The following is a 115,343-nucleotide window of genomic DNA, read 5'->3' as shown; positions in this document are numbered from 1 at the left end:
ATCAGTGGATAGAGTACGCAGATACAGTGTGTATTTTCGTACTGAAGCTGGAATCCAAATTATGTTATGATGCACCATATTCATTCACCATTGAGAGCAGATGAGGGGATAACGAATGACACAGTTCGATGGAGTAAGCGTAGTTAAAAAAGCAAATGTTTATTACGATGGTCAGGTTACAAGCCGCACAGTTATCCTAGGTGATGGTAGTAAGGTAACACTGGGGATTATGTTGCCGGGAACATACGAGTTCGGTACGGATTCCCGTGAGATTATGGAGATTTTGGCAGGGGACCTGAGAGTGATGCTTCCAGGTACTGAGGAATGGCTGGAGATACATGGCACATCGACCTTCCATGTACCTGCGAAGTCTTCCTTCAAGCTGGAAGTACGAAGTGTAACGGATTATTGCTGTTCTTATCCGGAATAATGAGCTGAAAAGGGTAAGAGCACTCAAGCTACAAGCCGAGTGTTCTTACCCTAAAGCTGTGTTATAAATACAAACACACAGCAGCATGGTTACAAAGAAAAGTACAGCTTACTCAAGAGGCTGACCACCAATGGTGCGGCCAATCCATGCTTCGTATGTCTTTACAACAGCAGATAGATCCTCATCGCCATAGCCTTGTGTTTGTCCGGCTTGAAACAAGCTTTTGGCAATGGACAACATAGGCGTAGGGATGGACAGGCTGTCTGTTAGTGAGGCAGCGAGCTTCAAATCCTTGAGCATCAGGGCAAGTGAGAATTGGTTGCTAAAATCATGCTCGATGATTTTGCGCCCTTTCAGGTCAGCGGCCTTGCTACCTGCCGATCCGAGCTGTACCAATTCTAGGAAGCTGTCTGCTGGAATGCCGGATTTAGCCGCGATGGCAAAGCCTTCAGCCAGAGCGAGGTTATTTATACCGACCATCGTATTGTGAGCGAGCTTGGCCACGGCCCCGCTACCATTTGGTCCCATATGGAGCACCTTTTTGCCCAAGGTATCAAAAACATCTGATTGTGCCGCAATCGTTTCTGCATGACCGCCGACCATGAACACGAGTGTTCCATCTACAGCGGCAGGCTTGCTGCCTGTTACGGGGGCATCAATGAAGGAGCAGCCCAGCTTGTCCGCTTCGACGGCCAATTGTTTGACCAGCTCAGGTGAAATTGTGCTGTTGTCCATCACGGTCATACCAGCCGTAAGACCAGCAAACACACCGTCCTGACCGTAATACACGTCACGTATTGATTGATCATCGCTGACCATGGTAATGACCAGGTGCTGCCCTTCGGCCGCTTCACGAGGGGTCGAAGCTGCATGTGCGCCTTGCTCTACCAAGGGCTCGCAGCGCGAAGCGGTACGATTATAAACTGTGACTCCGAATCCCTGCTTTAGCAGATTGGATGCCATCGGGGCGCCCATCGTGCCCAGTCCGATAAATCCGATGTTTTTCATTGCTAATCACCTTTCTTGTTGGAAGTTGCCGTCCGATGCAGATGCGAGTTCGGCTTGAATTGAATATTGAAACAGATTGCTCTCAGTTCATTGTAGCATGGGCATGCTACCCTATCTACAGCAGGGTCTGTCGAGGCACAGGACACACAGGTAACGCAAGCTTGTCAGGCTCAGCAAATTAAAGTATCCTATTCCTAAGTCCTTATGTTCGTATTCATGGTCTTAGTAATACCAAACAGGAGGTTCCAAACATGTCTAAAAAAGTTATTTTTGATTACACTAAAGCGCTCTCCTTTGTAGGGCAGCACGAAATTGATTATTTTGCAGAGCCCATCAAGTTGGCTCATGAGCAACTGCACAATCAAACAGGTGTAGGTTCCGATTTCTTGGGTTGGATTGACCTGCCTACCAATTATGATAAAGAAGAATTTGCGCGCATCCAAAAGGCTGCTGCTAAAATTCAAAGCGATTCCGAGGTATTGATTGTAATCGGTATTGGCGGTTCTTACCTTGGAGCACGTGCTGCGATTGAAATGCTGTCGCATTCTTTCTACAATGCGCTGCCTAAAGACCAACGCAAGGGTCCAGCTATCTATTTTGCAGGCAACAACATCAGCTCTACATATGTGAATCATCTGTTGGAACTGATTGAAGGAAAAGACTTCTCTGTGAATGTCATCTCCAAATCAGGTACAACAACCGAGCCAGCTATCGCTTTCCGCGTATTCCGTGCGGCTCTTGAGAAAAAATATGGTAAAGAAGAAGCGCGCAAACGTATTTACGCTACAACGGATAAAGAACGTGGTGCTCTGAAAAAGCTCGCTAACGAGGAAGGCTATGAATCCTTCATTATTCCTGATGATGTGGGTGGCCGTTACTCCGTGCTGACAGCAGTAGGCTTGTTGCCGATTGCTACAGCAGGCATCAACATTGAGGAAATGATGCAAGGTGCAGCAGACGCTTCCAAAGAATACAGCAACCCGAATGTAGCTGAGAACGAGGCTTACCAATATGCAGCCGTTCGTAACGCTTTGTACCGCAAAGGTAAAGCAATTGAAATTCTCGTAAACTATGAGCCGTCTTTGCATTTCGTATCCGAGTGGTGGAAACAGCTGTACGGAGAAAGCGAAGGCAAGGATTATAAAGGTATTTATCCAGCTTCTGTTGACTTCTCGACAGACCTGCACTCTATGGGACAATTCATTCAGGAAGGCAGCCGTAACATTTTCGAAACGGTAATCCAAGTAGAAAATGTACCTAGTCACATCACCATCGAAGCAGATGAGGATGATCTGGATGGACTGAATTTCCTGGCAGGCAAAACAGTGGATTTTGTAAACAAAAAAGCATTCCAAGGTACATTGCTGGCTCACACAGACGGACAAGTACCAAACCTGATTGTAAATATTCCTGACTTGAGCCCTTACTCCTTTGGCTACCTTGCTTATTTCTTCGAAAAGGCTTGCGGTATCAGCGGCTACCTGTTGGGCGTAAATCCGTTCGATCAACCGGGCGTAGAAGCTTACAAAAAGAACATGTTTGCGCTGCTCGGCAAACCGGGCTTCGAAAAAGAAAAAGCTGAGCTTGAAGCGAGATTGTCTGAATAAGGGAACTATAATTTCTGATTCGAAACAGGCTTTCGGTCTGAAGCGTTATAGTGTATAGCATCAATTAAGTATAGGAAAGCAGTTCGCCAGCTGCCAGAAGCGGGGAACTGCTTTCTTGTAAAATGAAGTAAGGAAGGTTATACGTGTATGTTGGAACAATACCGAACCGTACGCGGTGCCGGCAACAAGGAAATTGTAATCCGAAAATCCCGTTTTATCGGCCATATTCAGCCTGTTCAAACTGAGGAAGAAGCAGTTGCTTTTATAGAGCGCATCAAAAAAGAGCATTGGAATGCTACCCATAATTGTTCGGCCTATATGATTGGGGAAAGAGACGAAATCCAAAAGCAATCGGATGACGGAGAACCGAGCGGGACGGCGGGTAAGCCCATTTTGGAGGTCATCCGCAATCAGAAGCTGAAAAATGTCGCCATTGTGGTTACCCGTTACTTTGGCGGAATTTTGCTGGGAGCAGGCGGACTGATTCGCGCGTACTCAGACGGTGCTGTTGCAGCTATCGAGGCAGGGGATGCGATTACACGTGTGCTGCATCGTGAAGTTTTTGTGGAATTGGATTATACTTGGTTGGGCAAAGTGGAAAATGAATTACGCAATCGCAGCATCCGTACCGGAGAAACGATGTTTACGGATAAAGTTACCTTAACCTGTCTGCCGCTGGCTGGTGATGCGGAATCCTTCTGCAACTGGATAACCGACTTGACACAGGGACAATCGCTTGTGTCGGAGGGAGAGCAGCTTTACTTTATTGAAGGGGAATAAATAATATGGCTAGAAGAGCAGTAGAACAGGAGTTGTCAAGAGGGCGGATTCTGGAAGCGGCCAGGCACTTGTTTATCACCAAGGGCTACCGTGCGATTTCAATGCGCAGCATTGGCCAGCATCTGGGTTACAGTCATGGTTCGTTATACTATCATTTTAAAGAGAAGGCTGAACTGTTCTACGCCATTGTGATTGAAGATTTCAATACATTGCGTGGGATTCTACTGCAAGCAGCAACAGGCACGCCTGATGATGGCTTGAGCAGGCTGGAGTACCTGATGCTGGAATATATCCGTTTTGGCTTGGAAAATCCATATCAGTACGAAATTATGTTCATGATGCACGATGAAGAGCTCTTTGCATACTGTCGGACAGAGCAAAACCGTTGTGTGGAATTATTTGCGTCTATGATTCGCCAGGAATTGAATGGTCAGGGACATTCGGAGGAAGAATGCTCAAGAGTACCGAAAAGTCTGTTTTTATCCATGCATGGCTTTGTGTCATTTTATATTCAGGACGGTTTAACATTTGAAGAGATCAGGCCCGCTGCTTTAGCACATGTAAAGCTGCTGTGCAGACACCTATGAGCGTACCTGCATTCATACGCTTCAGCCATGAACATGTAGGGCGCTTTTTTGGGTGTTTGCACTTCATGACGGTGACTTATCATTACGGTACTTTGCGAAAGCGACTAAGAATTTAACAGACGATGATGTATCCAGAGGGAGAACATCATCGTCTGTTTTTTTGCATGCCTCCGTTAGCCCTTCATAATTTTCACATGGTATTGGCGTCTGCGTGGGCCGTCGAATTCACAAAAATAAAGACCCTGCCATCGTCCAAGCAACAGCTTTCCATCATGAATGATAACTGTTTGTGATGGGCCTGTTGTAATGGATTTTAGGTGGGATGCCGTATTTCCCTCCATATGACGATATTGGGGATGTTCCCAGGGATAAACCTCATCCAGCCTTAAAATGACATCATGTTTGACATCTGGGTCGGCATTTTCATTAATGGCGATGCCGGCTGTCGTGTGTGGACAATAAATTAGAGCTGTTCCTTGCTGCACCCCGCTTTTTTCGATGAGTGCTGCAACCTCACGTGTAATATCACGCATTTCATCTCGCCGTGTAGTGGATAATTCAAAAGTATGCAACATAAATCCATCTCCTTTCTATGTATTACTTTACCCTTTTCATTCTTAAGATAATATATAGAGTTGACGAAAATTACTTTCCTTTGATAAAGTATCACATAAGAAAAACAAAGTAAGTTTATTGGAATAATTGAATGTTTTCAAATGAGGTGCGTGCTTTGCGATAAGCAAGGCTGCTGCTGTTCCTGAACTGGTCCAGAAGCGGAAAGGAAGTGTACGGATATGCATGTGGAAGTAAGAGGATTAAACAAGCATTTCGGTAATTTTCATGCGGTAAAGGACGTATCTTTTGATATTCAGACGGGCCATCTTATTGGTTTGCTCGGTCCAAGCGGCGGAGGGAAAACCTCCATTCTTCGCATTTTGGCGGGGCTGGAGCAACCGGATGCAGGAGAGATCCGCTTTCACGGAAAAAGGGTAAACGAGCTGACACCACAGGAGCGTGGAATCGGATTTGTATTTCAAAACTATGCTTTGTTTAAGCATATGAGCGTGTACGACAATATTGCCTTTGGTTTGAAAGTGAAAAAAAGCTCCAAAACCCGCATCAAGGAAAGGGTCACTGAGCTGGTCGAACTCACGGGGCTCAAAGGCTTTGAGCATCGTTATCCGCATCAGTTGTCAGGTGGACAGCGACAGCGGGTTGCTTTTGCGCGTGCTTTGGCACCGGAGCCTCAACTACTGCTGCTGGATGAGCCATTTGCGGCTATTGACGCCAAGATTCGTCAGGAGCTGCGCACCTGGTTGCGAGAGTTGATTGAGCGGGTAGGTATTACCTCCATTTTCGTCACCCATGATCAGGACGAGGCGATTGAAGTAGCGGATGAGATTATGGTGATTAATCAAGGACGGCTGGAGCAGAAGGGAACGCCTTGGGATATTTATAAAAAACCGGGGACTCCGTTTGTAGCTTCTTTTATTGGGGAATCCACGGTGATTGAACAGGCGGGTAGTCTCAGAGGCTTCGAGGAAGCTGCCGGAGTGGGAACACGTGCCTTGATTCGTCCGGAGTACATTGATGTCGGACCTAGTGAGGAATTTGCGTTGCTGTCGGCGACCGAGGAAGGCATTGTGAAGCATTTACATTTCCGCGGGAGTGAATGGATGGTTGAAGTACAGGTCGGGGACCAGCGTCTCATGACATACCGTTCATTGGAGAAGTCTACGCTGGAACCTGGTCAGCAGGTGCGAGTGTTGGTGCATCGGGCCTATCTATATAATGAAGAGTCCAGCTGGATGGTGGAAAATCGCCTGAAGGAAGACCCCATGCCTATCATCATTTGAAAATAAAACGATCACATACAAGGGGGGTGTCTGGCCTGTTTTACGGCTTTGGACATGCTCCTTTTGTCGTTGGTCGCTGGGGTGATTTACGCAGGCTTGATATGTTCGTTATAATAGGAGTAAAAACACCCAGATAGATAGGAGTTAAATCATGAATCGGCTTATTTTTCTTGGCACAGGGGATGCAATGGGGGTTCCGCGTGTATATTGTGATTGTCTCGTGTGCACAGAGGCCCGCACGATAGGAACGAATGTAAGGTTGAGATCGTCTGTGCTGATCGAAAGCGAGACAGAGGATTTTATGATTGATTGTGGCCCCGACTGGCGTAGACAGTTAGAATTGCGCAGTTTGCGTTTTATTCCTACGATCCTCGTGACACATGCACATTTTGATCATATTGGAGGATTGCCAGAATGGGCGGATGCCTGTCGCTGGACCGGTAATAGAGGGCGCTTGTTCGCTCCACAGGAAGTGATCGATACGATCTTACGTCAATTTTCCTGGCTCCCTGGAAACCTGGATCTTATTCCAGTAGATCAGGGAGTCCAACTTGGCGGGTGGAATATCCGAGGATGGCGTGTGAATCATGGGAAGAACGGATATGCTTACGCTTATCGTTTGGAAAAAGACGGCTTCTCATGGGCCTACTGTTCGGATTCGATTGGACTGAATGAGGCGGAAATTTTACCTTTACATAATCTGAATTTACTCGTGCTGGGGACGAGCTTTTACCATGAGGAAGCGGAGTATACCACCCGCTCGGTATATGACATGCTGGAGGCTCAGGAACTTGTAGGAAGACTGAAGCCCGGAAGCACGGTGTTTACACATATGTCCCATGATGTGGATATCACATACAACTACGGGTTGCTGGAAGGGATCAGTTTGGCACATACAGGCATGAGTTTGCCGTTAGAATAACGATGGTTTTACCTTTACATCGTTCGACTGATGCGTAGAAGTGTGGAGATCCCTTCTTTGATTTGCAGCTCATTGGCGTATGAATAGGACAACCGTATATGCGTTTTACCCTCTGCACCGATGGGATCAAATACATTGCCTGGGACAAAGGAAACGGACTCTTGTATACTTTTGGCAAGCAGCTCATTAGGTTGTATCGTAGAAGGTAGCTGGAGCCACAGGTTGAGTCCTCCCGCCGGGCTGGTCCATGTCCAGCCGGAATCGCGGAGACTGGTCTCCATCGTTTCCTTACGAATCTGGAGCGCAATACATAGCTTTTTAATATGCTGCTGCATACGTGGGGATTGAAAGTATTGTAAAAACAGCTTTTGATTCAGCAGCGGCGATCCGTTGTCCACTAGCGCTTTGACGCTCAGTAGACTGTCCATGAGCTGAGGCCTACAGGTTACGGCTGCGATTCGCAGACCGGGTGCGACATATTTGCTGTAGCTGCGAATATAGACGACGCTCCCCGAGATATCATAGGAGAAAATCGGAGAAGGCGGCTTTCGCCCAAAGCTGATATCATAGGTGCTGTCATCCTCGACAATAAGACAGCCGTAGCGCTCAGCCAGTTCGGGCAGACGTTTGCGCTGCTCATCGGGGATCGTAAAGCCGGTCGGATTGTGAAAGGTCGGATTCATATAAAAGAGACGCGGTTTTTCCGTTTTCAGGCACCATTCAATCTGATCCATATCATAACCTTCCGGCCGTATATCAGTTACAGTCAGGCGGGCGCCTTGTCTACGGAATATTTCCATGGCGGGGCCATAGACCGGACGTTCGATTAATACACGGTCTCCTGTACGGATCAGAGATCGGGAAACCAAATCGATGGCTTGCTGTGCGCCGGAGGTAATCAGTACTTCGTCCGTTGATACTGCAAAATGCTTATCTGTGCTAAAATGCTGCGCCATGGCATCACGAAGCTCAGCGTCTCCTTGTACAGAAGAATAGGTAGCTGCGATTTTTGGATGCTTTTCAAACACCTGCATCATTAATTCTCTCCAGTATCGGTTAGGCAGGAGAGAGGGATCAATCAGGGCCTTGGAAAATTGGAAGTCTGCGTTCACGGCATGAACCTGGGTGAGTCCATCCAGCCCCCTCCAGACGGAAACAGACGGATCGTCTGCCATGTAAGTGGATTCCGATTGGAAGATCCGCTTTGTGGATGATCGTTCCGAATAGGCAGTACATATTCCCAATTCTGCTGCATGGGAAGCATGAGCGTAATATCCCGATTTATCTTTTACATAGATGCGTCCTTGTTGCTTTAACTCCTGATAAGCCCGGAATACGGTTAACCGATGCACACCCAGTTCCTGAGCCAGACTTCGCACCGACGGCAATTTAACGTCTGCTGGCCAGTCCCCGCGCTCAATCCGCACATTTACGTAATGGACGACCTGCTCATACAGCTTTAAGCTCGGATCGGCCGAGTTATTTTCTGTTGAAAACAATAATTCGCTGTTAACCTTGCCCATGCTGTCCACGCTCCTTTGTGTGTATTGTACTATACAGCACTTCAAAAACGTATACAACTGTTCTGTGGTTGCCCATCTGTTCTGTATGTCTCCTTGTATGCTTGTGAGTAACAGAAGGGAGAGGGAAGTATCATGATTGGCATCGCCTTTACAGTTATGTGTCTTATTTTTGGCACCACATTTTTGGCTATCAAAGTGGGAGTGGAGGCCGGACTTCCGCCGTTCTTATCGGCAGGAGCACGTTTTATGACAGCAGGGGCGATCTTGTTTATTGCGATGAGGCTGTCGGGAAAGGTTCGGTGGTCGTTATTATGGCGTAAGGAAATGCTGCTGATTGGGACGGGAACGACCTTCGGCACATTCTCAACACTGTATTGGGCAGAGCAATATGTCAGCTCGGGGATCGGCGCTATTTTGTCAGCCACCGGACCGATGATGATTGTGCTAATGCAGTCTGCAATACTGCGGCAAAAAACGACGAGAATTACGCTCATGGGCTGTATGATCAGCTTTCTCGGGGTCGTGTTGGTGGTATTGCCCGGCTTGACCGTTCAAGTCAGCGGCCTGTGGTTGGCAGGTTGCATAGCCATTTTGCTGGGTGAGCTATGCTATTCGGGTGGAGCCCTGTATTCCAAGCGAGTCATGGATGCATTTCGTGATACGAATCCGATTGCCTTAAATGCAGCTCAAATGTTCCATGGTGGTTGGATGCTGCTAGTACTGTCGGCTTTCACTGAGCCTTGGAATTCTGAGGGATGGAATCTGCTGCCTGCCATAGGCTCTCTGTTTTATTTGATCCTGTTTGGCTCCATGATTGCGCAAACACTATTTTACTGGCTTATGGCGCGTACGAATCCATTGTTTCCGACCACATGGCTCTATATTTCACCACCGATTGCTGTAGGCCTGGGTGCTTTTTTATATGCAGAACATGTAAGCTGGTGGATGCTGGCAGGGGTGCTGCTCATTGTGACCGGGTTGATGTGTATGAATAACGGAATCATCCGTCTAGTGAACAGGCGCAAAGTACGCTCTGCTGCCTGATATTTCGAAGTTGTTAGAATATGATGTAATATGATAGAAAAAGCCTCCAAACTGCCGTATATTACTAAACATGCGGCGTTTGGAGGCTTTGTTGTTGTAATACTTTATTTAAGTATTATGGGTACAGTCAGTTTCTGCTTATTCAACATTGAGTACAAATTTGTCGATGGCATGCTTTACACCGTCTTCGTTATTACTGCGAGTAATGTAATCAGCCAGCTTTTTTAAATCAGGAATCGCATTCTCCATCGCTATGCCAAGACCGGCACATTCCAGCATTTCATGGTCATTCCAAGAGTCGCCGATCGCAATGGTCTCCGACAGATCACAGCCAAAATGGTTTGCAAGGAAGGCAAGAGCGTGGCCCTTGGTGCCTTCATGATGCATAATTTCCAGGAAATGAGGCTTGGATTTTGTAATATGCACTTCACTGCCAAGCAATTCGCGAAGTTCGGGAATTAATTCGTCCAACACTTCCGGCTCGTCGATAATCAGCAATTTAGGAGCTGGTTGCTCTATAACTTTACTGAACACAGGCTCTACAAAATATTCCGTGTTGTTCAGCTCGGTGTAATCTTTAATTTTTTGATTATCTTCACGAGTGTACAATTTGTCATCTATATACGTTTGCAAATGCAGATTGCGTTCCACGCAGAATTCATACAGACGACGTGCAGCTACGAGTGGAACATAACGCTCATACAGCACGTTTTCGTCCAGCAGGTTTTTAACCAAAGCTCCTTGGTACGTAATGATCGGTACGTTCAACCCCGTCTGGCGTGCAATTTTGTGCGCGGAGGCATAAGCTCGTCCAGTAGCGAGAGTAACCACCACACCTTTAGCTACAGCAGCTTCCAATGCCTGTTGTGTCGCTGGAGTAACTTCTTTCTGGTCATTAATGAGAGTATCATCAATATCAATGGCAATTAATTTATACATATCGGTATTCTCTCCTTTATCTCTATCATGGGGCAATATTAAAATTGTATCTTATAATATTCAAAATGACAATATCGCATTGAAAAAGGGACGACGCCCATAAGAGCCTGTCCCCTTATAACCACTGAAGTATTGGCTTGAAACCATGGAAAAAAGTAACGCTTAGTCTTCCAGAAATACAAGTCCAACAAAGTCGTCCAGCTCAATATTACCAAAGTAATGCTTCAAATCGAGAGAGGATAAGGCTTGACGGACCTCACCTTCATCATAACGCTTGCCACGCAGGATATTTTCAATATCAGCGACATCACCTACACCGAAGAAATCCCCGTAGATTTTAATATCACGGATGTAGCCTTCCTTCAGATCCATGCGGATATCTATAATACCGACCGGGAATTTACGTGTGTGTTTGATATTGCTCTCAGGGGATAGACCGTAGTTCCAATCCCACGATTGATAGCGTTCTTTGGAAATTTCATGGATTTTAGCCCAATCCGCATCGGTGAGCTTATATTGAGGCACCTGATCCAATTCTGAGCCAAAGATGGACCGCAGCAGTTCCTCGCGAAATTGTTCTATGGTCATCTCACGGTCCATCAGTTCGCTGATGTTAGCCACGCGGCTACGGACGGATTTTGTGCTTTTGGATTTAAATTTTTCGGGATTGGCGTGCAGCGATGCAGCCACATTGTCCAGATTCAGGTTGAACATCAATGTACCATGGCTGAACATACGTCCACGTGTGGCAAATTGAGCATTTCCTGAAATTTTACGTTCTCCGACTTGCAGATCGTTGCGTCCCGTCATTTCGGCTTCTACTCCCATTTGGCGGAGGGCGTCAATCACAGGTTGCGTAAATTTGAGGAAATTATGAAAGGACTCCCCGTTATCCTTGGTAATGAAGCTGAAATTTAAGTTACCGAGATCATGATATACAGCTCCGCCGCCGGACAGGCGACGAACGACTTGAATATTGTTGTCTCTCACAAACTCAGCATTGATTTCTTCAACGGTGTTTTGATGCTTGCCTATAATAATAGAAGGCTGATTAATGTAAAACAGCAGATAGCTGTCGTCCAGCGGTAAATGCTTGAGCGCGTATTCCTCAATAGCAAGATTAATGGCTGGATCGTGTATGCCCTGGTTGTCGATGAACAGCATGTCCATTCCTCCGTATATACAAACTGTGTATTTTATGTGTGCCTCCTCCTATTGTAACCCAAGTGAGCCATGTACAAAAGCTCATTTGCATTGACGGGACGCAAAAAGCAGCCTCATAATGGAGCTAAATGATTGAAAACGGGCGAAAGGATATGAGGCAATGATAGAGGTTTACGGTCATGGCGGGGACAGGGAAACAGCTGCCGCGACATTTGGCGGAGCTGCGGCGGATTTTGTGGATTTTAGTGCAAATATTAATCCGCTTGGTCCGCCACCGGAGGTGCTTGAGGCACTGCAAAGCTCATTGGACACGGTGATTCGCTATCCTGACCCTGGGCATCGCCACTTTAAAAATATGCTGGCACGGCGGCTGCACGTTCCACCGGAGTCGCTGAGCATCGGTAACGGCGCGGCTGAAAGCATGGCTCTCTTACTATTGGGCCTGGCTCCCAAGCGTGTGGGCACAGTGGAGCCGTGTTTTTCGGAATATGCCGAGCTGGCTGGCAAATTTGGAGCCGAGATCCACCGGGTATACGGGAAGGCTTCGCTTCAATGGAAGGCAGACGTGGAGGACATCCTTCAGCTCATGGAGCAGGTAGATGTATTGTTCCTTGGGCAACCGAATAATCCGAACGGTGTGCAATATGGTGAGCAGGAGCTATATGAACTGGCAGAGGCGGCTGGCAGAACGGGTACCGTGCTGGTGGTGGATGAGGCCTTTATTGATTTTATCCCACTTGAACGGCAAATCTCACTATTGCCTGTGCTAGATCGCTATCCTCATGTGATTTTGATCCGATCGATGACCAAATTTTATGCCATTCCTGGCTTGCGATTGGGCTATGCGATTGCTCATCCGGACTATATCCGGCAAATGACGGCCAAACAGGTGACCTGGAGTGTTAATGGATTGGCGTTGCTGGCTGGAGAGGCGTGTCTGAGAAGTGGGCAAGCTTATGAGCGCCGCACACAGGAACTGATTGCGACGGAACGCAGCCGCTTGCTGACTGCTTTGGCGGAATGGGGCTGCGGTGTCGTTCCCGGCGAAGCCAATTACGTGCTAGCAAGGGCGCCGGGAACGTGGAGTTCATCGGCTATTCAGCAGGCGCTTGGACAACGTGGGATTCTTATACGTAGCTGTGCTATGTATCCTGGGCTGTCGGCGAGCCATTTTCGAATTGCAGTCAAGGACGCCGAAGCCAATAATATGCTGCTGTCCGCACTCAGTGAAGTGCTGGAGGAGGAGCAGGGGCGTGATAGTTAGCTTGATCATAATGGCAGCCTATTTGCTGGACAGGCTAATCGGCGATCCGAGATGGTTGCCGCATCCAGTCATCGCGATGGGACATGCCATTTCAGCATTGGAAAAAGCGATTCGTCGTAAGGTCCGCAGTGACCAGGGAATGAAACGTGCGGGCATGCTGCTTCCACTTATTGTGGCAGGAGGCTCCTTTGTGTTTGCCTGGGCGCTGTTGCGTGTACTTGCCTGGATTCACCCATGGTTGTCTGTCGTCGTAGAAATTGTTCTGGTTGCAACCACAATTGCTTCCAAAGGACTAAAGGACGCAGGGATGGCCGTATACCGAGCGTTGCAGGCGAATGACCTGACTGTGGCACGTCGGGAGCTAGGCATGATTGTCGGGAGGGATACGCAGCAGCTTGACGAGCCTGAAATTGTACGCGGTACCGTCGAAACAGTCGCTGAAAATATCGTGGACGCCATTATTTCCCCGCTTTTTTATGCCCTGATCGGGGGAGCTCCCTTGGCACTGGCATATCGAGCTGTAAATACGCTTGATTCGATGGTTGGCTACAAAAATGAAAAGTATCTGCATTTAGGCTGGGCCTCGGCACGTCTGGATGATGTAGCTAACTACATTCCGGCTCGCCTGACAGCAGTTATGCTTGTGATAGCGGCGTGGTTGTATCGGCTGGATGCTGCAAGAAGCTGGCGCACAGTCAAGCAGGATGCCCGTCTGCACCCAAGCCCGAACAGCGGCTTCCCCGAATCAGCAGTGGCAGGTGCCTTGGGGATTCGTCTCGGTGGCTATAACGTGTATCACGGCGTACGCTCCTTTCGGGCATATATGGGCGAAGAGATACGACCACTGGAGTCGAAGGATATCCGGCATACAATCCGGCTGATGTTCGCCGTATCCACTATGTTTGTAGGGTTGTGTTTGTTGGGAGTTGCGGGGTGTTTTGCCTTGGGATGGATGCGGTGAGGAGTGACATTATTTTGAAACAAAATACAGAAGGGAAAAGAGTGCGAGAACGTGCACTAAGTCCGAACCCACAACAGGATAGTGAGCCGAATGATGCTAAAGAAGGTCTGCAATGGGACATGGAGCTCGTGCTAGTTCGTCATGGCACAACCTTATGGAATAAGGAACGTCGATATCTGGGACATGCCGATTTGAGTTTGCTGTCTGGAGCAGAGCAGGAATTAAAGCCTTTACGGGAAAAATTGCAGGGCCAGTCCTTTGCTCAAATCTATTGCAGTGACTTGATGCGATGTCGCCAGACCTTGCAGATCATTTTGCCGGAGTCAGCAAAGACGTCTGAACGTTTCCTGTCTGCTATGCCTCCTATCATGGAACCACGTCTGCGAGAACTTCACTTTGGCGAGTGGGATGGAAAAACGTATGACATGCTTAAGGATGTGGCGTTGTATCGCGCTTGGATTGATGAGCCGCAACGAATCACCCCGCCTGGAGGAGAGTCTTGGGTCCATTTTGTGAATCGTCTGCGCGAATTCCGTGACTCTCTGTTTGCGTGGCGCATTGCTTTGAAGGTTCAGCCAATAGAGTCGAATGCTGCACCGCCCTCTGTTTTGGTTGTCACGCATGGTGGAGTAATTCGCCAATTGGTTTGTATGCTGATACCAGGTCATGATTTTTGGAGTCTGAATCCAAAACCGGGAGAAGCGATTAGGCTTCAGTTAAGGCTGGCAGGACTGCACAATTGTATAGCAAAATTGCTTTTTCACTAGGGTAGTTGTGGCGAATCAAGCAGCTGTTTGGGTTGTAAGCTAACTCTTTTTAACCTATAATCATCAAGTAAAAGAACGGCTTGACTACACTACATCAAATATCCAGCAGACGAGGTCGGCGCCGTGTGAGGGAACTTGCTTTTCTTCATTGCGCTGTTAAAAGGGAAGTCGGTGTGAGTCCGACGCGGTCCCGCCACTGTAAATGGAAACATGCTCATTAGCCCTGTTACATGTGCCGCCAAGCATGTGAAAGAATATCAGGGCATGCCTCTTCCATAAGTCAGGATACCTGCCCGTCCGCCTGTCACCATAATCCTTCGAGGAAAGGATGACGTGTTCGCAGTGACTGTCCATGCGGAAAGAAGCTGCCCGCCTGCGCACGATCTGTGCTAACGTGACCCCTGTATCCTGATATGAGGATGCGGGGGTTTTTGATAGGAAAAGAAGGCTGGAATGAGGAAAATATCGGATGATGTTCAAGTAACGCTCTTAACGATTTTTGTATGAAGGGGTGCAAATCATGGCAGGCAAAAAAATAAAGGTATGGACAACAGGTCTATTGGCGCTGATATTGGCAGTTGTGCTGAGTGCATGTGGCGCGAATGGAAAAAATGTAGAAAATAAAGAGGGCCAAGCTTCTTCACAGCAGCCGGGACAGACCGTAACCGCACAAGAGCCTCCGGGCAAAACGGTTTACCCGCTAACGGTTAAGGATGCAACAGGACAGGAATTTACATTTAAAAAGGCACCGGACAAGATCGTTTCCGTCTCCCCGGCAGAAACCGAGGCGTTGTTCGCTATCGGATTGGATAAGGAAATTGTTGGTGTATCCGACTACTCTGATTACCCGGAGGCAGCTACGAAAAAGCCTAAAGTGGGCGGTATTATGAAACCGAACGAAGAGGCGATCATTGCTGCGAACCCTGATGTCGTTTTTGCAGGAATTTCACTTAGTGAACAGGCTACGACTAAGCTACGTGACATGGGAATTATGATTTTTAAAACGGAACCGAAGACCGTTGAAGATGTCATAGCTAACATCGAATTGTATGGGAAAATCACCGATCATCAGAAAGAAGCGAGAGCGGTGACCGACAAGATGAGAGCAGATGTAGCGGAAGTGAAAGAAGGAGTTAAAAATATCGGCAAAGGGCAGAAGCTACGGGTATACGTCGAATTTTCACCAGGCTGGACAGTGGGTAAAGGCGAGTTTATGGACGAACTGATCACATTGGCGGGCGGCGAAAACGTGGGTGCCACGCAGAAGGGCTGGTACCAAATCAGTGAGGAAAATATTATAGCTGCCAACCCTGACGTGATTTTATACAGCAAAAGTGTGAAGGATGACAAAACAGGCCAGTCCCTCGGCGATATCATAAAAGCTCGTAGTGGATGGGATCAAATATCGGCTGTTCGTAACAATCGTGTATTTGCCGTGGATGATAATTTGATTAGCCGTCCAGGTCCACGCGTAACAGAAGGGCTCAAGGAAGTAGCCAAGGGCGTGTACCCTGAAATTTTCAAATGAATCGTAGACTGATCGGTTTTGGGGGGACTGGTCTTGTCTTGCTGCTGCTGACGCTGCTGCTCTGTCTTGGCATCGGCTCGGTCAGTCTTCCGGTCAGCCAGATCACAGGTATTTTGATCAACCACCTACCGTGGTTAGGTGATACGTTTACACCGGATTGGAATACATCTGCAGAGCAGATTATTTTGAAGGTCAGACTGCCACGGGTGTTACTGGGAATGTTGGTTGGAGCAGCGCTGGCGCTGGCGGGAGCCGGATTTCAGGGTGTGCTGCGTAATCCTTTGGCTGATCCGTATACACTGGGAGTGTCTTCGGGAGCTTCGGTAGGAGCGGCAGTGCTGATTTATTGGGGGCTTCAATTTTCATTTGTGGGTATATGGACCCTTCCGCTAGTCGCATTTATAACCGGCATGCTGACGCTGTGGATGGTGTTGACGTTGGCGCGTGAAGGTGGGAAAATTCCGACCCAAAGCCTCATTTTATCAGGTGTGGTGATGCAATTTTTTGGGGGAGCCATTGTTTCTTTTCTGACAGCCATGTTGAAGGAAACAGTCAATGAAATATTGTACTGGACGTTGGGAAGTCTTAGTCTGCGAGGTTGGTCATATACGGGAATTCTTTTACCTTACGTGATCGTTGGGCTGGTGTTTCTATGGAACCGGGCACGGGTGCTGAATATTCTGGCTTTGGGTGAACGTCAAGCGGCTCATATGGGGGTTCATGTAGATGCGACGAAGCTATCTGTCCTGATCATATCTACCTTGCTGACAGCTGCCGCTGTCTCAGTATGCGGAGTCATTGGCTTTGTCGGACTCGTTGTACCACATATCATTCGTCTGGTGACAGGTCCTGATTACCGGATGATCGTTCCGTTGTCTGCACTGGGTGGAGCTATTTTTATGGCTTGGGCAGATACGGCAGCTCGTACGCTGTTAGCCCCGACGGAAATTCCTTTGGGCGTGATGACAGCCTTTGTGGGAGCACCGTTCTTCGCATATCTCCTGTACCGGAACAAGAAGCTGCGCAGGGGGGATCTGCTGTGACCGAACCAAGTGAATTACTAAAGGTGCGTGCTCGAGCATTAGAGGTAGCGGGCCTGAGCCGTGCTTATGGGGATTTCCATGTGCTAAAGAATGTTAGCTGGAACGTAGACGAAGGAGCTTGGTGGGGGATCATTGGTCCGAATGGGAGTGGAAAATCGACGTTGCTGCATCTGCTTTCTGGCGTAGATCAGCCGACTTCTGGAAGTGTTCATATCTATGGCAAAAAGGTCGGTAGCTACAGCAGAAAAGAGCTTTCCCGACTTGTAGCCGTACTCCAGCAGGAGGGCATTCCTCCAGTGAGATACACCGTCAGGGAAGTTATAGAAATGGGGCGGTTTCCTCATCAGGACTGGCTAGGCAGGGAAAAGGGAGTTGATGTGGAGGCGATTACGGATCGGGTCCTAGCGCGATTGAGTCTAACTTCACTGGCCGACAGAACATTGGACCGCTTGAGTGGAGGACAGCGACAGCGTGTAGCTTTGGCAAAGGTGATGGTGCAGGAACCACAGATATTGCTGCTGGACGAACCTACGACCTATTTGGATTTGCGCTATCAGCTTGAATTTATGGAGTTGTTGGCAGAATGGCGCCAAGAAACGGGCGTGACGATCATTGCTGTCCTGCATGATCTTAATTTGGCGGCACAATTTTGCGATAATTTGCTTGTACTTAAGGATGGAATGGTTGAAGGATTGGGTAGTTCATCGGATTTGCTAACAGAGGACCGGATTCGGCGTGTATATGGTGTGGAGCCTGTGATGCTTCCGCATCCCGATAGCGGTGTGCCGCAGCTCTTGCTGCGCAGAAGCGCTGCGTCTACAGCAAATCAATAGGAGATTGTAAACATACTAAAAAGAGCAGGGAGTGGAAGGTATGAACGACAAGCTGCGTCAGCTGATCGATAGCATAGCCCAGCCGGATGGAGTGGCGGCTTCGGCAGCGTCAGCACATTTGGACCAATTAACAAAGCCACCTGGAAGTCTTGGAAAGCTGGAGAGCTTGGCCATCCAGCTAGCAGGAATTACTGGCGTGGACAAGCCTGAATTTGATCGTAAAACGGTGATGGTCATGGCTGCGGATCATGGGGTGTGTGAAGAGGGAGTTAGCGCCTTTCCAGCTGAGGTTACGCAGCAAATGCTGTATAACATGCTGTCAGGCGGCGCAGCAATTAATGTGCTGGCACGTCATGCAGGCGCTGATGTCCAGGTAATAGATGTTGGCGTGAATGCGGACGTTGCTCACCCGGATTTGGTGAATCGTAAGGTGCGTATGGGCACTTCGAATATGGCTAAAGGGCCAGCCATGCTGCGTACGGAAGCGGAACAAGCGGTTTTGGCCGGAGCTGAAGCCGTAGCAGAAGCGGTTAAAGGTGGCACACGGCTATTCGTTACCGGAGAGCTAGGCATCGGGAATACGACAGCCAGCGCTGCGGTTGTATGTGCGCTCACCGGACTTGAGCCGGAAGTGATCGTGGGTCGGGGAACGGGTGTAGATGTGGCGGGGCTTACCCGTAAAATAGCCGTTGTCTGCCGCGCATTGGATGTGAATCAGCCGGATGCCAATGACGCACTGGACGTGCTGACCAAGGTCGGCGGTCTGGAGATTGCCGCTCTGGCAGGCGTCATCCTCGGCGCAGCCGCGCATCGCTGTCCAGTGGTGCTGGACGGCTTTATTTCCGGCGCGGCAGCCCTTGCTGCACGCGCGCTTGCGCCTGCGAGCGCGGCGTACATGCTTGCTTCGCACGCCTCGGACGAGCGTGGACACGCGGCGGTGCTCCGCCAGCTTAAGCTGGAGCCCATGCTCCATCTGGACATGCGGCTCGGTGAGGGCACGGGCGGTGCGCTGAGCTTGCACCTGATTGATGCGGCGTGCCGCATTATGCGCGAAATGGCGACCTTTGCCGATGCAGGCGTATCGGACGGTCAGGGAGCCGCGCAGCGATGAAGGCGCTCGTGACCGGCGGGGCACGCAGCGGAAAAAGCGGCTTTGCCGAGCAATTATGCATGGCGCGCGCTCCGCGCGCCTGCTATATTGCAACGGCCCAAGCCTATGACGTGGAGATGAAGGAGCGCATCGCTCTTCATCGGCTCCAGCGCGATTCTGTTGGGTATGACTGGCAGACGCTGGAGGAAGCGCAGGCGCTGCCGGAGCTGCTGCGGCGGCTTGGCGACGATCAAGCGTCGCAGCCTGCGCCTATGGTGCTGGTCGACTGCCTGACCCTGTGGCTGTCGAACGTGCTGCTGGCCGCAGGTGAGGACGGCGAAGCTGCGGCCAGAGCCGCCATGGATGAACTGGCGGCAGCTGTGGAGCAGTATCCGGGATCGCTCGTCATCGTAACCAACGAGGTCGGTGACGGTATTGTACCAGAATATCCGCTTGGAAGGCTGTACCGGGATTTGAGCGGGATTATGAATCAGCGGATAGCGCGTGTTTGTGGCGAAGTTTTTTTAGTGACGGCGGGCATTCCCGTAGAACTTAAACAGTTGGAATATAAGCTATGAGCCGCGAACGTCAGGCTGTTGCTGCGGCTTTTCAATTTTTAACCCGTCTACCGGTCAAGGCGGAGCTGGATTTTTCCCCGGAGCTGCTGAAACGCAGTGCAAGCTATTATCCGCTGGTTGGAGTGATTATTGGTATTATCGTCTGGGGCATTGCGGCGCTTACGGCTATGGTGCTGCCACCGCTGCCGTGTGCGATTCTTACCCTTGCAGTCTGGGTCTGGTTGACGGGCGGACTGCATCTGGACGGGTGGATGGATGCTGCGGATGCCTTATTCAGCTACCGGTCCCGTGAACGGATGCTGGAGATTATGAAAGATAGCCGTGTAGGAGCAATGGGGGTTATTGCTTGTGTGCTGCTACTCATGCTCAAGGCTGCTTTGCTGTATACCGTGCTGGTTGAACAAAATGTGTCCGGCTTGTTGTTGCTTCCGATGGTTTGGAGCCGCTGGTTTATGGTACATGCAATGAAGCGCTGGCCTAAAGCCCGTAACGATGATGGACTGGCTGCGCGTTTTGCTGATATGAGTGGTGGACGTGCCGGACTGGCCGTATTTTGGGCTGTAGTCGTGACTCTAGGTGCTGCCGCAGGCCAGTATATACTTGCAGGACCAGCTACAGCAACAGAGGGATCAGGAAACCTGTCGTTAGCAGGATCACACTTACAGACGCTCCTTTCGTATTCTGAAAGCCTTCCAATCTGGATAGGCTTTGCGTTGCTTCCGCTCTTGGCTTACGGAGTTGGAACCTTTACAGCAAACCGTATTAATCGCCGTCTTGGGGGACTTACGGGAGATATATACGGAGCTTTGAACGAACTGCTGGAGACTGTTTTGTTGCTGTTTATTGTCATTTTGTACGGGTTGTGATCAAATTTGAAATGAATTCGTTAAAGGGGAAGAGGCAATTGTCAACTTTCGAACCGTCCCGCACGAACCCGGCAGCTATCTTAATGCTTCAAGGAACAGCGTCGGATGTGGGCAAAAGCGTGGTGACGACCGCGCTGTGCCGGATCTTTCTGCAGGACGGCTACCGTCCCGCACCGTTTAAGTCACAAAATATGGCGTTAAACTCTTATGTTACCGAGGACGGCAAGGAAATTGGACGTGCACAGGGAGTACAGGCCGAAGCTTGTGGTATTGAGGCGACGACCGACATGAATCCGATTCTGATTAAGCCAGTCAAGGATATGCACTCACAAATTGTTGTACACGGTGTACCTTATGCCTATATGAGCGCTTCCGATTACCGAAAGGATTTTTTGCCACAAGCCAAGCACACCGTTATGGATGCGCTGAATCGGCTGCGTGATACCTATGATATTGTGCTTATGGAAGGGGCAGGCAGCCCGGCAGAAATTAATTTAAAGGACCGCGATATTGTAAATATGAACCTTGCAGGCTGGGCGGATGCCCCAGTATTGCTGATTTCGGATATTGACCGGGGTGGTGTCTTTGCCTCTCTGGTAGGGACTATTGAGTTGCTGGAACCCCATGAAGTACAGCGTATCCGTGGATTTATCATTAACAAATTCAGAGGCGATTTGTCCCTGCTTCAACCAGGATTGGACTGGCTGGAAGAACGGACAGGCATTCCTGTACTCGGTGTACTGCCCTATTTACCGGACATTCGCATTGAAGCAGAAGATTCGGTCGTACTGGACAAGAAGCCTAAGCGGTCAGCAAAGGATAAAGAATTGGACATTGCGGTGATACGTTATCCGCGTATTTCCAATTTTACGGACACGGATGCTTTGGCCGCAGAGCCGGATGTAAGCGTGCGTTATGTCACGGAGGCCGGACAATTGGGCGTACCGGATGCCATTATCTTACCGGGAACCAAAGACACCATCGGAGATCTGCTGGAATTGCGTGAAAGAGGGCTAGAGGATGACATTCGAGAGGCCATGAAGATAGGACGCACGCAACTGGTTGGTATTTGTGGGGGCTATCAAATGCTGGGTACAGCGTTATTTGATCCCGATGCCGTCGAATCTGGGTTGCCGCAGCAGGCAGATGGGTTAGGTTGGCTAGCTCTATCCACGACCTTCTTAAAGGAAAAGCAAACCGTGCGCGTTCAAGGAACCCTGTCTAATCATTGCCCACTTTTGCTAAGCACTGCACTTGATTCGGGTTCTACCTCCAAGCCAGTCATTGAAGGATATGAAATACATATGGGTGTTACAGAGTATGTCACGGAACCACATGTATCTATAGACAGGACTCCAGACTCAACGAAAATGAAAACATTATTCCAGATTCAGCGTGGGGAAGGGACTGCCTTTGAGGAAGGTTGGGGTACGACAGACGGTAAGGTATGGGGAACCTACTTGCATGGTGTGTTTGATAATGACCGTTTTCGCCGGTCCTGGTTGGATGGACTGAGACAAGCCAAGGGCTTGCCAGCTTTGGATAGCACTTTTACTGTACGTGAAGCCAAGGAACAAGAATTTGACCGTGTCGCAGAGGTGGTACGCGCTCATTTGGATATGGGACAAATTTACCGCATTCTCGGGATGGATTCATAAACTTCTTCATGGAAGATCCTTTAAAAAGCTTTTAAAAAATAAAGAGGTATCTCTCAGTCATTTTTGTGACTGAGAGATACCTCTTTTAGCAGATCAGCTTACTTAATTTTAAATTTTTGAACCGCCTTTTGCAGCTCAGTTGCTTGTTGGCTTAATTGACGAACAACCTCACTGTGGCTTTCCATTTCATTCAGTTGCTCATCGGCATTTAAACCGATCTCCTGAATCATATGTTGTGCGTTGGCAGCAATGAGAGCTGTCTCCTCCACGGAAGCAGATACTTCCTCCGAGCTGGCGGATACTTGCTCCGTTGCTGCGGATACGGTTTGAATCGTAGCGTTGATCTTTTGCATGAGCTCACTTAGCTGGTTAAAAGCAAAACTCGCCTGTTGAACCATTTCCGTTCCTGAGTGAATCTCACGACTAACCTGAGTCACTGAGTCCACAGATTGCTGAGATACTTCCTGAATGGTAACCAAATAGTCCGAAATTTCCTGTGTTGCTGCTTTGGATTGCTCTGCGAGCTTGCGAACTTCCCCGGCAACTACAGCGAAGCCCCGTCCATGCTCGCCCGCGCGGGCAGCCTCAATGGAGGCATTCAGGGACAACATTTGAATCTGCTTTGTAATATCGAAAATTGCAGAAACGATGCTACCAATAGCTTCTGAGCGTTCATTCATACTATGTATGTATCGAAGCGACTCATCAGCAGCATGTCCTACCTGTGACATTTGAGCTACAGCTTTTTGAGCAAGCGTATTCCCGTTAACCGTTTCTTTCGTTGCTTCACTGATTTGGTCAGATACATCATTGGCAGAGGAAGCGATATGCTGCACACCTTGAGCAATCTCCTCCATAGCCTGTGCATTTTCAGCAGCAGCAGAAGCGATGCTGTTGCTGCCCTTGGCTACTTCTTCAGCGGCAGCTGTAGAGTCCTGGACTTTTACACTCATAGCCTCAGTTCGACGAAGCAGCTCGTCCGACCCTTTAACAACTGCACCTGATGTAGTAAGCACATGGCCGATCATTTCTTTCAAGTTAAGAGACATAGATTGGAAGCTGCGGGCAAGTTGAGCAATTTCATTAACTCCTTGAACCTTTGTATCTTGCGAAAGATCACCTTGGGCAATTTTTTCGCTATGACGAACCAATTCAGCAATGGGCTGTACAACTTTACGAATGACAAGGGTAGAAATAACTCCGCCCAGTATAAGTGTTACCAGCGTAATACCAATGCAAATCCATAGGATTTGTTGGGATTTTTCCTGTACGAATCCAACATCTTCGTTCACGCCAAGAATCAGATTACTGCCTGATATGGCAAAGAAGGCGGTTTTGTGTACTCCATGCGAGTCGCTGTAAATGTCACTGATATTCATCTCGCCTTGTTTGGCTTTTTTAATATCCTCAACAGGAACGAGGGTATCCTTGACCTTATATGCTGATTTTACGTTTCGTGCGACAACTTCGGCCTTACCATCATCCTTCAGCACCGCAATATATGCGGATTCTAATTTGAGGGTGTCGACCTTGTCCTGAAGATAAGCTTCCATCTGCATAGCAGAGCTGGAACCAGACCCACTTCCTTGCCCAGCTTGAACGGCTAAGGAAATATTGAGATCCTGATACACATTTTTAGCCCCAGTTTCTAGCAATTGGTCTACTTGAGGCATGACACTGCTATTAATGATACTCATGGAAACTGCATAAAAACTGATGCTGAACAGAAGAGACGCAAAGAGCTGAATCAGCAAAAACATAATTCGCAGCTTTGCGCCAAGGGAACGATTAAAACGCTTCATGAAAATTCTCCTCTCACATGATGGTGATAAAACAGACGAATTGCCCTGCTTGATGTAGGCCGCTTGTCCAATGAGATACTAGACACGCCATGATCTACTTGTTTTCCTTTCTTTGCTTGAAGAAAAGACTGAAAATGTTCGGATTCTATGTATATTTCAGCTGTATTCAAGGACACAAGATATGAGAAAGGGAAGTAATCCATGATTTACTAAAAAGTAGGTTAGACCTATTTTACATAATTAACAGACGGTTGAATAGTCATATTTGCCCAAAAACAAACAAAAAATATATAACTATGGTCTTGGGTGTTTAGATGTAAGTTTGATGTAAATTATCAGGAGTAGGAAATTAAAAAGCTTTACCCGTGCTTTTATAACTATTGTAAAAAAGAAGGAATATAAGTAGTATAAGGAATGCCACTTTTTACAAGCTTCTTTTAAGCTTGCTTTAATAAGTTCGAATGTGGTCTTCAATATACATATAAAAGGGGAAAAGGCAGTTATGAATCGGGAATTGCTTTCTAAGGAAATAAATTTGGAGGTAGAGGGAGAAAATAACCAGGAACCGACTATAGATCAAGATAAAGCGAATAGAGGAGGGAATCCGTTCAGCCGCCTGTTTGATTTTATCTCAGGCGTATTCACTCCGCTCTTGCCATTGCTAATTGCTGGAGGAATCATTCAGGGGATTGCGACTGTTTTCTTGTTCTTAGATTTTTTTGATACTCAAGTCTTTACCGCTTTAGGGTACATTGGTGGTGTCGTATTTTATTTTTTGCCCATTATGATAGCGGTAAATGCGGCAAGAAAGCTTGGTAGCAATTTATTTATTGCGGCGGCAATTGGGGCCTGCTCATTTCATCCTGGTATTATGGAACTACTGCAATCCGGCCTAAAAATGAATTCAGACGATTTACCCGTGGTGGAGCCACAGTATGTTGCTTCTTTTATACTGATTCTTATTGTTGTCTGGCTTGCATCGAAGATTGAAAAAGGATTGAGTAGGTTCGACCGTTATTCAATTCAACTACTGGTCGTTCCGACATTGACGCTTATCTTGATTGTGCCTTTATTGTTGTTTGTTTTTGGTCCGCTGTGGACGACCCTGGCGCATCATTTGTCGGATGGTTTTGCTTCACTGTTTGACGATGCGGACGTATTTGCAGGTCTGCTGTTTGGTGGGACAATACCTGTGCTCCACTTTGCGGGTATGCAATATATGATGTCGATGAACATAATAGAATCCATGGCTACGAATGGCTATGATTCTATTACCCCTGTTGTTGCGGCGGCAGTCATGGCTCAGGCAGGCGCGGCCTTCGGTGTATGTGTTAAATCCAAAAATGCCAAAGTCAAAATACTTGCTGCTTCCACAGGCCTGTTGGCTATGTTTGGAATCATTGAACCGGCATTATACGGCGTTAATGTGCGTTTCAAAAAACCGCTTATCGCGGGACTGGTCGGCGGGGCTATTGGTGGGGCGTGTATGTGTCTGTTTGAAGTGAAGTTGACTGCTTTTGCAGCCTTATCTGGCTTGCTTAGCTTACCCCTGTTTTCCGACACTACATTTGTTTACGCCATTTTGAGCATGCTGATTTCGTTTGTTACGGCTGGTGTAATTACGTATTTTATGGGCTTTGTGGACGATAAAGAGAAGCCATCAAAAATTGCATCCGCATCCCGTATTCGTGCTTCCTCGGATTTGAATGTGGAAAAGAGCCCTAGCAATTAAGGTGTCACGCAGCGGCTAATTACCTCATGTAAGTGTTTACAAAAAAATCTTGTCAGCTCAGTGTTTATATGATACTATGATGACAGTTAATCAAAACTGCACAATCATGGATTGTTACCATATCGGGCAAAACCATAAACAGGCACTATGTGTCAGTTTTGGTATTGCCTTTTTTTACTACTCCAAGCGGCTTAAGGTGATGGAATGAAGATAGCAAAGGTGCTGAATAATAACGTCGTAACGGTCATTGATGAACAGCAGAAAGAATTAGTCATTATGGGAAGAGGAATTGCTTTTAAAAAAAACACAGGCGATGAGATTGAAGAGGGGAAAATCGAGAAAATTTTCAAGCTTGAAAGTACCGAGGTTTCCCGTAAATTGATGACCCTGATGTCTGATATCCCTATTGAGTATGTTGAACTTTCTGATGAAATCATCCAGTATGCCAAAACGATACTTGGTGTAGAGTTGCATGACAGCATCTATATTTCGCTGACAGATCATATCCATTTTGCCATAGAGCGTTACCGTTTGGGTATGGACATCAAGAATGCACTTTACTGGGAAATCAAACGAATGTACCGCAAGGAATTCGCGATTGGGACCAAAGCATTGCACATGATTCAGGACAAGCTGGGGGTTACACTTCCAGATGATGAAGGGGCGTTTATTGCCTTACATTTGGTGAATGCACAGCTGAACAGTGAAATGCGCGAAACGATAACCCTGACTAATATCGTCAAGGATATCATAAACATTGTAAGCCGCTTTTTTGTAATGGAGCTGGATGAAGAGTCGTTAAGCTATTACCGCTTTATTACACATCTCAAATTTTTTGCCCAACGGGTTATGAACGGAACTCCTGTACAAAATACAGATAATTCGCTTCATGATATGGTTAAGGTACAATATAAGGACGCTTATGCTTGTGCGGAAAAAATAAGAGATTATACGTCTAAGATCTATGGTCGAAGCTTATCCCAGGATGAGATGCTGTATCTCACGATTCACATCGAACGCATCATTAAGAATCAATGATTTTATGGATGATCAGGGATTTAGGATTGCTACTTCTAAACAAGAAGGCAAAACCTGAATGCTGAAAGAAGATTGGCTTTTATAAAGCTGTCTGCTTTCTGTATTCAGGTTTTTTTTATTCCCAATTTTCACACTATATACCTTAAATAGAAAAGAGGAATGCCTCATGGATCGAAATCAATTATCCAAAGAGATACTTACATTGGTCGGTGGAGAAGAAAATGTAGAGCAGGTCATTCACTGCATGACGCGCTTGCGCTTCAACCTTCATGATGATAAGAAAGCTCAAAAAGAGCAGTTGCAAAAAACGGATGGTGTCATGGGAGTCATGGAGAGTGGCGGCCAGTTTCAGGTGATTATCGGAAATGATGTAGCTAATGTATATAAATCATTGGTGAGTAACATGTCCAAGGCACCGCAAAGTGAAACAGGCGCAAGCACTGCATCCAAGAAAAAACAAAACCCGATCAGCCAACTGTTCGACTTTATTGCGGGTATGTTTACACCTATTTTGCCGGCGATCACCGGGGCAGGTATGATCAAAGGGATTATTGCCCTACTGGTAGCTATGCACTGGATGTCTGACAAGAGTCAAACCTATACGATTTTAGCCGCAATAGGTGACGGTGCGTTCTACTTCCTGCCGATTATTTTGGCTGTGAGTGCGGCTAGAAAACTCGGTAGCAATATGTTTATTGGTGCAGCGATTGGTGCTTCAATTTTACATCCAGACATTACAGCATTACTGGCTTCGAATGTGAAGGTTAGCTTTATTGGCCTTCCGGTGACAGCGGCCACGTATTCGTCGACCGTTATTCCAATTGTTATCGCGATCTGGCTGGCATCCTATGTTGAAAAAGTCATTGATAAGTATACTCATGCATCACTGAAGTTGCTTGTTGTTCCAACACTGACTCTATTGATTATCGTACCTTTGACGTTGATTGCTGTAGGGCCGCTCGGCTCCATTATTGGTAATGGCCTGTCAGGAGGGATATCTTGGTTGTTTGAAAATACAGGTGCGCTTGCAGGTCTACTGCTGGGCGGTACCTTCTCCCTGATCATTATGACAGGTATGCACTACGCATTGGTTCCAATTATGATCGGATCGATTGCAACGTTGGGCTATGATTACATGATTCCAATTATGGGAGCAGCTAACTTGGCTCAGGCTGGTGCAACACTCGGCGTATTCTTGAAATCCAAAAATGCCAAAGTCAAAACAGTGGCCTTCTCCACGAGCTTGACAGCTATTATGGGTGTAACCGAGCCTGCAATGTATGGTGTGAATATGCGGTTTAAAAAACCGTTTACGGCAGCGTTGATCGGCGGAGCTGTCGGTGGGGGCTTCATGAGTTTGTTTGGTACAAAAGCGTACGTCGTTGGGGGACTCGTTGGTTTGCCTGGTCTGGCTATGTTTATTGGACCGACTTTCTTGTACGCAATTCTTGGTCTTATTATTGCATTTGTGGTTGCTGCGATTGTTACCTATGTGATCGGTTTTACAGATGAAAAGAACGAAGAAGCGACACAAGCAGCAGATGCTGCTGGCGAGATCTCTATTGAGGAAGTAGCTCAATCTGCGATGAGCTCACTGCCAAAAGGTGAGAAAATCCCGGTATTCAGCCCAATTGTGGGTGAAGTTAAACCGCTCAGTGAAGTCAATGATCCTGCATTTTCTCAAGAAATTATGGGTAGAGGATGGGCTATTGAACCCTCCGAAGGTCGGGTTGTTTCCCCAGTTGAGGGCACAGTGTTCTCCATTTCCAAAAGTGGGCACGCTGTAGGTTTGGTGAGTGATTCAGGACTTGAAATGCTCATTCACGTAGGGATGGACACTGTTAAACTAAAAGGACTTCATTTTACGCCTCATCTTAAAGCAGGAGATCGCGTAAAGGTAGGTGATCTTATACTGGAGTTTGATCTGGTGGAAATCCGCAAGGCTGGATACGAAACGATAACGCCTGTTATTGTTACAAATGTAGATCAGTTTAGCGAATTGGAGCCCGCAGGGAATCAGCATAAAGTCGTTAAGGAACAGGAACTGTTATATACAGTGATCGTCTAACAGCTAAAAAAATCTACGTATAAATTGAAAACGAATTGTTGTGTTCAGGATAACAAACAGCAAGCCTTCATCTTACGAAGGCTTGCTGTTTGTCGTTTTCATAAAATCTAAGGCTGAAGCAGTTTTATTATTTTTATTTCAATAAAACCTACAAAAATAGTTGGCTTTGTGATATAGTAATCTTCGGATTGAAGGGTCACTTTAGAAAACATCTTACGTTTAAGTTTGGAGGAAAAGATATATGGATACCTTCTTTATTATTTTAAATGTTATCGTGCTGCTTGCACTGCTCGGCGTGTTGGTCTGGATGCAGAAAAAGCGCATCTCTTTTACAAAAAGAGTTTTTACCGGGCTCGGCTTCGGACTGATCTACGGGGCTATTCTTCAGTACGCTTATGGGGCTGGCTCAGAGGTCATTACCAAATCGGTCGATTGGTTCAACCTTGCAGGTAATGGTTATGTCCGTTTGCTGCAAATGGTCGTTATTCCGCTTATCATGGTGTCGATTATTTCGGCTATTATGAATTTGAAGGGAAGACAGAACCTAGGCAAAATAAGCGTGTCCATTATTGCAGTGCTACTGATTACAACGGCGATTGCAGCTTCAGTAAGTATTGTAACCAGCCTGTCTTTTGATCTAAAAGCAATTGAGATTCAAAGTGGTGAAAAGGAGCAAGCGCAGGGACTGAAGATGGAAGAACGCCTGGGAACAGTTCAGGATATGACTATTCCACAGCAGGTGCTGGAATTTATTCCTTCGAATCCTTTTGAAGATATGACAGGGGCACGCCGTACATCGACGTTGGCAGTGGTTATCTTCTCAGCCTTTATCGGGGTGGCAGTACTCGGATTGGATCGTAAAAAACCGGAGCAGGCGCAAACCTTCCGCAAAGTGATCGACGCAGTGTACGCTGTAGTGATGCGGATTGTAACGCTGGTGCTAAGATTGACGCCTTACGGTATTTTAGCACTGATCACGAAAGTTGTAGCTACAACAAATCCGGATGAAATCTTGAAGCTGATCAAGTTTGTACTTGCTTCTTATGTGGCTTTATTGGTCATGTTCGTTATTCATCTTATTTTGCTGGCCTTGTTCGGTTATAATCCAGTGACATATGTGAAAAAGGTATTGCCTACGCTGGTTTTTGCTTTTACGTCTCGTTCCAGTGCAGCGACCATTCCATTAAATGTTGAAACACAAACGAAAAAGCTTGGTGTGTCCGACGGCATCGCAAATCTGTCCGCGACCCTGGGTGCAACCATTGGGCAAAACGGCTGTGCGGGTATTTATCCTGCCATGCTGGCGGTCATGATTGCTCCAACGGTGGGCATAGATCCTACAAGCTGGGATTTTATCCTCACACTTATTCTGGTTGTTACGGTGAGCTCGTTCGGTGTGGCAGGTGTAGGCGGGGGCGCCACTTTCGCTTCCCTGATCGTGCTTTCTACCCTGAACCTTCCCGTGGCCTTGGCAGGATTGCTCATTTCGGTTGAACCGTTAATTGATATGGGCCGTACCGCGTTGAATGTTAATGATTCTATTACCGCAGGTCTTATCTCTGGCAAAGTACTCAAGGAGAACGATCAAGACGTGTTCAACAACCATGGCACGGATCTGGATGCAGCGGCACACTCTTAAGTAAAAGATAGACGAATGGTATACACTGCAGCCTCATATCGCATTTATCGCATATGTATATGTAACACATGCAGTGTGCACCTCCGTACTCAGAGCCGACCCTAAGGTCGGCTCTTTATTTTGGGCTGGTGGCCGTGTAAATTATAGCTGTTCACAAATCCTAATCTATGATACATTAAAATAATGTTTTTCCGGCTTGTTCGGATGAACCGCGGTTCGCAACCATCCCGCGCTATCAAAACTAGGAGGATTTCATGTTTAATCTGTTATGGGGGGCAGCATTTGTCCTCGTCAATTTTATGTTCTTTTTGCTATGTTATCGGTTGTTTGGTAAAAAAGGGCTATACGCCTGGATTGGCGTTGCTACTGTTTTGGCCAATATTCAGGTAACCAAAACCATTGATCTGCTCGGCATTACCACGACATTGGGAAATACAATGTATGTTTCTATGTATATGGCCAGCGATTTACTAAATGAAAAATATGGGCCTAAAGAGGCGCGAAAAGCTGTGTGGTTTGGCTTTTTTACTCTGATTATGACGACGATCACGATGCAGATGGTGCTGTTATTTGAGCCTACTGCAACCGATTTTGCCCAGACACCGATGCAACAGCTCTTCGGATTGTTGCCAAGGCTTGCGCTTGCCAGCTTGACAGCCTATGCGGTCAGTCAATTGCTGGACGTGCGTCTATATGCCTGGATTCGCAAGTTTTTCCCGGAGCGTCATCAGCTCTGGATTCGCGGCAATGGCAGCACGATGATCAGCTCGTTTATAGACACCCTCATTTTCTGTAGCATTGCCTTTTACGGCTATGCGTGGGGGATATGGATCGAACTGTTGTTCACCACCTACATCTTAAAATTTGTACTGACTGCGGCAGGTACACCGATTTTATACATCGCACGTAATTTCCGTTTGATAGAAGAGGAGGGGCAAACCCTCAAGCCTTAATTGGCTTGGGGTCGCCCCTCTTTTTTTTTCGTACTTTTAACATATCAATATTAAGAATAGCACTAGATTACCCCAGCACGGTCAGTTCCTTCGGAAAAGAAGTCAGCACTTCAACACCCTCAGAGGTGACCAGAACGTCATCTTCAATCCGCACACCCCCAAGACCTGGTACGTAGATGCCGGGTTCGATCGTGAACACAAACCCTTCATGAAGCAGATCGTTATTGCCTCCGTGCACAGATGGATATTCATGAACACTCATACCAAGACCATGTCCAACCCGATGGTTAAAGGCAGGGCCATATCCAGCGGCTTCAACAACGGCTCGAGCTGCCTGGTCTACGGATGCGCAGGAAACTCCCGGGCGAATGGCGGCAATTCCGGCTTCATTTGAGCGAAGAACCGTATTATATATCGTTTCCAGCTCAGTCGAAAGCTTGCCAAAGGCAAAAGTGCGTGTAATATCCGAAGCATAACCATCGGAATATACACCCATATCAAACATGAGCAGATCACCGTGTTGCAGCTTGCGGGTCCCTGGGACACCATGTGGCAAGGCTGTTTTGGGTCCAGACAACACTGTAGTGTCAAAGGATGGACCATCTGCACCGAGTTTTTTCATCTGGTATTCGATTTCGGCTACCAGCTCGACTTCGGTCACCCCTTCGCGAACATGGGTTAGGCCGTGACGAAGAGCATCTTCCACCGAACGAGCTGCATGCTTCAAACGTTTTACTTCCTCAGGAGTTTTTCTCACGCGCATGTCTTGAAGCACCGGACCCAAGTCAACATATTGAGCAGCGCCAATGGCAGTATGTAGTTGTTCGTAACGGAGGACGGAGACGTGTTCCTTTTCCAGTGCGAATGCTTTCACTCCGGTACCTGTGCGTTGGCGTAACAGATCATACGGATTGTCCGTATCGGTGTGGGTGGATATACGCGTCACCGAGGAAGCAGCTTGGGCAGCTTCTGCGTCCAGGGCTGGTACAATTAGTTCTGGTTCTTGGTCACGAAGCAGCACGAGCCCTAGAAAACGCTCATGCGGATCACTGGCGAAGCCTGTCAGGTAGTAAATATGTTTGGGATCGGTCACAAGTAGGCCATCCCAAGCTTGTGACTTCAGTTCATCATACAATCTGGTAATTTTATCATTCATAGAGTCTCATTCCTTTCTGTCCATTTATTCATTATAGCTCTTATTACATCATAATTTATATGGCTTATTCTCTTGACTGACTTAATGCTTGCAGACGTGCCTGCACATTCTGATCATAGTAACCACCATGGTAGCAGAGTACCTTATCTACATCCAATACGGTCAGTTTATCGAGGCTCTTCAGAGCCAACGGCATATCCGGCGTAGCCGACTCAGCGGGACCGACCAGCTCACCCTCGACTACACGCAGTTCATCTGCTGCCAACAGGAGCTTGTGTGCAGGCACATACAAGCTGATATGTCCGGGCGTGTGACCAGGTGTATGAATAATCTGTATGCCTCCACCATAAGGCAGATGTTCACCGTCCTCAAGCATATGAGCAAAGCGCAAATCTGGCAGGCGGCGAATCATATCCTCTGCTTGTTGCTTGAGTGCAGGCTCCATCAGATTGATGCGTTCCGGCGTCAGCTTTATAAATGGTCGTTCTCCTGTCATATATGGAATGTCATCCTTATGGGCCAGCAGGGCAGTGTTCGGTAGCAAGTCCAGCAGTGCTTGAACATTTCCGATATGGTCAATATCCTGATGCGTTATAATAATTCTTTTCAGACGGCTTATATCCTCACCCACATCTGAAATAGCCTTGCGCAGAGGCTCCAATTGGCCAAGCATGCCCGAGTCTATCAATGTAAGTCCATCCTCGTCCTTGAGCAGTACAGGATGAATGATCGAATGTCCAAAAAAAGGTCCCATAGACACTTCCAAAATCAAAATTTGAGTTCCAATATTCATATTAAGCTGCTTCGGATTCCTTTGATTCCGAAGCATACCTCCCGTCTCATGTTGTTAAATTGGTTAATGTAGTGCTGGCTTATCTTCAAATTCTATTATAAGACCCTTTGGGGTTAATCCGCAAAACAACTCGATATGGCTGTTCCAGCGCTTGTCCTGTACAATAAATAAATCACCACAATAGGGGGGCAGATACGATAATGAACAAGGACCAATCTTTTTCCATTGAAATTGCATGCAGGGAGGATCTTCCCGATATTGTGGATATTTATAATTCTACGATTGCAGGACGAATGGTCACGGCAGACCTGGAGCCTGTGACAGTGGAGAGCCGCATTACATGGTTTGAAGCTCATCAGGAAAACCACCGCCCTTTGTGGGTACTAAGACAAAAGGGGAACATTGCCGGATGGGCCAGCCTTCAGTCCTTTTATGGCCGTCCAGCTTATAACGGTACAGCGGAAATTAGCATTTATGTCCATGAGGATTCTCGTGGAACCGGCACTGGAAGCCGTCTGGTACAGCACTTGCTAAATGAATGTCCTAGACTAGGAATTACAACGTTGTTGGGGTTTGTATTTGGTCATAATGAACCGAGTATTGCGCTGCTGCGGAAGTTTGGCTTTGAGCAGTGGGGATACTATCCACGTGTTGCCGTGCTGGACAGCATAGAGCGAGATCTGGCTATATTAGGTAAGCGAGTAGATTAATATTGAGCTACACAAAAAGGCTGTCCCCACCATCGTCTCATACACTGTCAGTGTGGCGATTTTGGGAGCAGCCTTTTTTACTTTGTTATTTCTTCGTTTTTAACGCTGAGGTTTAAAACGTACGTTGTGAAAGATTTGATTAAGCACCTCAGAGATCACCAAACCGACTGCTATTGCCCCGGCGATCATGAGTGTGCTCATGGCCAGCTCCAGTGCCTGAGGATAATGTTGTTGTACGAACTGGCGCATGGCATTATAAGCCATTCCTCCTGGCACCAGGGGAATCATGCCTGCCACGCTGAAAATAATCACAGGCATTTTGTACAGTCTAGCAAAACCTTGACTGACGATGCCGATAAGGATCGTGGCTAAAAGGCTGGCGCTCACAGGTCCCATGCTATCCGTGGTTGAATAATAGACAAGCCAGCCCAGCATACCGACAAAACCACATTGCAGCAGCGAACGCCGAGGAGCGTGGAACAGTATACCGAAAGCAGCGGTGGCAATAAAGCTTGTGAATAATTGTGCAAGCATAAGCTTGAATCTCCTCCAAATTACATATAAGAAATGATAACTGCAACACCAGCACCAATGGCGAAAGACGTCAAGCAAGCATCTGCACCTTTGGAAAGCCCTGAGACTAGGTGCCCGGACATTAAATCCCGAAGAGCATTTGTAATTAACAAGCCCGGCACCAGTGGCATAACGGAGCCAATGATAATTTTATCCATCATCTGACCCCCGCCAACAATCACTAACAGAGCCGCCAGCAAGCCGATTAGAAAAGATGCAGAAAATTCTGAGAAAAACTTAACCTTAACGAGCCTGTGGAAATATTGTAAGGCTGCAAATCCGATACCGCCGCACAACACAGCTCCGGGGAAATCTCGCCACACTCCACCAAACATGATCATAAAGCAACCGCTGGCCAACGCTGCAGCGATCAGTTGTACACGATTGGAATAGCGGAGGGGACCACGTTCAATTTCCGAAAGCTCTTTTACGGCTGCGCTGGGAGACAAAGTGCCTGCGCTGATTTTACGTGAAATGGAGTTCACCTCGGTCACCTTGTGCAAATCTGTAGTCCGCTCTACGATCCGGATTAGCTTGGCAGGTTCCGAATCATTAATGGCAAAAAAAATTCCAGTGGGTGTTACATAGCTATGGGACTGGGATATGCCATAGGCTGAAGCAATGCGGGACATCGTGTCTTCAACACGATAGGTCTCGGCTCCATTTTGCATCATCAGTTTGCCTGCTAGCAGACAAACCTCAATGATTTCAGGAGTAGGATAGGAATGATTATTCATGCTCGCTCTCTTTCATGCGCCCCAGGTCGTTCGACCCTGTTGTTTTCATTTATTGTAGCACAAAAAGCCGCCTTTTCAGAGGCGGTTAAATTGGGGGAATCTATGGAGTTTATCGAGATTCTATCGTATCGGGAATAACGGTATAGTAGGACTCCTCTAGGTATATTGCGGCCTCAGACAAGCCCATCAGCCTAAGCTGTCCTGTTACAAAAGCTCGAAGGGCTGAATGGGTGAACAGATGCCGTGTCTGAGCATCCCGAATAAAAGCTAGTCTGGCTTCACGCGAACCGCTGCGGAACAAATCACGTACAGCTTCACCTTGTTGTTCCCAAAGGAATGGCTCCGTTACGTTCAAGAAGTCGCTCTCAATAGAAGAGCTACGCTTCAAAGAAGAAGGTGCCTGAATACCCAAGCCATTCAGTGTAGGAGCAACTTCATTTTGCTTACGCTCTGTTCGCAAGCTGTCGATGTAGGCGGCCATATCTTGAATCGGCAGAATGCCAAAGCGCTCCCGAAAGCATTCGCGTACAAACGCGGTACGTTCATCCACAGTCTGCGGAGGACGCTGACCAGCATGTCCAGAATAGTCTGCTCCACTGGCATAGTATCGTTTTAATGAACTGTTTTCTGTATAAACAACACTTAAAAAATCCTGCAAATGGCGGGCAACCACCCATACCCCTGTCCAATCGACGGGAGAGACGCATACAATCGGAGCCTGTGAAAGGTCCTTTTCAAGACCAAAATCGGTTAAAAAGCCATAATGTATCCCGTCCACTCCAGCGTGGGCAAAAGGAATAACATCAGGCGGTGTAGCCATATATCGCGGAGCGCGGCCTTGTTCCATAATCAATCCCAAATCAAAACTCAGAGAATGCCGGTTCGCTTCAAGCTCCTGTTCAAACTCTATAAGTGCCTCAATCAAAGGTGTGGCTGATCCATAGGCTAGGTTAGAACCGGAATCCATTGTGTATACCTCCCTTATCCAAGTACATCTGTAAAGCGTTCATCCCTAAAAGGTACGTGATTTTACACGAAATGTAAACCTGTATGACGAATATTTTCAAAAATGTGACCTTTTACCCGTGTGCTATCAAAATAAAACGCTTTCGTTCAAATTAGGACAAGATGCCTATGTTAGCGCAGTAGTGAAGTAAAGTGAGTTTGCCAAAATGCAGTCTTTTCAGTGTATGTTATTATCTGAGAAGGGTGAATGACAGATACGGGCTGGGTAGGTCAGGGTGCAACGTAATAGGTCAACGGGTATAATATCAGGACAAGGTATAGAGGAGTGTCATCCAAAGATTTAACAGAAAGAAGTGGGCATATGAACTTGCAAAAGAAGGCTGTTTTTTTTGATGTAGATGATACGATGTACGATCATTTGCACCCTACACGTGATGCATTACGTACAGTATTAGGATTAAGTGAGCGTTTTCCATATGAGGAAGTCTACCACCGTATTCGCTATTACAGCGATTTACTATCGGCTAAAGGAGGACTATTGGAGGGGAAAGCAGGGCTGGAAGAACTGGATGAGATGAGGGAAGGTCGTTTTATTCTGGCTCTACAAGAATTCGGGGTAGATATTACCCGTGAGCAGGCAGTGCATGTCCAACAAGAATACTTGGATCGTCAGTACCGAATTGAGTCTTTTGAGGGGGCTACTTCGTTAATTGATGAATTGAACTCGGCTGGCTATGTGGTTGGTTTAATTACGAACGGTCTTGAAGAACACCAGATGAGCAAAATTAAAGCCATGACACTGGAAAATCATGTTGCAGCAGAGCATATTTTTGTGTCTGGGACCGTTGGTTATGCCAAGCCTGATCCGCGCCTTTTCGAAATAGTGAACGAACGGACAGGAACTTTAGCAGAGCATTGCTGCTACATTGGGGATTCCTGGCGTAATGATGTGGTGGGAGCTATAGCTGCAAATTGGCAGGTCATTTGGTTCAATCACAGGAACGCTTTCCCGGAATCTGATGTGTCGAGGGCTTATAAAACCGCGGCAAGTTACACAGAGTTAAGAGGGCTGCTCCTGCCAGACGCACGTTAGACACGGTACATATCGTGTTATCCAAAAGAATCTAACCTATTTTGAAGCTATTTCAAAAGCTGGTCCGTAATACTATTTATCTGTTATAAATCTAACTTCATTTGAAATGGGTAGAACAGAGAAGGAGGGACCCGCGCATGGTAGAACCATGGAGGCAGGCAGACGACATCATAAGTCAAGTGACCGTATATAGTACGGAGGATAATGACCCAGTTACCATTAAAACAGCCACCCAAGGCGTACGCTGTATTGGCATTGGGACAGATGCGGCTGTATTTACACTCGATACGTTGCCAGGCTACGCGTTCAAGGTGTATTCAGACATGGCGATCGAAAAAAAAGATGCAGAAGCCGATGTATATGAGCGTTTGCAAGGGTCTGATTTTTTTCCTCATTATTACGGAAAAGGCGATAAGTATATTGTCATTAGTTACGAATCTGGTGTTACGTTGCTAGATTGCCTGCTGCAAGGAATTCCGGTGCCGGAGCAGGTCATTTTGGACGTGGAAAAGGCGAGGGAATTTGTTCGGTCCAGGGGACTGAATCCCCGTGATATTCATCTCAAGAATGTACTCATGCAAGACGGACGCGCCAAGGTATTAGACGTATCTGAATATGTAAAAGAAGGCGATGACAAGCGTTGGGAGCATTTGGTGTGGGCGTATCATACGTTCTATTCCGGTTTCTCCGAGGTTAAGGTTCCTTCATGGATTTTAGATACGATCAAAAAATGGTATTACAAGCTGGACAACTCCAGCATCAACCTGGAGGAGTTTGCCCAGCGTGCCAGTCAATTGTTTTCTAAATGGAAGTCATAACTGCTGTGAAGAGTATCGAGATACAGACCTAGCCTTCTATACAAAAGGATTGCACCCATTTTACGGGAGCAATCCTTTTCTTCTATCTGAAATCTCTAGGAACTCTTCTGGCTGTACCGCTCGCAATCGCGGCTTGAATCACCTTTTTACGCACCTGCTGTACAGCGCCTTCGTTAAAAACACCCGGGATAATATATAGCTTGTTTAATTCATCGGGACGGATTGTGCTTGCGATGGCTTCTGCGGCTGCCAGCTTCATCTCTTCGTTAATTTCACGGGCGCGACAGTCCAGTGCTGCTCGGAATATGCCAGGGAAGCAAAGTACGTTGTTAATCTGGTTAGGATAGTCCGAACGTCCGGTGGCGATGACCCCTGCAATATCCTCGACATCCTCTGGGTTAATTTCCGGGACCGGGTTCGCCATGGTGAACAGGACAGGAGCTTCCTTCATACGCTTCACGTCTTCTCGTTGCAATATTCCGCCTGCCGACAGACCGATAAACACATCTGCGTCCTTCAGAACCTCAGATAGCGTGCCGGACAGCCGCTCAGGGTTGGTATGCTGCGCATACCAGTTCCACATCGGGTGCTCATAGGTTTCATCAGCTGTAAGCGCACCGTGACGGTCTACACCAATAATGTTCACTGCCCCTGCAGATAGCAAAATTTTGGTACAGGCGACACCTGCAGCCCCGATACCGCAGACGACAATTTTGACGTCAGACAGAGCTTTGCCGACCACCTTGAGCGCATTAATCAGCCCTGCGTACAAAACAACAGCTGTGCCATGCTGATCGTCATGAAAAACAGGTATATCCAGCTCGTCACGTAATCGCTGTTCAATTTCAAAGCATCGTGGCGATGAAATATCCTCCAGATTAATACCGCCAAAGGCTGGGGCCAGTTGCTTAATGGCCTTAATGATTTCTTCCGTGTCCTGCGTATCCAGGCAGATGGGGAAGGCATCGACGGACCCAAGCTGCTTGAACAGCATGGCTTTGCCTTCCATAACTGGCATGGCTGCATACGGGCCGATGTTGCCGAGTCCGAGGACAGCGCTTCCGTCAGAGACGACAGCGACGGTGTTACGCTTAATTGTTAATCGGAAAGCTTTGTCTGGCTCCTCATGAATTGCCATGCATACGCGTGCCACATCAGGAGTGTATACCCGGGATAAGTCATCGCGGTTTTGAATCGGGACCTTAGGCTGCATTTCAATCTTGCCCCCGAGATGTAAGAGGAAGGTGCGATCAGAGATGGACAGTACCTTTACACCTTGTGCTTTTTTAATCCGGGCGATCATTCGGTCGATTTCTGCTGGATCAGCAATGGTGACTGTAATATCTCTCACAGTGGCCTTCTCAGAGGTGCGGATGACGTCAATGGCGATGACATCTCCGCCATGTTCGTTTACCAACGTAATCAATTGACCAAACTGGATGTGCTCGGTGGAAATTTCCAGTCGTAAAATAATATTTTTACCGCCAATACCGCCTTGCATGCAAATTCCTCCTTTGTCTTTTAAAACAAAATAGTGATCAATTGATTGCGCTTACAATCGGGAGCAAGTCTAAGATCTAGGCTGATAGTTTAAATTAGTGGTTTCTTCCCCTATCATAGTGAACATTCTTCCACTTGTACAGATCAAGCTGAGTAATATATATGATCTTGTATCCAAAAAAGACGAAAGCCCGGCTGAATTCCAGTCTAAGCAATCGTCCTTTGTATAACGAAATGATCCATTTTTGGTTTACGTCATATTTTTGCCGTAGTAAATTTCGTCCATTTCGATTTTGAGTCGTGTTGATATATTTTGTTGCTCTTTTTCACTCAGACTTTCTTTTGTGTAGCCGAACAGGTAGTTGTCCAGATCAAATTGTTTTAGCTTGCATTTGGTATGGAAAATATTTTCCTGATACACGTTTACGTCGATCATGTCATACTGATTGCGCACTTCGTCGGGAATATAGTTTTGAATCGAGGCAATGTCGTGGTCGATAAAAAGCTTATGACCATTCGTATCACGTGTAAAGCCGCGTACCCGGTAATCAATCGTCATAATGTCAGTGTCAAAAGAATGAGTCAGATAGTGAAGTGCCTTGAGCGGGGAGATTTCCCCACAGGTAGAAACATCAATATCTGCACGAAACGTGCTGATCCCCTCGTCTGGATGATATTCAGGGTAGGTGTGAACCGTAATATGACTTTTATCCAGCTGTATCACGACAGACTCAGGTAGGGGACCTGGTGATTCTGCATACGAATCATTCGGTACCTCCACAATCGGCCCTTCTGATATAAGCACTGTCACGCTCGCTCCTTGAGGGACATAATCCTGCTGAGCAACATTGAGTACATGGGCACCGATAATATCGGATACATTTTTTAAAATAGCTGTCAGTCGATCCGAGTTATATTGTTCATCAATATATTCAATATAGGCCTCGCGTTCTTCTTTGGTTTTGGTGTAACAAATATCGTACATATTAAAGCTCAATGATTTGGTCAAATTGTTAAATCCGTGCAGGGTAATCCGCTGTTCCGGTGTTATGGTCATAGGCTATTTCCCCTTATAGTCGCAGTATTCATACGTAATATTCCCAACACGCCTTTTCATATACCGATTCATAAAATCAGCTTTGTAGCGGATAAAATAAAGACTTGAACATGTATGTTTTACCCGATTGGTATCATTAAAAACAGCCAGATTCACTTGAGATCCTCTCGATTTTACATGTATGGGAATTAAACGTTAATATACTTTATTTCTTACTCAGCAATTTTTAAGTAACAGAGCTTATAATGTGGACTATGTATATATGTATACAGGAAGGGAACGGAATTGGCAGAAGGTTCGTAGTACAACAAAAGATCTAGGTTCGTAATTCATGAATTTAATGTATGTTACCTTCATAATGCTGAAAGCTTAACCGAATATGATTATAGGCCCTAAAAAATAGTGATTTTGTACATTGCATAAAATGAGAAAAGCAACTTCAGCCACTGTTATGCGTATAATGAAATAAACGTAACAAGCTAAGAATTATGAAGTTAAAATGAATTTTGATCGCAAACTCATTTTATAAACCTATCTCATGACTGTAAGAAAAACGGTGGAAGGAGTATCAAGATGCTGGCTTTGTCCGATCCGGCCTGGACTCTGCTCCAAGGCCCCTACGGTTCTTCTCAATACGTTCCAGAAATGTTAAAACAGCTCCAAGCCGGATATGATGGCGAAATGGCTGACACCTTGTATTGGGAGGAATTGTATCACCAAAATACGTTGTATACTTGTACTTTTGCGGCTGTACCTTACCTAGTAGACATTGCGCTAAAAAGTTCTGATATAGAGATTCGGGCAGATATATATACCATTTGCGGAATATTTGAAGCGAAAAATAATAATCCCTTACATACCAAAATCCCGTTGGAATTTGCAAGGGATCAGGTGGAAGTGGATTCTAGCCTGGCAGAATATATTTATACGCAATATCGAAGTGCCATCGTTCGCCTTGCAGAATTGACAGAAGAAATGGTGCTCTATGCGAAAGAACACGAAGAAGATGTCGGCAAGCGCTATGTTCTCGCTGCGGCTGCCGCCTTTGAGGGGGATCATTGCGTAGCCTATATGCTACAAACTTTTGATACAGGTGACGAATATATGCTGGATTGTCCCCATTGCGGTACCCCGCTCTATATTTGGCCTGATGAACAGGGTGACACTCTCGTTGTCTATGATAAAGACCCTGTCAGTTCAGGCAATCTAATCCCCTATCCGATTCGCCCCCGTTCATTGGACCATAGAGGTGCCGATATACAGTGGCTATACGAATATGCTCAAAAAATAGATGAGAAATTACTTCTTGCCCAGTTACCTTACTTAAACGGTTGGGTAGAATGTCCAGTGTGTAATTCACCCATATACATATGGGATGAGTTGATGAAAATGGCTGATGGTGTTCGGAGGCATACCGCTTAACCAACAAAAAAAGGGGCTGTTTTTTTACAGCCCCCTAATTTCCTTTTGTGTTTTTACACTCTTCTTCGTGTGCTTCACTCCAGGCTACTCCCGAAACGGATTCAAAAAGCTTTTAGGAATGTCGGATTCAAAACGCAGCAGTACTCCGGTGACGGGATGAATAAACGACAATACCTGTGCATGCAGACCAAGGCGCCCAATCGACTTGCTCTTGGAACCGTATTTTTTATCTCCAACAATCGGATGACCGATATCCTCCATATGCACGCGAATTTGATTTTTGCGTCCGGTCTCCAAACGTACTTCCAGCAAAGAAAAATGCCGATTGGCCTGAAGCCGCTTGTAATGAGTGACTGCATGCTGGCCGTCATTCGGATAAGGACTGGAGTACATTTTCAGCGTCTTGCTTTCTTTCAGCCATGAGGTGATTGTGCCCGCGTCTTTTTTAACCTGTCCTTCTACGAGAGCGATGTATGTTCGTTCATACACAACTTCCTTCCACGCTTGTTGCATTTCCTGCTGTATGGCTTCGCTTTTAGCAAACATCATCACTCCTGATGTATCACGATCCAAACGATGCAGTACAAAAATACGGTTGTACGGATGCTCGCGTCGAACGTGGGCTGTAAGCTGGCGATAGGCTGTGACTTCCTGTTCCTGCGCAGAAGCGACAGAAAGTAGCCCAGCATCTTTATGGATAACGATAATAGCTTCGTCCTCATGCAAAATACGCAGCCCGGTTAGCGGCACCACAGGAGCTACCTTTTCCTTGGAGAGCGCGACAGTCTGTCCTTGCTCCAGCGGAAAATTATGCACAGTACGAGGAGTACCGTTGACGGAAACTTGCCCACGCGCCAATGCCGATTTAATGGAATTACGACCCATGCCAGTCACATGCTCAACTAAAAAGCTCAATAGCTCTGCAGGTTCCTGAACGATGTATGTTTTGGCAGGGGATTTATCCAAAGTATGGGTTTTCCGTTGAGCTTCCGGTCTATAGGAGCCAGATTTTCCGGCGGGTTTGTGATTGCGTCTGGAGTGGCTTGTGTTTGAAGTTGATTTTGTATGATTTTTCCTTTGAGGTTTCCGATTATTCATGGGTTCTTTCTCCTTCTTGGAGCCGTATCTCTTCATATTGTGGACCATTTGCGGCACCGTGTTCACTATATCATGAGAAAACAGCGAATGCCATAAGAGACTAAAACCCGATGGACAGACTTCCAGCGGTTGAACATTGCCCTTAACCCCGGTAAACTATAAGGTAACGAAAGAAAAGCCGATATGCGTCGAGGACGCTAGAAATATGAGGAGTTTTGAAACTATGAGTGTACAAGCACCAACATTGGAACGGGCGCAGGACTTGCTGCAAAAATTTTATGGCTATCCCGATTTCCGGGAGGGACAAAAGAAAATTGTGGCCAGTATGCTGGAAGGCAACGATACGCTGGGCATCATGCCGACAGGTGGCGGAAAATCGATATGCTACCAGATTCCCGCGTTGTTGCATGAGGGGCTGACCATTGTTGTGTCACCACTGATCTCGTTAATGAAAGACCAGGTGGATGCGCTGACCACGATGGGGATTGCAGCTGCCTACATTAATAGCACGTTGAGCGGTCGAGAAGTCAATGACCGTATACGCGCCGCACGGAACGGAGATTTGAAGTTGCTGTATGTCGCCCCTGAAAGACTGGAACTGGATTGGTTCCGTGATGAGATGGCTCAGTTACCGATTTCCTGCGTTGCGGTAGATGAGGCTCACTGCGTATCCCAGTGGGGTCATGATTTTCGTACCAGCTATCTGGCTGTGGCTCCATTCGTGGACGGGCTATATGAACGTCCAATCGTAGCTGCGTTTACGGCGACGGCTACACCACAGGTTATGGATGACATCGTACGCCTGCTTCGTTTGCGCTCACCGGAAACGTTCGTTACGGGGCTTGGAAGGCCGAATTTGGCGTTCAGTGTGCTGCGAGGGGAGGACAAACGCAGCTTTTTACTGAATTATGCCCGTGAACATGAGGGTGAATCGGGCATTATTTATGCGGCGACACGTAAGGACGTGGATGATTTATATCAACGCCTGCGCGACGCTGGCATGGCAGCCGGACGTTATCATGCAGGAATGACAGATCAGGAACGTGCAGATAGCCAGGAAGGGTTTCTGTACGACGATATCCGTGTCATTGTCGCAACCAATGCCTTCGGTATGGGGATAGATAAATCAAACGTACGCTATGTCATTCATTACAATATGCCTAAAAATATGGAGGCGTACGTACAAGAAGCGGGACGCGCAGGACGTGATGGCGATCCGAGTCAATGTATTTTGCTGTTCGGACCGCAAGATATTGTGACCCAGAAGTTCCTGATTGAGCAAAATCCACAGGATGAAGACCGCAAGCGCAACGACTACCGTAAGCTCCAGCAGATGGTTGACTATTGTTACACAACTCGCTGCCTACGTTCAGCACAGCTGGAGTATTTCGGAGAAGCGGAGGAGCATGAAGCCTGCGGCATATGCAGTTCATGTACTGACGAGCGGGAACTGGTCGATATGACTATAGATGCGCAAAAGATTTTTTCGTGCATTCATCGTATGCGGGAGAGGTATGGGGTTTCGATGGTGGCCTCAGTGTTGAAAGGCTCGCGTAACAAAAAAGTGCTGCAGTATGGTTTTGACAGCCTGCCAACCTACGGTGTGATGGGCAACCGCACAGAGAAAGAAATTGCTGAAATTATCAATGTTCTTGTTTCGGAAGGCTATCTGATGCTGTCCGAGGGGCAATATCCAGTTGTCCGCTTACAACAGCTTGCTGCTGAAGTGCTGAGAGGGCAGCGCGAAGTTATGCAGCGTGTGGTGCGGCATGCCACAGCATTTGCAGGTGGAGCAGGTTCACGCGGACGAAAGGGACGCGACACCTACCCTGCTGCGGTCAACGAAACTGTGTTTGAGCAATTGCGCTTAATCCGTCGCGATCTGGCCGCACAGGAGCATGTACCGTCTTATATTATCTTCAATGATGCCACGCTGCGAGAGATGAGCGTAGCGAGTCCGCAATCCGAGGCAGACATGCTGCGGATCAAGGGTGTCGGTGAAGTGAAGTTCCGCAAATATGGCAAGCCGTTTCTTGATTTCTTTCAAAATCAGGGGAATACCGGCGGAATGGTAAGCGAGGACGAGATTTTTGCAGACGATGTGTACGAGGATTTTGAATAGCTATACTAAGGATATAAGAGTCCATGCAAACTTATAGAAGGTTGTGACCTATGAAAGTCATTTTATCAACGTTAAACGCTAAATATATTCATACCTCACTGGCCATCCGATGCCTCAAAGCCTACAGTGAAAAGGATTTTGATATCGAGCTGGCGGAGTATACAATTAAGGACCCGGTGATGAACATCGTATCTGATCTGTTTCAACGGGGAGCAGATGTCATCGGTTTTTCCTGTTATATTTGGAACATTGAAGAGACGATTAAAGTCATTGATGTGTTGAAAAAGATTATGCCCGAGGTCAAAATTGTTTTGGGTGGCCCGGAGGTATCTTACGATACGGAGCACTGGATGAAGCGCTTGGCGAATGTGGATTTTATTGTTGTTGGTGAGGGAGAGGAAACCTTCCATCAACTGCTGCAGGAACTGGAAGGAGATCGCAAGTTTCATTTTGTATATGGACTGGCTTACCGTAAGGGAGAAGAGGTTATTATCATGCCGGGTCGCCCTAAAGCGGACTTGAACGAGCTGCCGTCTCCATATCGTTTTGCAGAGGATATCCCGGAGCTCGGGAAACGGGTTGTCTATTTTGAAACGAGCCGGGGCTGTCCGTTCAGTTGCCAATTTTGTTTGTCCAGCATTGAGGTCGGGGTGCGTTATTACGATATTGAGCGCACTAAGTCGGATATTCTGTATCTGATTGACAATGGGGCTAAATTGATTAAATTTGTGGACCGAACCTTTAATATTAAACGCGATTATGCGCTGGAAATGTTCAAGTTTTTGATTGAAAATCACCGTGGCTGTGTCTTCCAGTTTGAGATTACGGCAGATATTATGCGTCCCGAGGTGTTGGATTATTTGGCGGAGAATGCACCACCGGGGGTATTTCGCTTTGAGATCGGTGTCCAATCAACGAATGATCCCACCAATGAACTAGTTAAGCGCCGCCAGAACTTTACCAAGCTTTCCCGTACCGTTACAAAGGTCAAGCAAAGCGGTAAAATCGACCAGCATCTGGATCTGATCGCCGGATTGCCATTGGAGGACTACAATACATTTCGTAAAACGTTTAATGACGTTTTTGCGCTTGGTCCAGAAGAGCTTCAGCTTGGCTTCCTCAAAATGCTGCGTGGTACAGGTCTGCGCATTGACGCCGATAAGTATAACTATACCTATATGGATGTTGCGCCGTATGAAATGTTGAGCAATGACGTCCTTTCCTTTGCCGACATTGTGAGGCTCAAACGCTTGGAAGATGTATTGGAGAAATACTGGAACTCTCATCGTATGGACCATACGGTGAGCTACCTGATTGAGCGTGAATTCTCGTCCGCCTTTGATTTCTTTCAGGAATTTGGAGACTACTGGGAAGGACAGGGCTGGCAAAAAATCGGACATCAGCTCGAAGACCTGTTTACGCGTCTCCAGTCCTTTTTGGAATCGCGGGGAACCAAGCGAATGGAAATGGTGCTTGGGCTGATGAAGCTTGATTATTTCTTAAACCATAAATATAAGCCGCGTAAAATCTGGTGGGAACATACCCTAGAGAAGGACGATTGGTCCAGCTATATGAAAATGGCCCTTCAGCACCCGGATGCGCTGTTGTCACCTGCGGTGGCAGATGTGGGCGAGGAAAGCACGGGTGAGATGGATGTGGCTAGCCAACAGCCGCAGCCATACCGCGAGATGATCCCAGCCTTTGCTTCCTTGAAGCTGGGTGAAAAGGAACTGCAAAAGCACGCTGTGCTGGATGTCCTGCCGTTCAGTCTGGATCATATCCTGAGTGGTGGTAGCCCATTAACAGCCGAAGGCCGCACACTGTTGCTTGTAGTTTATCAGCAAAACGGACAGCAAAAACCGCTATACTACACCATGCCCATCGGCAAAAATATCGCCGCGATTTAATATAAACACCAGAAGACATCAACTCTTGGAATACCAGGAGTCGATGTCTTCTTTTTTTATAAAATATAGATGACCACTTCAATTTTTTACATTCGGGAAACCTAGTGCTTTACGATTTTTTACAAAACCAATATATGATGAATTTATCATATATGAATATTAAATTTATTGGAGTGTGACCTTGTGAAAAAGCGTTCCATGAAAAAGAGTATCCTTGCGTTGAGTGCTGTGACTGTTTTGACTGTACCCTTATTATCTGCTGATATCCCTAAAGCTTTTGCAGCCGCGGCTCCTACGAAGTCCACTGTCGCAGAGTCCAAGGCACAGAAGGCTGTATCAGCTAAAGCGGATACTCCTAAAAACGTCATTCTTTTTATCGGTGATGGTATGGGAGAAGCCAGTCGCAACGCGATTCGCTTAGCAACGGTTGGAAAATCGGGATTGCTTGAAATGGACAAGATGCCTGTAACAGGCCTGGTTAGAACGAGTTCAGGGGACAACCTGGTTACAGATTCTGCCGCCGCTGCGACTGCTATTGCAACAGGTGTGAAAACGTATAACGGCGCGATCGGAATGGATTTGAATAAAAAACCAGTGACAACCATTATGGAGCTGGCTAAAAAAGCAGGCATGTCTACAGGAGTAGTGACGACAAGCCAAGTGACAGATGCGACGGGCGCTGCCTTTGGTGCGCATGTTGAGAAGCGCTCTGCTCAAAGCGAGATTGCCAAGCAGTATATTGAGAAAAGCAAGCTAGATGTGATTCTGGGCGGGGGTGAGGATTTCTGGTACCCTGCAGGAACAGCAGGCAAACATCCAGATGCACCGACAGAAGATCCTGAGGAAGCTAGTAAGGGAACTCAAGGAAATTTGGTGGAACAAGCGAAGAAGTTGGGCTATAGCTATGTGACAGACCAGGCTGAAATGAAAGCAGCCAAAGGCTCTAAATTACTAGGGCTGTTCGCCAATGAAGAAATGTTCCAAGCTCACAACAAACTAGGCAATTCTTACAACCCAACGGTTTCTTTACCGGATATGACAGCGAAAGCGATTGATGTTCTATCCAAAAATAAAAAAGGCTTTTTCCTGATGGTAGAGGAAGAAGGAACGGATGAGATGGCGCACGACAATGAAGGTGAATTAACCATTAAAGCCGGGCAACAGCTGGATAAGGCTGTTAAAGTAGCTAAAGACTATGCCAAAGCGCATCCAGATACTTTGGTGTTAGTGACGGCAGACCATGAAACGGGCGGTTTGGCCATTGAAGGCGAAGATGCAGAGGATGAATCCGGTGAAGGTGTTTCCAAAGAAGACGGTCCTTTTACCGTAAAAGGCTCTGATGAGAAGTTTTATATCGACTGGACCACAGGAGGGCATACATCCGTTGATGTAGCGCTAACTGCAATGGGTCCGGGTTCCTCCCAATTTAGCGGGAATTACCCGAATACGGCCATTCATGATAAGCTGGTTAAGCTGCTTCAATTTAAAAAATAGCCTAGGGTGAGAGGGCTTATTCATCGCAGTATGAACCCTTAATTAATCCATTAATTTAGAAATTCGAGTAACAAAGACATGTAATTACGTAATAAAATCGGTTATAATAAGGTAAGAATAAATAAGGAGCCGTGCGCTAACACGACTCCACCATACAATAACTGCATAAAGAGCAGTCGGCCGCGTAAGATATGGTCGAGAATAGACCGTTTACCTTTGGTCAGGGCGGTCTATTTCTTTTTCATGTAGGTAAGTAACGCCAAAATGAACATACCAAACATGATCATTAAGGAGATAGCATCTTTGACCTCCATGGGCATCACCTCCCTTCTGGGAGACTAGCCGACCGCCCTTTATAGCCGCATATTGTATTAGAAAAGTATACCATAAATAAGGAATAATCAAAGTGATAAAATACTTAAAAACGTCTTTTTGACTTTGGTGAGCTTTATCTCAGACTAATCCTCCGTTGTTTTCTTCCCCCACACGAATTTCATTATAAAAAATATAATTGTCAGCATGATGAGAAGCAGTGCCACCTGCAAGCCATAACGATGAATCAATTCTCCTGCTGCTTGTACATGATCGCCAAAGAGACGTCCGAGCAAAAAGAAGATCAGCGTCCAAATCAAGCCCGTTGAATAAGAGAATAGAGCGTAGCGCTTAAAACTCATTTTATTGATCCCCACAATATAAGGGACAATGTGGCGAACGATCGGTAGCAAGTAGCTGATGCATATCGTGAAGTTTCCATACTTATGTACTAAATTTTCTGAAAAAGTAATGTACTTGTCCATTTTCTTCTTTCGGCGCAAACGATCCAAAATGGGTGTACCCAAGCTTCTCCCCAACACATAACCTAAGGATAGGCCTGATACAACCCCGAGATATACAATTAAAAAAGCAGGTAACGGATGAAGTATCCCCATGCTTGTTACGGCCCCGCCAGTCATCACTATAACTTCGTCTGGAATGGGCAGTCCCACAATTCCGAGCCATAGAGAGAAGAATAATGCTGCATAGCCATATTGTTCGATAATGGAAATCAAATATTCAACATCCATCCCCATACTCCTTTCTTAAGCTTTCTTTCGGCATACATACACGAATGCGGGTGGAACATTCATAGGTACAAACTTGATTTCTTCAATATCAAACCATTCACCTAACTGCTGTTTCATCTGTTTAGAGTATTGAAAGGCGACAAACATCCCTCCATCCCTGAGTGACCGATGAATTTGTTCTACGATTTGATCTCGCATCGCTTGTGGAAAGTTGAAGAATGGCAGCCCGCTGATTATACAGTCAAGCTGTTCAACTTGAGCATTTTTCATAGCAAGCTGAAGCTCACGCGAGTCGGAATAGCACAGATAATTCGGAAATCTTCTTTTTAAACTCTGCTGCATGGTCGGGTCTTTCTCAAAGAGCAAAACCTTAGGTTGAATTTTTGTCGTAGACGGGATGTATTGGGTAATTGCGCCTGTTCCAGCCCCAAGCTCAGCCACGGCATGAACATCACTCCATGGAATGGATTCTATCATATTTTTAGCTAAAAATCTGGAACTGGGTGTTACGCTACCCACATATGCAGGCGAGTACAAAAATTTGAATAGGAACATAAGTCTCTCGTGAACCAAATGACTAATACGGATCATACTTCTTTCCCCTACCTTCAATTTTCAAAATGCGTTCATTTATTCTCTGCTAAGAGTAACAAATTATCCCTTTACTTGCTCCTGTCTGGAGTAGGGCTCGGTTCCCCGTCCTGCGGAGGGGATTTTCCTTGACTATAGTCTAGGAAGAAAGAAAAGGAGTACAGTATGGGACAGTCCGAATTCATTCAGTTATCATTCAGCATTCTCTCAGGCTGCCTTCAGTTTTACAACCGATGAAAGAGAGGTGGGCAGCTAAAAACATTATGTACACTGAGAGGGGATCTACTTTGTCATTATCCATCAACAGGCATCTCATCACGACTTCGACTTCCTACGATAACTCGAATACGCTGAAGTCAAATTAGAATGGACTAAATAACGCGGGGCATACCACACACAAGAAATCCAGCGATTCACTCGAATTAAGTGCGGAATTTATGGAATACGCCGGAGGTATGCAGGCTCCGCTTCCTACGGAAAACTACAGTTATGGCTACAAATACGACCAGAATACTGTGGCGCTGACTATGGACGAACAGAAAGCGTTATTGTCAGATTTACAAAGTTACTTGACGTCTTCAAGTGCTTTATCTGAAACGAATGAAATCAATAACAGTACAAACAATCCTTTGGCTACAGTCAGCGACTTGTTATCCGGGGTGGATCTTTCGACAGCAACAGATGAGGAAGTATCAGATTTATTCGATAAAGTAGCTGAAACGATCCAGAATAACCGCCCTGCACCGTCGCCTGAAGGTGACTCATTCCGACCTGAGGTTGATAGCAGCGGTCTGCCTCCAATGATGCAGGCGATGGGTGGAATTATGCCCCCATTTGCATGGAATATTCAGGAGACCACCAATCAAGAAGATAACACTACTACATCTGAAAAAGAGCTTACCGTAGATGAAAAAAGATCCTTACTGAATGATTTGCAAAACGTCCTGAGTTCCGATCTTCTATCTGGCTCCATATCTTCAGAAACAGATGAGCAAACAGACCTGATTTCTGCATTAAAAAACGCTTGGGGAAACACAGATGAATCGAATGCGACAGATGAAGAAGTATCAGTTTTATTCGATAAAATCGCTAAGATTTTTGAACAATCTGTATCGTCTTCGTTATAATCTTTAGAGCGCAATAGCATACCTTAAAAACGCTTAGCCCACACTTGTAACTCAAACTTAGCTTTTAAAAAGGAGAATCCTTCTGTGAATATTTCAGCCACATCTAGTAGCTCTATATCTATTGCCAATACTTCAACTTCATCTTCATCTAGTACCAACGATACAGCCAGTTTGGAAAAGCAAAAAGCCCAGCTTGAAGCAGAGTACAATAAGGTCCAGCAAAGCAAAGATAATAAGGATACAAAAGAAACGAAAATGAAGCAGCTTCAGCAGCAAATTAAGCAAATTGAAGCTCAGATTGCACAGCAAAGTTCTCAATCCAGCAGTACGTCAACACCAAAAATGGAAAAGTCCGCTCCAAGCAATATGGAAATGACTCGTACCAGCAGCTCGAATGGCAGTGATATTACTGGGGTTGGAAAATCACTGGATATTTCTATTTAGTCATCCTATCTCTTCTCCTGTAAGCCAGACGTTGGATAGAAAAGAAAGCAGGCTCTCTGTTACATAGGGAGCCTGCTTTTCACGTTTTAATTTAATTCAAAATGAATCATGTGACTAAACATAAAAAAGTATTACAATAAATAACAGTGGCAAGATGAAAGGTTCTTAACTTTAATATTTTATAGATTGTATCAGTAAGTGTTAGTATACATTCTAATTGGAGGATTTAAGCCATGACATTGGAACCTCAATGGAGTCGAAGTAGTAGGGATGAAGCTCGTTTCGTCAGAAACAAGTTGATTGAGTTTAATGCAAAACACGTCCCGGCAGATATTCAAACCCAATACGAAGAAATTAATCTTACGCTCAAAAATGGAGACGGTCAGGTCATCGGCGGTCTTCTAAGTGTACTTTGTTGGAACTGGGTGGAGGTTGATATTTTGTGGGTAGATCAGGGCCATAGAGGAAAGGGCTACGGTTCGCAATTACTTAGTGAAATTGAACAAATCGCTAGAGATAAAGGATGTACTTTGATACAACTGAATACCTTTTCTTTTCAAGCACCTGAATTCTATGAAAAGCAGGGGTATGAAGTAGTCGGTGTCATTGATGAGGCTCCTAGAGGCTTTAAACATTATTATTATAAGAAAAATATCTACTGAGGACTTCATAAATGCGCGTACAGATCAAGGAAGTAAATCAAGATGAAAAGATTATCATTCGTAATATTGGCGAAGAAAAGATATACGGCTACTGGACATATTTTCGGCATGAACTGACCTCGGGATATGCGTATGTTGTTCCGTATGAACAAAGCTTGGAAAAGTTAATTCCCGGCTGTGTCATTTCGGTCGAGACTTCTCCATCCAGTATAGAAGGGTTCAGAAGACTGAGGCCTACGGAAAAGACAGGCATTGTTCAACCTCAACCAAAGCTAGGTGACTATTGGATTCAAGGGATGATACAACAAGTGATACAAGGCGAAGCAGGCGGGATAGACTGTCTGGAGATTGTTGTAGGAGAGGCTACGTTTGTTTTGGATTCTGACGAATTGAATGGTGATATCCACGTTAAAGCGGGTGACGGTGTCGCCTTTGAAATCATAGGTCTACAGTTGTTTGACGAGGGACTGTAATCGTTCTATGGTGAATACCATATTCAACTAAGATATGTCGGTGAGTAAGTTAAAAGCTAGATCATAGAGAATGTGAATAAAGAAAGGTATGATCGGATTGAGTACAGAAGTGACACACAAAATATATACCATGTGCATGATTCAAGATGGAAACAAGGTATTGCTAATGAACAGACCCAATCGAAAGGGGTTTCCGGGTTATATTGCTCCAGGAGGAAAAGTAGAGTTCCCAGAGAGCATTGTGAATGGAGCCATTCGCGAAGTAAAAGAGGAAACAGGCTTAACGGTTACGGAAATTGTATTTAAAGGAATCGATGAATATTGCGATCCAAGGCAAGGGCTGAGATATATGGTCTTTAATTATTTGGCTACAGCAACGGAAGGTGAGCTATTAAAAAATCCTCCTGAGGGAGAACTACTGTGGGTAGATATGAAGGAAGCACTGAATTTGCCGATGCAGGATTGGTTTAAGCGGAGGTTCCCATTGTTTTTCGAGCCAGGGACGTTTGAGGTTAGCTCCGTGTGGCTGGCGGATACGGATGAAACATTGGAAGCAACGATGAAGAACTATGGGGTGTAGAGATGACGAGACCATTAGTAGATACATGGAGTGCTTAATGAGGGGGCGGTGAGTAGGATGCAGGCCATCAGATTGGTTGAGCCGGATCGGCGCTGGAAGGATGCTTATCTTTCATTTTATGAGGAATGGGAAAAAAACCAGGAGCATATGGTGCCTTGGGTGATTTCTATAGAACCGTATGATTTTGAAGGTATGCTGACGCTTTTAAGTCACCAGAAAAATGGAATTGGCTTGTCTGAAGGCTGGGTTAAAAGTTCGACCTACTGGCTGGTGGATGCAGATGATCAGGTCGTCGGAGCAGTGAATATCCGTCATGATCTTAATGAGCATCTGTTAAACGCTGGCGGTCATATCGGTTATGGTATCCGTCCTTCTGCACGAGGGAACAGGTACGCTGTGACTATGCTGGCCTTAGCATTGGGGAAAGCAAAAGAGTTGGGTATTTCCAAAGCCCTCGTCGTATGCGACTCCGATAATATCAGTTCCAAAAGAACGATTCTGCGAAACGGCGGAATACCGGACAAGGATTACATAGAGGAAGATGGCAACTGTGTAAACCGGTTTTGGATCGAGCTGTAAGTGAGGGAGGGGAACTCAAAAACTCATGAAAATATGGCCTGAATATGCGCAAAATATCATTGTCGGTGTCATGTTTCAGGGACAATGGAATTGGTATGTGACGGAAAGAGAGTATTGGTTTTTGAATACCGAGATGGAGGAACGGTTTGGCATCGCTATTTTGGATGAGACCACAGCCGGAGCATTTTTGGAACACATCTGTGAATATAAGGTGGCTGCGGGAGAACTCACTACAATGCTCCAAATGCTAGATGAAGCAATCCAGCATAAGGATGAAGTGTTGGAATTCTGTCCTGCTTTGTATGTTGATTTTGACCAGAAAGTTCTCTACTCCCTATTTCCAGAGCCAGCTTCTTTCGAACACTATGTCCCGGTGGGGTGGAAAGGGGAATATCTGAACTTTTTGGAAGAGGTCCCTCCTGCTGAACGATATTGGATGATCCACGGAAGTGACTTTTTCAAAAAATACACCTGAAAAGATAAAGGAGGAAATGAACATATGAATTCTTCCATGCATGAATTTAAGATCATATCCAAGCACAGAATGTACGATCAATACTTGGTTAAGCTGCGGGCATGCATCCAGCTTTTGGATGAAACCATGTTATGGGGCACTGGTGAAGCGGAACAGAACAGTATTGGAGGAATTGTCCATCATATAATGGTGCATGTGCGTAGAAATGCAGTCAAACTCATGGATTCGACGATTACATACAAGCAAGGTATGGAGGATAGCTTCAAGCCTTCAGTGCAAAACAAAGAACAGCTTATGGAGGAAGTTGAAGATGCTTTTTCTTCCTTCTGTGCAGCATTGGACAACACAGGCGATATAAATATGTATGACGTTTACCATGTGGTGGAGCATACGGCTTATCATCTGGGTCAGATCATAGATCGAGTTCAGAGGCTGGCAGGTCACCGTTTTCAATTTGTACAGACTGGGCTGAATGAAAAAGCATTGCGTGCAATAGTGCAGCAATCCCTGCCTAATCCACAAGGTTAACGAAAGCAGTAGCCAAATAACTGTATAAACGTAGTTCCAAAGTCACTAATACCTCTGTCACAGATATGTTTTTATTTCTTAATTGATATTGATAATTATTATCACTTATAATAGAAGCAGACATAATACGCTATGATAGGGAGAGTTGCAGAGTGACAGAGTCCTTGGAATTATATGATGTAACGATCATCGGCGGCGGTCCTGCCGGTATGTATACTGCGTTTTACAGTGGCATGAGAGATATGAAAACCAAGCTGATCGAAGCCAAGCATGAGCTAGGCGGACGGATGCGCATATACCCGGAGAAGATGATATGGGATGTTGGAGGGGTAACTCCGATTTTATGTGAAAAGCTGATTGACCAGCTGGAGCAGCAGGCACGAACGTTCGAGCCTACCATTGTATTGGGACAACAGATTACAGGTATGGATCGGCAAGAAGATGGTACGTTCCTGCTGACTTCTGCCACAGGGGAACAGCATTGGACGCGTACGATCGTTCTGGCTGTAGGTTATGGTATTCTCAAAATGGCTAAGCTGGAGATTGAAGGCGCTGACCGTTACGAGGTTACAAACCTGCACTATACCGTACAAGAGCTGGAGCCGTTCCGAGATAAGCATGTCCTGATTTCCGGTGGAGGCAACTCGGCGGTAGATTGGGCGAATGAGCTGGAATCTATTGCGGCGAGTGTGACAGTTGTACATCGTCGGGATCATTTTGGCGGACATGAGAAAAATGTAGCCCGTATGAAGTCCTCTTCGGTCCGTGTTCTCACACCTTATGCGGTAAGTCAGTTACATAGCAACAACGGAGAAACGATTGAGCAGGTGACGATCAATCATGTAGATACGGGCGAAATAGAGATGCTGAATGTTGATGCAGTTATCGTAAATCATGGCCTAAAATCCGATTTCGGCCCCCTGCGAGATTGGGGACTGGATATGGGAGAGTGGCATGCCCGCGTGAGCGACAAGCTGGAAACGAATCTACCGGGGATTTTTGCTGCAGGCGATTTTGTCGAGTATGGAAGCAAGCTGTATCTGATTGCAGGTACGTTCACAGATGCTGCTCTTGCCCTCAACAGCGCCAAGTTGTACATTGATCCGACAGCTGATAAAGCCGCATATGTATCTTCTCACAACAGCCGCTTCAAGGAAAAAAACCGCGAGCTTGGTGTCGTGGAATAAAATAAGGGAATCAGTTTAAAAAAGAACTTCCGTTAACTACAGCTGATGTGGTTAAGGGGGTTCTTTTTTTGCATAGTTACGGACTTGTCGACCTAAGGTTGGATACCATACACATATAGAATAAAATGGAGATAGCCTGTCCCTTTCAGGGATTAGATAATAGATTTGGAGTAGAAAAGATTAGGAGTGTGGAAAAATGAGCTTACAAGAGGTGCTTGAACGCCAAGCGATTGATCTACCTGACGATACGCTGGAAGCTTTACTAATCCATAGCAAGAAGCAGGAAGGGCGGAAGGTTCAGCTACGATTGCTAAGTGAACAGGAACTTGCTGAGAGTATCGAGTGGATGGCGCAGATCGAGGTATTCAAATATATCATTCCTCTATGGACGGATGATCATTCTAATTATGTAGGTCTATATGTAGAGGGGCCACTAGCATATAAATTATGTTACATCAATCACGAGGAAACAGATTTGTCACCGAGGTACCGAAGTACAGCTTCGCTGATTGCAGAGTTGGAGCAAAACCCAGAGCTGGATTGGGAACAGCTGCGTCAGGATTACCCGTCTGACAACGACATAAGCACCGAACAACTAGCAGAAGATATTCGCTGTATGCATGAATTGCAGGCTATACTGGAAAAGGATTCATCAATGGAGGATGATGTGAGGTGCCAGCTTCTTTACAGCTTAATGGCGATTACACCTGTTAGTGAGGCGGATTCATTGCTTCCTTATGTGGATGATGAAGATATGTATGTACAGGAACGTGCATGTATTCTATTGGGATATCATGGGTATGAACCCGCGACCGAATTGTTAAAAGAAGTGATGAAGCATGGTAGCCCTAATGGGAAGCTAGCAGCCCGTAAGGCGCTCTCGATGATTCGCGCTAAGCAAATGGACAAGCATATAAAAAAATAAACCAACCTCACATAGCAAATATGGACGGGATTGAAAGGTGACTTATGAAGAGACGAACAGAGCAGCAGGAAGCGATGATGGAAGATATTATTCAAAAGGCAGAGCCGTATGTGCAGCAGCAGTTGGAGCATGACCACAGTGGTCATGATTGGTGGCATATTGACCGGGTGAGGAAGCTGTCTGTTGAAATTGCTGCAAAAGAAGGTGCAGATCCGTTCGTGTGCGAGCTGTCAGCACTGCTGCATGATGTAGCGGATGAAAAATTAAATGAATCCAAACAAGCGGGGCTGGATAAAGTTGAGCAGTGGCTGCATCTGCATGTAAACGATGCGGATGTGATCACACACGTGATGACCATTATTGCTACAATGTCCTACAATGGTGGACAAAATCCGCCTATGGAAACGCTGGAAGGTCAGGTTGTACAGGATGCAGATCGGTTGGATGCTCTGGGAGCGATTGGGATTGCAAGAACCTTTATGTATGCAGGCTCAAAAGGCAGTATCATGCACGATCCGGATCAAGACTATTCACAATATGATTATCGCGCCGCAGGTAAAAGTGCCATATATCATTTTTACGAAAAGCTGCTCAAGCTCAAGGATTTAATGAATACCCCTTATGCCCGAGAACTGGCGGAGGTTCGGCATCAATGGATGGAAATGTATTTGGAGCAGTTTTATAAAGAATGGAATGTGAATGATATCCAACAAAACAGGGAAGGCTGATGCTTCCTAATTGCAATGATTCCAGGGGGAAGAAAGCCCTCTTTTTAATAAATATTAGAAAAAATATTGCAATACGCCGATTTCTCTCCTACTATTGATAATAGTTATCAATGATAATGATAATTATTATCTGTAAATTCAAGTAGATAGAGGGGAGTCTTTCAGATTATGAAGAAGTTTGCAATATGGATGTGTACCTTATTATCGGCAAGTTTGCTGTTGACGGCATGTGGTGGAAAGGTGCAGGAGGTGGATAGCTCAGCTCAAAAGAATACCAATGCATCGACACAAACGTCTGTTTCTGACGTAGAAAGTGCCAAGACGATTACATATCTAGATAAGACTTATAAGCTGGCCAAGACGGATCATATTATTATAGCTAGTCTGGAAGCGATGGAAGATGCAGCTGTCCTGGGAGTGAAACCAACTGGGGCGGTTACTTCGGGCGGAAAATTTCCTGAGTTCATGGAAAAAGCGATGGAAGGAGCCGCAGACGTTGGTGACCGAATGCAGCCTAGCGCTGAAACGATCCTGAAACTGAAGGCAGATGTGATTCTTGGGAGTTCTAAATTTCGGCCTGCGGTGGCAGAACAGCTAGGGAAGGTCGCTCCATTGGTTCCAGTATCCCATATTTCAACGAACTGGGAAGCGAATCTATTAATGTTGGGACAGCTTACAGGCAAAGAGGCGAAGGCGAAGGAGATCCTGGACAAGTACAAGCAAGATGCGGAGGCGGCCCAACAGAAGCTCAAACCAATATGGGGAAATAAAAAGGTACTCATGGTACGGATTCGTACAGGCAATCTGTATGTATACCCTGCGGATGTATATTTCAATCCTTCGCTGTATGCTGATCTAGGAGCTAAGGTACCGGAAGAGTTAAATACAGTTAAAGCACAAGAGGCGGTTTCTCTGGAGAAATTGGCTGATATGAACCCCGATTATCTGTTCGTGCAATTCTCCGAAGGAGAGAACAAGGACCAGCCGCAGGCATTGGCAGATTTGGAGAAGAATCCGATTTGGAGCAGCATCAATGCCGTCAAGAATGGGAAAACCTTCGTCAACATTGTAGATCCCAATGCTCAAGGTGGTACTTCATGGAGCAAACTTGCCTTTTTGGAAGCGGTTATGAACCGACTTTCGCAGTAAAGGTAGGAACATGGGAAAAAAGTTGATCTCTCCTTACCTTGTAATCTTCGTCTCTCCCTTGTTTATCGTACTAACATTACTGCTGTCTGTGATGTACGGAGCCAAGACGATAGAATGGGAGACGGTAACTGCTACCTTTTTCCATTTTGATGCTGGAAACGTGGACCATCAGGTCGTTTTAAACTCGCGTCTGCCTAGAGCGGTCGGCTCTATATTAATCGGTGCTTTTCTCGCAATTTCAGGAGCCATTATGCAAGGAATGACGCGGAATTTCTTGGCTTCACCCTCAATTATGGGGGTGTCGGATGGGGCGGCGTTTGTGATCACCTTAATGATGATCCTTGCACCGAACTCCACTTCGATGGGCCTGATTGGAAGTTCTTTTGTGGGATCTGCTCTGGGGGTGGCTATTGTGTTCGGTTTAGCCTGGATAATTCCCGGCGGTCTTGCCCCGGTTCGTATGGCCATTTTGGGAACGATCATTGGCACGTTTTTAAGCAGCCTGTCGGCCGTTCTCTCCATTTATTTTAATGTATCGCAAAATGTAAGCTTCTGGTTTAACGCTCGTCTGCACCAAATGGACCCCGGGATGATTCAATTGGCAATTCCCTTTGCTCTTGTGGCAATTGTAGGAGCAATGCTGCTGGCCAAGCCGATAACACTACTGTCTTTGGGCGACGACGTGGCCACAGGTCTGGGACAGCGGGCATTACCAGTCAAGTTGGGGGCGATGCTCTGTGTAGCATTGCTGACAGGTGTTTCTGTTGCGCTGGCAGGGAAAATTGCTTTTGTTGGCTTGTTGATTCCGCACATTACCCGATATTTAATCGGAGTAGATTACCGTTGGGTCATTCCATGCTCTGGTTTGATCGGTGGTGTTTTTTTGGGCATGTCTGATGTGTTGAGCCGTTTTCTTAATTATCCGTTTGAAACACCTATTGGAGTGGTTACCTCGGTCATTGGCATCCCTTTCTTTCTGTACTTAATACGTAGAAAAGGAGGGGGAGAGCATGCGTAAAATCAGTGTGAAACGGCTGTGGTTCGTATTTTCAGGTGGGGCTGCACTTATTTTAGCAGCCTCCTATGTTAGTCTGACCCATGGAGAGTTCGACATGACCCTTCAGGAAGTAATTCAGACATTGTTCCGTATCCACCCTACTCCGCAGCTGGATTTGGTGATTTTTCATTTTCGGCTACCGCGTATTGTGATTGCGGCCTTGATCGGCTTAGGTCTGGGGATAGCTGGGGCGGCGGTACAGGGAGTTACACGGAATGGTTTAGCCGATCCCGGCATTTTAGGCATTAACGCAGGGGCAGGGGCAGCAATCGTCATATTTATGTTCTTTTACCAAGGACAGATGGAGACGACAGGCTGGACTGCGGCGGTGGCTATGCCCTTTTTCGGCTTGATTGGAGGTTTGGTAGCTGCGCTGCTGATCTATTTATTTGCTTGGAAAGCAGGACGTCTGGATTCGCAGCGACTGCTACTTGTAGGTATCGCGATTGGCTCTGGCTTCGGTTCCTTAAGCTTATATCTGTCGCTGAAAATGAAAGCCTCGGATTTCGAGATGGCGACAGTATGGATGTCGGGCAGTATTTGGAGTGCTGATTGGAAGCTGGTTGCTGCCGTAATTCCATGGCTTGTCATATTAATTCCTGTTATTTGGTTGAAATCGTATGTGCTGGATCTATTTCAATTACATGAACATACAGCTAAAAGTCTTGGCGTTGCGACCGAAAAGGAAAAGTCTATTCTCTTGCTGTCCAGCATTGGACTGGTGAGTGCCTGTGTGTCTGTTTCTGGAGGAATAGGCTTTGTAGGATTATTGTCTCCTCATATCGCCAGAAGGCTTGTTGGCCTTCATCATCGTTTTGTGATTCCCGTATGCGGTATGGTCGGTATGGTACTGGTGCTGTTGTCTGATTTTGTTGCCAAAACGGTGGTTGCGCCTGCGGAAATTCCCGTTGGACTGATTATTGCGGTGATCGGGGTCCCTTATTTTGTAGTCTTGCTTATGAAAAAAACGGCCTAATTTCATTCGAATTCGGGCTCTAAAGGAGGTTGTTCCCATTAAAGATCTATTTACGCAAGCTTATCATTCCAGCGATGCACATGGAGCTGTGTATGTTCCTCGCAGTCAGCATCGAGTAATGTACTCGCAGGCTGAAAACCGTGAGTATCATATTTATATTGCCATTCCTGCCGAGGAACCTCCTGTATCTGGCTATCCCGTTATTTATGTGCTGGATGCCAATTCTGTTTTTGGAACCATGGTGGAAGCGGTGCGCGTTCAGGGGAGACGACCTGACAAAACGGGGGTTGTTCCAGCTATCATTGTAGGAATAGGCTATCCAACAGAGGCTCCCTTTCATCCTTCACGATATTACGATCTTACACTGCCTGGGACGGCTGTGGAGCTTCCGGTAAAGCCAAATGAAGATGCCTCCAAAGAAAGCGGGGGCGCCGAGCATTTCTTGTCATTTATTGAAGATGAGCTTAAGCCAATGATCGAGCGTGATTTTCTTATCGACCGCAACCGACAGACGATCTTCGGGCATTCGCTTGGAGGACTGTTCGTATTGCATACCCTGTTTACAAGACCAGACTCTTTTCAGGTGTATGTGGCGGGAAGTCCGTCTATACACTGGGGAGGACAAGTTATTATGGCTGAAGAGAAGCAGTTTGTAGCTTCCATTGCGCAGAAGCATTGGAATAAAAAGCTGCTGATTGCTGTAGGGGAGTTAGAGACTGGACATTTTAGTGGCATGCAGGAAAAGGCCAGGGACTTAGCTGCGCGTTTAATGACTAGGGACGATCTAGGACTACACGTAGAGTTCCGGGAATTTGCAGACGAAGGTCATATATCTGTGTTGCCGGTCTTGGTTAGCAGAGCGGTTCGTTTTGCTGCTGATTCTATGTAAATATGCAGTTAGGTATAAAATTTTTGAAAGTGCTCTTATAAAATAAATTGCAAGAAATCTGAGGCTGTTTCCTTTAACCGAGCGTATCGGAGAGGAAGCGGCCTTTATTTTTTTTGTAAATGTCATATTGATATTATGGATTATCTATGTTATTTTATTGTTAATAACAAATTGATAATAACAATATAGAAATAACAAAAAAATACTGTAAAGAAAGCGAGGAAGCGCTGATGTTTGGATTTAATTTTGTTAAATTTCAGCCCAGTGAGTATGTCATGAAGGTGAAGAACGGGAAGGTGGTTCGAGAGGGTGTTGGGTTATCTTTTTATTACTACGCGCCGACCACCTCGGTCGTTGTCGTGCCTGTCTCTTCCATTGATGTACCGTTTATGTTTGAAGATATGACAAATGATTTCCAGGCGGTAACCGTGCAGGGGCAACTGACTTATCGGATCGTGGATTACCGCAGAACGACGCAGATTTTAAACTACACGTATGATTTGAAGGAACGACGCTACATTTCGGACGATCCAAGCAAGCTGGCCCAACGGGTGATTAACATTGCCAAGGTGCTTACCAAAAAGTATTTGGAACGTGTCCCACTCAAAGAAGCGGTTCAGTCCAGTGAACGTCTGGCCCAAAACATGACGAAGGATATTGCTCAGCATACTGAAATGGAGAAATTGGGCATTGAGGTCATGGGGCTGTCCATTTTGGCGATTTTACCCAATAAGGAGACGATGAGAGCACTGGAAGCGCAGGCGAGAGAAGAAATTCTTCGCAGTGCGGATCATGCTTTGTATGAGCGTCGTAACGCATCCATTGAGCAGGAGCGCCGTGTAAAGGAAAATGAGCTGAATACGGAAATTGCGGTGGAGACGAAAAAAAGGCAGATCCGCGAAACCCAACTGGATGCCGAGCGTTCCGTAAAGCAAAAGCAAAGTGAGATGAAGGAGGAGCAGCTGCGGTTTGACACGGCCTTGGAAGAGAAAAAGCGCGAACTGATTGAGCTGACCGTAACGAATAAAAAGGCGGAAGCCGATGCCAAGGCCTATGAGCTGACAGCGGTGATGAAATCGTTGCAGGATGTCGAGCCTAACGTACTTCAAGCTATGGCCAACATGGATATGAGCCCGGATAAGCTGATTGCGATCGCCTTTCAGGAACTCGCAGAAAATGCAGGGAAAATCGGCCAGTTGAATATTACGCCTGATCTGCTGCAAGGTCTCATGTCAGATACGGGAACAAGTGGATCAGCAGGATCGAGAGGGTCTGGAGGAAGATCACGATGAGCAGCCGAATGACTGAGCAGAAGATTATTTTGGTGAAGCGTAAAACGCGACTGGAGGAACTGATTGTTCGTTACAATACGGTGCAGCAGGCTCGCTTCTTTATGGAACGGCTGGGTGCGGATTTTAGTGATTATGTGCTGGAGGATGAAAATTACCGCAGGGCGGTGGCAACGGCGACGTCCGAGTTATCGGCCTTGGGGCGTGTCCAGATTGTGGAGCGGGAACATGTGCCGAACTTTATTTTTGGTGAGCAGGATACGGTGGTGGTACTGGGTCAGGATGGGTTGGTAGCCAACACGTTAAAATATTTGACCGAGCAGCCGCTAATCGGCGTAAATCCAGATCCATTGCGCTGGGATGGGGTATTGCTGCCGTTTACTGTATCTGATCTGCGCTGGGTGGTGCCGGATGTGTTCGTGCACAGACGGCCGATTAAGGAGGTTACGCTGGCTAAGGCCCAACTAAATGATGGCCAATCCATATATGCTGTGAACGATTTGTTCATCGGGCGCAAAACTCATGTTTCTGCGAGATATGAGCTGAGATTGGAGGATCAGGTAGAGCAGCAATCGTCCAGCGGTATTATTGTTTCTACCGGGTTGGGGGCGACAGGCTGGTTGACCAGTGTGCTGGCTGGAGCGGCCGGTATTGTCGGCAGTGCTACACGGCATCCGGTCTCGCTTACTCCAGATCACCTGGTGTCAGGTGCTGCTTTTAGTCAGGAGGGGACAGTAGAAGGAATGGGGCAGGATCATCGTGCAACCTGGAGCTCGCCCTCGCTTTATTTTACAGTGAGAGAACCATTCCCCAGTCGGACGACTGCTGCGGAGCTGGTATTTGGACAGGTGGCCGTTGAAAGACCGCTGCGAATTGCTTCGCAGATGCCGGAGAATGGAGTTATTTTTAGTGATGGAGTAGAGAGCGACTTTCTGGAGTTTAATGCTGGCATTGAGGCGACCATTGGACCGGCGGAGAAAAAAGGGCATCTGGTGGTGTAGAGGTTTGTACAGGACGGCAATGGGTAATTATGAGTAAGGTACAACCATCAGATGAAATTAAAAAAGGAGGAATCAACATGAGCGACCACACTCAAGACGAAGCGAAAATCCGCAACAAGAAGAACGAGGACGGAGATTCCTTGATGGAGAAAACGAAGCTGGACAATGGCGTGGATATCGAGCCTGAGGCTGATGAATGGATTGCGAAGCCCTCACCAGTATCATACGATGATACGAAATCCTCTTCGCAGAAATAAAACTCTTGCGTCTCAATAGAGCAGTGATGCAAAGACAGATGATCCTTAACCGGGTCATCTGTCTTTTTTACATAATTAATTGAATCTGGAATATACCTTCCATACTAGCTCACGACGGCTGCTTACCTCTGTTTTCAAGAAAATGGCTTTCAGATGATCCTGCACCGTGTAGGCCGTAATATGAAGTGCACTTGCTAGTTCCTTGGTAGAAAAGCCTTGGACAATGAGCCGGACAAGCTGTCTCTCTCGTTCAGTCCATAAGTAGATTTCAGCCATAAGCGGCAACATGTCGGTTGCTTTAGTAGGCTCAAACCATACGGCCAGTTGCTTCTCGCCCATATGCTCGCGTCCGCCTTGCAGGAGAGTGGCTCTGATCGTGACCCAAGGAGTTTCAGCGTCTGCGGCAGGGATACATAGTCTGGCTGGTGCAGTAGAAGTGGATAGCGCTCGCAAGCTTACCGCCCGAACAGAGGCCGGCAGCTTGTCCTCATGGATTCCCTCCTGCTGCCGAAGCAGCTTTAGCCACTGCTCTGCTACTATATTGGACGAGAGGGGTTCTAGTTGAGCAGAAAGCGTCAGAACACCTGGCTCAAGTTCATGTTCCATAGCCATAGCGGGGGCTGGAGATACACCGACACTGGTTTGACGCAGATGATAGGCTATGGGCGGTGCTAACGCTTCAAGCAGTTGTTGCTCTTCCGTGCTGAATACAGGCTTTCCATAGTGGCGGAACAACGTAAGAAATCCCCAGCAGCTTCCTTTGTACATAAATGGAATACGCAGCTCATCGCCGAATCCAGCGGGTTGCAAAACATCTCTAAAACGTGTACTTCGATCCGGTTGGCCTTGTGTAGACTCATGAAGCGTTGCGATGGACTGCCCTTCTCGCACCAATTGATCGTATTTCATGATATCATCGTGCAGATACTCGTATTCTAGCAGTTTGCTATGAATGTCCTCTACACCCGACTCCGTAAATGCACCCGTGGAAAGCAGCGTTCGCGGATCTACTGAGGTACAGCATGCCGCATCAAAAGAAATCTGAGTACGCAAGCGGTCGATTAGCGTGTGCTTGTATGTAGGAGATGAGGGTGATTTATTTCCCATTTCCATGATTGGTTGTTGATCATTCTTAAGCTGTGCAAATTGAGTATAATGTGCGTTCATCGTTTACTCCTATCGTGAAAGCTGGAGATTCTTAAAGTGCCTCTTCCTAAATCCCATATTTATGGGATGGTGGATATTCGTATTGTCTTTATAATTGAGAATGATTCTTAATTAAATCTACAATAAACGAATGGTCGCTGAAGATCAAGGCTAAATGTTTGGAGGAGAGCATATATGAAACAACCTCATATTGGAAATACCGACTCAAATCAACCGATGAGCTGGAATCATCCGAATGTGCATAAATACGCGGATACGATTGCTTTAAAAATACCAGGATATGCCCATCTGTATGAGATGACAGATTGTTTGATAACTGCACAGGTTGCAGCACAGGCTCATACCCGAAAGATCGACCCGAATGTGCTCATTGTCGGAGCTGGGGGCGGTCAGGAATTGATTACGCTCGGAGGGCGGCATCAGACATGGTCTTTTACGGCAGTTGATCCCTCTGCGCACATGCTGGATTTGGCGCGTCAGCGTGTGTCCCAAGCGGGTATCAGTTCAAAAATATCATTTGTTGCAGGTACGTTGGAAGAGTTGTCTGAAGAACAGCCTGAAGAACAGCTCGAAAAGCATGGCGAAGAGTCATGTAGAGAAGCAGTCTATGATGCTGCTACCTGCCTGCTGGTGCTTCATTTTCTTCAGAGCTTGGAGAGTAAACAGGCATTGTTGCACCAGATATCCGCTCGACTCAAGCCAGGTGCACCTTTTTGCCTAGCATCTATTAATGGGAATCCGCAGGAGCCTTCTTTTTCCCTTCAAATGCAGGCGTGGAAAGCTCATATGCTGAGTCAGGGCATTTCACTGGAGGATTGGGAGCGATTCGCTGCTTCCATCGGCCGTGAGTCAAACCCGGTGTCCAATGCAGCAATTCAGGAACTGTTGATAGATGCAGGCTTTACCCACATCACCCGGTATTATGGTGCTTTTTTAGTGAATGCATGGTTTGCGGTTAAAGAGGGAGAGACGGCTTATGACAAAGGATAACATCATCATTATTGGCGGGTATGGCCATGTTGGAAAAATTGTATGTACAGAGTTAAGTGAAATGTTCCCCGGCAAGGTATTTGCCGCAGGCCGCAGTCTGGAACGTGCCACTGCATTCAGCCAACAATCGAATGGCAAGATACGACCCTTGCAGCTTAATATTCATGAACCGCTGGACCCGTCGATATTAAAGCAAGCCAAAATGGTTATTATGTGTCTGGATCAGGACAATACAGCCTTGGTACGCACCTGTCTTCAGCATGGGGTGCATTACATGGATATTACTGCGAATGCGGCCTTTTTGAGTCAGGTGGAGCAGTGTCATCAGGAGGCCCGAGCTTATCAGGCCACTGCGCTGCTAAGTGTAGGGTTAGCTCCAGGGCTAACTAATCTATTGGCATTGCAAGCGACACAGCTCATGGATCAAACGGATGAACTGAACATATCATTGATGCTGGGCTTGGGTGATCGACACGGTCAGGCTGCGATTGAGTGGACTGTAGATCAGATTCATACCGACTTGGAGGTGATAGAACAGGGACGCCCAGTGACTCGAAGAAGCTTTACCGACGGCATAGTGGCAGACTTTGGTGCAGGAGTGGGTCGTCATCGGGCGTATCGGTTTCCTTTTTCGGATCAACAGACACTTCCACGTACACTTGATGTTCCTACGGTCAGCACACGCCTGTGCTTCGATTCGCGCTTGACCACCCGGCTTCTGGCAGGGCTTCGGACAATAGGAATATCAGGTCTGCTCCGACTGCCAACGGTTCGTGAGGCAGTAGTTCGCAGCTTTGGCAAGGTGCATTTTGGAGGAAATGCTGTAGCGGTCAAGGTAGACGCCCAAGGAACTCTCAATGGTAAGGAGACGAGGGTCGAATGCAGGCTAAGGGGACATCATCAGTCTGATTTAACTGCTAAAGCTGCCGTCTTTGCAGCGCTTGCTCTGTATCGCTCAGAACTTCCATATGGTGTTTTTCACATGGAGCAGGTTTTTTCGTGGGATCGCATGCGGGCTTGGCTGGGACAGCAGGTAGACGTAGATATTCAGGTGAACGGACAGCAAGTATAAAAGTCATATATTCTGAAAAAAAGACTCTCATATCATCCAAGCTTATTCGGCAATGCCTTGCGGATAGGTCTTGGATTTCTTTTCCTATTGGATTACACTAGAAGGAAGTACATATTTCTGGGAAAGACCAGAGGGGATGATATGAAATGTGGAATCCCTATGAACATAGTAGGCAGCATCCGCACGATTTTATAGTAAAATATCGATTTTACACACCGGAAGAAGGAGGCAGGAAACAACTGCCTATTCAGGGTTATCGCTGCGATTTTTCCTATGAGGGCGACGATATTACAACAACGGGAATTTATGCAATACATCCTGAGTTTGAAGATGAAGAGGGTCAATTGATCATGGATACCAGGCACCCGGTTCACCGGGAAGGTCAGGCAAGAATGTGGATTTTGTTTGGAGAAATGAGGGAAAAGGTACACCGACACCGGATACATGTAGGAACCAGGGGATATTTTATGGAAGGCCCACGCCGAGTCGGTGAAGTTGAAGTTACAAGTCTGGTAGGCCTCTTGACCAATCCGCTAGACTAACTGCTAGAAATCAATCAGAAGGTGCAGTCAGACAGCGAATGGAGGTGTTCAAGCCAAGATGGATATCGCTTATATTATCGATTTATTACGTAAAGACGATGTAACCTTAACCCCAGGCTTATCCACCCAGGAGATTACTGAGGTCGAAGACAGGTATGATATTCACTTTCCGCCCGACTTAAGAGAGCTGCTGATGAACGTTCTTCCAGTTGGTAAAAGCTTCATCCCATGGAGAGATACGTCACCACAGCGGATGGGTGTCATTCAGCAAAGGCTGAATTGGCCGCTTGAAGGTATGATTTTTGATGTAGAACAGAATATGTTCTGGCATTCTGAATGGGGGAATAGACCAACAGATTTGGAGGAAGCCGTTGATACATGTAAACGTGAGTTTTTGCGTGTGCCCAAGCTGATCCCCGTCTATGGTCACCGATATATCCCAGAGCAGCCATGTGAAGAAGGAAATCCGGTATTTTCAGTGTATCAAACGGATATTATCGTGTATGGAGAAAGTTTGCAGGAGTATTTCAAGCTGGAATTTGGGGAGAAGACTTACGAACAGATTAATTTTGAGGCGGTAAAAACAGTTCGCTTTTGGAGTGATTTATGTAGCTGAATCGCCGAATCGTTAGGAAATTAAATAAGTCGAGATAAAGGAAGGAGAGACTAAGGTGAAATTGGAGCAGGATTTGGAAGAAATCAAAGAAAGGTTGACCCAGATCGAGACCAAACTGGAACAAAAGTCGACTTCCAGCAAAATCTTAAAGTACATGATCATCATTTTCTTGTCTATTTTTTTCTTGCTTATTATGATCGGAGTTATTCAATTTGTTTCGAGCTGATCGGTATAAATTTACGGACAGAAAGGAGCTTGTTATGTCTATAGAAGCCATTATTTTTGATCTGGATAATACACTGATTAACCGCAAACTGGCATTCGCGGCATATACGGAGCGGTTTATAGAACGATTTATTGTGGCAGAAGAACCGGCCAGCCGTGCGGCGGTCGTTGAACGAATACGTCTGGCAGATCAGGACGGCTACCGGGATAAAAGGGAGCTGTATACGGAGCTGCATGCAGACCTGAAACTGAAAAATCCCGATACGACAGTACAGGAGATGCTGGGCTTTTGGTATGGTGAATTTCATAAATTTACGGTACTGATGGACGGAGCGAAGGAAGTGCTGTCTGAACTGCGGTCTCGGGGCTTGAAGCTTGGTATGATTACCAACGGTTCACTCCGTACACAGCAGGCGAAGATTGACCGAGTGATGCTGAGAGATTATGTGGATTCCATTATTGTATCAGGCGGAGTCAACGTCGAGAAGCCTAATCCTCGTATTTTCGAGTTGGCTCTGAATGAGCTGGACATTGCCGAACCTGGTCATGCCTGCTATGTAGGCGATCATCCGACAAATGATATTCGTGGGGCGCAAAGTGCAGGATTGCATACCATTTGGCTGGAAGGCTTTATGACGTGGAATGAAGCAGGCATTGTACCTGATCATCAGATTCAGAGCCTACGTGAAATCACTGGCTGGCTGGATCGTCTCAGTTATCCATCGAATATGGAGGAGGGAGCATCATGAGTATCGAGCAGCAACCGAATCCCATTCTGTTATCATTCCCGGAACAATTCCAGACGGAGCGATTGACTATACGCGCTCCGCAATGGGGCGATGGTGCGGCGGTCAATGAGGCGATACGCGAGAGTGTACATGAGCTGCGGCCTTGGCTTCCTTTTGCGAGAAATCTCCCTACGGTAGAGGAATCTGAAATCCGTTCACGCCAAGCCAGACTTAAATTTCTGGATCGGTCTGACATGGTGCTGTATATATTTGATACGGCTTCGGGACAATTTGTAGCCAGTAGCGGTCTGCACCGAATTAATTGGGATGCACGAAGATTCGAAATTGGGTATTGGCTCAGAACCTCATGGACCGGAAAGGGGATTATAACAGAGGCCGTGCACGGTATTACAGATTTTGCCATACAGCATTTACATGCTAACCGGTTAGAGATTCTTTGTGATTCCAGAAATACGCGCAGCGCCAAGGTAGCGGAACGGGCAGGTTTTACATTAGAGGGGATTTTAAGGAATGTCGAGTATGATGAAGAGGGGAATATGGTACACCATATGGTTTTTGCCAAAGTGCGTGGTATTGAATTTTAGCAAGCGATTGTATGATATTGCGGGAGCTTATATGATTCATAATATGACGAAAAATACAGACAAGTTGGTGTGCATACAATATGACAGCAGCTTAAGGTTCAGCAATCTTGCAAGCGCTATCCCAAAAGAAGGATTGACAAAGTTTACAGCAGTATTGCGGAGATTTCCAGTGTCAGGAAAGGTAATTTAGTATGAGAAAACTTCGTAAGAGCAGCAATTGGGAAATTAATCGGGAAATAAAGGGAAAGTTCCACTGGAAGACCCGCGCTGCGTATCTGGTTGCCGTGCTGGTCATGATCTTGTTGGGCTTGGGAAGCAGAGCTTTCTCCACCCGGTTACCTGCATTCGTTGCCAATCACTTTGGGGATGCCTTGTGGGCATGCATGATTTATTTTGGGCTGAGAATGTTGTGGGTGAATCGTCAGTTGTCTGTAGCCCTTTGGGGCAGTGTGCTGTTTTGCTTTGCTATTGAGTTCAGTCAAATGTACCAAGCTCCCTGGATTAACCACATCCGGGCGACCACTCTGGGCGGGCTAGTGCTTGGCAAAGGGTTTCTGACTGTGGATCTGATTAGGTACACGGTCGGTATTGTGATATCCTGGGCATTGGACCAAGGCTGCCAAAGGCTGGCGGGGATCAATAGACGTTAGACGATGACAAACCACTCAAATAATCTGAGAAGCGAGGGTTGCGCTTGAAACAAAAGAGAAAGCGTCACAGGTTGTTCGGTAAGATGATTGGGTTATGCGCAGGGTTCAGCTTGTTGTTTGCAACCATACTTATTCCAGGGCAGGCATTAGCGGAAAAGCAGCTTGCGGCGCCTCTTCGTTTTGATTTTGGCCCTGGGGATGTAGCAGACGGCTACACCCAGGTCACTGCCAAGGATGCTTACACGCCTGAGCGTGGCTATGGATTTACCGATCTTTCCAAGGTAAATGAAGAGAACCGTGGGGGAAGTGATGCTATCCGCTCAGATTTTGTTCGTGTTCAAGGCTCATCATTTGTCGTCAATTTACCGCCTGCGGATTACACGCTTTCTCTGATTGCCGGAGATACTGCCGGAAACACGAACATTACGGTTAAAGCCGAATCCATTGTTAAAGTAGAGCCTACCGCCAAAACAGCAGGACAATTTGTCGAGACTGGGTTTGAGCTAGCACTCATCGACGGTCAGCTCGAATTGTATTTTTCGGGAGATGAAGCGAAGATTAACGCCTTGGTTATCACTCCCAAGGAGGCTCGAACAGCTGGAGAGCATCCTTCCGTATACCTTGCAGGAGATTCTACGGTTCAAACTTATAAAGCCTCGATGAAGCCTCAGGCAGGCTGGGGGCAAATGATTGCTCCATTTTTTACAGATGAGACTATTTTTGTGAACCGTTCTATTGGTGGACGTAGCACGAAGACTTTTTTGGTTCAAGGGCGGTTAGATGATATTTTACGGAATATCCGTCCAGGAGATTATCTGTTCATACAGTTTGGGCATAATGATGCCGCGATCAATAATCAGGAGCGTTATGTTTCACCTGCCGATTATAAAGTTTACTTGAAAACGTACATCCAAGGAGCCACCCAACGCGGTGCGATCCCTGTGCTAATTACTCCTGTAGGCCGCCGCGATTATGATGCAGCAAGTGCTTCGTTTCGGATTAGTTTCCCGGAATATGTGCAGGCGATGAAGGAAACAGCATCAGAGACGGGGGTAGCACTGATCAATCTTAGTCAATTGAGTGTAGCCTACTATGATACACTAGGCCTGGAAGGAACACTTCCACTGTTTTTACATTTGGAGCCAGGTGTGTTTCCTGCATTTCCTGATGGCGTGAAGGATGATACACATTTTCAGGAGTATGGTGCGGAGCAAATAGCCCGCTTGGTAGCCCAAGGGGTTCGTGACTTGAATATTCCTTTATCCTCAAATGTAAAGACGGAGAATCTGCAATAGCACCGAATTTCCATAATGATATACTCAGAAAATAAGCTGGCCCTACCCAAACCCAGCATGACTTAGGCTTGGGTGGGGCTTTAATGTTCTGGACTTTAAGGAGGAAGTAGTATGACAGTAGCTCAACTTCATAATCTTATCAACGGTCAACTCCTGCATAATCAGCATCGGAGTTTATTTTATATGCGCGAGGGCTCTGTTCTGTTAGGACCATCAACGGAAATGACGTACTGGCTGACGCAGCGAAGCTCGGAACTGATCCTCATGCTTAAAAGCTTGAAGCGCCAGCATACATATCATGTTTTTGTGAAGGATGTAGCGGCCCAAATACTGTCCCAGTTTGTAAATACCAATCAGTATCTACATTTTCACACAGATCATGCGAGGGAGCTTGCGGAGCTGTATGATCGATTCTTCACCCGGATTGAAAAGCTGTTCCAAAAGAAGTCTATAGCAGGGGCAACTCTGGACTTACTGCTCCAGCAGCATTATGGGCATTTGAGAGATTTTTTAATTCGTACCAATGGACGTGAAGTGTTCGCTAAGTATGCAGAGAATGAATATACCTTTTGGATACCTTGTGAGGAATATACACCGGAGTTGCAAGCGAATCTGCTAGGATTGGACATTGCTCGTTTGCAAGAGCCTGTTCTAGATGTTGGCTGCGGATCAGAGGCACGGTTGGTTACTTATTTACGTGCCTATGGAATTGAGGCATACGGAACAGATCGGCTGGCTGAAACAGACGGTTGTATCACCCGAGGAGATTGGTTAGCGACTACTTATGAAGAAAGTACATGGGGAACGATCGTTTCACATATGGCATTCTCCAATCATTTTATACATCATCATCTGAAGACAGACGGTAATATTCATGAGTACGCTCATAAATATATGGAATTGCTTAGAGCCATTCGGCCAGGAGGGAGCTTTATTTACAGTCCATGTCTCCTATTCATGGAAGAGCTTTTGGATGCCCGAATGGGGTATCAAGTAGAGTATATCGAGTCCTCTAAAGGTTACAGAGCTACGAAAATAACGCGTATACATTCATAAGTGCTAGTATCAATCATTTGTCAGATTCACTCTTGGAATGGTAGTATAAGGATAGATATTACTCTATTTGGGATTCTGTTAATGATCGGGATTCCCATGACGTTAATTTGATAGCATAGTTGCCCTGAATAATAAATTATTGTATAGATAACGGAATTTTTCAGGGAAGATTAAACCATATTTTCCTAAAAGCCGATATATGGAAATGAGGCGAGAACACACTGTTATTATGCCCGCCGCAAAATGGAGGTATATAATTGGGTTAGGAGAGTAGAAGAAGTGTCCGATTTGTATACGAAAAAAGAAGTAGAAGATTATGTAACGAACGTGGTTTTCGAACGACCTTTAGGTGTAAGCATTGCAGCTATTTTACTAATTTTTAATGGAGCACTGCTGTTGGTGACACAGCTATTGACGCTCAATGCACTAAATGAGGCTTCTACGTTATTAGGCATGTGCAGAGGCATGTTTCAAGGGTTTATCGCGTTGCTTGGCTTGGCAGGAACGGCTGCCGGTATTGGTATGTTGTTCGGTAAGAAGTGGGCTTGGTGGCTGGCATTATTTTATTTTACATATGAGACCATGCGTTATGCGTGTGCAATTCTGTTTATTCCCGATGTCTCCCCAATGTTAGGTGGTGTGCAGCTAAGTCCTGCTCTATACTACGTTAAATATGGTATGCGTATTATTTGGAATTTATTGTTTACATTGTTTATGTGCCGTAGTACGGTAACCGGCTTTTTTCAAACAAGTAAAATCAACAAGTGGAGAGCATGTATCGCATTATTCTTCATCAATGGATTGATGGTGGGGATCGGCTGGTGGTTGACCAGGTAGGTTCTGTGAATGTGAAGGAGGAGATGAATGATGACAATGGAAACGTTTCCGATTCTGGAAACCGATCGACTTCGCTTAAGACAGCTTACATTAGGAGACGCGAGGGATGTATTTGCCTATTTTTCCAGAGATGAGGTCACAAAATATTATGATTTGGAAAGTTTTACGGAGGTAGAGCAAGCTGAGAAATTTATTCGTTCCATGCTAACCAGATACGAGAAGCAAGCGGGTTTTCGTTGGGGAATTACGTTAAAAGAAGCTCCTGAGCAGGTGGTGGGTACAATTGGATTTCATAACTGGCAGAAGGAGCACTCTCGTATTGAAATTGGCTATGAGCTGGCGCCGGAATATTGGCAACAAGGGCTGATGACAGAAGCGTTGAGAGCGGTAGTGGATTATGGCTTTCAAATGCCGCAGGTTCACCGTATAGAAGCCTTCATTGATCCAGATAACGAAGGCTCCAGACGGCTGCTGCTCAAAAGTGGCTTTACTAAAGAGGGTCACCTGAGAGATTACTTCTATGAAAAAGGTCAGTTTGTTGACGCTGTTGTTTTTGGCTATCTTCGGACGGAGTTTCCCGTAAAGCAGTAAGTTTATAAATATCCTTTGTCTCCGTAAGGCTGGAGTCGATCAAGCCAGGTCTGCTCCAGCTTTGCCAATGCATCTTTGACATCAAAGAATTCCGAATCTTTTTTCTTCAAAACGTCCAGCACTTCAAATTCAAACGAATCTTCGCCATATTCATTCCATTCCTGTTGTAGTGGTTTGTTCTTAAATCCACCCATTTGCAGCTCAAAACGCCTTCCATTCAGCGACTTTAAATTCGGCGTGGAAGCGACAAAAATTTTCCCATTGCGTGTATTACGAATACAATAGATTCCTGCCTCTGTCTTCATCTCCATGTATTGCTGAACTAGTTCTTTTCTTCGATCCATTGTACAATCCTCCTATTTGAGCATTTTGCATAAATCCCAAGAGCGTTTTCAAATCAGCAATGTATAGATCGAAACGCTTTAGTTCGTCTATATATTGTACCTACGAGCGTCGAGAATCGAATTATGCAAAATGCTGATTTTATAAGCGCCTAGCTTCAAGATTCCTTCAACCAATATTCACTGCCATCCGGTTTGCGATCCAATAGACCGTATTCAATCATATATCTTCGCACCGTAACATAATCGTCATATACTTCCTGTAAAATCGCATTGATATCTTTCTCATGATATATTTGTCCCTTTACAAAACGGTCTGCAATTTCACGCAGCACAATCAGCTTGTGCTTTTCTTGCATTTTAAAGGTCTTTAGGCGCCCGTCTGTACCCTTCGGAAAATACTTCGTGAGTACCTTTTGCCTCTCGTCTTCCGTAATGTTGTAGCGTTCATCTACCATCCGTGCTCGTACGGGTACGTCTACCATGGCGGGAGCGTGATGGTCTTTCTCCTTTAACAGTTCCATTAATGTGAGAAATACTTTGGCCTGTCGTTCTTTTTCCTTGAGACCAAAGCGATGATTGCGTATGGTGGATGCGCTGCCGATTCCGGTTTCCTTTTGAATGTCCGCATCGCCCATGCCTTGATAAAATAACTGAAGTAACCGATTCTGGTGATCCGTCAGTCCGGTCAGCTTTTTGTCCAGACCGATCAAATAGTCAAACACCGAACCGTACGTCCGCTCAATATGAAGACGCATATACCGTTCCGCGTCATAAAATACCCCTTGATCCTGATATATGATGCCTTGTTCATATCGTTGTCCGTCCAAGAGGCAAATTACCTGCTCCCCTTGGAGAATATATCCACGCTTCAGTTCTTCAATACCAGCATTCCAGAATAGTTCGGAATGGTCCATTTTAGCAAACACCTCAATCGAATGATGATTATTTTATAGACAATATAACATTTTGTTTATTTTAAATCAATGGGTGGGATGAGTGTGAGGACGTTTTTCACTATTCAAATTTATATAATGTATAAAAAAGAAGGTTATTATTTTGAACATAAGAGAATACCTTTACGTACGTTAAGCTGAATTGGATTGCTGCCTCCACCGAAAATCAGAATGCTTATTCGAATGAGGCCAGAGGGAATCCCCTTACGTTGGAAACAGAGGAAGATTCCATACGAAGCTGAGGGGAAATAGATTCGACGAGCAGAACCGATTGACTCAAGTCAAGGTCGACGAAAAACTCGTAGAGTACCGATACAACGGAGACGGATTACTGACAGATCGTATACAGAATAGCGTCCATACCCGATATTAAGGTCTAATATCAATCTAACAAGTAAAGAGATTATTGGAGTTCAACTTGGCAGTTTCAATAAAGAGCGAAAGGAGAGCTTTAGTAGTGCTATTAAAAGAGATTGATACGAACCACGGTACCTCTAGGGTGTCATGCACATACACTCCGTCTATTGAAACCTATAATATTGTCACAGATAATATGACAGATGATTGTATACCTACTCAGCTTGGTAATGGATGTTGCATTTGGCTAAATGGCAACTTGGAGAGATTGAATGTATTTGTCCAAAGAATTTCAAAAATGGAATTTCAACATATTTTCATCTTGACGAATGGTTTAAAGGTACACCTTCTTTCGAGATATCTTCAATTGATGATGATGTAGTCATCGAACAACTTGAGGATGGATATATTATTTGGTTATCGGAAAAAAGTAACGTAGAACTAGAAGTATCGCAAAGTGGAATAAGCTACTTATTATCAGGAAATAAACTATCAGGTATAGTAGCTAAAAAGAGCAAAATAATTGAATGAATATCATGGATCGTCATGCCTAGTAGGAAAGAGGTTTTGCCCAAATCCAAATAAGGGAATAGTAAGAGATTTTAAAGGGATTAGAGAAAGAGAAATATACTGCGATGAACCCCCAAGCTATTCTACTGTTAGCCAAGCATTCTCATCAAACACTATAATTCTTATTAAAGGTAACTTTTCAGCCACTCATTATTTTCAAGAGATGTTGGAAATAAAGCCGTGAATTGTTGAAAAGAAGTATGATGCTTCGTTAACATTTAAGTCCGAGTTAGGAAAGATTCAATTTGCAATACCGGCAGAAGAACTGAAAAAAATTAAAAAGCCAGGGGATTTCAGTCCTTGGTGGCTTCAAAATAATTGATTATTCTACCTAAGAAGCTAAAAATGATACCTTAAATGCTACATTCCTTAAAATTATTGTGAGGAGATATGATACAAAATGAGGCAGAGATTTGCTGTCATGGATGATGAAAGTGGGCTCACAGTTGGTTATTGTCAAGATGTGGTTGGGCTAACGGGTGATATTATGGTCGAAACGTATGAAAAGGTCATTTTTGAACAATTTGTCTTTAATGAGGAATTCATAAGAAACATAGCAAAGACAAAACAATCTGTATCCAACTTGTGCATTGTCATTTTAAATGACGAAGAAAAAGGGATTGGAAGCTATTATTATCACCTACCTGAATCCTTTATAATCCATAAACTAAATTACAATAAAGGAAACTTCAATCTGGAACTAACCGGTATACTTCAAACGAAGCCTTCTCCTGTTGAATTAAGATTATGGGAGTTCTTAAAGTGCTCTCAGTTGCTTGAAAATAATATATGGCAAGGCTTTTCTAACGAAGAACGGTCTGGATGGCTAAACGTGAATAGAATACATTCTGCATCTAATCATTTTGCCAGACCGGATAAACGAGGAGAAGTCTACACCTTAGACGGGGAATACATATTTGATGTTACAACATTTTTTATAGCACTTGGTGAAGCGATTAATGGGCCCGGTGGGTACTATGGATTTAGCTTGGACAGTATATCGGACTGTCTCTGTGGAGGTTTTGGGGCAGTAGGACCGTTCACGATCCATTGGAAAAACGCACATTATTTCTTGGAAAGATTCGAGAAAGAATGGGATCAAGAAGAGAGAAGTTATGGATTTTCACCACAGCAATATTTTATGGATCTTTTAACGATCTTAGTATCAGGTGGTGTCACCGTGAATTTTTCTTCGAATTAAGATGGCAAAGCTAGAAGGGAATTTTGAAATGGAATATAAATTAATGCAACCACCTTTTTGCACATAGATTTTTGGGAATGGTATCTAGGGGATGTACAGATTCAAAGTAAAAGTAAAAGTGCTTTGGAGTTAGAAGAGGAACATTCAGAAACCAAAGTCTTATTTTAGTGTAAATTGCCCTGTTAACACTGGTTTAGCTAAGGATATGGATGTGATCATGATCGTAATGAATAAAATGTATCGGGTTTTAGACGGTGAGCGTAATCCTTATGCTTTATTGGACATTTATCATACGTGGGAGAAATATATTTAAAATCGCCTTATAGAAAGGGATTATGGTGTGAAATCTAATTGAGTGGGAAGATCGGTAAAAAAGTATTTTAAATATTATACAAAGAACAGAGAGCCCTTAACATGTTAACGGCTCTCTTCGTCGTCTTCTGGCAAGTATTCGATCAGTTCACCAGGGAGTACGCCAAGGTTCTAAACCTAACTGAAACAGTTTCTCATAACAAGAGAAGTGCCATTTTACTAATTTGTATCATCCTCTACATACTCGATAACATCTTGAACATGGCAATCTAGAGCTTTACAGATTTTATCCAGCGTATCAAATTTCACACCGTCTGTTTCTTCGTTGTAAAGTTTGGTGATTCCGTTTCTATGTAATCCAGTCATGCGGGAAAGCTCGGCAATATTTATCCGTTTTTCACCCATAATACGGGAAAGATGAATCTTTATCATATTTTCCTCCAGCTTAATGCATTCTATAGTGTTAAAAAGAAACATCAAAGTATTGACAATAAACACTGTTGGATGTATTCTGGAAACAACAAAAGTAACACTGTAATGTGCATTTAGTTTGTTGAAATGTTATTTGTGAAAGTCATAGTAATATGCTTATCGTATCAAAAGGTTTTGCAATTAGCAATTAATTATCGTTCAACAGCCTAGTTTGAAAAACTACCTGTAAAAGAAAGCTTATTGGCAAATAAGAAACTTTGAACAAAGGAATGGAGCGAGGATGTATGACAGAATCGGTAATAGAATTGGAGCGGGTATCCATGGTACAGGGGCCGTATGATTACCCTCATATGTATGAGATATTTGAAGGAGTTCTTTATGACTGTCAATATTTCTTTTACCTCGAAAATGGCATACTGAGTTTGCGCCATGTGAAGAAGGTGGAGCAGTCATATCATACGCATCTTTACCTGGATGGAGAGAGCGGAGGCTTGCAACTGGCAGAGGGTGTACAAGGGGAAGTTATGCAAGTTGTCACGGAGATTATCGAACGCTTACGCGCTAAGGATGGACTGACATTTTTATTCGATGAACTGCTGTGGTTATATGGTAGGGGCCCCATTGAATTAAACCTTCTTAAAAAAGGATGAAATGACTCCAGGCAGCAGGCAACTTGCTACAAAAAAATGATCCTAATGTTTTACATTATTGAATTTTCCATATATGAAAAAAGGCTTATGATTTTAGCGAATGAATCAATTGATGACTAATAAATATAAGTGGGTCGTGAGTTAAGCTAATTAAGTCCTGCACAACAGCACTAACAGGAAAACTAAATCCCCAATCAGCTCCGAATAATATTTTTTGCTGTTGCTCAGATGTAGGTGGCTGAGGTTCTTCCAAGCCATATTGCTCTGCAAGTCTCTCTTTCGTTTTTTGATCTATGACAAGTTCATCCTGTGCAAAGGTATAGCACATAGGAATGCTTAATTGTACTAAAAAAAATAATAGTACTGCGGAAATGATTATTTTTTTGCTCTGCATGATTAGCTCCTGTGATCTCCTCAGATTTTAGGTTATATTTTTTGTGTAAATCGAACTAAATAATTCCTTTACAGCATTTTATCACCATATTATAATGATAAATAACAGCAACGATTTACATACACTGGTTTATCGGGGTATAGCGCAGCTAGGTAGCGCGCACCCTTGGGGTGGGTGAGGTCGTGGGTTCGAATCCCGCTACTCCGATTATAATCCAAATGTCCTGCTGGTGCGGATCGTGCGCCTGCCGGGCATTTTTTTGTATATTACATACTCTATCAGTCTTTGTCTCTACTGGGTTGTGACGAGCTAGTCGTATACAACAAATGTATGTACTTGTGAAGTATTTAGGGGAGATAGGATGAAGCCACTTCTGCACGGGATTCGGAAGCAAAAGTGGCAAATCAACAATCCCTCAATGCTGCCATTTATGACTTTTTAATTTACCTATAGAGATTCCTGAAGGGCCTTAGAAGAAGTGCTGTAATCAGCATAACGGGGAAGCACAATAGTGTAGTATATGCCTACCATAACGGTACAGACCCCAACTAATAAAAACAAGAGCTCAATTGAAATAAACGAAGGAAAGCTTACAGCAATGAAACCTAATGTAAGTGACTGGGACAGCATCATTAACGGATTAATCAAACCTTGCACACGTCCCATCATTTGAGGATCTACAATACGAGGCAGCCATCCTCCTATGCCGATGTTAATGAACGGAAGGATCAGTGCAATGACAAAATTGATAATCAGAAAAGCATAGAGGTGGTTAACAAATCCAAGTATGCACATACCTATTCCGGCAACCAGAACTCCGGCTGCAATCATTTGGTGTAGCTTTAGCTTGGCGGAGATGAGCGAAGCGATTAGGGTACCAAGTAACACACCAGCCCCAAAAATAATACCTGTCCAAACCATATACTGCTCATAGTTGCCTGGAGCTAGCTTATATTTAAGAATAAACATCGGTAAAACGCTAAAACCACCATTTAAAATACCGAACATAAAAAAGCCTGAAACCAACCAAAGCAATAGTCTGTTGCGTAATATGTAAAGAAACCCTTGTTTAAAATCAATCATGACCAATTTAAATTTTAATTGTTTAAATTGATGTGCCCCGTTCGGAAGGCGTACTTCCTTGGGAATTTTGCAGGAACGAATAAGCAGTGCAGACACAATAAAAGAAACAGCATCAATGAGGATGGCTCCAGTAATTCCAAGGTGCCAGTAAACGACGGCCCCCAAAGTTCCTCCAAATAACATGAAAAGACTCCCCATCATTTGATTGAGGCCTGCGGCAATGGTGTAATCATCTTCGTTTAATATCCCCTGTATAATGGCACTTTCGGCTGGATAGAAAAATTTGGAGGCAGCACTACGGATGAAGAGAAGGGCAAATACCAAAGGAATCGAATCGACCCAAATAAAAATAAGCAAGCATAAAGATAAAATGGCGCTAATCCAGTCACAATTAACAGCAATTTTTTGTCTGTCCATCCGATCTGCCAGCACTCCAACCACGAGAAATACCACCAGCATCGGGAGCGAATACATTAACTCGGCAAGTGTTGCATAGTAAGGCTGATTTGTAAACCGTTTCAACAAATAAAACATGAATGCAGTAACCCCGATAATTCCCCCCATTTGTGAGGCGAAGGTTGCCAGAAAAAACCTGACATAATTCTTGTTTCTGAGTATTTGTTTTAGTCCAGTCACAGTTCCATCCCTTTCGCTTTCAAAGCGGTTTTTAGATGCCTAAGTAAAATAATAGTGAAAAGTAGGAAAATTGTACAGAAAAGTGACTTTAATGTCACTTTAAGTTTGAATTTGCATCGTAACGGCCATCTACCATTTTTATTCTGCTGTCAACGATAATCATAGTGGGTTGGACTGGAAAGTTGTTTTTAACTCGTTTGGCGTAGTATGAGAGCAACATAACTTAAATAACCAGCCGTCCGTTGATATCCGGTGGCTGGTTATTTAAGTTGCCAAGTGTTTGATTCCTGACTCACAATTGGGTGTCAATCTCCAATCTTAATTAGGCTAAATCCTCAGAAATAAACATCATCTCCATTGTGGTTTTGCCCATATTACCGATAACAAGCCTTACGGATAAGTTGTATGATCTGAAAGCGTTGTTAACTTTTTTTGATTAGGATATCCTTTTATACCACATTCTAATCTTTAAATGATTAAGGCTGCAGAATTACAGAACAACCCGATTCATCTCATTTACGCATGGATATGTTGAGAAAAAGGAAATGCTCATAGCTAGAAAACTTTATACAATGGAAGAGAAATAAGCACTGTGAAATTCGACTTTTGATGATGGATTTCATATAATGTGAACATAGTGTGAATTACTCAAATTAAAGATTTAACAAAACATCAAAATGAAAATGATTTCCGTCCAGCTATGAATTTCAAAATTTGACGGAGGGAACGAGATGACAATGGAAGAGAGCAGCAGACAGGTACCTTGGCAGACGTATTACGGACCTAATCTAGGTTATGTGCAGGACCAGTATGAAAAGTATGTAGCGGACCCCGGAACAGTTGATCCGGCTTACCGCGAGCTGTTTGATCAATGGGGCGAGCCGCCACAATCCGAATATTCGGCTGCTTCCATGATAGACAACAAGTTGCAAGGCCCCCCTACAAGTGCTCTGGGGCACCTTGATTCAAACATATTACAGAAAGCGGTTACAGCGGGCAAAATGGTGTGGAACATCCGTGAATACGGACATTTGGCCGCCCAAATCGACCCACTGGGACTGGATGCAGAGCAGGATACACGTTTGCTTGATCCAGCATCTTACGGTTTAACTGAACAAGACCTGAAGGCTTTTCCAGCCTCTTTAATATGGGATAACGCTCCTGCGGGAACACTGAACGGATGGGAAGCCATTCAACGGCTACGTGTAGCATACACAGGACCGATTGCCTATGAATTTAGTCATATTCATAACGAGGAGGAACGTAGCTGGTTGAATAGCTATGCTGAATCCGGTTGGTCCTCCAAGCCACTCACAACACAGGAACGCAAGTCGTTGCTGGGTAGATTGGTAGAAGTAGAACAGTTCGAAGAGTTCTTGCATAAAACATTCGTCGGGCAGAAGCGTTTTTCCATCGAGGGTAATGATGTGCTTGTCCCTGTACTCGACGAGATTATTCGTCTAACCACAAATGCAGGAGCAAGTCATGTCCTGATGGGGATGGCGCATCGCGGCCGTCTGAATGTATTGGCACATGTGCTGGGCAAGCCTTACAGCAAAATTTTCTCTGAATTTCATCATTCACCGAATAAGGATCTGATTCCGTCGGAAGGTTCCACGGGAATTAATTACGGCTGGACTGGGGATGTAAAATATCATCTGGGCGCGGATCGTTTTGTAAAAGATGGGGAAGCAGTGCAAGCCCGTCTAACGTTGGCGAACAACCCAAGTCACCTAGAATATGTCAATCCGGTTGTCCAAGGTTTTTCGCGCGCGGCGCAGGAAGACCGCAGTGAAGCAGGCTATCCGAAGCTGGATGTCAGCAAGGCAGCTACCATTATTATGCACGGTGATGCGGCGTTTCCGGGTGAAGGTATCGTAGCCGAATCACTCAATTTCACCAATTTGCGTGGCTTCCGTAATGGCGGTACAGTGCATATTATTGTGAACAATCGTCTGGGTTTTACGACAGAGAGTGTTGATTCACGTTCGACCCGTTATGCCAGCGATCTGGCTAAGGGCTACGAAATTCCGATTGTACACGTGAACGCGGATAATCCCGAGGCTTGTATTGCAGCGGCTCGTATGGCTGGCGAATACCGCAATCGTTTCAAGAAGGATTTTCTGATTGATCTGATTGGTTACCGTCGTTATGGTCACAATGAATCCGATGATCCAGAAACAACACAACCACTAGTGTATCGTAAGGTGAAGAATCATCCGACGGTTAGCAAATTGTATGCTCAAAAGCTGATGAAGCAGGGCATAGTGGATGAAGCATTTAGTACTGCTCTGATTGAGAAGGTGCAAAACCGACTGAAGGAAGCGCATGAGCATGTGAAGAATCAACCAGAAGAGGAACCTGAATTTACAGCTGTGAAGGGGAAAAAAAATCAGAGCTCTCCGGTCCGTACTGCGGTTGAACTGAAAAAGCTGCGCCAAATCAATGAGAACCTGCTCAAATGGCCACAGGCTTTTCATGTATATCCGAAGCTGGAACGAATTTTACAACGTAGAAAAACAGCTCTGAACGAGGGTGAAAAAGTAGATTGGAGCTTGGCGGAGACGCTGGCTTTGGCCACCATTCTAGCAGACGGCAAGCCTATTCGTATGACAGGTCAGGATGCGGAGCGTGCTACTTTTGCTCACCGTAACCTTGTACTGCATGAGCCCGAAACCGGGCGTACCCATTGCCCGTTGCATACATTGCCGGAAGCGCGTGCTTCGTTCAGTATTCATAACAGTCCATTGTCTGAGGCGTCAGTCCTCGGCTTCGAGTATGGCTATAACGTGTTTTCTCCTGAAACGTTGGTCATTTGGGAAGCGCAATTTGGCGATTTTGCCAACTGTGCGCAGGTTATTTTCGACCAATTCATTTCTGCTGGCCGTGCCAAATGGAGACAGAAATCCAGTCTGGTGATGCTATTGCCGCATGGTAGCGAAGGACAAGGACCTGAGCATACGAGTGCACGTCTGGAGCGTTTCCTCCAGCTGTCTGCACAAAATAACTGGACTGTCGCCAATTTGAGTAGCGCCTCACAGTATTTTCATCTGCTGCGCCGTCAGGCTGCATTAAGCGAAAGTGAGGAAGCTCGCCCGCTGGTGATGATGTCGCCGAAGAGCCTGATTCGCAACAATCGTGTTGCTTCGCCTGCTTCTGAATTCAGTGAGGGAACATTCCGTCCTGTGTTGGAGCAACCTGGTCTGGGATCACGTCCAGATCGGGTAGAGCGCATTGTATTGTGCAGTGGCAAGATTGCCATTGATCTGGAGGAAGCGTTGGAGAAAGATAAGAACGGGAATGAGGCAGAAGAGCACTTGCATATTATTCGTGTGGAGCAGCTCTATCCTTTCCCGGCAGAGGAAATTCGGAATATTTTCAATCGCTTCCCACATGTTAAGGAGTTCGTATGGGCTCAGGAAGAACCTAAAAATATGGGAGCCTGGAGTTATATGGAGCCTCGTCTGCGAGAGGTTGTGCCACAGGGAGCGGAAATTCGCTACGCAGGCAGACCGGATCGTTCCAGCCCGGCGAGTGGTTATCAGCAAGTACACAGCCTAGAACAACAGCGAATTATTCAATCGGCGTTGAAGCAGGATTCCAAAAACAATATTACACTGGGGAGGTAGCGGCTGTGAGCGACATTATAGTGCCAGCAATGGGAGAATCCATCACGGAAGGGACAATCTCCAAATGGCTTGTGAAGGAAGGAGATTCCGTAGGACAGGGAGATGTTCTACTGGAGCTGGAAACGGATAAGGTTAATCTGGAAATTAGTGCGGAAGAAGCAGGTGTGGTTCAGAAAATCCTTCGTCAGGAGGGGGATACTGTGGTTATCGGTGAAGCTGTTGGCTTGATCGGAAGCGGCAGTGGCGCGGAAGCAACCGGTGCCGGAGAAGCCGCAGCGACCCAAGCGCCTGAAGCGCCGTCCGTAGCAACTTCACCAACTTCCGTAGAAAGCAGCGGTAAGGCAGTAGAAAAGTCTGCGCCGCCAGTTCCCTCCAATAGTGACGGAAATGGTCAGACGGCATCACCATCCGCCCGGAAGCTGGCGCGTGAGCGCGGGATTAATCTGGAGCAGGTACAGGGAAAGGACCCGCTTGGACGTGTGTTCCAGGAGGACGTAAAAACGCATAATGGTGCTGAAGTATCACGTACAGCATCTGTACCTGCGCCTCCCGTTGCCAGCAAGCCTGTGTCACCGTCTCCAGCTCAAACAGAGTACAGCAAGCCTGTAGAGCGGCAGCGGATGTCCCGTCGGAGAGCGACGATTGCCAAGCGTCTTGTTGAAGCACAGCAAACAGCCGCCATGCTTACTACTTTTAATGAAGTGGATATGACCGCCATTCTTGATGTGCGTAAACGCCGTAAAGATAAGTTTAAGGAGAAACACGATGTAGGGTTGGGTTTTATGTCCTTCTTTACGAAGGCAGTGGTTGGCGCGCTCAAGCGCTTCCCTACTGTGAATGCAGAAATCAATGGCGATGATATCGTACTGAAAAAATACTATGATATTGGGATTGCTGTATCTGCTAAGGAAGGTTTGGTCGTTCCCGTTGTCCGGGATGCGGATCGTCTGGGTTTTGCTGAAATTGAGAAGAGCATTGCCGATTTGGCTAGCAAAGCTCGTTCCAATTCACTTTCTCTGGCAGACTTGCAAGGAGGAACCTTTACCATAACCAATGGAGGTATTTTCGGTTCCCTGCTGTCTACGCCAATTCTGAATACACCGCAAGTGGGTATTTTGGGAATGCATAAAATCCAACTTCGCCCGATTGCCATCGACGAGGAACGCATGGAAAATCGTCCAATGATGTATATCGCCTTGTCCTATGACCACCGTATTATTGATGGCAGCGAGGCGGTCCGGTTCCTGGTAACGGTCAAAGAATTGCTGGAAGATCCCGAATCATTGTTGCTGGAAGGATAAAAATAAATTAGGCGAGTGTATTTCCTCTGTACGTGCATGACAAAAGCAGACTCTTGCGGGTCTGCTTTTTTTCCTGCATAGTACTAACATAAGGCTATAGGCATTGCAGACATTCAGATATAGAGAAGGGCGGGAACTGTTTTGGACAAAGACTTGCGCTACCCGATTGGACCGTTCGTGGTTCCAGATATCATTACAGAAGAACAGCTGATCACATGGATCGACGACATTGCTGAATTGCCTGGACAACTGCGTCAGGCGGTTGAAGGACTGAATGAGCAGCAGCTAAATACGCCTTATCGCGAAGGAGGATGGACAATTCGACAGGTTGTTCATCATTTGGCAGACAGCCATATGAACAGTTATATCCGTTTTAAGCTGGCGCTGACCGAGGATACACCGACAATCAAACCCTATGATGAAGGGCGTTGGGCTGAAATACCAGATGCCAGAGAGCTTCCACTGGAACCTTCGTTGCAATTGCTGGAAGGACTGCATGCACGATGGGTGACCATGTTACGCTCGTTAGGGGAAGATCAGCTACACCGAACATTTATTCATCCTGAATCGGGCCAGACGATCCGCCTGGAACGAAACATTGGCATCTATGCCTGGCATGGCAAACATCACATAGCTCATATTACTTCCCTGAAAGAACGAAATACATGGTAATTAACTCAAAAATGATGTCCTGATGAAATATAAAGGAATACAAAAGAAACCTTTAAAGCCACTTTTATCGTGCTTTAAAGGTTTCTTTTGCTTATTCCTCACTAGGATGATGACTTGGGCGAAGCTGATAAAGAGGGCGCTTCGGAGGCTCCAGACAAAACGGAAACAGAGGTTGCTCCTGTGTTAATATGACGGTCGAGCCAGTCCACGATGTCACTCATTACCTCGTTACGATTGGTTTCATGCAACATCTCATGGCGACCGTCAGGATAAAGGCGATACTCCACGTCTTGAAGCTTCAGGCTTCGATACATATCCACTAGCGACAACACACCTTTTCCAAACAAGCCCACCGGATCACGATCCCCGGCAAAAATATAAACGGGCAGTTTTGGATTAATGTTTTGCAGCGAGGAAGGCCAGTGGATTTCTTGTAAAAGCCTGAAAAAATCGAGGAAAAAGCCTGTCGTGCAAATAGCTCCGCATAATGGGTCGTGCACGAACTGATCTACTTCCTCGGGATCACGGGACAGCCAGTCGAACGCTGTACGCACCGGACGAAAGGCTCGGTTAAAGCCGCCAAAGACCATAGCGTTGAGCAGCATGCTGCGATGATCCATTCCTTGCAGTTTGGCTTGCAGCAGGGCAACCTGCTCTCCGAGTTTCAGCAGACTACGTCGTCCGTTGGTCCCTGATAAAATAAACCCGTGATACGACTGCTGATCATCATACATAATTTTCTGGGTTAAAAAGGACCCCATGCTGTGACCCAGTAAAAAACGAGATTGATCAGGGAATTCCTTGGCCGCAATTTCGCCTAGCTCCAGCATGCCTTTTGCCATTCGATTGAATGCATTGGCTCCCGGCATACCGAGCTTATCAGGATCACCAGCTGTGCGTCCGTGGCCGATATGATCGTTGGCATACACAACGTAGCCAGAAGCGGTAAGTTTTTCGGCCAGCCGAAGGTAGCGGTAGGACGTCTCACACATGCCATGCGAAATTTGAACGATCCCCTTGACGGGAATATTCTGCTCGGGTAGCCATCGGTAAGCAAAAAGCTCTGTTCCGTCATCTTCAGCGATGGTGAAGGTGTATTCCCGCATGATTAGACATCACATCCTTTAAGCTTTAAGGAAGATAAGATCTAAGTACGGTCATTCCGTCATTCAGCGTGTAACCGCCCAGATTAGCGGGGAGCAGGAAGCAATCTCCAGCTTTACAGGAAAGAGACTCCGTATTATTGTCCCATGTTATGGTTCCACTGCCTTCGCAAATCACAAGGATAGTGAAGCTGTCTTCCGTTGTAGAAAGTGTCCAACTTCCCTCTACGATACCCTTTTCCACAACAAAATACTCACAGGATGCCAGTTGGAGCCATTCTCCAGGCTGCAAGCCGTCCGTTTTCATCGTTGTTGCGCCTGCACCTTCGTAAGAAGTTACATTAAGGGAGTCCTCGATGTGCAACTCACGAGGTTTGCCGTCCAGACCGGGGCGATTGTAGTCATATAAGCGATAGGTTGTATCCGAATTTTGCTGAATTTCAGCAACCACAACACCTGCACACAGTGCATGCACGGTTCCAGCGGGGATGAAGAATGTATCGCCTGCTTCAACTGGAACCTGACGCAAACTGCCCATGATATCTCCGCTTTCAAGAGCTGTACGCAGACTTTCACGGGTTACACCTTCGGTCAGACCATAAATAATTTTGGCATCCGGCTTGGCATCAAGCACGTACCACATTTCGGTTTTTCCTAATTCTCCTGCTGGAAGTCCAGCGTAATCATCCGTCGGATGCACCTGAACGGATAAGTCATCGTTGCAATCCAGTAGCTTGATCAAAAGTGGAAAACGTCCGCCTTTTTTCGATACGCCCTTTGCGCCAAGCCAATCCTGTCCGTAGGTCTGGCGGATTTCATCCAGTCCTTTTCCAGCCAGCTCGCCATTGATAACCGTTGTTGTTCCATTTGGATGATCGGCAATCATCCATCCTTCACCAATATGTCCTTCTGGTGGGGTCAGACCAAATTGTTCTAAGGCTCGTCCTCCCCAAACTCTCTCTTTGAACTCAGGTTGAAATTGCAGCGGGTATGGCTTTAGCATGATTTCTCTCCTCCATAATGAGTAATGAGTACGATCTAACAGAATCAGGCAATCAAAACGTGCCGCTGGGCAATAGACCAGGATGAATAGACCCATATGGCGCTAAAAATATATGTAAGGCGGCTAAGAAAGTCGCTCATTACCAAATATGCGAGTTTAACAACCCGACATTATTTCTTTTCAACCGCGACTACGTAAGGCGAAGCGTCTCGTTGTAATTGACGGTAAATAATGCTTTGACCGCTGGAGACTGGGAGGGCAGAAGCCCATTGAAGGACCGCTTCCGCTTCTTCCCTGCCTCCGGCGTGTCCTGGATATAATACGGCAGTCAAAATACCGCGCGGGCGCAGCAAATGCAAGGCAGCTTCAAGTGCGACGAGCGTGCTGTCTGTATGTGTGATAACCGTAAGATCGGCGCCTTCGGACGGCAAGTAGCCGAGGTTAAACATGACAGCAGCCACTTTACCATGCAGCAGATCTGGAACGGCCTCCCGCATTTGCTCATGGCCTTGCAGCAATAGTGATACTTCTGCTAATGAAGAGGAAGAATCTTCTTCTAGCCGACGACGAGCGTAATCCAAAGCTGCCTGCTGGATATCGAACCCATAGACGCGGCCCCGTTTGCCAGCAGCTTTAGCCAGAAACAACGTATCGGCTCCTGTGCCGACAGTGGCGTCTATAGCAGTATCGCCTGGCTGCACCCGCGCAGCTACTAATTGATGAGCATAGCTCAGAACAGACAGGAATCCCATTTAAGATTTCCTCCAGTATTTTCCTTGCCACGTTTCACGTGATTTTAGTTCATTATCAATGCCGTTAAGCACTTCCCATTTTTTAAGCGACCACATAGGCCCCATCAGTAAATCACGTGGTGCATCTCCGGTCAACCGATGAACGATCATTTCAGGGGGTAAAAACTCCAGGGTATCTACAATGAGCTTAATGTACTCGTCCTTTTCCAGAAAGCGTAGCAATCCGGCTTCGTACTGCTTGACCATTGGCGTTTTACGCATGAGATGCAGGAGATGGATTTTGATGCCCTGCACATCCATAGCAGCTACTGCACGTCCTGTATCGAGCATCATTTCATGCGTCTCCTGCGGTAGACCATAAATGATATGGGCGCACACACGGATATTCCGCTTACGTAGCTTTTCTACAGCATCCAGATAGCACTGAGTATCATGAGCACGATTAATCAGCTCAGAGGTCGATTCATGGACAGTTTGCAGGCCCATTTCGACCCACAGGTACGTGCGTTCGTTCAGCTCGGCTAGATAATCGACTACATCATCAGGCAGGCAATCGGGACGTGTAGCGATGGACAGACCGACAACACCGGGCTGTTCCAAAATAACCTCGAAATATTCTCGTAGTTCCTCAACCGGGGCATACGTATTGGTGTAGGCTTGAAAATAGCCAATATATTTAGCATTGGGCCATTTTAAATGCTGGCGATCCCGAATCGTATTGAACTGGGTGACCAAATCATCGCGGCGACGTCCGGCAAAATCACCTGAGCCGCGTGCACTACAAAAGGTACAACCCCCTTTGGCAATGGATCCATCGCGATTTGGACAAGTAAAACCCGCATCCAGCATGACTTTAAACACTTTATTTTGAAATTGCTCGCGCATTTCGTAATTCCATGTATGGAACCGTTTATCTCCCCACAGGAGAGGAGCAGGCAACAAATCTGTTTTCATGGGAGGACTCCTTTTTTTACGATCACCCTATTGTAACAAAATTCAATCTTAAATGGGAATCACTTGACCAAGAAAGTCATTAAAAAGTGCGGATTTTATCGCTTTCCGGATTGAAAAAGGTTACACAATATGTTATATTGTAAGCGGTACCAGACATATGATAAAAGGACTGTTTTTAATCCTGAAGATAAAAAGTTATCAGCTGCTAATGATTATTCTTCAGGGAGGCAGCTATGCTGTTTCTATCGCCTGCTTTAGGGGAAGTGCACGTCGGTTCCATCACAAATAACCCGTGAGGTGATCTTTTATGAATACGCAGGATAAGACGCGTATGGATAAAGTTACTGTTGAGTTAACCTTTGATGAGGCGTTAGCATTGACTGGTGTCCGTTTTGGGCAGGATCGTCAGATTGGAACGGCTGCACGTCAAAAAATCAGAGCCGCTTGCCAAAAGACAATTGATTTTTCACCTGCTGATGGGGTAGACTATGAACAATTAAACTAGTTGGACCCCAATCCAAATATATTGAAAAAGGAATTTCATTTCCGTATCTTCAAGCGGGGGTGGAATTCCTTTTTCCTTGATAACAGAGCATATGGAGGAGTAACATGCGTTTACGCGGAAGAAAAGGAATACGTGAAAGTCTGGAAGAACAGCAAGATCTGGTCATCTTGGAGCCATCACAGTATAAGGGGAATTGGCAGCAGCTTTTTGGTAATGATCGCCCCATTCATGTGGAATTTGGTATGGGTAAAGGGCAATTTATAAGCCAAATGAGCTACCGAAATCCAGAGGTTAACTATATCGGCTTTGATATGTATGATGAGCTGGTTCGCCGTGCTACGGAAAAGTCCCGCCTGGCCTGGAGTGATTCAGAGGTTGTTACACCGCCCAATATCAAATTGGCACTGGCAAACATCGAACAGATCGAGAATGTTTTCGAACCAGGGGAAGTAGAACGCATTTATCTGAATTTTAGCGATCCCTGGCCTAAAGCCAAGCATGCTCGCCGTCGTTTGACGCATCCGCGTTTTTTGGACAAGTATCGTCAGCTTTTGAATAGCAGAGGACAAATTCATTTTAAGACGGATTCGGAGACATTGTTTGAGTTTTCTCTGAATTCATTCGCTGACAGCGGTCTGCAAATGACGAATATTTCGTTAAACCTTCATCGTGATGGAATCAATGAGGAGCATGTCATGACGGAATATGAACAAAAGTTCATGGGTAAAGGTATGAATATTCATCGCGTCGAGGTGCTGATTGGTAAAGACGCTTTGGAAGAGTACGGAAAAACACGGCTTGAAAAATACGGAAAGTAAAAGCAGACAAAATAAATAAAGTAAACAAGACAGGGTGCTTCCTTTTAGGAAAGCACCCTGTTCGGTTCCAGTATATCCAAAATACTCTGTGCGCTCTGAAGAGGATAATATCGCGCTATATTATGAATGTGCTCCTGTCGCTTGCGAACGATTTCTGGAAAATCGTATAGCAGCCGGTTCATCCATTTAACGACAACATCCAGCGAAGTAATCGGTTCTCCGAAGCCTTGAGCCGTAAAATACTGACAATTTTCCTCCTCCTGTCCAGGGAGAGGCTTGTGAAACAGCATCGGAATCCCTTTGGCCAACCCCTCGGTGCAGGTCATTCCACCGGGTTTGGTAATGAGCAGATTCGATACTTCCATTAATTTGTCGATTTCCCGTGTGAATCCGAAAATATGAATATTTGGATGATTAAACCGGGGATCTAGCTCCATTTTACGACGAATTTTATCATTATGCCCCAAACAAAAAATAAATTGAATCTTTTCTCTCCAATCGGTAAGTGAACGATGTATAAATTCGTCATTCATCAGGCCCCAGCCGCCGCCCATAACAAGTACTGTCGGGATGGGTTTAAGTCCAAATTGTTCTCTGATTTCATCGTGCCCTGGATGTTCCCAAAAATTGGGATGCACCGGAATGCCGGTCACCTGGATTTTTGATACGGGTACTCCACGCGCGCGCAGCTTACGCATGACTTCAGGCGTAGATACAAAGTACCGGTCAACCTCAGGACTAATCCATGTTCCATGTGCATCGTAGTCTGTTATGACGGTACACAGCGGGACATGTAGACCTAAGCGCTTCAAACGTGAAATGACCGCGCTTGGGATGGGGTGAGTACATACCACCAAATCGGGACGAAGCTGCCGAAGAATATTTCGGGTCTGTGTGTAGAACAGACGGTGCAAAGCGAGCGTTGTAAGACGGTTTAATGATTTTTTGTATTGATGACGGTAAACCAATCCGACTAGGCGAGGCTGCGATACAACAGTCTTCTTGTATGCTGTAATAATGAGCGGGGCCATTCTCGGATTCAAAAAGCTCCCCAGCTCCAGCACTCTTGTCTGCACATCCGGAGAAAGCTTCCGCAAGCTGCTTGAGAGCGCGTAGGCAGCTTGAGTATGTCCGGCACCGAAACCTTCCGATAATAATAACACTCGTTTTTTAGCCACTCTCATTTCACCTGTTCCTGCTGGGATGTTCTCAATCATACCATATCGGCTTTAAGGCCAGAATGCAACCGTTCCTATTGCTGCAGACGTTCCGATGACTGCTCCTGCAAGTACATCCGTGGGATAGTGAAGCCCCAGATAAATTCGAGAAAAACCTACAATTATCGCTACTGGCAACAGCAACAGTGCTAGCATGGGTGACTGCAGCATAAAAGGAACGGTAGCCGAAAAAATTGCGGTCGTGTGTCCTGAGGGAAAAGAATGATCCGACAGGGGATTGCGAAATGTATTCGTGCCTGGTAGCGCCAAGTACGGACGTATCCGCGGATACAGCTTTTTAACGATAGCCACGGGGATGTGACTGACCGCAAGAGCGATAGCTCCTTTCATGCCGGAATCTTTCCATGGATACGGAGCGAGCCACCAGATAAGAAGCGTAGAGGCTATAGTAAAGGTAGCGCCGCCTAAATGTGTGAGATAGTACAGCCAAAAGTTCAAAAAACGGTTGTGTAAGCGCCCGTTGATCCATTTGAACAATCGCTGCTCCAGATTTACAAGTTTTACGACTAGACGTTGCATTTGGTTTCCTCCGGTTGCCGGTTCAGGTCTGTCGGCAAATATTTTGAATCAATTTGACAGAATCAGATCTAAGTAATTATTCTCTTGCTCTCATCATATTTTTAAACGCTGTTCATTTCAAGAATCACCACTTATCTGGTTCAATTCTACACAAAAATGTTAATGGAATATAAGCAGTATTGTATAACTTTCTTTGCGTTCATCCGTCTAATAAGATAGAGTGATTAGAAGTGGTTGCTAATTGGCCCACAAAAAGGAGGGACCAAAGAAATAAAAAGTTAGCAAATGGATGAAAATAAGACCTAAGCGTCATGAATGAAAGGTCCAGCGCCGCATTCTCGGTTCAAACGGGAATTTGTCGTGTTTTTTTGCTGCTGAGACCCGTTTAGGGGCTTTGACAAAAGATTGAAAACCAACGAAAATCGTAATGGCATTCCTGTGTCAGCCAAAAGGGGGCTGCGCAGAGCCGAAAGAAGAAAGCAAGGGTCGGGTCAAAACTACAGAAAAGGCGCACAAAGCGCCGCAACTTGCGCTACACAGATAGAAAACAGACAAACGCAAGATTTTTAAAGGGGTATAAAAAGGGGGTAACAAGAGATCATGTTAGACGCTATTTTTGTGACGCTCCAGATTATACTGGCGTTGATCGCAGTCTATCAGTTTGCATTCTCCTTGTTCGGATTGGTTCGCAAGAAAAGGAAAGAGCAGGCGGCTCCAGAAAAATCATTTGCCATTTTAGTCGCTGCCCACAATGAAGAACAAGTTGTCGGAGCATTGATGGAAAATCTAAAGCAGCTTGACTATCCAAAGGAGCTGTACGACGTATTCGTAATCTGTGATAACTGCACAGATAAGACAGCGGACATCGTTCGTGCTCACGGTATGAATGCATGTGAACGTACGAATCCGAATTTGCGTGGTAAAGGCTATGCTATTGAGTGGATGCTCAAGGAGCTATGGGCTATGCCGCGTCAATATGATGCCATTGTCATGTTTGATGCTGACAATTTGGCGCATACCAATTTCTTGAGCGAAATGAACAATGACTTGTGCTCAGGCGCCCGTGTTATCCAGGGATACATTGATACTAAGAATCCTGAGGACTCTTGGATCACAGCCGCATACGGGGTATCTTATTGGTACATCAACCGTTTGTGGCAGTTGTCACGTCACAACCTGAATATGGCTAATTTCCTCGGTGGTACAGGCATGTGCTTTGAAACAAATCTGCTCAAGGAAATGGGCTGGGGTGCAACAAGTCTGGTAGAGGATTTGGAATTCACTATGCGTTGTACACAACGCAACGTATATCCAAGATTTAATTACGATGCCAAGGTTTATGATGAGAAGCCGTTGACGTTCAAAGCTTCGTCCAGACAGCGTCTGCGCTGGATGCAAGGTCACTTTACGGTTGCTCGTCGTTATTTCTTCCCATTGTTGTGGCAGAGTATCAAGCATAGAAGCCTGATTAAATTCGATATGGCTCTTTATGGTCTGAACGTGTATATCGTACTGTTTACCTTCTTGATGACAGTAGCGATGTGGGTAGATATTGCATTATTTGGTGGACCCAATATTGAAAATATCTACGTACAATTCCCTGCTTGGACCGGTTTTGTGGCTGTGGGGCTGAATATTGTTACCTTTTTGATCGCGATGATCTTGGAAAAGGTCACGTTCAAAAAAGTATATTTGTACTTGCTACTGTTCCCGGTCTATCTGATTTCGTGGTATCCGATTACGTTCTATGCGTTCTTTACACAGAACAACAAGCAATGGAGCCACACCCAGCATACGCGTGTCGTTCGTCTGGAAGAGGTTCAGAGCAAGCAAGGTTAATGGACGATAAAGTAAAACTTTGTGTCCTACAGAGGCTGGGCTTCAACTGTTTTTATAAAAGTGTTGACGACTCAGTAGTAACATGATATGATATTTGAGTATGTTAATTGAAAAGTATGGATTAACAAGTAGAAGGACCGACTTCTCACCTGTCCGGTATTGCCGGCTGGTCATGATCCAATGATTTGTGAATTGAACTTTCATGATGAATTGAGTATCAGACAGGGATGTCGGCTGCATAGTCGTCATCCCTTTTTTGTGCTTAAACACAATACAACAATAACAGGTTCTGGAGGTGGAGGGTTATTAGTAAGGAACATATGATCAATGATGAGATTCGAGTGAGAGAAGTACGTCTAGTTGGTGCAAACGGGGAACAAATCGGGATTAAACCGACTCGTGAAGCTTTGCAAATGGCGATTGACGCAAACTTGGATCTCGTGAACGTGGCGCCTCAAGCGAAGCCGCCCGTGTGTCGGATTATGGATTACGGAAAATTCCGCTATGAGCAACAAAAGAAAGAAAAGGAAGCCCGTAAAAACCAGAAGATCGTTGACATCAAAGAGGTATGGTTCCGTTCCAACATCGAGGAACATGACTACCAAACCAAGTTTCGCAATGTGGTGAAGTTCCTGAATGAAGGGGACAAGGTGAAATGCTCTGTTCGTTTCCGTGGTCGCGAAATTACCCATGCTAATGTGGGGCAAAAAATTCTCGAACGTGTGAAAACGGAAGTTGCTGATCTTTGTACCGTGGAGCGCCAACCCAAGCTCGAAGGACGCAGCATGATTATGATATTGGCTCCAAAGAGTCAATGACAAATTAAGGAGGAAGTTCAATGCCAAAAATGAAAACACATAGCAGCCTTAAAGGCCGCTTCAAAATTACCGGTACTGGTAAAGTAACGCGTTACAAAGCTTACAGAAACCACTTGCTTTCCCACAAATCCAAACGTGCAAAACGCGTTCTGGGTACTAACCCTGAGATGGCACCTGGGGACGTTAGACGTCTGAAACAAGGTCTTGCTAACCTGAAATAGCATAAGCACGGCAATAAATAAAGTATAAACATTATTTGGGAGGTCTTTTGATATGGCAAGAGTAAAGGGCGGATTCGTCGTTCGTCGTCGTCATAAAAAAGTATTGAAGCTTGCTAAAGGTTATTTTGGTTCCAAACACCGCATTTTTAAAACAGCTAACGAGCAGGTAATGAAATCGCTTGTTTACGCATACCGTGACCGTCGTCAGACGAAACGTAACTTCCGCAGACTGTGGATCGTGCGTATCAACGCAGCAGCTCGTTTGAATGGTTTGTCTTACAGCAAATTGATGCACGGTCTGAAATTGGCTGGTGTAGACATTAACCGTAAAATCTTGGCTGATCTTGCAGTCAATGATATTAATGCATTCAACTCTTTGGCAACTGTTGCTAAAGGTAAAATCAACGCTTAATTAAGGCGTGAAAACCACGGAAGTGGTAACAAAGGTGTCCCGAGCAGTACGCTGTGTAGGGACGCCTTTTTTTGTACATACTTAACATTAAAAAAGACTTCATTTTCTTCAAAATACGAATAAATATGACGTATGATGATAGAATGTATGGTTTTTTTAACTTTGTAACGCTTACATTTTTAGAATTCTAAAAAAAATTGACCCAAGGTTATTAATTGTCTAGATTTTAGCCGATCATAATTGTATAATCTCTAAAGTAAGTCTTCTGTACGATCTGTCTCGTCAGTAAATGACATGAAAATGAAATACATTTTCTAAAGAAAAGAGACAGTCCAGGGATCTAACACTAAGGGGGAACAGTATCAGCATGAAGAAATTGTTTAGTATGTCTTTGGTTATGCTGCTGGCGATCTCGGTCATTCTCGCAGGCTGCGGTAACAAAAATCAAGGTGCTTCCAACGCAAATGGTGGAGAAGCAGGCGGTTCTGCCAAAACATCAAATGTCCAACTTGGCATGGTTACAGATGTGGGCGGAGTAAACGACAAATCGTTTAACCAATCTGCTTGGGAGGCACTTCAAGCTATTGAGAAAGAATCAGGCGTTAAAGTTAAATACCTGCAAAGTAAATCCGACCAAGATTATATTCCTAACCTGAACCAATTCGTTAAAGGTGATTTTAACCTGACTTGGGGTATCGGTTTTAATCTGGCGAATGCGATTGGACAAGTAGCAAAAGACAATCCGAACAAAAATTTGGCGATCATTGACAGTGTTGTGGATGCGCCTAATGTCAAATCGGTTGTATTTGCTGAAAATGAAGGTTCCTTCCTGGTAGGGGTTGTAGCTGGTAAGCTTACTAAAACAAACAAAATTGGTTTTGTGGGTGGACAAGACAGCCCGTTGATCAAACGTTTTGAAAAAGGGTTTGAAGCAGGGATTAAGGCTGTAAATCCAAAAGCACAACTGATTGTGAACTATACGGGTGCGTTTGATAAGCCGGATTTAGGTAAAGCTGCAGCAGCAACGATCTACAACGATGGTGCAGATATTATTTTCCATGCAGCTGGCGGATCAGGAACAGGCGTATTTAACGAAGCACTTGCACGTAAGCAGCAAGGTCAGCAAGTATGGGTTATCGGCGTAGATAAAGACCAATCCCTTGAGTTTGGTGATGAAGTAACATTAACGTCGATGGTAAAACGCGTAGATGAAGCAGTAAAACGCGTATCCCAAGAAGTAATTGACGGTAAGTTTAAGGGCGGTGTCGAAACACTGGCTCTGAAGGATAACGGAATTGGTTTGGCAGATACATCTACGAAAAACGTTCCTAAAGACGTGCTTGATCTTGTAGAACAATACAAGCAAAAAATCATTAAAGGCGAAATTACAGTTCCTTCGAAATAAGTTAGGTGAAGAACATAAAGGTGGCAACAAGGCTGGTTCATAAGACTAGCCTTGTTCTTACGTCTGGAGTTATAAGATTATAACGGTCAAAATCAGCTCATTGGAGCACATACTATAAAGTGTATAAGGGTGATCTCATGGATGCAGCGACCCCCGTCGTTGAGTTAAAGCAAATTACAAAACGATTCCCCGGCATCGTTGCCAACGACTCCATCAGCATCAAGCTGCATAAAGGAGAAATTCACGCCCTTTTGGGTGAGAATGGCGCGGGCAAATCTACGCTTATGAATATTCTTTTCGGACTGTATCAGCCGGATGAAGGGACCATTGAAATGGGAGGGAACCCCGTACAGATTGATAGTCCAAATAAGGCAATTGATCTGGGGATCGGCATGGTGCATCAGCATTTTAAGCTCGTACAGCCGTTTACCGTAACCGAAAATATTGTCCTTGGGTCGGAGCCACGTAAAGGTCTGAAAATCAATTATAAAAAGGCTGCCGCAGAAGTACAGCGGTTGTCTGAACAATACGGACTTCAGGTAAATCCGAATGCCAAAATTGAGGATATATCTGTTGGTATGCAACAGCGTGTGGAAATTATCAAAACGCTTTATCGCGGTGCAGATATTCTAATTTTTGATGAGCCAACAGCGGTGCTGACACCACAGGAAATCTCTGAGTTGCTGGACATTATGAAGCGCTTAGTAGCTGAAGGCAAATCAATTATTCTTATCACTCATAAACTCAAAGAAATTATGCAAATTGCAGATACGGTTACGATTATTCGCCGAGGTAAAGTTATTGACACGGTCAAAACATCTGAAACAACACCAAATGAGTTGGCTGAGAAAATGGTGGGCCGTCGTGTGTCCTTTAAAGTGGATAAGAAGCTTGCTCAACCAGGACAAACTGTACTGGAAATGAACAAAGTAATTTCTAAAAACAAGGATGGCATTCATGTTCTGAATGAATTGAACCTGCAGGTTAAGGCCGGCGAGATTTTGGGGATTGCCGGAGTAGACGGCAATGGACAGAGTGAGCTAATAGAAGCTTTGACAGGCTTGCGCAAGGTGGATAGCGGAAGTATCCGTTTGCTCGGAACAGAACTGGCAAATCAGCCACCGCGCAAAATTTCAGAGGCAGGCGTTTCACATATACCGGAGGATCGCCATAAGCATGGGTTGGTGCTCGATTTTTCCATGAGTGAAAATATGGTGCTGGAGACGTATTATCAGGCGCCTTACAGTAAAAACGGCTTCTTGAACAAGGACGCTATAGAAAAACAGGCAAAAAGTCTTATTGAGAAGTTTGATGTTAGAACACCAGATATTCATACCAAGGCAAGATCGCTATCTGGTGGAAATCAGCAAAAGGCAATCATAGCGCGTGAAATTGATAAAAACCCAGACCTTCTCATTGCGGCGCAGCCTACACGCGGGCTGGATGTCGGAGCTATTGAATTTGTCCAGAAACAATTGATTGCTCAGCGGGATCAAGGTAAAGCGGTACTGCTCATTTCTTTTGAGCTGGACGAGATTATGAATGTATCCGATCGAATTGCTGTTATTTATGAGGGTAAGATTGTCGGGGAAGTGCTGCCTGAAGAAACGAATGACCAGGAACTGGGGCTAATGATGGCAGGAAGTGCAGTGAAGAAAGGAGTAGAGAATGGCTAACCTATTGAAAATATTCACAAAAGACTCCTTTGTTCTGGCTCTGGTCTCTATTATTCTAGGCCTCATTCTGGGTGCTATCGTGATGTTGATTGGCGGGTATGATCCTATTGTGGCTTATTCCGCTTTGTTTAGCCGTGTGTACGGAGATTCCTACAATTTTGGCGAAGCGATCCGTGAGATGACACCGTTGATTTTAACAGGCTTGGCATTTGCTTTTGCGGCCCGTGCCGGGTTGTTTAACATCGGTGGCGAAGGTCAGTTTTTGGTCGGTATGACAGCTGCTTCGATTGTAGGTATCAAACTTCATGGGCTGCCTGCTATCCTTCATGCACCGCTGGCTGTGATCGCAGGAGCTGTTTTCGGAGGCTTGTGGGCTGCGATTGCTGGCTATTTGAAGGCCAAGCGAGGCGTGAACGAAGTTATTACATGTATTATGATGAACTGGATCGGTCTGTATTTGGCTAATTTGGTAATTAATCAGTTCGCACTTATGGAAGGTGAAAATCGCTCTGTGGATATCCAACCTTCCGCTTCTATTTCCATTGACTGGTTGTCCCAGATGATGGGGAATGCTCGAGTTCATTGGGGCACAGTTATTGCTGTGCTGGCGGCAGTGTTTTTCTATATTTTCATGTGGAAAACAAAGCAGGGCTATGAGCTTCGCGCTGTCGGATTTAATCAGGATGCATCCCGCTATGCAGGTATGAATGTAAATCGTAATATCATAAAAGCGATGTTTATTAGTGGTGTTTTTGCCGGATTGGCTGGTGCCTTTGAGGTGCTGGGGGTTTTCCATTATCAATCTGTCATGGCAGGATCACCAGGAACCGGCTTTGACGGTATCGCTGTGTCTTTGATCGGGATGAATAATCCGTTCGGTGTGTTGCTCGGTTCTGTTTTGTTCGGAACGCTCACGTATGGTTCTGCGGGGATGAGCTTTAGCGCGGATGTACCGCCAGAAATTATCCGGGTAGTTATTGGCTCGATTATTTTCTTCATTGCGGCCCAAGGTATTGTGCGTTGGGTTGTGAAGCCGCTCTACTCCAAGCGGAAGAAAGAGAAGGTGTTGTAAAATGAGTTGGTTAACACTTGGTGAATTAATCCATACAACGCTCGTTTTTGCGACGGCGATTATTTTTGCGTCTCTTGGCGGAGTTTTTTCGGAAAAATCCGGTGTAACGAATCTTGGACTGGAAGGTCTTATGGTGTTTGGCGCGTTTGCGGCAGGTGTGGGCGGATTTTATGCTGAGCAAGCAGGATTAGGTGGCACCTCTGCGGCTTGGGTAGGTGTGCTGTCAGCTGCGGTGTTCGGTATTCTGGTTTCGCTAATTCATGCTGTAGCCTCTATTACGTTCAAGGCTGATCAGGTAATCAGCGGGATTGTCATTAACTTTCTGGCAGCAGGTAGTACACTGTACATGGTTAAGCTGTTATTTGAGGGTGATGGGGACACCGGTCGAATTCAAGGTTTTAACGAGATATCCATTCCTTATCTTGTGGATATTCCGATTGCAGGAAAAGCATTCTTCCAAGCCTATCCAACGACATATCTAGCTATTCTATTAGTTATTATCGGCTACTTTACTTTGTATAAAACTCCGTTTGGCTTGCGTTTGCGTTCAGTAGGGGAGCATCCGGGTGCAGCCGATACAGTGGGGATCAAAGTCAATCGCCTTCGTTACATCGGTGTTATGATTAGTGGTGCGTTGGCTGGGATTGGTGGAGCTACGATCACTTTGACTACAACCAATATGTTCTCACATAATACCGTTTCAGGGCAGGGCTATATTGCTATTGCGGCTATGATTTTCGGTAAATGGAATCCGCTCGGTGCTTTTGGAGCGGCAGTGTTTTTCGGTTTTTCACAAGCCATTCGCAACTATGTGCAGTTGTTTGCATGGTCGCAAAGTATTCCCCAGGAAATTATTTTTATGTTGCCGTATCTCCTGACAATTATTGTGCTGGTAGCGGCAGTTGGACGTTCACGTGCTCCGGCCGCTTTGGGTCAACTGTATGATCCAAGCAAGCGTTAATGACTCATAGACAACTAATGTTTTTAAATACACATATTGGTGTATATGAAAATCTGGTATCTGCATGTGCAGGTACCAGATTTTTTTTACATTGTGCAGGCATTTAAACATACGCTTATGGCTTGAATGGAATAGACTGTGCTATGCAGATTGGACGGACGCTCGGCCCCTGTCAGCTCCAGTCTATTTTGTGGTGGTGGTGAGCTATCAAGGAGCCGTTCAATCTGTCCATCCGTTGAGAAAGAAGGAGGAAATACGATGAAACAGGCAGTAACCAGAAAGCAGGTGGAGAAGCTTGTCGGCAAAGTCATCTTCGCTACACGTAAGGATGGCTCTCGGGTCAGTGGCAAGCTGATTCGCATTTCGGGTAACAGACTGATTCTCCAACCAAACCGTAAGAAAAAAGTAAACACGAAAGCGATTATTCCTCTGGTGCTTTTTGATTTGCTGGCCATTGGCACAGCTCCATACGTGGGTGCCTACGGTGGCTACGGTCCAGGTTATGGAGGACCAGGTTATGGAGGTCCAGGATATGGTCCGCAATATGGACCGTACACAGACGGGGGCTACCCCGGGGTAGGCAATCCTTTTTACCCTAACTTTTTTTAGTTTTACAAAATCCTGAGCCCGAAAACCATATTTTTCACAGTGACTTTTCGAGTTCGTGACATCGGCTTAGAGCCACGTATCGTAGCATATGATATTGATGACGTAGATAAAAATGGATCCCTCGCACATTGTCTTCGTCCACCATCACTTTAGCCCGCTTGCAACGTCGCAATCGGCCATATTGCTCGGCATACTCCAGCAACTTTTTTCCGTATCTTTTACCTTGCTGAGCCGAAGAGATTGCGATCAAATCAATGTATAATAGTTCTCCATGCAGCATAACATGAATGAAGCCAACAACCTGTGCATTATCCGGTCTGCAAGCTACAAAAGTGATGCCCCGGTTTAAGCGCCGGGGTAATTCTTTGCGTATTTGATCCATTTCCTGGGCACTTAAATGCGATAGGGGGACAAGCTCTTGCTCGATTAGACGAAAGATCATTTTGTCATCTTGGGCGCATCGTTTGCGAATCATAAACGGGCCTCCTTTTTTACCCTTTTAACAAGATATGTCATGGCTTCGGAGGAGTACAAAGTCTCACTGTGCGGTCTTTTTTATCATATGCGGGCACCTCTTACAAGCGTGCGACTCAAAGGTGCTTAAGAAGAGAAACATAAATTTTTATGAAATATGGGTATTGACTATCCCAGATGGGGGACATATAATGTGTCTAAACATTTGAAAGAATGACATGAACACAACGGCAATGAAGAGGACGAAGTGATTAGGGCTCTTTTGTTCAGAGAGTGAGGCATTAGCTGCAAGCTTCACCAAAATCCCTTTTTAACGAGCTCACCTTGGAGCTGTTTTCCTGAAAAGTATTTGGGCCCAATGATATTAACGGTGCGCTGAATCGCCTATTAGGGAAAATCGTACGGTCTACGTTACAGACGTCAGATATGGAGATCCTTTGTGATTTCTGTACCTACTAAGGTTCGATATTGCAAAATATCGGGCAAACACGGGTGGTACCACGGAAGCTACAGCCTTTCGTCCCTCAGTAACAGCAAGTCTGTTCTAGGGATGAAAGGTTTTTTTGTTTTCACAAATGTCAGCTGTATGTAAATTTTGTAAAGGAGGATGACCAATGAGTGCACAAATTCCTGAAGTTAGGTCAACCGATGAATTACGTGAAAAGTGGATGAAACCTGAAGTGATTACAGGTTCGGAAATTTTACTCCGTAGCCTTTTGCTGGAGGGAGTGGATTGTGTCTTCGGATATCCTGGTGGTGCGGTGCTTTATATCTATGATGCCATGTACGGCTTCAAGGATTTCAAGCATGTCCTCACTCGTCACGAGCAAGGAGCTATTCATGCGGCAGATGGTTATGCACGGGCAAGCGGTAAAGTTGGTGTCTGTATCGCGACTTCCGGACCTGGAGCAACAAACTTGGTAACTGGCATTGCGACGGCTTATATGGATTCGGTGCCGTTGGTGGTCATCACGGGCAACGTTGTATCTTCCCTGATCGGTACAGATGCTTTCCAGGAAGCTGATATCACGGGAATTACAATGCCGATTACGAAGCACAGCTATCTGGTGAGAGATGTAGAGGATCTGCCGCGAATCATCCATGAGGCATTTCATATTGCCAACACAGGCAGAAAAGGACCAGTACTGATTGATATTCCGAAGGATGTCTCCGCAGCCCAGACGTTGTTTGTTCCACAGACGGAACCTGTGACCATGCGGGGTTACAACCCGAAAGTGTTGCCCAACAAAATTCAACTAGACAAGCTGACGCAAGCTGTTGCCGAAGCAGAACGTCCATTCATTCTGGCAGGTGGTGGAGTTGTATACTCCGGCGGACATGAAGCACTTTACGAGTTTGTTCGTAAAACGGAAATTCCAATTGCGACAACATTGCTTGGATTGGGAGGATTCCCAAGTGGACATGAGCTCTGGACAGGGATGCCGGGAATGCACGGAACATACACTTCCAACCAGGCGATTCAGCAGTCAGATTTACTGATCTGTATCGGTGCCCGCTTTGATGATCGGGTGACTGGCAAGTTGGATGGATTTGCTCCTCAAGCAAAGATCGTACACATTGATATCGACCCTGCGGAGATTGGAAAAAATGTTGCCGCGGATATTCCAATCGTAGGCGACGTGAAGGCAGTTTTGGAATTACTGAATCAGGATGCGAAACGCGCAGACCTGGCAGATGCATGGAGAGCGCAAATTCAGCAATGGAAGGCAGAGAAGCCTTATTCTTATAAGGATTCTGAAACGGTGCTTAAGCCACAATGGGTTATCGAATTGTTGGATAAAACGACCAAGGGCGGAGCAATCGTTACGACGGACGTAGGACAACATCAAATGTGGGCAGCACAGTATTACAAATTCAATCAGCCACGCTCATGGGTTACCTCGGGTGGACTGGGTACGATGGGATTTGGTTTCCCTTCTGCCATCGGCGCTCAGATGGCCAATCCCGACAGATTGGTAATATCGATTAACGGAGACGGCGGTATGCAGATGTGCTCGCAGGAATTAGCCATCTGTGCAATCAATAACATTCCGGTCAAAATCGTAATCATTAACAACCAGGTACTTGGAATGGTTCGCCAATGGCAAGAATTGATCTATAACAATCGGTACAGTCACATTGATCTGGCTGGAAGCCCGGATTTTGTGAAACTGGCCGAAGCATACGGTGTCAAAGGACTGCGTGCTACGAATAAGGAAGAAGCACGTCGGGCTTGGCAGGAGGCGCTTGATACACCCGGACCGGTCGTTGTCGAGTTTGTAGTCAGCAAGGAAGAAAATGTATATCCGATGGTGACGCAAGGTTCGACCATTGATCAAATGCTGATGGGGGACGAGTAAAATGACGACGAAAAATACCATTGCTGTACTGGTAAATGATCATCCCGGCGTTTTGCAACGTGTATCTGGACTGTTTGGCCGCCGTGGCTTTAACATTGAGAGCATCACCGTCGGTCAATCGGAAGAAGCTGGATTATCCCGTATGGTCATAGTGACTGTAGGAGATGAGAACAACCTGGAGCAGATTGAAAAGCAGCTTTACAAGCTGGTTGATGTGATCAAGGTCATCGATCTCAGTTCCAAGCCGATGGTTGCTCGGGAATTGGCAATGATTAAGGTAAAGGCTGAACCGCCCCAGCGACCAGAAATTATGGGCGTGGTAGAAACGTTCAGAGCAGCTGTAATTGATGTTGGAACGACGAGCTTAATCGTTCAGGTCATTGGCGATACCGAAAAAATTGATGCAATGATCGAATTGCTGAAGCCTTATGGTATTCGCGAGTTGACCCGAACCGGGGTTACAGCTATGATACGTGGCAATGCATAATATGAAGCTTTAACGATTTACCGCTTATAGCGCATTACATCATTAAAGAACCGCCCGCATAAGAGCGGGTGCTCGAAGAGATTTTTAAATGCCATTCAGAGGCGAAGTCTCTTGGACTACCCGCTCATTATGAAGGGTCCAATTAAAAGGAGGAAATTAACCATGGCAGTTACAACGTACTACGAAAAAGATGCAGAACTTAGCGTATTGAAAGGAAAAACAGTGGCCGTTATCGGTTACGGTAGCCAAGGACATGCTCAAGCACAAAACTTGCGTGACAGTGGTGTAAATGTTGTTATTGGTTTGCGTGAAGGCAAATCAGCTGATGTCGCAAGAAACGACGGTTTTGAAGTTCTGAACGTAGCTGATGCAACAAGCCGTGCAGATGTGGTTCAAATTTTGTTGCCTGATGAAACTCAAGCTTCTGTCTACAAAAATGAAATCGAACCTAACCTGAAAAAAGGCGCAGCACTTTTGTTCTCCCATGGTTTCAATGTTCATTTTGGACAAATCGTAGCTCCTAAAGATAGCGATGTATTGCTGGTTGCTCCAAAATCCCCAGGACATATGGTACGTCGTACCTATGTAGAAGGGTTTGGTGTACCGGGGTTGATCGCAATTGAGCAGGACGCAACAGGTCAAGCCAAGGAGATCGGTCTTGCATACGCAAAAGGCATTGGCTGTACACGTGCGGGCGTAATTGAAACCTCCTTCCGTGAAGAAACGGAGACGGACCTGTTCGGTGAGCAGGCGGTATTGTGTGGCGGTGTGAGCGCACTCGTAAAAGCGGGCTTTGAAACATTGACTGAGGCAGGTTATGCTCCTGAGATGGCATACTTCGAATGCTTGCATGAGCTTAAGCTGATCGTTGACCTGATGTATGAAGGTGGATTGGCAACAATGCGTGATTCCATCAGTAATACAGCAGAATATGGCGATTATGTAACTGGACCACGTGTGGTAACAGAAGATACGAAGAAAGCTATGAAGGATGTATTGACTGACATTCAACAAGGTAAATTTGCTCGTGACTTCATCCTTGAAAATCAATCTGGACGTGCATTCCTGACGGCTACTCGTCGTAATGAAGCTAACCATCCGATTGAAGTAGTGGGCGGACAATTGCGTGAAATGATGCATTGGATCAAAAAGTAATAACCTTTTGTACTATAAGCTCGACAACATGAATTATTTATAAATATTAATTACAATGCGGCCCTGCTTATTGCGTGAGCCGCATTGTAATTTAAGGGTCCAAATCCTGAGGAGGTGCGTTAGGTTGCGCAAAATATATATATTTGACACAACGTTGAGAGACGGAGAACAGTCACCTGGCGTGAACTTGAATACTCGTGAGAAAGTAGAGATCGCTCATCAGTTGGAGAAGCTGGGAATCGATCGTATGGAGGCTGGGTTCCCAGCTGCTTCTCCGGGTGATCTCGCGGCTGTTAATGCAGTAGCAAAAGCTGTAAAAAATTCGACTGTTATTGGCCTTTCGCGTGCAAGGGAACAGGATATTGATGCGGTTCGCGAGGCACTTAAGGGAGCACAGGACCCGTGTATCCATATCTTTTTGGCAACCTCTCCAATTCATCGTCAGCATAAGCTGCGGATGGAGAAGGCACAGGTACTGGAAACGGCCCGTGCAGCCATTCGTTATGGATTGAAGTATTTGCCAAAAGTGGAGTTTTCATTGGAGGATGCAGGGCGAACGGAGCTTGATTTTGTGGTTGAAATGGTCACCATGGCTGTACAGGAAGGGGCTTCTGTCGTCAATATTCCAGATACGGTAGGTTACCTAACACCATACGAATACGGAAATATATTCAAACATATCAAGCAAAATGTGGTTGATGTGGAGAAGATTCAATTGAGTGCACATTGCCACAATGACTTGGGAATGGCTACTGCTAATACGCTTGCTGCCATCCTGAACGGTGCAGATCAGATTGAGGGAACGATTAACGGTATTGGTGAACGTGCTGGAAACACGGCCATTGAGGAAATCGCCATGGCACTGGAGACGAGACAGGAATTTTTCCAGGCCAAAACGTCTCTGCAACTGTCTGAAATTGCACGTACGAGCCGTTTGGTTAGCCGTTTGACGGGGATGGTAGTGCCGGGCAACAAGGCGATCGTGGGTGCTAACGCTTTTGCGCACGAATCAGGTATTCACCAAGACGGCATGCTGAAGGAAAAGACGACCTATGAAATTATGACACCGGAAAGTATCGGTCTGAAAGAGAGCAAGCTAGTACTGGGCAAGCATTCAGGGCGTCATGCTTTCCGAGAGCGTTTGGTCGAATTGGGCTACGAATTGAACGAAGAAGAACTGAATCGCGCTTTTGGTCAGTTTAAGGATTTGGCTGATAAGAAGAAGGAAGTATCGGATGATGATATCTTGGCATTGCTGGAAGAAAAATTGGCCGATGCACCTGAAGTCTTCAAGCTGGAAACCATTTTCGTAACTTACGGGAACAAGGCTACGCCTTCCGCACAAGTGCGCCTGGTTAACGATGAAGGTCAGGTAATCGAGACAGAAGCTGAAGGAAATGGTTCAGTCGATGCGATCTATAATGCGATTGACCAAGCCAGCAGCGAGAGTGTTGTACTTTCTGATTACTCCATCAAATCTGTTACCCATGGCAAGGACGCTCTAGGTGAAGTACATGTGGTGCTGACTCAAAACGGAATATCTGTACAGGGACGCGGGGTAAGCACTGATATTTTGGAAGCAAGTGCACGAGCTTATGTGGATGCACTGAATGGTTTGATCGACAAGCGTAAAAATTACAGCAATCGCGTAGATTATAAATCCTAAGTTTATACATGCCTATGAAATGAATATAGACAGGATCGGGTGTTACCGGTCCTGTTTTCTTGTTCTCTGATGGAAAAATCAGCTTATAGGCTGAGCCTATTGAATTGATAGATTCTATATCTTGGTCAAAGCCCTGCTATTTATGTTACAAAGAAGGTATGAGAAATACGGCTGTATGGCTGTATAACAAGAGGAGTGTACGTGATGGCAGACGTTAAAAAGATTGCAGTAATAGCGGGAGACGGAATCGGACCTGAAGTGGTCGCAGAGGCAGAGAAAATTTTGAAACGTACGGAAGAAGTGTTTGGCCACTCATTTGAAACAGAGCATGCGCTGTTCGGCGGGATTGCCATTGATAAGAAGGGGACTCCATTGCCGGAAGAAACACTGGCCGTATGTCAATCTGCAGATGCCGTGCTGTTGGGAGCTGTAGGAGGACCACAATGGGACAACAATCCTAAGGAGCTTCGTCCTGAAACCGGATTGCTCGGTATTCGCAAAGAGCTTGGTCTGTTTTCAAATCTTCGTCCTGCTGTCGTTTTCGATTGTCTTAAGGACGCATCTACTTTGAAACCAGAGGTACTGGAAGGAACGGACTTAATCGTGGTGCGCGAACTGACGGGCGGGATTTATTTCGGTGAGAAGTACAGACGAGAGAGTGCTCAGGGTGAAGAAGCGGTCGATACTTGCGCATATAATGTAACAGAAGTAGAGCGTATTGTTCGTCAATCCTTCGAAATTGCACAAAAACGTCGCAAAAAACTCGCATCGGTGGATAAGGCTAATGTACTGGAAACTTCTCGTTTGTGGCGTGAAGTCGTTAACCGGGTCGCTGTAGATTACCCAGATGTCGAGCTTGAGCATGTATTGGTTGATAACTGTGCCATGCAATTGTTGCGTCGTCCATCTAGTTTTGACGTCATCGTAACGGAAAATATGTTTGGTGACATTCTTAGTGATGAAGCAGCTATGCTGACCGGGTCCATCGGTATGCTCTCATCTGCATCACTGGGAGAAGGCAGCTTCGGTCTGTACGAGCCGGTGCACGGCTCGGCGCCTGATATTGCAGGTCAAGGACTGGCGAATCCTATTGCAACAATTTTGTCCGTTGCTTTGATGTTCCGCCTCACCTTCGGGTACGAGAAAGCAGCTGACGCTATTGAGAAGGCGGTAGCTGAGGTACTGGATGCAGGACACCGTACGGCAGATATCGCGGTGGATAAATCACAAGCGATCTCGACTACCCAAATGGGCGATTTAATTGCAGCAGCTATTCGCTAAAGGCTCCGAAAACGCACCCGTTCTGAAAAAAAGCTTCCTATTATATAGGGCGGTTATACAGTATAACTTTACAGCAAATAATTAGCATCGTAGCTCCTGGGCAATCAGGAGCTATTTGTGTATCAGAAAACTCTAAATGTGAATAAATCGTGAATTTTTAAGCTAGTTTAAAATAATTATAAAAAAGTAATGGTTATAATATTGACTTTGATTTCAGCGAATGATAACATTTATCAAGTAGGTTGTTTATTACAATACAGATGATTGAGGAAAGCACAATTGGTGTTTTTCTTACATATTTTAAAGGAGGATTTCACATTATGGCAGAAAGATTGGTAGGAAGACCCGCACCTGATTTTGCATTGGAAACAGTATCTGGAGACGGTCAAGAATTTGGCTCGGTGAAACTTTCCGATTACCGTGGCAAGTGGCTCGTATTTTTCTTCTATCCACTGGATTTCACTTTTGTATGCCCAACAGAAATTACAGCATTGAGCGATGCTGCTGACCAATTCAAAGAGCTTGATACTGAAATTTTGGGTATCAGTGTAGACTCCGTGCACAGCCACAAAGCATGGATCAACACAGCTAAAGAAAACAACGGTCTGGGCAAACTGAACTTCCCATTGGCTTCCGACATCACGAAAAAAACAGCAAGCGACTATGGCGTTCTGATCGAAGAAGAAGGCGTTGCATTGCGCGGCTTGTTCATCATTGATCCAGAAGGCGAACTGAAATATCAAGTGGTTAACCACAACGATGTAGGCCGCAGTGTAGAAGAAACATTGCGTGTACTGCAAGCTTTGCAATCCGGTGGCTTGTGCCCAATGAACTGGAAACCAGGCGATAAAAATCTGTAATATTAGCTTTACAAGTTGAACTTAAACAAGCAAGCCCCCAACAAGCGGTTACTTTACCGTTGTTGGGGGCTTGCTTGCCTGCACTATGCAGCCGAAGATATAGGAATAGCCTGTCTGATTCATGTAATACAGAGTGAAGTAACAAATAATTATGGAAATGTTGTTGTGTTCTGGAGGAATTTTGCCTGATGAAAGCGAATAAGGTATTGTAGAAGATAAACAAGGCAGAACAGGTTTTGTTCAGAGGAGGCTGAGCCCGGATGAGTTATTGCTGTGGAGCAAGCATGGTAGGAACCAAGGGAACGCTGAAGCATTACCGCACCCAAGTCCATAATGTTCCTTTGCTGTTTTGCCCGGTATGTCGTCGCATTGAAGTTCATTATAAAGTCGAAAATGAGTATGAAATTTTGGCTGAGTATGCACATGGAGATGGGGCATCCGAGATTGATTTTCAGGATTATGTCATGGAAGACGATGATACGATATTTGAAAATTGTGTAAATCGTGAGAGTGAAGATGCAGTTGAAATTGTGAAGCGCCAAATTGACATGTCGCTGGATTTATTGACGGTAGCCAAACAAATGAACGATGAGAAATGGCAGGGAGAGCTTAAGAGAAGACTGGCTGTTATGAGTCAAAGACGATCCCGGCTTCAACATAATAAGAGCGGCAGTTGACATCCTACACACCAAAGAAGCTCTCAAATCTGGAGAGCTTCTTTGGTGTGTAGGGCGCTTATTTTTAACTTATTTTTTTATTTTGGTAATGTTGCGCAGATATTATGACGAAAGAAAATAAGATAAAAATGTGGATTCGACACTTTTTCCGATTGACTGTGATCCTTAATCTTGTCTATCATAAAATAAGACTCGAATCGAAAAAAATGGTCGGAGTTGATTGAAACTGTTTTCTACACCATTTGAAGGGTAATCGATAGATACCTTTCTATTCTTCAAGAATATTACACGTCCGATACGGCCAGTTTATCATTCCGATACAAGGGGGAAGCCTGGCATGATCAGTGAATTCCAAGAAGCCTTGCTTGATACCGTGGGAGCTTGCCCTTCCACACAGATCGCCAATAATAAGTATGAAAATGTACTGGAGAACCTGGATAGTGGTATCATGCTGTTTGACAGTGACGGGGTACTGACCTTTATTAACGTGCAAATGGCGAGATTACTGGAGCTACCACGTAGTTCGCTCGCAGGTCGCAACCTGATGCAAATTTTGCATCATCCTGAGTTAAGTCGGTTTAAGAAGAAGAAAATTATGCGGATTTATAAAGAAACTATCTTTCATAGAAAGCGCTATCATGAGTTGATTGATGAGTATGGTCGGCATTGGTTGATAACAGTGACCTACGGTGATCAGATGGATGGCGATTTTTTGTTTAGTGTAAAGGATGTGTCGGATTATAAGCAGATTGAGCAAACGGCGTATCAAAACGACAAGCTGGCGATGCTGGGACGTATTTCGGCCTCTATCGCCCATGAAATCCGTAACCCGCTTACTGCAATCCGGGGTTTTATTCAATTGCTTCGGCCGCACTTGGTGGAGTTGGGTAGGGATGAGTATGCCCGTATTATTTTAACCGAGATTGATCGTGCGAACGACATTATTTATGAGTTTTTAAATTCGTCCAAGCCTTCTGCTCCACAAAAAACGGCTGTATCTGTGATGGGACTGTTGAAAGAAGTAGTGATGCTGACAGAAAGCGAGGCGTTGATGAAGGGCTGCCAGATCGCACTGGATGAAAATGATGAGCTCATGAAGGTTTCCATTGACGTGAAGCAGATTAAGCAGGTTATCCTCAATATGATTAAAAATGCGATGGATGCCATTGAAAGCATCAGCGGGGAACGAGAGGGATGCATTGATATCCATACCGTGCTTGAGGGCTCTTATGTGCACATTTGCATTGAGGATAACGGCTTAGGTATGGATCACAATACATTGGCGCGTTTATTCGATCCTTTTTTTACAACAAAAGAAAGTGGAACCGGCTTGGGATTGGCTGTGAGCTATCGTATTATCAAAAATCACGGAGGCTTCATTCATGTAGACAGTAAACATGGAAGCGGTACACAATTTAAAATCACACTTCCTGTAGTCTAATATGATGAGATTTTCGCAGAGGGGTCCTGTACATACTATTTCTGTTGTGGTGTGCAGCGTTGGGGTATAGGTATCACCTATTTGAAAAATGTCATCTGAAGCGCATGATCTGAAAAGATGATGCGCTTTTTTGGTACTGTAAGCATGTGCATTTGCATAAATGCGAAAATAAATTCATGAATATAGAACAAAAAAATGATTCACCTTTCACAGATTAAATGCTATTATATACCAGAATACAACATTTTTTTTGATACTATAGACTTAAACAACGGCTTCCAAAGCTGTCAAACGTCTTAGATGATCGGAATCTCCGATATGCAGGGGGCTGAAGAGGCTGAATGAATATACGGCTGGAAGTAAAAAAAACGATAGGCATTGGAATTGCCGCCATAGTTTTATTTGTCTTAGTGCAATTATTTCACGTAACTTTGAATAAAATATACTCCTATAATGTATTTTTCTTGGTATATCCGATTATAGGATTTGCCTGTGCGGCGATTTGTTTTTCTATTTTTTATCAATCCTGGTCCGTATTGCTGGAACAGTTAACCTGGCAGAGACTTCTTATTGCCCCAACGTTTTTGGTGGCTGGTCTGCTTTATCTTGTTCATATCGTTTCGTTTAGTTTCGTAAGCCTGACGGACTTTGCTTTGTCTCCGGGCATTTCGTTGTGGCTGCTGTTTGTAAATCGTGCCTTTACCTCGGTCATGCTCTTATTCGTTTGTTCCCTTCCATTTAGAAAGACGAAGTCAGAATACAAGACAGTGGCTTTGTGGGCAGGGATAGGCTGCACGTTGCTGATTCTAGGAGTTATAAAGGCATATGATGCAGGCTTACCGGATCTACGTATACGGTACGAATTAGGTAACCTGGGCTGGACGTTGAATCTGGTTGTCATGTTACTGCTGGTACTCACATTTATTTTTGGAGTACGAAAATATCGGAAAGTTCGCCCCGCGGAATTGGGCATGTTGCTTATGGTTCGTGGGATTGGGCTGTGTGTTGTGAGCCAGTTGTTC

114 protein-coding genes, 1 tRNA gene, 1 pseudogene and 1 riboswitch (1 of these 117 cut by a window edge) are annotated in these 115,343 nt (G+C 45.6%); of the genes and pseudogenes, 86 read left to right on the top strand and 30 right to left on the bottom strand.

The genetic code is table 11. From position 1 onward, the window contains the following. Positions 1-115: 115 nt before the first annotated feature. Positions 116-430 (top strand): pyrimidine/purine nucleoside phosphorylase, encoded by a 315-nt coding sequence (ppnP, locus tag HFD99_RS06505; RefSeq protein WP_016820673.1) that lies wholly within the window; start codon positions 116-118, stop codon positions 428-430. A gap of 108 nt (positions 431-538) precedes the next feature. On the opposite strand, the gene HFD99_RS06500 is transcribed toward ppnP, so the two are convergent. Next, complete coding sequence (locus HFD99_RS06500) at positions 539-1,438, bottom strand: NAD(P)-dependent oxidoreductase (protein WP_123796922.1); 900 nt, start codon at positions 1,436-1,438, stop codon at positions 539-541. A gap of 251 nt (positions 1,439-1,689) precedes the next feature. Here HFD99_RS06500 and HFD99_RS06495 point away from each other — a divergent pair, with 251 nt between their 5' ends. The 3 genes from HFD99_RS06495 to HFD99_RS06485 all read left to right on the top strand — a co-directional run bounded on the left by HFD99_RS06495 (position 1,690) and on the right by HFD99_RS06485 (position 4,412). Beyond that, complete coding sequence (locus tag HFD99_RS06495) at positions 1,690-3,045, top strand: glucose-6-phosphate isomerase (RefSeq protein ID WP_013369975.1); 1,356 nt, start codon at positions 1,690-1,692, stop codon at positions 3,043-3,045. Between the two features lie 147 nt (positions 3,046-3,192). Continuing rightward, positions 3,193-3,825, top strand: a complete 633-nt coding sequence (locus tag HFD99_RS06490; RefSeq protein WP_013369976.1) for a YigZ family protein — start codon at positions 3,193-3,195, stop codon at positions 3,823-3,825. A gap of 5 nt (positions 3,826-3,830) precedes the next feature. Next, positions 3,831-4,412, top strand: coding sequence for a TetR/AcrR family transcriptional regulator (locus tag HFD99_RS06485; protein ID WP_016820670.1), 582 nt, complete (start codon positions 3,831-3,833; stop codon positions 4,410-4,412). Between the two features lie 173 nt (positions 4,413-4,585). Here HFD99_RS06485 and HFD99_RS06480 read toward each other — a convergent pair whose 3' ends face one another. Further along, entirely contained in the window at positions 4,586-4,987 is a 402-nt protein-coding gene (locus tag HFD99_RS06480) for a secondary thiamine-phosphate synthase enzyme YjbQ (protein WP_013369978.1), read from the bottom strand. Between the two features lie 219 nt (positions 4,988-5,206). Between HFD99_RS06480 and HFD99_RS06475 the strand changes: the two genes are divergently transcribed. After that, positions 5,207-6,268, top strand: coding sequence for a sulfate/molybdate ABC transporter ATP-binding protein (locus HFD99_RS06475; RefSeq protein WP_167440838.1), 1,062 nt, complete (start codon positions 5,207-5,209; stop codon positions 6,266-6,268). Between the two features lie 151 nt (positions 6,269-6,419). After that, positions 6,420-7,190: an MBL fold metallo-hydrolase gene (locus HFD99_RS06470; RefSeq protein WP_019686590.1), complete on the top strand. Its 771-nt coding sequence runs from the start codon at positions 6,420-6,422 to the stop codon at positions 7,188-7,190. Between the two features lie 14 nt (positions 7,191-7,204). Here HFD99_RS06470 and HFD99_RS06465 read toward each other — a convergent pair whose 3' ends face one another. Continuing rightward, positions 7,205-8,713 carry an aminotransferase-like domain-containing protein gene (locus HFD99_RS06465; protein ID WP_167440837.1) on the bottom strand — a complete coding sequence of 503 codons (1,509 nt, stop codon included), beginning with the start codon at positions 8,711-8,713 and terminating at the stop codon, positions 7,205-7,207. Positions 8,714-8,845: 132 nt separating this feature from the next. Here HFD99_RS06465 and HFD99_RS06460 point away from each other — a divergent pair, with 132 nt between their 5' ends. Continuing rightward, complete coding sequence (locus HFD99_RS06460) at positions 8,846-9,757, top strand: DMT family transporter (RefSeq protein WP_123796924.1); 912 nt, start codon at positions 8,846-8,848, stop codon at positions 9,755-9,757. Positions 9,758-9,895: 138 nt separating this feature from the next. On the opposite strand, the gene HFD99_RS06455 is transcribed toward HFD99_RS06460, so the two are convergent. Together HFD99_RS06455 and HFD99_RS06450 are read right to left on the bottom strand one after the other, a co-directional pair. After that, positions 9,896-10,696 (bottom strand): Cof-type HAD-IIB family hydrolase, encoded by an 801-nt coding sequence (locus tag HFD99_RS06455; RefSeq protein ID WP_016820665.1) that lies wholly within the window; start codon positions 10,694-10,696, stop codon positions 9,896-9,898. Positions 10,697-10,858: 162 nt separating this feature from the next. Then, complete coding sequence (locus tag HFD99_RS06450) at positions 10,859-11,860, bottom strand: lipoate--protein ligase (protein WP_013369984.1); 1,002 nt, start codon at positions 11,858-11,860, stop codon at positions 10,859-10,861. 160 nt (positions 11,861-12,020) lie between these two features. On the opposite strand from HFD99_RS06450, the gene cobD reads away from it, so the two are divergent. The 10 genes from cobD (at position 12,021) to HFD99_RS06400 (ending at position 22,448) form a co-directional block, all read left to right on the top strand. Next, a complete protein-coding gene (gene cobD, locus HFD99_RS06445) occupies positions 12,021-13,124 on the top strand; it encodes a threonine-phosphate decarboxylase CobD (RefSeq protein ID WP_031463134.1) in 1,104 nt (367 codons plus the stop codon). Further along, complete coding sequence (gene cbiB, locus HFD99_RS06440) at positions 13,114-14,085, top strand: adenosylcobinamide-phosphate synthase CbiB (protein ID WP_123796925.1); 972 nt, start codon at positions 13,114-13,116, stop codon at positions 14,083-14,085. Before cobD ends, cbiB begins: the two co-directional genes overlap by 11 nt. Positions 14,086-14,099: 14 nt before the next feature. After that, positions 14,100-14,852, top strand: a complete 753-nt coding sequence (locus tag HFD99_RS06435) for a histidine phosphatase family protein (RefSeq protein ID WP_044785822.1) — start codon at positions 14,100-14,102, stop codon at positions 14,850-14,852. A 95-nt stretch (positions 14,853-14,947) separates the two neighbouring features. Further along, positions 14,948-15,163: riboswitch (cobalamin riboswitch) on the top strand. A gap of 209 nt (positions 15,164-15,372) precedes the next feature. After that, on the top strand, positions 15,373-16,380 hold the full coding sequence (locus tag HFD99_RS06430) for an ABC transporter substrate-binding protein (protein WP_019686596.1): 1,008 nt from the start codon (positions 15,373-15,375) through the stop codon (positions 16,378-16,380). Then, positions 16,377-17,423: a FecCD family ABC transporter permease gene (locus tag HFD99_RS06425; RefSeq protein ID WP_167440836.1), complete on the top strand. Its 1,047-nt coding sequence runs from the start codon at positions 16,377-16,379 to the stop codon at positions 17,421-17,423. The genes HFD99_RS06430 and HFD99_RS06425 overlap by 4 nt, the downstream gene beginning before the upstream one ends. Continuing rightward, positions 17,420-18,256 (top strand): ABC transporter ATP-binding protein, encoded by an 837-nt coding sequence (locus HFD99_RS06420; RefSeq protein WP_117288636.1) that lies wholly within the window; start codon positions 17,420-17,422, stop codon positions 18,254-18,256. Before HFD99_RS06425 ends, HFD99_RS06420 begins: the two co-directional genes overlap by 4 nt. Positions 18,257-18,296: 40 nt before the next feature. Next, a complete protein-coding gene (gene cobT / locus HFD99_RS06415; protein WP_031463139.1) occupies positions 18,297-19,367 on the top strand; it encodes a nicotinate-nucleotide--dimethylbenzimidazole phosphoribosyltransferase in 1,071 nt (356 codons plus the stop codon). Further along, a complete protein-coding gene (cobU, locus tag HFD99_RS06410; RefSeq protein WP_044785825.1) occupies positions 19,364-19,924 on the top strand; it encodes a bifunctional adenosylcobinamide kinase/adenosylcobinamide-phosphate guanylyltransferase in 561 nt (186 codons plus the stop codon). The genes cobT and cobU overlap by 4 nt, the downstream gene beginning before the upstream one ends. After that, positions 19,921-20,790, top strand: a complete 870-nt coding sequence (gene cobS / locus HFD99_RS06405) for an adenosylcobinamide-GDP ribazoletransferase (protein WP_044785826.1) — start codon at positions 19,921-19,923, stop codon at positions 20,788-20,790. Before cobU ends, cobS begins: the two co-directional genes overlap by 4 nt. 38 nt (positions 20,791-20,828) lie before the next feature. After that, a complete protein-coding gene (locus HFD99_RS06400) occupies positions 20,829-22,448 on the top strand; it encodes a cobyric acid synthase (RefSeq protein WP_090887932.1) in 1,620 nt (539 codons plus the stop codon). Positions 22,449-22,546: 98 nt separating this feature from the next. On the opposite strand, the gene HFD99_RS06395 is transcribed toward HFD99_RS06400, so the two are convergent. Then, on the bottom strand, positions 22,547-24,250 hold the full coding sequence (locus HFD99_RS06395; protein ID WP_016820653.1) for a methyl-accepting chemotaxis protein: 1,704 nt from the start codon (positions 24,248-24,250) through the stop codon (positions 22,547-22,549). Between the two features lie 502 nt (positions 24,251-24,752). On the opposite strand from HFD99_RS06395, the gene HFD99_RS06390 reads away from it, so the two are divergent. From HFD99_RS06390 to HFD99_RS06370, 5 genes are all read left to right on the top strand, one after another. After that, positions 24,753-25,982: a PTS transporter subunit EIIC gene (locus tag HFD99_RS06390; RefSeq protein ID WP_123796926.1), complete on the top strand. Its 1,230-nt coding sequence runs from the start codon at positions 24,753-24,755 to the stop codon at positions 25,980-25,982. Between the two features lie 204 nt (positions 25,983-26,186). Then, positions 26,187-27,020, top strand: a complete 834-nt coding sequence (gene licT / locus HFD99_RS06385) for a BglG family transcription antiterminator LicT (protein ID WP_016820651.1) — start codon at positions 26,187-26,189, stop codon at positions 27,018-27,020. Positions 27,021-27,186: 166 nt separating this feature from the next. Beyond that, the gene (locus HFD99_RS06380; RefSeq protein ID WP_123796927.1) at positions 27,187-29,088 is read left to right on the top strand and encodes a beta-glucoside-specific PTS transporter subunit IIABC; all 1,902 of its coding nucleotides are present in this window, start codon (positions 27,187-27,189) and stop codon (positions 29,086-29,088) included. A 241-nt stretch (positions 29,089-29,329) separates the two neighbouring features. Continuing rightward, positions 29,330-30,727, top strand: coding sequence for an L-cystine transporter (locus HFD99_RS06375; RefSeq protein ID WP_016820649.1), 1,398 nt, complete (start codon positions 29,330-29,332; stop codon positions 30,725-30,727). Between the two features lie 254 nt (positions 30,728-30,981). Further along, positions 30,982-31,680 (top strand): queuosine precursor transporter, encoded by a 699-nt coding sequence (locus tag HFD99_RS06370; protein ID WP_016820648.1) that lies wholly within the window; start codon positions 30,982-30,984, stop codon positions 31,678-31,680. A 67-nt stretch (positions 31,681-31,747) separates the two neighbouring features. Here HFD99_RS06370 and HFD99_RS06365 read toward each other — a convergent pair whose 3' ends face one another. Both HFD99_RS06365 and HFD99_RS06360 read right to left on the bottom strand, forming a co-directional pair. Beyond that, the gene (locus HFD99_RS06365) at positions 31,748-32,836 is read right to left on the bottom strand and encodes a M24 family metallopeptidase (protein WP_123796928.1); all 1,089 of its coding nucleotides are present in this window, start codon (positions 32,834-32,836) and stop codon (positions 31,748-31,750) included. Between the two features lie 64 nt (positions 32,837-32,900). Beyond that, positions 32,901-33,665: an MBL fold metallo-hydrolase gene (locus HFD99_RS06360; protein WP_031463144.1), complete on the bottom strand. Its 765-nt coding sequence runs from the start codon at positions 33,663-33,665 to the stop codon at positions 32,901-32,903. Positions 33,666-33,829: 164 nt separating this feature from the next. On the opposite strand from HFD99_RS06360, the gene HFD99_RS06355 reads away from it, so the two are divergent. Continuing rightward, positions 33,830-34,339 (top strand): GNAT family N-acetyltransferase, encoded by a 510-nt coding sequence (locus HFD99_RS06355; RefSeq protein WP_016820645.1) that lies wholly within the window; start codon positions 33,830-33,832, stop codon positions 34,337-34,339. A 99-nt stretch (positions 34,340-34,438) separates the two neighbouring features. Here the strand turns inward: HFD99_RS06355 and HFD99_RS06350 are convergent, their stop codons facing one another. The 3 genes from HFD99_RS06350 to HFD99_RS06340 all read right to left on the bottom strand — a co-directional run bounded on the left by HFD99_RS06350 (position 34,439) and on the right by HFD99_RS06340 (position 36,616). Continuing rightward, complete coding sequence (locus HFD99_RS06350) at positions 34,439-34,873, bottom strand: threonine/serine exporter family protein (protein ID WP_017426578.1); 435 nt, start codon at positions 34,871-34,873, stop codon at positions 34,439-34,441. Between the two features lie 20 nt (positions 34,874-34,893). Further along, positions 34,894-35,649 (bottom strand): threonine/serine exporter family protein, encoded by a 756-nt coding sequence (locus HFD99_RS06345; protein WP_013370006.1) that lies wholly within the window; start codon positions 35,647-35,649, stop codon positions 34,894-34,896. 109 nt (positions 35,650-35,758) lie between these two features. Beyond that, the gene (locus tag HFD99_RS06340; protein ID WP_167440835.1) at positions 35,759-36,616 is read right to left on the bottom strand and encodes a hypothetical protein; all 858 of its coding nucleotides are present in this window, start codon (positions 36,614-36,616) and stop codon (positions 35,759-35,761) included. A gap of 360 nt (positions 36,617-36,976) precedes the next feature. Here HFD99_RS06340 and HFD99_RS06335 point away from each other — a divergent pair, with 360 nt between their 5' ends. Both HFD99_RS06335 and HFD99_RS06330 read left to right on the top strand, forming a co-directional pair. Next, positions 36,977-37,708 (top strand): HAD family hydrolase, encoded by a 732-nt coding sequence (locus HFD99_RS06335; protein ID WP_123796930.1) that lies wholly within the window; start codon positions 36,977-36,979, stop codon positions 37,706-37,708. Between the two features lie 137 nt (positions 37,709-37,845). Beyond that, positions 37,846-38,526 (top strand): serine/threonine protein kinase, encoded by a 681-nt coding sequence (locus HFD99_RS06330; RefSeq protein ID WP_016820640.1) that lies wholly within the window; start codon positions 37,846-37,848, stop codon positions 38,524-38,526. 82 nt (positions 38,527-38,608) lie between these two features. Here the strand turns inward: HFD99_RS06330 and HFD99_RS06325 are convergent, their stop codons facing one another. Together HFD99_RS06325 and speD are read right to left on the bottom strand one after the other, a co-directional pair. Continuing rightward, positions 38,609-40,027 carry an NAD-dependent malic enzyme gene (locus HFD99_RS06325; RefSeq protein WP_016820639.1) on the bottom strand — a complete coding sequence of 473 codons (1,419 nt, stop codon included), beginning with the start codon at positions 40,025-40,027 and terminating at the stop codon, positions 38,609-38,611. A gap of 249 nt (positions 40,028-40,276) precedes the next feature. Continuing rightward, positions 40,277-41,083, bottom strand: a complete 807-nt coding sequence (gene speD, locus HFD99_RS06320) for an adenosylmethionine decarboxylase (protein ID WP_016820638.1) — start codon at positions 41,081-41,083, stop codon at positions 40,277-40,279. A 573-nt stretch (positions 41,084-41,656) separates the two neighbouring features. On the opposite strand from speD, the gene HFD99_RS06315 reads away from it, so the two are divergent. After that, positions 41,657-42,505 carry a hypothetical protein gene (locus HFD99_RS06315; RefSeq protein WP_016820637.1) on the top strand — a complete coding sequence of 283 codons (849 nt, stop codon included), beginning with the start codon at positions 41,657-41,659 and terminating at the stop codon, positions 42,503-42,505. Between the two features lie 84 nt (positions 42,506-42,589). On the opposite strand, the gene HFD99_RS06310 is transcribed toward HFD99_RS06315, so the two are convergent. Then, positions 42,590-43,603, bottom strand: a complete 1,014-nt coding sequence (locus HFD99_RS06310; RefSeq protein WP_016820636.1) for an RluA family pseudouridine synthase — start codon at positions 43,601-43,603, stop codon at positions 42,590-42,592. Between the two features lie 223 nt (positions 43,604-43,826). Between HFD99_RS06310 and recQ the strand changes: the two genes are divergently transcribed. The 3 genes from recQ to HFD99_RS06295 all read left to right on the top strand — a co-directional run bounded on the left by recQ (position 43,827) and on the right by HFD99_RS06295 (position 49,126). Further along, on the top strand, positions 43,827-45,725 hold the full coding sequence (recQ, locus tag HFD99_RS06305) for a DNA helicase RecQ (protein ID WP_016820635.1): 1,899 nt from the start codon (positions 43,827-43,829) through the stop codon (positions 45,723-45,725). A 50-nt stretch (positions 45,726-45,775) separates the two neighbouring features. Further along, on the top strand, positions 45,776-47,632 hold the full coding sequence (locus HFD99_RS06300; RefSeq protein ID WP_016820634.1) for a B12-binding domain-containing radical SAM protein: 1,857 nt from the start codon (positions 45,776-45,778) through the stop codon (positions 47,630-47,632). Between the two features lie 183 nt (positions 47,633-47,815). Then, positions 47,816-49,126: an alkaline phosphatase gene (locus HFD99_RS06295; RefSeq protein WP_123796931.1), complete on the top strand. Its 1,311-nt coding sequence runs from the start codon at positions 47,816-47,818 to the stop codon at positions 49,124-49,126. 230 nt (positions 49,127-49,356) lie between these two features. Here the strand turns inward: HFD99_RS06295 and HFD99_RS25635 are convergent, their stop codons facing one another. From HFD99_RS25635 to HFD99_RS06285, 3 genes are all read right to left on the bottom strand, one after another. Next, positions 49,357-49,407, bottom strand: coding sequence for a putative holin-like toxin (locus tag HFD99_RS25635; protein WP_229716897.1), 51 nt, complete (start codon positions 49,405-49,407; stop codon positions 49,357-49,359). Positions 49,408-49,584: 177 nt separating this feature from the next. Beyond that, on the bottom strand, positions 49,585-50,190 hold the full coding sequence (locus HFD99_RS06290; RefSeq protein ID WP_016820632.1) for a DedA family protein: 606 nt from the start codon (positions 50,188-50,190) through the stop codon (positions 49,585-49,587). Positions 50,191-50,205: 15 nt separating this feature from the next. Beyond that, positions 50,206-50,781, bottom strand: coding sequence for a class I SAM-dependent methyltransferase (locus HFD99_RS06285; RefSeq protein ID WP_123796932.1), 576 nt, complete (start codon positions 50,779-50,781; stop codon positions 50,206-50,208). Between the two features lie 437 nt (positions 50,782-51,218). Between HFD99_RS06285 and HFD99_RS06280 the strand changes: the two genes are divergently transcribed. From HFD99_RS06280 to HFD99_RS06195, 18 genes are all read left to right on the top strand, one after another. Next, positions 51,219-51,908 (top strand): hypothetical protein, encoded by a 690-nt coding sequence (locus HFD99_RS06280; RefSeq protein ID WP_123796933.1) that lies wholly within the window; start codon positions 51,219-51,221, stop codon positions 51,906-51,908. Between the two features lie 84 nt (positions 51,909-51,992). Beyond that, on the top strand, positions 51,993-52,352 hold the full coding sequence (locus HFD99_RS06275) for a FlxA-like family protein (protein ID WP_025364358.1): 360 nt from the start codon (positions 51,993-51,995) through the stop codon (positions 52,350-52,352). Between the two features lie 233 nt (positions 52,353-52,585). After that, on the top strand, positions 52,586-53,014 hold the full coding sequence (locus HFD99_RS06270; protein ID WP_044785839.1) for a GNAT family N-acetyltransferase: 429 nt from the start codon (positions 52,586-52,588) through the stop codon (positions 53,012-53,014). Between the two features lie 11 nt (positions 53,015-53,025). Further along, complete coding sequence (locus HFD99_RS06265; RefSeq protein ID WP_044785840.1) at positions 53,026-53,487, top strand: hypothetical protein; 462 nt, start codon at positions 53,026-53,028, stop codon at positions 53,485-53,487. An 88-nt stretch (positions 53,488-53,575) separates the two neighbouring features. Continuing rightward, entirely contained in the window at positions 53,576-54,067 is a 492-nt protein-coding gene (locus HFD99_RS06260) for an 8-oxo-dGTP diphosphatase (protein WP_123796934.1), read from the top strand. Between the two features lie 57 nt (positions 54,068-54,124). Next, complete coding sequence (locus HFD99_RS06255) at positions 54,125-54,646, top strand: GNAT family N-acetyltransferase (RefSeq protein WP_123796935.1); 522 nt, start codon at positions 54,125-54,127, stop codon at positions 54,644-54,646. A gap of 25 nt (positions 54,647-54,671) precedes the next feature. After that, on the top strand, positions 54,672-55,121 hold the full coding sequence (locus tag HFD99_RS06250) for a hypothetical protein (protein WP_107733959.1): 450 nt from the start codon (positions 54,672-54,674) through the stop codon (positions 55,119-55,121). Between the two features lie 24 nt (positions 55,122-55,145). After that, entirely contained in the window at positions 55,146-55,649 is a 504-nt protein-coding gene (locus HFD99_RS06245; RefSeq protein ID WP_123796936.1) for a DUF1572 family protein, read from the top strand. A 152-nt stretch (positions 55,650-55,801) separates the two neighbouring features. Beyond that, the gene (locus HFD99_RS06240) at positions 55,802-56,836 is read left to right on the top strand and encodes an NAD(P)/FAD-dependent oxidoreductase (protein ID WP_016820622.1); all 1,035 of its coding nucleotides are present in this window, start codon (positions 55,802-55,804) and stop codon (positions 56,834-56,836) included. Positions 56,837-57,032: 196 nt separating this feature from the next. Next, on the top strand, positions 57,033-57,761 hold the full coding sequence (locus HFD99_RS06235; RefSeq protein ID WP_123796937.1) for a HEAT repeat domain-containing protein: 729 nt from the start codon (positions 57,033-57,035) through the stop codon (positions 57,759-57,761). A 44-nt stretch (positions 57,762-57,805) separates the two neighbouring features. Beyond that, a complete protein-coding gene (locus tag HFD99_RS06230; RefSeq protein WP_017426598.1) occupies positions 57,806-58,489 on the top strand; it encodes an HD domain-containing protein in 684 nt (227 codons plus the stop codon). Positions 58,490-58,657: 168 nt separating this feature from the next. Then, the gene (locus tag HFD99_RS06225; protein WP_123796938.1) at positions 58,658-59,638 is read left to right on the top strand and encodes an ABC transporter substrate-binding protein; all 981 of its coding nucleotides are present in this window, start codon (positions 58,658-58,660) and stop codon (positions 59,636-59,638) included. Positions 59,639-59,648: 10 nt separating this feature from the next. Continuing rightward, the gene (locus tag HFD99_RS06220) at positions 59,649-60,656 is read left to right on the top strand and encodes a FecCD family ABC transporter permease (RefSeq protein ID WP_123796939.1); all 1,008 of its coding nucleotides are present in this window, start codon (positions 59,649-59,651) and stop codon (positions 60,654-60,656) included. Continuing rightward, positions 60,649-61,671: a FecCD family ABC transporter permease gene (locus HFD99_RS06215; RefSeq protein WP_123796940.1), complete on the top strand. Its 1,023-nt coding sequence runs from the start codon at positions 60,649-60,651 to the stop codon at positions 61,669-61,671. Before HFD99_RS06220 ends, HFD99_RS06215 begins: the two co-directional genes overlap by 8 nt. A 118-nt stretch (positions 61,672-61,789) precedes the next feature. Continuing rightward, the gene (locus HFD99_RS06210; protein WP_123796980.1) at positions 61,790-62,560 is read left to right on the top strand and encodes an alpha/beta hydrolase; all 771 of its coding nucleotides are present in this window, start codon (positions 61,790-61,792) and stop codon (positions 62,558-62,560) included. A 230-nt stretch (positions 62,561-62,790) separates the two neighbouring features. Then, positions 62,791-63,852: an SPFH domain-containing protein gene (locus HFD99_RS06205; protein ID WP_090887899.1), complete on the top strand. Its 1,062-nt coding sequence runs from the start codon at positions 62,791-62,793 to the stop codon at positions 63,850-63,852. After that, positions 63,849-64,850, top strand: a complete 1,002-nt coding sequence (locus tag HFD99_RS06200) for a sugar kinase (protein WP_123796941.1) — start codon at positions 63,849-63,851, stop codon at positions 64,848-64,850. Before HFD99_RS06205 ends, HFD99_RS06200 begins: the two co-directional genes overlap by 4 nt. Positions 64,851-64,927: 77 nt before the next feature. Next, a complete protein-coding gene (locus HFD99_RS06195) occupies positions 64,928-65,107 on the top strand; it encodes a hypothetical protein (RefSeq protein ID WP_013370039.1) in 180 nt (59 codons plus the stop codon). A 75-nt stretch (positions 65,108-65,182) separates the two neighbouring features. Here HFD99_RS06195 and HFD99_RS06190 read toward each other — a convergent pair whose 3' ends face one another. Beyond that, a complete protein-coding gene (locus HFD99_RS06190) occupies positions 65,183-66,274 on the bottom strand; it encodes a LuxR C-terminal-related transcriptional regulator (protein WP_123796942.1) in 1,092 nt (363 codons plus the stop codon). A gap of 174 nt (positions 66,275-66,448) precedes the next feature. Here HFD99_RS06190 and HFD99_RS06185 point away from each other — a divergent pair, with 174 nt between their 5' ends. From HFD99_RS06185 to HFD99_RS06130, 12 genes and pseudogenes are all read left to right on the top strand, one after another. Then, complete coding sequence (locus tag HFD99_RS06185; RefSeq protein WP_123796943.1) at positions 66,449-67,264, top strand: class I SAM-dependent methyltransferase; 816 nt, start codon at positions 66,449-66,451, stop codon at positions 67,262-67,264. After that, positions 67,251-68,336 carry a saccharopine dehydrogenase family protein gene (locus tag HFD99_RS06180; RefSeq protein WP_123796944.1) on the top strand — a complete coding sequence of 362 codons (1,086 nt, stop codon included), beginning with the start codon at positions 67,251-67,253 and terminating at the stop codon, positions 68,334-68,336. Before HFD99_RS06185 ends, HFD99_RS06180 begins: the two co-directional genes overlap by 14 nt. 146 nt (positions 68,337-68,482) lie before the next feature. Further along, a complete protein-coding gene (locus tag HFD99_RS06175; RefSeq protein WP_045243994.1) occupies positions 68,483-68,878 on the top strand; it encodes a hypothetical protein in 396 nt (131 codons plus the stop codon). A 58-nt stretch (positions 68,879-68,936) separates the two neighbouring features. Beyond that, positions 68,937-69,494, top strand: coding sequence for a hypothetical protein (locus HFD99_RS06170; RefSeq protein WP_045243993.1), 558 nt, complete (start codon positions 68,937-68,939; stop codon positions 69,492-69,494). Between the two features lie 55 nt (positions 69,495-69,549). Then, positions 69,550-69,720, top strand: a complete 171-nt coding sequence (locus HFD99_RS06165; protein WP_016820608.1) for a hypothetical protein — start codon at positions 69,550-69,552, stop codon at positions 69,718-69,720. Positions 69,721-69,754: 34 nt separating this feature from the next. After that, the gene (locus HFD99_RS06160; protein ID WP_123796945.1) at positions 69,755-70,468 is read left to right on the top strand and encodes an HAD family hydrolase; all 714 of its coding nucleotides are present in this window, start codon (positions 69,755-69,757) and stop codon (positions 70,466-70,468) included. Further along, entirely contained in the window at positions 70,465-71,052 is a 588-nt protein-coding gene (locus tag HFD99_RS06155) for a GNAT family N-acetyltransferase (RefSeq protein WP_019686624.1), read from the top strand. The genes HFD99_RS06160 and HFD99_RS06155 overlap by 4 nt, the downstream gene beginning before the upstream one ends. Positions 71,053-71,243: 191 nt before the next feature. After that, positions 71,244-71,725, top strand: a pseudogene (locus tag HFD99_RS06150) (ribosomal maturation YjgA family protein). Between the two features lie 60 nt (positions 71,726-71,785). Then, positions 71,786-72,997, top strand: a complete 1,212-nt coding sequence (locus HFD99_RS06145; RefSeq protein WP_123796981.1) for a rhamnogalacturonan acetylesterase — start codon at positions 71,786-71,788, stop codon at positions 72,995-72,997. 111 nt (positions 72,998-73,108) lie between these two features. Beyond that, positions 73,109-74,053 carry a class I SAM-dependent methyltransferase gene (locus HFD99_RS06140; RefSeq protein WP_123796947.1) on the top strand — a complete coding sequence of 315 codons (945 nt, stop codon included), beginning with the start codon at positions 73,109-73,111 and terminating at the stop codon, positions 74,051-74,053. Positions 74,054-74,332: 279 nt separating this feature from the next. Further along, the gene (locus HFD99_RS06135) at positions 74,333-74,890 is read left to right on the top strand and encodes a hypothetical protein (protein WP_016820601.1); all 558 of its coding nucleotides are present in this window, start codon (positions 74,333-74,335) and stop codon (positions 74,888-74,890) included. 30 nt (positions 74,891-74,920) lie between these two features. After that, positions 74,921-75,481, top strand: a complete 561-nt coding sequence (locus tag HFD99_RS06130; protein ID WP_016820600.1) for a GNAT family N-acetyltransferase — start codon at positions 74,921-74,923, stop codon at positions 75,479-75,481. 2 nt (positions 75,482-75,483) lie between these two features. Here the strand turns inward: HFD99_RS06130 and HFD99_RS06125 are convergent, their stop codons facing one another. Beyond that, a complete protein-coding gene (locus HFD99_RS06125; protein WP_016820599.1) occupies positions 75,484-75,825 on the bottom strand; it encodes a GIY-YIG nuclease family protein in 342 nt (113 codons plus the stop codon). 155 nt (positions 75,826-75,980) lie between these two features. Beyond that, entirely contained in the window at positions 75,981-76,739 is a 759-nt protein-coding gene (locus HFD99_RS06120; protein WP_102997702.1) for a DUF2087 domain-containing protein, read from the bottom strand. Between the two features lie 639 nt (positions 76,740-77,378). Here HFD99_RS06120 and HFD99_RS06115 point away from each other — a divergent pair. Together HFD99_RS06115 and HFD99_RS06110 are read left to right on the top strand one after the other, a co-directional pair. Next, positions 77,379-77,666: a hypothetical protein gene (locus tag HFD99_RS06115; protein WP_123796948.1), complete on the top strand. Its 288-nt coding sequence runs from the start codon at positions 77,379-77,381 to the stop codon at positions 77,664-77,666. A gap of 439 nt (positions 77,667-78,105) precedes the next feature. Then, the gene (locus HFD99_RS06110; protein ID WP_123796949.1) at positions 78,106-78,906 is read left to right on the top strand and encodes a barstar family protein; all 801 of its coding nucleotides are present in this window, start codon (positions 78,106-78,108) and stop codon (positions 78,904-78,906) included. A 531-nt stretch (positions 78,907-79,437) separates the two neighbouring features. On the opposite strand, the gene HFD99_RS06105 is transcribed toward HFD99_RS06110, so the two are convergent. Beyond that, positions 79,438-79,650: a helix-turn-helix domain-containing protein gene (locus tag HFD99_RS06105; protein WP_016820594.1), complete on the bottom strand. Its 213-nt coding sequence runs from the start codon at positions 79,648-79,650 to the stop codon at positions 79,438-79,440. 284 nt (positions 79,651-79,934) lie between these two features. On the opposite strand from HFD99_RS06105, the gene HFD99_RS06100 reads away from it, so the two are divergent. Further along, positions 79,935-80,300, top strand: a complete 366-nt coding sequence (locus tag HFD99_RS06100) for a hypothetical protein (RefSeq protein ID WP_031463147.1) — start codon at positions 79,935-79,937, stop codon at positions 80,298-80,300. A gap of 85 nt (positions 80,301-80,385) precedes the next feature. Here the strand turns inward: HFD99_RS06100 and HFD99_RS06095 are convergent, their stop codons facing one another. Further along, positions 80,386-80,694, bottom strand: coding sequence for a hypothetical protein (locus tag HFD99_RS06095; RefSeq protein WP_031463148.1), 309 nt, complete (start codon positions 80,692-80,694; stop codon positions 80,386-80,388). 133 nt (positions 80,695-80,827) lie between these two features. On the opposite strand from HFD99_RS06095, the gene HFD99_RS06090 reads away from it, so the two are divergent. Further along, a tRNA-Pro gene (locus tag HFD99_RS06090) sits at positions 80,828-80,901 on the top strand. A gap of 240 nt (positions 80,902-81,141) precedes the next feature. On the opposite strand, the gene HFD99_RS06085 is transcribed toward HFD99_RS06090, so the two are convergent. Beyond that, a complete protein-coding gene (locus HFD99_RS06085) occupies positions 81,142-82,413 on the bottom strand; it encodes an MFS transporter (RefSeq protein ID WP_123796950.1) in 1,272 nt (423 codons plus the stop codon). Between the two features lie 731 nt (positions 82,414-83,144). On the opposite strand from HFD99_RS06085, the gene HFD99_RS06080 reads away from it, so the two are divergent. The 3 genes from HFD99_RS06080 to HFD99_RS06070 all read left to right on the top strand — a co-directional run bounded on the left by HFD99_RS06080 (position 83,145) and on the right by HFD99_RS06070 (position 88,015). After that, a complete protein-coding gene (locus tag HFD99_RS06080; protein ID WP_016820587.1) occupies positions 83,145-86,042 on the top strand; it encodes a 2-oxoglutarate dehydrogenase E1 component in 2,898 nt (965 codons plus the stop codon). 5 nt (positions 86,043-86,047) lie between these two features. Continuing rightward, positions 86,048-87,343, top strand: a complete 1,296-nt coding sequence (gene odhB / locus HFD99_RS06075; RefSeq protein WP_017426623.1) for a 2-oxoglutarate dehydrogenase complex dihydrolipoyllysine-residue succinyltransferase — start codon at positions 86,048-86,050, stop codon at positions 87,341-87,343. A 141-nt stretch (positions 87,344-87,484) separates the two neighbouring features. Further along, a complete protein-coding gene (locus HFD99_RS06070; RefSeq protein WP_123796951.1) occupies positions 87,485-88,015 on the top strand; it encodes a YfiT family bacillithiol transferase in 531 nt (176 codons plus the stop codon). 101 nt (positions 88,016-88,116) lie between these two features. Here HFD99_RS06070 and HFD99_RS06065 read toward each other — a convergent pair whose 3' ends face one another. The 4 genes from HFD99_RS06065 to HFD99_RS06050 all read right to left on the bottom strand — a co-directional run bounded on the left by HFD99_RS06065 (position 88,117) and on the right by HFD99_RS06050 (position 91,827). Beyond that, positions 88,117-89,121, bottom strand: a complete 1,005-nt coding sequence (locus HFD99_RS06065) for an alpha/beta fold hydrolase (RefSeq protein ID WP_123796952.1) — start codon at positions 89,119-89,121, stop codon at positions 88,117-88,119. 25 nt (positions 89,122-89,146) lie between these two features. Further along, positions 89,147-90,121 (bottom strand): type I phosphomannose isomerase catalytic subunit, encoded by a 975-nt coding sequence (locus HFD99_RS06060; RefSeq protein WP_019686638.1) that lies wholly within the window; start codon positions 90,119-90,121, stop codon positions 89,147-89,149. A 170-nt stretch (positions 90,122-90,291) separates the two neighbouring features. After that, on the bottom strand, positions 90,292-90,873 hold the full coding sequence (locus HFD99_RS06055) for a class I SAM-dependent methyltransferase (RefSeq protein WP_044785870.1): 582 nt from the start codon (positions 90,871-90,873) through the stop codon (positions 90,292-90,294). Further along, positions 90,874-91,827 (bottom strand): TIGR01212 family radical SAM protein, encoded by a 954-nt coding sequence (locus HFD99_RS06050; protein ID WP_013370065.1) that lies wholly within the window; start codon positions 91,825-91,827, stop codon positions 90,874-90,876. Between the two features lie 307 nt (positions 91,828-92,134). On the opposite strand from HFD99_RS06050, the gene HFD99_RS06045 reads away from it, so the two are divergent. Continuing rightward, positions 92,135-92,332: a hypothetical protein gene (locus tag HFD99_RS06045; RefSeq protein WP_013370066.1), complete on the top strand. Its 198-nt coding sequence runs from the start codon at positions 92,135-92,137 to the stop codon at positions 92,330-92,332. 104 nt (positions 92,333-92,436) lie between these two features. Next, positions 92,437-93,150, top strand: a complete 714-nt coding sequence (gene trmB / locus HFD99_RS06040) for a tRNA (guanosine(46)-N7)-methyltransferase TrmB (RefSeq protein ID WP_016820575.1) — start codon at positions 92,437-92,439, stop codon at positions 93,148-93,150. Between the two features lie 44 nt (positions 93,151-93,194). Here the strand turns inward: trmB and HFD99_RS06035 are convergent, their stop codons facing one another. Together HFD99_RS06035 and HFD99_RS06030 are read right to left on the bottom strand one after the other, a co-directional pair. Beyond that, positions 93,195-94,328 (bottom strand): MGDG synthase family glycosyltransferase, encoded by a 1,134-nt coding sequence (locus HFD99_RS06035; RefSeq protein WP_404925993.1) that lies wholly within the window; start codon positions 94,326-94,328, stop codon positions 93,195-93,197. A gap of 51 nt (positions 94,329-94,379) precedes the next feature. Further along, a complete protein-coding gene (locus HFD99_RS06030) occupies positions 94,380-94,907 on the bottom strand; it encodes a phosphatase PAP2 family protein (RefSeq protein WP_013370069.1) in 528 nt (175 codons plus the stop codon). A gap of 600 nt (positions 94,908-95,507) precedes the next feature. Between HFD99_RS06030 and HFD99_RS06025 the strand changes: the two genes are divergently transcribed. The 9 genes from HFD99_RS06025 to HFD99_RS05985 all read left to right on the top strand — a co-directional run bounded on the left by HFD99_RS06025 (position 95,508) and on the right by HFD99_RS05985 (position 103,920). Further along, a complete protein-coding gene (locus HFD99_RS06025; protein WP_017426627.1) occupies positions 95,508-96,746 on the top strand; it encodes a glycosyltransferase family 2 protein in 1,239 nt (412 codons plus the stop codon). A gap of 320 nt (positions 96,747-97,066) precedes the next feature. After that, entirely contained in the window at positions 97,067-97,564 is a 498-nt protein-coding gene (gene infC / locus HFD99_RS06020) for a translation initiation factor IF-3 (protein WP_007429515.1), read from the top strand. A gap of 20 nt (positions 97,565-97,584) precedes the next feature. Next, complete coding sequence (gene rpmI, locus HFD99_RS06015; RefSeq protein ID WP_007429516.1) at positions 97,585-97,785, top strand: 50S ribosomal protein L35; 201 nt, start codon at positions 97,585-97,587, stop codon at positions 97,783-97,785. Positions 97,786-97,837: 52 nt separating this feature from the next. Beyond that, complete coding sequence (gene rplT / locus HFD99_RS06010) at positions 97,838-98,197, top strand: 50S ribosomal protein L20 (protein WP_007429517.1); 360 nt, start codon at positions 97,838-97,840, stop codon at positions 98,195-98,197. A 367-nt stretch (positions 98,198-98,564) separates the two neighbouring features. Further along, positions 98,565-99,602 carry a BMP family lipoprotein gene (locus HFD99_RS06005; protein WP_016820568.1) on the top strand — a complete coding sequence of 346 codons (1,038 nt, stop codon included), beginning with the start codon at positions 98,565-98,567 and terminating at the stop codon, positions 99,600-99,602. A 137-nt stretch (positions 99,603-99,739) separates the two neighbouring features. After that, positions 99,740-101,278 carry an ABC transporter ATP-binding protein gene (locus HFD99_RS06000; protein WP_025364391.1) on the top strand — a complete coding sequence of 513 codons (1,539 nt, stop codon included), beginning with the start codon at positions 99,740-99,742 and terminating at the stop codon, positions 101,276-101,278. Beyond that, a complete protein-coding gene (locus HFD99_RS05995; RefSeq protein ID WP_016820564.1) occupies positions 101,271-102,350 on the top strand; it encodes an ABC transporter permease in 1,080 nt (359 codons plus the stop codon). Before HFD99_RS06000 ends, HFD99_RS05995 begins: the two co-directional genes overlap by 8 nt. A 1-nt stretch (position 102,351) precedes the next feature. Beyond that, positions 102,352-103,311 (top strand): ABC transporter permease, encoded by a 960-nt coding sequence (locus HFD99_RS05990; protein ID WP_010349245.1) that lies wholly within the window; start codon positions 102,352-102,354, stop codon positions 103,309-103,311. Positions 103,312-103,569: 258 nt separating this feature from the next. Beyond that, positions 103,570-103,920 carry a hypothetical protein gene (locus tag HFD99_RS05985; protein ID WP_017426630.1) on the top strand — a complete coding sequence of 117 codons (351 nt, stop codon included), beginning with the start codon at positions 103,570-103,572 and terminating at the stop codon, positions 103,918-103,920. A gap of 34 nt (positions 103,921-103,954) precedes the next feature. Here the strand turns inward: HFD99_RS05985 and HFD99_RS05980 are convergent, their stop codons facing one another. Beyond that, complete coding sequence (locus HFD99_RS05980) at positions 103,955-104,395, bottom strand: GNAT family N-acetyltransferase (protein ID WP_016820557.1); 441 nt, start codon at positions 104,393-104,395, stop codon at positions 103,955-103,957. Between the two features lie 613 nt (positions 104,396-105,008). Between HFD99_RS05980 and ilvB the strand changes: the two genes are divergently transcribed. The 9 genes from ilvB to HFD99_RS05935 all read left to right on the top strand — a co-directional run. Further along, the gene (ilvB, locus tag HFD99_RS05975; RefSeq protein ID WP_123796953.1) at positions 105,009-106,754 is read left to right on the top strand and encodes a biosynthetic-type acetolactate synthase large subunit; all 1,746 of its coding nucleotides are present in this window, start codon (positions 105,009-105,011) and stop codon (positions 106,752-106,754) included. A gap of 1 nt (position 106,755) precedes the next feature. Beyond that, positions 106,756-107,241, top strand: coding sequence for an acetolactate synthase small subunit (ilvN, locus tag HFD99_RS05970; protein WP_016820552.1), 486 nt, complete (start codon positions 106,756-106,758; stop codon positions 107,239-107,241). Positions 107,242-107,403: 162 nt separating this feature from the next. After that, entirely contained in the window at positions 107,404-108,396 is a 993-nt protein-coding gene (ilvC, locus tag HFD99_RS05965; RefSeq protein WP_013309387.1) for a ketol-acid reductoisomerase, read from the top strand. A gap of 124 nt (positions 108,397-108,520) precedes the next feature. Continuing rightward, positions 108,521-110,062, top strand: a complete 1,542-nt coding sequence (locus HFD99_RS05960; RefSeq protein WP_107733937.1) for a 2-isopropylmalate synthase — start codon at positions 108,521-108,523, stop codon at positions 110,060-110,062. 204 nt (positions 110,063-110,266) lie between these two features. After that, entirely contained in the window at positions 110,267-111,343 is a 1,077-nt protein-coding gene (gene leuB / locus HFD99_RS05955; protein WP_025364393.1) for a 3-isopropylmalate dehydrogenase, read from the top strand. Positions 111,344-111,663: 320 nt separating this feature from the next. Further along, complete coding sequence (locus HFD99_RS05950) at positions 111,664-112,203, top strand: peroxiredoxin (protein WP_013370083.1); 540 nt, start codon at positions 111,664-111,666, stop codon at positions 112,201-112,203. A 260-nt stretch (positions 112,204-112,463) separates the two neighbouring features. Next, complete coding sequence (locus HFD99_RS05945; RefSeq protein ID WP_016820546.1) at positions 112,464-112,880, top strand: hypothetical protein; 417 nt, start codon at positions 112,464-112,466, stop codon at positions 112,878-112,880. 337 nt (positions 112,881-113,217) lie between these two features. Then, entirely contained in the window at positions 113,218-114,321 is a 1,104-nt protein-coding gene (locus HFD99_RS05940) for an ATP-binding protein (protein ID WP_016820545.1), read from the top strand. A 341-nt stretch (positions 114,322-114,662) separates the two neighbouring features. Next, on the top strand, positions 114,663-115,343 hold the 5' portion of the coding sequence (locus HFD99_RS05935) for a bifunctional diguanylate cyclase/phosphodiesterase (protein WP_019686643.1). It continues 1,461 nt past the right edge of the window; only the first 681 of its 2,142 coding nucleotides appear in the window; it begins with the start codon at positions 114,663-114,665; the stop codon falls past the right edge of the window.

It is taken from the genome of Paenibacillus sp. EKM301P (genome assembly GCF_011800295.1).
Classification (GTDB): Bacteria; Bacillota; Bacilli; order Paenibacillales; family Paenibacillaceae; genus Paenibacillus; species Paenibacillus polymyxa.
Note: the sequence above shows the minus strand (reverse complement) of the source record. Positions and strands in the feature narration are given on the sequence as shown.

What these genes read in the sequence shown, in the direction of transcription:
- HFD99_RS06025 (WP_017426627.1), top strand. Translation starts at nt 95,508, where the DNA reads ATGTTAGACGCTATTTTTGTGACGCTCCAGATTATACTGGCGTTGATC.
- HFD99_RS06265 (WP_044785840.1), top strand. Translation starts at nt 53,026, where the DNA reads ATGCGCGTACAGATCAAGGAAGTAAATCAAGATGAAAAGATTATCATT.
- HFD99_RS06105 (WP_016820594.1), bottom strand. Translation starts at nt 79,650, where the DNA reads ATGATAAAGATTCATCTTTCCCGTATTATGGGTGAAAAACGGATAAAT.
- cobS (WP_044785826.1), top strand. Translation starts at nt 19,921, where the DNA reads ATGAGCCGCGAACGTCAGGCTGTTGCTGCGGCTTTTCAATTTTTAACC.
- cobD (WP_031463134.1), top strand. Translation starts at nt 12,021, where the DNA reads ATGATAGAGGTTTACGGTCATGGCGGGGACAGGGAAACAGCTGCCGCG.
- HFD99_RS06130 (WP_016820600.1), top strand. Translation starts at nt 74,921, where the DNA reads ATGACAATGGAAACGTTTCCGATTCTGGAAACCGATCGACTTCGCTTA.
- HFD99_RS06145 (WP_123796981.1), top strand. Translation starts at nt 71,786, where the DNA reads ATGATTGGGTTATGCGCAGGGTTCAGCTTGTTGTTTGCAACCATACTT.
- HFD99_RS06260 (WP_123796934.1), top strand. Translation starts at nt 53,576, where the DNA reads ATGATCGGATTGAGTACAGAAGTGACACACAAAATATATACCATGTGC.
- HFD99_RS06160 (WP_123796945.1), top strand. Translation starts at nt 69,755, where the DNA reads ATGTCTATAGAAGCCATTATTTTTGATCTGGATAATACACTGATTAAC.
- HFD99_RS06205 (WP_090887899.1), top strand. Translation starts at nt 62,791, where the DNA reads ATGTTTGGATTTAATTTTGTTAAATTTCAGCCCAGTGAGTATGTCATG.
- HFD99_RS06195 (WP_013370039.1), top strand. Translation starts at nt 64,928, where the DNA reads ATGAGCGACCACACTCAAGACGAAGCGAAAATCCGCAACAAGAAGAAC.
- HFD99_RS06185 (WP_123796943.1), top strand. Translation starts at nt 66,449, where the DNA reads ATGAAACAACCTCATATTGGAAATACCGACTCAAATCAACCGATGAGC.
- HFD99_RS05990 (WP_010349245.1), top strand. Translation starts at nt 102,352, where the DNA reads ATGAGTTGGTTAACACTTGGTGAATTAATCCATACAACGCTCGTTTTT.
- HFD99_RS06340 (WP_167440835.1), bottom strand. Translation starts at nt 36,616, where the DNA reads ATGGATTCCGGTTCTAACCTAGCCTATGGATCAGCCACACCTTTGATT.
- HFD99_RS06230 (WP_017426598.1), top strand. Translation starts at nt 57,806, where the DNA reads ATGAAGAGACGAACAGAGCAGCAGGAAGCGATGATGGAAGATATTATT.
- HFD99_RS06030 (WP_013370069.1), bottom strand. Translation starts at nt 94,907, where the DNA reads ATGCAACGTCTAGTCGTAAAACTTGTAAATCTGGAGCAGCGATTGTTC.
- HFD99_RS06255 (WP_123796935.1), top strand. Translation starts at nt 54,125, where the DNA reads ATGCAGGCCATCAGATTGGTTGAGCCGGATCGGCGCTGGAAGGATGCT.
- HFD99_RS06470 (WP_019686590.1), top strand. Translation starts at nt 6,420, where the DNA reads ATGAATCGGCTTATTTTTCTTGGCACAGGGGATGCAATGGGGGTTCCG.
- HFD99_RS06245 (WP_123796936.1), top strand. Translation starts at nt 55,146, where the DNA reads ATGAATTCTTCCATGCATGAATTTAAGATCATATCCAAGCACAGAATG.
- HFD99_RS06460 (WP_123796924.1), top strand. Translation starts at nt 8,846, where the DNA reads ATGATTGGCATCGCCTTTACAGTTATGTGTCTTATTTTTGGCACCACA.
- HFD99_RS06430 (WP_019686596.1), top strand. Translation starts at nt 15,373, where the DNA reads ATGGCAGGCAAAAAAATAAAGGTATGGACAACAGGTCTATTGGCGCTG.
- HFD99_RS06050 (WP_013370065.1), bottom strand. Translation starts at nt 91,827, where the DNA reads ATGAAAACAGATTTGTTGCCTGCTCCTCTCCTGTGGGGAGATAAACGG.
- HFD99_RS06490 (WP_013369976.1), top strand. Translation starts at nt 3,193, where the DNA reads ATGTTGGAACAATACCGAACCGTACGCGGTGCCGGCAACAAGGAAATT.
- rpmI (WP_007429516.1), top strand. Translation starts at nt 97,585, where the DNA reads ATGCCAAAAATGAAAACACATAGCAGCCTTAAAGGCCGCTTCAAAATT.
- HFD99_RS06005 (WP_016820568.1), top strand. Translation starts at nt 98,565, where the DNA reads ATGAAGAAATTGTTTAGTATGTCTTTGGTTATGCTGCTGGCGATCTCG.
- HFD99_RS06325 (WP_016820639.1), bottom strand. Translation starts at nt 40,027, where the DNA reads ATGCAAGGCGGTATTGGCGGTAAAAATATTATTTTACGACTGGAAATT.
- HFD99_RS06140 (WP_123796947.1), top strand. Translation starts at nt 73,109, where the DNA reads ATGACAGTAGCTCAACTTCATAATCTTATCAACGGTCAACTCCTGCAT.
- HFD99_RS06120 (WP_102997702.1), bottom strand. Translation starts at nt 76,739, where the DNA reads ATGGACCATTCCGAACTATTCTGGAATGCTGGTATTGAAGAACTGAAG.
- HFD99_RS06215 (WP_123796940.1), top strand. Translation starts at nt 60,649, where the DNA reads ATGCGTAAAATCAGTGTGAAACGGCTGTGGTTCGTATTTTCAGGTGGG.
- ilvC (WP_013309387.1), top strand. Translation starts at nt 107,404, where the DNA reads ATGGCAGTTACAACGTACTACGAAAAAGATGCAGAACTTAGCGTATTG.
- HFD99_RS06290 (WP_016820632.1), bottom strand. Translation starts at nt 50,190, where the DNA reads ATGGATGTTGAATATTTGATTTCCATTATCGAACAATATGGCTATGCA.
- HFD99_RS05980 (WP_016820557.1), bottom strand. Translation starts at nt 104,395, where the DNA reads ATGATTCGCAAACGATGCGCCCAAGATGACAAAATGATCTTTCGTCTA.
- HFD99_RS06110 (WP_123796949.1), top strand. Translation starts at nt 78,106, where the DNA reads ATGAGGCAGAGATTTGCTGTCATGGATGATGAAAGTGGGCTCACAGTT.
- HFD99_RS06220 (WP_123796939.1), top strand. Translation starts at nt 59,649, where the DNA reads ATGGGAAAAAAGTTGATCTCTCCTTACCTTGTAATCTTCGTCTCTCCC.
- HFD99_RS06175 (WP_045243994.1), top strand. Translation starts at nt 68,483, where the DNA reads ATGTGGAATCCCTATGAACATAGTAGGCAGCATCCGCACGATTTTATA.
- cobT (WP_031463139.1), top strand. Translation starts at nt 18,297, where the DNA reads ATGAACGACAAGCTGCGTCAGCTGATCGATAGCATAGCCCAGCCGGAT.
- HFD99_RS06270 (WP_044785839.1), top strand. Translation starts at nt 52,586, where the DNA reads ATGACATTGGAACCTCAATGGAGTCGAAGTAGTAGGGATGAAGCTCGT.
- HFD99_RS06345 (WP_013370006.1), bottom strand. Translation starts at nt 35,649, where the DNA reads ATGAATAATCATTCCTATCCTACTCCTGAAATCATTGAGGTTTGTCTG.
- rplT (WP_007429517.1), top strand. Translation starts at nt 97,838, where the DNA reads ATGGCAAGAGTAAAGGGCGGATTCGTCGTTCGTCGTCGTCATAAAAAA.
- HFD99_RS06450 (WP_013369984.1), bottom strand. Translation starts at nt 11,860, where the DNA reads ATGCTGTTCATCGACAACCAGGGCATACACGATCCAGCCATTAATCTT.
- HFD99_RS06350 (WP_017426578.1), bottom strand. Translation starts at nt 34,873, where the DNA reads ATGCTTGCACAATTATTCACAAGCTTTATTGCCACCGCTGCTTTCGGT.
- HFD99_RS06080 (WP_016820587.1), top strand. Translation starts at nt 83,145, where the DNA reads ATGACAATGGAAGAGAGCAGCAGACAGGTACCTTGGCAGACGTATTAC.
- HFD99_RS06480 (WP_013369978.1), bottom strand. Translation starts at nt 4,987, where the DNA reads ATGTTGCATACTTTTGAATTATCCACTACACGGCGAGATGAAATGCGT.
- HFD99_RS06055 (WP_044785870.1), bottom strand. Translation starts at nt 90,873, where the DNA reads ATGGGATTCCTGTCTGTTCTGAGCTATGCTCATCAATTAGTAGCTGCG.
- HFD99_RS06095 (WP_031463148.1), bottom strand. Translation starts at nt 80,694, where the DNA reads ATGCAGAGCAAAAAAATAATCATTTCCGCAGTACTATTATTTTTTTTA.
- infC (WP_007429515.1), top strand. Translation starts at nt 97,067, where the DNA reads ATGATCAATGATGAGATTCGAGTGAGAGAAGTACGTCTAGTTGGTGCA.
- HFD99_RS06180 (WP_123796944.1), top strand. Translation starts at nt 67,251, where the DNA reads ATGACAAAGGATAACATCATCATTATTGGCGGGTATGGCCATGTTGGA.
- HFD99_RS06060 (WP_019686638.1), bottom strand. Translation starts at nt 90,121, where the DNA reads ATGCTAAAGCCATACCCGCTGCAATTTCAACCTGAGTTCAAAGAGAGA.
- HFD99_RS06280 (WP_123796933.1), top strand. Translation starts at nt 51,219, where the DNA reads ATGGAATACGCCGGAGGTATGCAGGCTCCGCTTCCTACGGAAAACTAC.
- HFD99_RS06465 (WP_167440837.1), bottom strand. Translation starts at nt 8,713, where the DNA reads ATGGGCAAGGTTAACAGCGAATTATTGTTTTCAACAGAAAATAACTCG.
- HFD99_RS06285 (WP_123796932.1), bottom strand. Translation starts at nt 50,781, where the DNA reads ATGATCCGTATTAGTCATTTGGTTCACGAGAGACTTATGTTCCTATTC.
- leuB (WP_025364393.1), top strand. Translation starts at nt 110,267, where the DNA reads ATGGCAGACGTTAAAAAGATTGCAGTAATAGCGGGAGACGGAATCGGA.
- HFD99_RS06190 (WP_123796942.1), bottom strand. Translation starts at nt 66,274, where the DNA reads ATGAACGCACATTATACTCAATTTGCACAGCTTAAGAATGATCAACAA.
- HFD99_RS06455 (WP_016820665.1), bottom strand. Translation starts at nt 10,696, where the DNA reads ATGTATAAATTAATTGCCATTGATATTGATGATACTCTCATTAATGAC.
- HFD99_RS06500 (WP_123796922.1), bottom strand. Translation starts at nt 1,438, where the DNA reads ATGAAAAACATCGGATTTATCGGACTGGGCACGATGGGCGCCCCGATG.
- HFD99_RS05995 (WP_016820564.1), top strand. Translation starts at nt 101,271, where the DNA reads ATGGCTAACCTATTGAAAATATTCACAAAAGACTCCTTTGTTCTGGCT.
- HFD99_RS06395 (WP_016820653.1), bottom strand. Translation starts at nt 24,250, where the DNA reads ATGAAGCGTTTTAATCGTTCCCTTGGCGCAAAGCTGCGAATTATGTTT.
- HFD99_RS06000 (WP_025364391.1), top strand. Translation starts at nt 99,740, where the DNA reads ATGGATGCAGCGACCCCCGTCGTTGAGTTAAAGCAAATTACAAAACGA.
- HFD99_RS05985 (WP_017426630.1), top strand. Translation starts at nt 103,570, where the DNA reads ATGAAACAGGCAGTAACCAGAAAGCAGGTGGAGAAGCTTGTCGGCAAA.
- HFD99_RS06475 (WP_167440838.1), top strand. Translation starts at nt 5,207, where the DNA reads ATGCATGTGGAAGTAAGAGGATTAAACAAGCATTTCGGTAATTTTCAT.
- HFD99_RS06360 (WP_031463144.1), bottom strand. Translation starts at nt 33,665, where the DNA reads ATGCTTCGGAATCAAAGGAATCCGAAGCAGCTTAATATGAATATTGGA.
- HFD99_RS06210 (WP_123796980.1), top strand. Translation starts at nt 61,790, where the DNA reads ATGTACTCGCAGGCTGAAAACCGTGAGTATCATATTTATATTGCCATT.
- HFD99_RS06315 (WP_016820637.1), top strand. Translation starts at nt 41,657, where the DNA reads ATGCTGGCTTTGTCCGATCCGGCCTGGACTCTGCTCCAAGGCCCCTAC.
- HFD99_RS06330 (WP_016820640.1), top strand. Translation starts at nt 37,846, where the DNA reads ATGGTAGAACCATGGAGGCAGGCAGACGACATCATAAGTCAAGTGACC.
- HFD99_RS06155 (WP_019686624.1), top strand. Translation starts at nt 70,465, where the DNA reads ATGAGTATCGAGCAGCAACCGAATCCCATTCTGTTATCATTCCCGGAA.
- HFD99_RS06100 (WP_031463147.1), top strand. Translation starts at nt 79,935, where the DNA reads ATGACAGAATCGGTAATAGAATTGGAGCGGGTATCCATGGTACAGGGG.
- HFD99_RS06235 (WP_123796937.1), top strand. Translation starts at nt 57,033, where the DNA reads ATGAGCTTACAAGAGGTGCTTGAACGCCAAGCGATTGATCTACCTGAC.
- HFD99_RS06310 (WP_016820636.1), bottom strand. Translation starts at nt 43,603, where the DNA reads ATGAATAATCGGAAACCTCAAAGGAAAAATCATACAAAATCAACTTCA.
- cobU (WP_044785825.1), top strand. Translation starts at nt 19,364, where the DNA reads ATGAAGGCGCTCGTGACCGGCGGGGCACGCAGCGGAAAAAGCGGCTTT.
- HFD99_RS05945 (WP_016820546.1), top strand. Translation starts at nt 112,464, where the DNA reads ATGAGTTATTGCTGTGGAGCAAGCATGGTAGGAACCAAGGGAACGCTG.
- ilvN (WP_016820552.1), top strand. Translation starts at nt 106,756, where the DNA reads ATGACGACGAAAAATACCATTGCTGTACTGGTAAATGATCATCCCGGC.
- HFD99_RS06125 (WP_016820599.1), bottom strand. Translation starts at nt 75,825, where the DNA reads ATGGATCGAAGAAAAGAACTAGTTCAGCAATACATGGAGATGAAGACA.
- HFD99_RS06335 (WP_123796930.1), top strand. Translation starts at nt 36,977, where the DNA reads ATGAACTTGCAAAAGAAGGCTGTTTTTTTTGATGTAGATGATACGATG.
- HFD99_RS06365 (WP_123796928.1), bottom strand. Translation starts at nt 32,836, where the DNA reads ATGAATGATAAAATTACCAGATTGTATGATGAACTGAAGTCACAAGCT.
- HFD99_RS05940 (WP_016820545.1), top strand. Translation starts at nt 113,218, where the DNA reads ATGATCAGTGAATTCCAAGAAGCCTTGCTTGATACCGTGGGAGCTTGC.
- HFD99_RS06300 (WP_016820634.1), top strand. Translation starts at nt 45,776, where the DNA reads ATGAAAGTCATTTTATCAACGTTAAACGCTAAATATATTCATACCTCA.
- HFD99_RS06250 (WP_107733959.1), top strand. Translation starts at nt 54,672, where the DNA reads ATGAAAATATGGCCTGAATATGCGCAAAATATCATTGTCGGTGTCATG.
- HFD99_RS06370 (WP_016820648.1), top strand. Translation starts at nt 30,982, where the DNA reads ATGTTTAATCTGTTATGGGGGGCAGCATTTGTCCTCGTCAATTTTATG.
- licT (WP_016820651.1), top strand. Translation starts at nt 26,187, where the DNA reads ATGAAGATAGCAAAGGTGCTGAATAATAACGTCGTAACGGTCATTGAT.
- ilvB (WP_123796953.1), top strand. Translation starts at nt 105,009, where the DNA reads ATGAGTGCACAAATTCCTGAAGTTAGGTCAACCGATGAATTACGTGAA.
- HFD99_RS06380 (WP_123796927.1), top strand. Translation starts at nt 27,187, where the DNA reads ATGGATCGAAATCAATTATCCAAAGAGATACTTACATTGGTCGGTGGA.
- HFD99_RS06485 (WP_016820670.1), top strand. Translation starts at nt 3,831, where the DNA reads ATGGCTAGAAGAGCAGTAGAACAGGAGTTGTCAAGAGGGCGGATTCTG.
- HFD99_RS06045 (WP_013370066.1), top strand. Translation starts at nt 92,135, where the DNA reads ATGAATACGCAGGATAAGACGCGTATGGATAAAGTTACTGTTGAGTTA.
- HFD99_RS06495 (WP_013369975.1), top strand. Translation starts at nt 1,690, where the DNA reads ATGTCTAAAAAAGTTATTTTTGATTACACTAAAGCGCTCTCCTTTGTA.
- HFD99_RS05950 (WP_013370083.1), top strand. Translation starts at nt 111,664, where the DNA reads ATGGCAGAAAGATTGGTAGGAAGACCCGCACCTGATTTTGCATTGGAA.
- HFD99_RS06390 (WP_123796926.1), top strand. Translation starts at nt 24,753, where the DNA reads ATGAATCGGGAATTGCTTTCTAAGGAAATAAATTTGGAGGTAGAGGGA.
- HFD99_RS06225 (WP_123796938.1), top strand. Translation starts at nt 58,658, where the DNA reads ATGAAGAAGTTTGCAATATGGATGTGTACCTTATTATCGGCAAGTTTG.
- recQ (WP_016820635.1), top strand. Translation starts at nt 43,827, where the DNA reads ATGAGTGTACAAGCACCAACATTGGAACGGGCGCAGGACTTGCTGCAA.
- HFD99_RS06200 (WP_123796941.1), top strand. Translation starts at nt 63,849, where the DNA reads ATGAGCAGCCGAATGACTGAGCAGAAGATTATTTTGGTGAAGCGTAAA.
- trmB (WP_016820575.1), top strand. Translation starts at nt 92,437, where the DNA reads ATGCGTTTACGCGGAAGAAAAGGAATACGTGAAAGTCTGGAAGAACAG.
- HFD99_RS06170 (WP_045243993.1), top strand. Translation starts at nt 68,937, where the DNA reads ATGGATATCGCTTATATTATCGATTTATTACGTAAAGACGATGTAACC.
- HFD99_RS06355 (WP_016820645.1), top strand. Translation starts at nt 33,830, where the DNA reads ATGAACAAGGACCAATCTTTTTCCATTGAAATTGCATGCAGGGAGGAT.
- speD (WP_016820638.1), bottom strand. Translation starts at nt 41,083, where the DNA reads ATGACCATAACACCGGAACAGCGGATTACCCTGCACGGATTTAACAAT.
- ppnP (WP_016820673.1), top strand. Translation starts at nt 116, where the DNA reads ATGACACAGTTCGATGGAGTAAGCGTAGTTAAAAAAGCAAATGTTTAT.
- HFD99_RS06065 (WP_123796952.1), bottom strand. Translation starts at nt 89,121, where the DNA reads ATGCGGGAATACACCTTCACCATCGCTGAAGATGACGGAACAGAGCTT.
- HFD99_RS06375 (WP_016820649.1), top strand. Translation starts at nt 29,330, where the DNA reads ATGGATACCTTCTTTATTATTTTAAATGTTATCGTGCTGCTTGCACTG.
- HFD99_RS06425 (WP_167440836.1), top strand. Translation starts at nt 16,377, where the DNA reads ATGAATCGTAGACTGATCGGTTTTGGGGGGACTGGTCTTGTCTTGCTG.